This window comes from Oceanimonas aquatica, assembly GCF_030732065.1.
Taxonomy (GTDB): Bacteria; Pseudomonadota; Gammaproteobacteria; order Enterobacterales; family Aeromonadaceae; genus Oceanimonas.
Genome location: NZ_JAVBHX010000002.1, coordinates 1 through 113,272, shown reverse-complemented (window position 1 = coordinate 113,272; position 113,272 = coordinate 1). Strand labels below are relative to the sequence as shown.

The window sequence follows — 113,272 nt, the reverse complement described above, 5'->3', positions numbered from 1 at the left end:
ACTGGTATCACCGGCCCCGGTTGTCGATCTGATGGTGATTGGCGCACAGCATTTTACGCCCTGTACGCTCGAGCTCAGCGACGAGGTTGCCGAGGCGCTGCCGGCATTGTGCCGGCGTCTGCATGACTACGTGACCAAAGAGCTGATGCCGCCCGCCCCGGTGAACGAAGCGCGGCAGGGCTACCGCCTGCAACTTGCCGGGTGCGTACAGGGGGTGGGCTTTCGTCCCTTCGTCTACCGGCTGGCCACCGGGCTCGGTCTGGCGGGGGAGGTCGGCAATATCGGCGCCGGGGTAGAGATTCGGCTGGCCGCCGATGCGCCAACCGTGGCGGCATTTTGCCGGCGGCTGCGGGCCGAGTGTCCGCCTCATGCTCACATTGAGCGTATAGATACCGAGCCCTTTGACTGGGTGTCCGCTCCCCGTGAGTTTGTGGTGGTCAACAGCCGGACGAAGGGGCAGGGCGCCCGGATCCCGCCGGATCTGGCCGTTTGTCCGCAGTGTCTGGCGGAGCTGAACGACCCAACCGACCGGCGCCAGGGCTACCCCTTTATCAACTGTACGAACTGTGGCCCCCGCTATTCCATTGTGCGGGCGCTGCCCTGGGACAGGGCCCATACCGCCATGGCGGACTTTCCCCTGTGCGCCGCCTGCCTTGAGGAATATACCCATCCCGCCAACCGGCGTTTTCATGCCGAGCCCGTGGCCTGTGCCGTTTGCGGGCCGCATCTCTGGCTGCAAACCGCCGATGGGCAGAACAGGCAGGGAACCGCGGCAAGCCTGCTGGCGCAATGTGCCACCTGGCTGAAACAGGACAGAGTGCTGGCGCTCAAGGGCATTGGCGGGTTTCAGCTGGCCTGTGATGCCGGCTCGGCAGCGGCCATTGCGATACTGCGCGAGCGCAAGCATAGACCCGCCAAGCCCTTTGCGATCATGATGCGGGATTTGGCCCAGGTGGAGGCCTGTTTTGAACTGAATGACGCCGAGCGGGCACAGCTGAGCAGCCCGGCGGCCCCCATTGTGCTGTTGCCCAGGGCACGGCTTAGAACGCCGGCACCGGGCATGGCGGTCGAGGCCCTGGCGCCGGGGCTGGCACACCTTGGCGTCATGGTGGCGAGCTCGCCGCTGCACTGGCTGTTACTGACCGGGATGGGCAGCCCGCTGGTGATGACCTCGGGCAATGCCGGTGGAGAGCCCATATGTACCGGTAACCGGCAGGCGCTGTCGGCGCTGGCCCCTCTGGCCGACGGCTTTTTGCTGCACAACAGGCCCATTGTTAACCGCTGTGACGATTCGGTGCTGTCCGTGGTGGCCGGTCGGCCAAGGCTGGTTCGCCGGGCCCGGGGCTTTGTACCGGATCCCATCCCTCTGCCCGCCGGGCTGAACGGCACCGTGCTGGCGCTGGGGGCGGATTTGAAAAACAGTTGCTGCCTGGCCGGCTCAGGCCGGGCGGTGCTGTCTGCCCATATTGGCAGTCTGAGCAGTCCGGCCTGCCTGGATGCGCTGCGGCAGGAAGCGAAGCACCTGTCGGTGTTGCTGGGTATGAGTCCCAGAGCCATTGCCGTCGATTTGCATGCCGATTATGCCGCCACCCGCCTGGGCGTTTGCCTGGCAAAGGAGGGCGGGCTGCCGTTGTACCGGGTGCAGCATCATCACGCCCATCTGGTGTCCTGTCTGGTGGAAAACGGTCATGAGCCCCATGAGCCGGTGCTGGGCATGGTACTCGACGGCCTGGGCCTGGGTGATGATGGCAGTCTGTGGGGCGGGGAGTTCCTGCTGGCGGATTACGCCGGTTACCGCCGGCTGGGGCGGCTGCGGCCTTTTCCTCTGCTGGGGGGGGATCAGGCCAGCCGCCAGCCCTGGCGCAACCTGCTGGCCCAGCCGGTGTCCTTTTCTGCCTGGCCGGAACTGCAACCACGCTGTCCGTTACTGTTCAGCAATAACGCCGGGGCCTTGCTGGCCATGGCGCCGCGTTTTCCGCTCACGTCCTCGGCGGGGCGATTGTTCGATGCGGTGGCGGCGCTGCTGGGCGTGGCGCCTGTCGAACAGAGCTTTGAAGGGGAAGCGGCGATGAAGCTGGAAAGCCTGGCCCAGGGGGCGCAGGCCAACACCTGCTATGACGTCACGCTAAGCCGCGAAGGCGAGCTCTGGCAACTGGATCCGAGCCCCATGTGGCCCCTGATGATCCAATCCCTGCTGAGCGGCGAGAGCGAAGCGGTGCTGGCGGCCAATTTTCACCTAAGTTTAGTGAAAGGCCTGTGCCGAATGGTGCAGCAGCTGCAACAGCAAGGGGGCTTTGGCGTCGTCGCCCTGAGCGGGGGGGTGATGCAAAATCGCCGGCTGCTGACGGCCCTGACTGAGACGCTGGAAGCCATGGGCCTGACGGTGCTGACCCAACGTCAGGCGCCCTGCAACGATGGCGGCATTGCCCTGGGCCAGGCCGCCATCGCCCTGGCGCAATGGCGGCCCGATCGGGTTAACCCGCACTGAGAAAGGAGTCGCTTATGTGTCTGGGAATACCGGCTCAGGTGGTGGCCATTGTGGATGCCGACGCCGGGCTGGCGCTGGCGGAAACCGCCGGGGTGCGCCGGCAAATCAATCTTGCCCTGCTTGCCGCCGACGACCGGGCGCTGTCGGCCCTGGTGGGAGAGTGGGTGCTGCTGCATGTGGGCTTTGCCATGGCGCGGATTGATCAGCAGGAAGCCGAGCGCACCCTGGCCCTGCTGGCGCAAATGGAAGCAAGCCATGAGCCCTAACACAGACTTTCGTGATGCAACCCGAGTGAAGGCGCAGCTGGCGGCCATTACCCCCGTGGCTGAGCGGGTGGCGGCACGCCTGGGCCGGCCCCTGCAGATCATGGAAGTGTGCGGTGGCCATACCCATGCCATCTTTCGTTTTGGCCTGCACCAGCTGTTGCCTGAGTCCATCGAGTTTATTCACGGCCCCGGCTGCCCGGTATGCGTGCTGCCGGTGGACGCGGTGGATCAGGCCGTCAGCCTGGCCCGGCAGCAGAACGTGATCCTTGCAAGCTTTGGCGATCCGCTGCGGGTACCCGGCAGCCGGGGCAGCTTGCTGCAGGCCAAAGCCGAGGGGGCCGAGGTGAAAGTGCTTTATTCTCCCTATGACGCCCTGGCCCTGGCCAATGCCAACCCCCACAAGCAGGTGGTGTTTTTTGCCATCGGCTTTGATACCACCATGCCCGGTACCGCCTGTTCCCTGCTGGCCGCCGACCGGGCGGGCATCGGCAACCTGCGCTTTATCTGCCATCATATTCGGCTGATGCCGACCCTGACGGGTCTGCTTGAAGCCGGTGAGGTGCAGCTCGATGGTTTTATCGGGCCAGGGCACGTCAGCATGGTGATCGGACGCCGAGTGTATGCCCCCATTGCCCACCACTATCATAAACCTCTGGTGATCGCCGGTTTTGAGCCGGTGGACTTTTTGCAGGCCCTGTATCAGCTGGTGCAGCAACTGGATCAGGGCCGCTGCGAGATTGAAAACGCCTATGCCCGGGTAGTGGCGGATGCAGGCAACCCGGCCGCCCTGAAGGCGATGAAACAGGCGTTTGAGTCGGGCATTGACGGCCACTGGCGCGGCCTTGGCCGGGTGCTGGGCTCGGGCGTGCGAATACGGACGCAATACCAGCATCTGGATGCGACCGAGCTGCTGGCCACACTTGAGCCGGTCAGGGCCGCCGATGAACCCGTCTGGTGCAATGGAGTACTCACCGGCCGGATCAAGCCCCATCAGTGCCCCCTGTTTCGCCGCCAGTGCACCCCCGAGCACCCGGTGGGCGCCCTGATGGTGTCGAGCGAGGGGGCCTGCGCCGCCTACCATCAATATCGCCCCGAGGAGGTCGGCAGTGAGCAATGAACACGCCACCATCACCCTGGCCCACGGGGCCGGGGGCGGGGCCATGCATCAGCTGATTGACTCCCTCTTTCTCACCGCCTTTGGCGACACTCCCTTGCTGCAAAAGGAGGATCAGGCCCGGTTGCCATTGGCCGGTCTGCTGGCTCAGGGAGATCGCTTGGCCCTGACCACCGACAGCTTTGTGGTCAGCCCGCTGGAATTTCCCGGGGGCGACATCGGCAAGCTGGCGGTGTGTGGCACCATTAACGATCTGGCCGTGGGCGGCGCCATGCCGCTTTATTTAAGTGCCGCCTTCATTATCGAGGAAGGGCTGCCCCTGACCTTGCTTGCGCGCCTGGTCGGCTCCATGGCCGCAGCCGCGCGCCAGGCCGGTGTCACCATCGTTACCGGCGATACCAAGGTGGTGGAGCGGGGCATGGCCGACAAACTCTTTATCAACACCACAGGTGTGGGCGTGATCCCGGCGGAGCTGAACCTGTCCATCGGCGCGGCGCGGCCCGGCGACAGAGTGCTGATCAACGGCCATGTGGGGGATCACGGCGCCGCCGTCATGCTGGCCCGGGAAGAGCTGGGGCTGGTGGGGGAGCTTGCCAGCGACTGTGCCGCCCTGCACACGCTGATCCAGCCAGTGCTGGCGCAATGTGCTGGCGTACGCTGTCTGCGCGATGCCACCCGCGGCGGTCTGGGCGGTGTGCTGAACGAAATGGCCGAGGCATCATCGGTGGAGATTCGGCTGACCGAACAGGAACTGCCCCTTCGCCCGCAGACCCAGGCATTGTGCGAACTGCTGGGGCTGGAGCCGCTGCTGCTGGCCAATGAAGGGCTGGCCGCCATGGTGATTGCCCCCGAGCAGGCGGAACAGGCACTGGCGTTGTGGCGTGCTCATCCCCTGGGCCGGCATGCCCGCATTATCGGCGAGGTATTGGCGTCGGCGTCCCCGGGGCGGCTCAGCCTGCTCGGTCCTTATGGCGGCGCGCGGCTGCTGGAGGTGCCCCATGGCCTGCAATTGCCACGGATCTGCTGATTATGCATGAACTTTCGGTGGTGCGGGCCCTGCTGACCGAGCTCAAGCCCTATCAGCACAGGGTGATCAGCCGCATCACCGTCGAGGTGGGCGCCATGAGCTGCGTGGATGGTGAACGGCTGCAGTTTTGTTTTGACATGGTGAAACAAGACGCCGGCCTGGGCGGCGCTGAGCTTATCATCGAGGCGGTGCCGGCTCAGGCCGAATGCCGGGACTGCGGCCGGCACTTTGCCCCGACCGGCCCGGGAGAGAACTGCCCCTGTGGCGGCTATGACTATACTTTGATTTCTGGACGACAACTGCTGTTAACGGAAATAGGATTCGGCTGATGTGTGGTCATTGTGGATGTTCCGGCGACAAGGCCCGGCTGTCGGAGCCGGGAACCGGGTCACATCGTCATTTGCATCATGACGGTGACAGCCTGCAGTTGCAGCAGGCGCTGCTGGCCGGCAATGATGAACTGGCCCGGCAAAATCGCGACTGGCTGACTGAAAACCACATCAGCTGCATCAATCTGATGGGCACCCCGGGTGCCGGCAAGACCCGGTTGCTGGAAGCCAGCTTTGCTTATGCCCAAACGCAGGCAGGCTGGCCGTCGATGGCGGTGCTGGAAGGGGATCAACAAACCCGGAATGATGCCAGGCGCATTCAGGCCAGCGGCGGCCGGGCGGTGCAGATCAACACCGGCACCGGCTGCCACCTGGATGCACAAATGATACAGGCGGGCCTGGCCAGTCTGGCACCATCGCCCGGCTCTCTGGTGCTGGTCGAAAACGTCGGCAACCTTGTATGCCCGGCGCTGTTCGATCTGGGCGAACAGCACCGTGTCGCCATGATGGCGGTGACCGACGGCGACGACAAACCGGAAAAATACCCCCATCTGTTTGCCGGCTGCGAGCTGGCCATTATCAACAAGGCCGATCTGCTGCCTTACCTGGATATCGATCTGGAAAAGATAAAGACCTCCCTGCGCCGCCTGAACCCCAATGTCGACATTCTGGTGCTGTCGGCCAGTACCGGCGGAGGGATGAATGCCTGGTATGACTGGCTGCTGAGCGCGCGCGTATGAGCCGGCGTTTTCTGCCGCGAAGGCACCTGAACCGGCTGCATCAGGCCCTGGTGCAGGCCGGTTATGAGGTGATTGGCCCTCGCGTGAAAGACGATACCATTGTGTTTGCGCCTCTTGAACAGGTTGACGACCTGCCCTGGGGCTGGCAGGAGCAGGCCGATGCTGGCCGCTACCGCCTGCAGCACACCGCCGGTCGCCGCGCCTTTGCCTGGAACACCGGCCCCCAGGGCCTGAAGCCCTGGCTGTTTCAGCCGGAACAAGTACTGTGGCGGGCCGAGCACACCGAAACCGGCCTGAATTTTCGCGCCGTTGAGCCGAGCCCTGAGCGGCTCGCGTTTATCGGTCTGCGGGGCTGTGATCTGGCGGCGCTGAAAATCCAGGATCAACACTTTCTCGACGGCCCTTATGCCGATCCCTTTTACCGGGCCCAGCGCGAGCAACTCTTTATGGTGGCGGTCAATTGCGGCCGCAGCGCCGACACCTGCTTTTGCGTCTCGACCGGCGATGGCCCCGAGGCCCGTTTCGGCTTTGATCTATTGCTGGATGAGCTGGATGACGGCTACCTGCTGCAAACCGGCAGCGCTGAAGGCGACGCCATCGCGGCGCACTTACCCCTGAACAAGGCCAGCGTTCAGCAACTGAACGAGGCGAAAACCGCGCTGGCAGGGGCCCGCCGACAACAGCGAACCATGCCCGCTACCGCCGAGCTGGCGCAACTGGTAGACCGGCTCGATCACCCTCGCTGGCAGCAGGTGGCCGAGCGTTGCCTGGCCTGCGGCAACTGCACCTCGGTTTGCCCCACCTGTTTCTGCTCGAAACAGGACTCCGAAGGCGACATTCGTAACCGGCAGGCCGAGCAGGTGCAGCGCTGGGACTCCTGTTTCAGTGAGCAGCACAGCTACATCACCGGCAAGGTGGTCCGCCATAAAATTCAACACCGCTACCGGCAATGGCTGGTGCACAAGCTGGCCACCTGGCAGCAGCAATTTGGCCGCAGTGGCTGCGTGGGTTGCGGTCGTTGCATTGCCTGGTGTCCGGTGGCCATCGATCTGGTGGAAGAGGCCCACGCCCTGCTGGAAACACCGAAGGAGGGGGAGCATGGCTGATGGTGTGCCCATGGTCGCCACCCTGGCGGCCAAAACCATGGAGGTGCCGGGGGTACATACCCTGAGTCTGGCGCTGGAAACCCGCTCCCCGTTCGACTTCGACTACGGCCAGTTCAACATGCTTTATCTGTTTGGTGCCGGTGAGGTGGCCATTTCCATCATGGGTTGGCATCAGGGCCTGTTGCAGCACACCATTCGCGCTGTGGGCCGGGTCACGCGGCCCCTGGTGGCGCTGGACGTTGGCCAGCAGCTGGGCCTGCGCGGCCCCTTTGGCCAGGGCTGGCCGCTGGCGCAACTGCAAGGTCGGGATCTGGTGTTTATCACCGCCGGGCTGGGCTGTGCCCCCGTGGTGGCGGCCATTCACCATGCGCTGATCAACCGGGATCAGTATGGCCGCATCGTGATCCTGCAAGGGGTCAAGCACCATGCCGACTTGCTATGGCAGGCCCAGTACCGGCGCTGGCAAACCCTGGGCAAGTGTCAGGTACTGTTGGCCGCCAGCGAAGAGCACCGTCACCGACACCGCTGGCGCCTCGGGCTGGTGACCGAGTTGCTGGAGCTGGCGGAGTTTGATCCCGGCCATTGCGCGGTGCTGATGTGTGGCCCCGAGATCATGATGATGGCGGCCCTGAAACAACTGGCGCGGCTGCAGGTGGCGGATGAGGCCGTGTATCTGAGTCTGGAGCGCAACTTTCAGTGTGGCCGGGGGTTGTGTGGTCACTGCCAGCTGGGTCCGTATTTTGTTTGCAAGGACGGCCCGGTGTTTCATTACCCCGAGATCAGGTCCTGGCTGGGCAGGGAGGGTGTCTGATGAGCAGGCCAAGGCTTACCCTGGCGGTACACAAGCTGACTTCTTGCTCCGGCTGCCAGCTGGCCTTGCTCAATCAGGGGCCGGCGCTGCTGGCACTGCTCGAAGAAGTGGAGTTTGTGCATTTTATCGAGGCGGGCATTGAGGGGCCGGACAAAAAGGTGGATCTGGCTCTGGTCGAGGGCAGTATCTCCACCCCGGAAGATCTGGCACGGGCCAAAGCCCTTCGCCGCAACAGCAGGCTGGTGGTGACCATGGGCGCCTGTGCCACCAGCGGCGGCATTCAGGCCCTGCGCAATATGGCGGATGGCCCGGGCTGGAAAGCGGCCATTTATGCTCACCCGGACTTTATCGCTACCCTGGATACCTCCACCGGGGTGGCCGAACACATCAGGGTGGACTTCGAGTTGTGGGGGTGCCCCATTACGCTCGAGCAGATGCGCCATTTTCTGCGCCAGTTGCGCCTGGGCGTGCAGCCTCGCCCCGAGGCCGAAAAGCTGTGCATGGAATGCAAGCGCCGCCAGCAGGTGTGCGTCATGGTCACCAAGGGCGCGCCCTGTTTGGGGCCCGTGGTGCGCACCGGTTGTGGCGCCCTCTGTCCCGCCTTTGGTCGGGCCTGCTATGGCTGCTTCGGGCCTTCCGAGCTGCCCAATTGCGACAGTCTGGCCAACCGTTTTACCGGTCTGGGCCTGCTCCCCGACGACATTGCCCGGCGTTTTGCTGCCATTCACAGCCACAGCGCCCCCTTTCGCGAGCAGGTCCTGCGCTGGCAACCCATTGATGTGCGGGAGGTGGACGAGTGACGAAAAAAGCCAGGCGTCGTATCGCCCTCAAGGTGCCTTTCGTCACCCGGCTGGAAGGGGAAGGCAGCCTGGAGCTCAGCGCCAAAGGGAATCGCATCGACAAGCTGCATCTGGCCATTTTCGAGCCGCCCCGGCTGTTTGAAAAGTTTCTCGAAGGGCGCGGCTATCAGGAAGTGCCGGATCTCAACGCCCGCATCTGCGGCATCTGTCCCATGGCCTACCAGCTCACCTCCATTCAGGCCATGGAGCAGTTGTTTGGCATCAGGCTGCCCGTCCCGCTGGTGCAGTTAAGAAAGCTGATGAACCTGGGGGAGTGGGTGCAGAGTCATGCGTTGCATATTCATTTTCTCGCCGCTCCCGATTTTCTGGGGTTCGATCATGCTCTGGCCATGGCCAAAGAGTATCCGGAGGTGCTGCAGCGGGGCATGCAGTTGCAGGAGGCCGGCAATGCCCTGATGGCGCTGCTGGGCGGACGCTCCGTGCACCCGGTAGGATTGCAGGTGGGCGGCTTTGGCCGCCTGCCCGATGACGCACGCTGGCATGAAGTTCGCGGTCAGGTACAACAGGCCCTGCCCGCCGCCGAAGCGCTGGTGCGCTGGACCGCCGAACTGGCGTTGCCCGATTACGGTCATGACTTTACCTGGGTCAGCCTCACCGAGCCCGACGCCTATGCTATTAATGGCGGCCGCATTACCTGTAGTACCGGCCTGAGCCTGGATTATTCCGAGTACGCTCACCATTTTGCCGAGCATCAGGAGCCCCATTCCACGGCGCTGTATTCCCTGCTTGATGGCGAGGATTATCTGGTGGGCCCCCTGGCGCGAATGAATAACGGTTTTGAGCGGTTGTCCGCCGAGGTGCGTGCCCTGGCACGGGACTGCGGCCTTGAGTTCCCCAGTCGCAACATGTTTACCAGTATTCAGGCCCGGGCACTGGAGATTTATTGGGCCTTGTTCGAGGCTTCCCGGCTGCTGGCTGAGGAGTGCCCGACAGGTGAGGCCAGCCTGCCGGTTACGTCCAGGGCGGGTGAGTGCTGTTGTTGTACCGAGGCACCCAGGGGCATGATTTATCACCATTACCGGCTGGACGAGCGGGGCAGAGTGCTGTCCTGCTCCATTATTCCGCCCACCAGCCAGAATCAGGCCCGTATTGAGCAGGACCTCAGGGCGTCGGTTACCCGCTTTGGTCTGGACCACAGCGATCAGGAGCTCAAGCTGTTCTGCGAGCGGCTGATTCGAAACTACGATCCCTGTATTTCCTGCTCCACCCATTTTTTGCAGTTCAGACTGCGGCGCGAATAGCCGGATTATGGCTAAACTTCGTTGAATAACCCTCAATTCTGCTGGTAAAGCCACTGGCAAGCAGGAGGCCCCCCAATGGGCTTTGACATCATCACCAAGTCACCGGAACCGTCCGGCACCAAGCCCAATCTGGCGGACTACCGGCAAGGCTGCCGACAGTTCGACTGGCAGCAGGCTCACGACAGAATCCGGGGCCATAAGGGTGGCATCAATATCGCCTTTGAAGCAGTCGACCGCCATGTGTTTGAAGGACAGGGCGCGCAGCCGGCGCTGATCTGGCTGGGCAAGCAGGGCGAGCGGCGCATCCTCAGCTACCTTGAACTGCAGGGGCTCAGTAACCGCTTTGCCCTTCTGCTGACCGGCCTGGGGGTAGCCAAAGGCGATGTGGTATTCAGCCTGTGCGGACGAACGCCCCAGCTGTTTGCCGCCTTGCTCGGCAGTCTGAAAGCCGGCGTCGTGTTTTGTCCGCTGTTTTCCGCTTTTGGCCCCGAGCCCATTCGCTCCCGCATGGAGATTGGCACTGCCAGGGTCCTGGTCAGCAGCGCCCGTCTCTATCAAAAAAAGGTAGCACCCTGGCGTAGCGAGCTGCCCCATCTGGAGCAGGTGTTGCTCTACGACTGTCACGGTGACTGCCCTGCCGACTGTCTGGATCTGGACTCTGCTCTGGCGGAAGCCGACGAGACCTTTCACATTTGCCCGACCCGGCCAGAAGACCCGGCCCTGCTGCACTTTACCAGCGGCACCACAGGTCTGCCCAAGGGCGCGCTGCATGTGCATGAGGCAGTGGTGCACCACAGTTATTCCGCCTGGTGCGCCCTGGATCTGCACCCCGGCGACATCTATTGGTGCACGGCAGATCCGGGCTGGGTCACCGGCACCAGTTATGGTGTCATTGCTCCCTTGTGCAACCGGGTGACCCTGGTACTGGATGAGGCGGAATTCGCCCCCGAGCGCTGGTACCGCATCCTGGCCGATGAAAGGGTCAATGTCTGGTATACGGCGCCCACGGCCATTCGCATGCTGATGAAAGCCGGAGACGAGCTGGTGACCCGGTATGATCTGGGCGCCCTGCGTTTTCTGGCCAGCGTCGGTGAGCCGCTCAATCCCGAGGCGGTGGTCTGGGGTCAGCGGGTGTTCGGTATTCCCTTTCACGACAACTGGTGGCAGACCGAAACCGGCGGCATCATGCTGGCCAATTTTGCCGCCGAGCCGGTCAAGCCGGGCTCCATGGGGCGGCCGCTGCCGGGGATCACGGCGGGCATTGTGCGAGTGGATGAACAGGGTCGGCTGGCCGAGCTGAGTGAACCCGGGCAGGTGGGCGAGCTGGCGCTGAGACCGGGCTGGCCGTCCATGTTCAGGGCCTATCTGCATGAAGAGCAACGTTACCGCCACTGCTTCAAGGACAACTGGTACCTCAGTGGCGATCTGGCCTGGCGGGATGACGACGGCTACTACTGGTTTGTGGGGCGCAGCAAGGAGCTGATCAAATCCTCCGGTCATCTGATTGGTCCCTTTGAGGTGGAAAGTGTGCTGCTGGAACACCCGGCGGTGGCGGAAGCCGGGGTGATCGGCATTCCGGATGAGGTGGCCGGGGAAGTGGTCAAGGCCTTTGTGGCGCTCAAACCCGGCCATGAAGCCGATGACGCACTGATGAAGAGTCTGATGGCCCATGCCCGCAAGCGCCTGGGGCCGGCGGTGGCACCGCGCGAGATCGCCATCAGGGATAACCTGCCCAAGACCCGCAGCGGAAAGATCATGCGTCGTCTGCTGCGGGCCCGTGAGCTGGGCTTGCCGCCGGGCGATATTTCCACCCTGGAAAGCGATGAGGGCAGTGGCCATGAACGTTAACCCCGAACCGGCCGGCAACGAGCCGGAGACTCGTCATTTGCTGCGGTTGCTGCAGGAAATGCTGCGTATTCGCCGCTTTGAGGAACGCTGCGCCGAGCTGTATATGGAAGAGAAAATCCGTGGTTTTCTGCATCTCTATATCGGCGAGGAAGCGGTGGCGGTAGGCGTGATGCAGGCACTGACGGCGGAGGATGCGGTGGTTGCCACCTACCGGGAGCACGGCCATGCCCTGGCCCGGGGGCTGGACATGAAGGCGGTAATGGCGGAAATGTTCGGCAAAATTGGCGGCAGCAGCCGGGGGCGGGGCGGCTCCATGCATATTTTTGACGAGGAAAAGCGGTTCTATGGCGGTAATGCCATCGTCGCCGGTGCCCTGCCCATGGCGGTGGGGCTGGCATTGGCCGACAAGTTGCAGGGGCGCGCTCGAGTGACCTGCTGTTTTTTCGGTGAAGGTGCGGCGGCCGAAGGGGAATTTCACGAAAGCCTTAATCTGGCCCAGCTGTGGCAATTACCCTTGCTGTTTGTGTGTGAAAACAATCGCTACGCCATGGGCACGGCCCTGGCCCTTTCCGAATCGGAGCAGCGTATTTTCAGAAAAGCCGAAAGCTACGGCCTGGCCGCGCAGGAAGTGGACGGCATGCAGGTGATGGCGGTGGAAGCGGCGGCGCGGGAGTGTTGTGAAGCCATTCATCAGGGGGGAGGGCCCCGCTTTCTGGAATGCCTGACCTACCGCTTTCGTGGTCACTCCATGTTCGATACCCAGCTTTATCGTACCTCCGGCGAGGTGGAGCAATGGCAGCAAAAGGGGCCCATACTGCAGCTCAGACAACGGTTGGAGCACAACGGTGCGCTGGATGAAAACCAGTGGCAACAACTGGAGCAGGCCGTCAGGCGGGAGATTAACGCCGCCGTCGCCTTTGCCGAGCAGTCGGCGTTTGAGCCCGAGTCGGAGTTGTGCCGGGGCGTCTACCAGGAGCCTGCGTCATGAATGAGTCCACCATCAGCTACCGGGAAGCGGTGCGGGAAGCCATACGGGAAGCCATTCGGGAGGATCCCCGGGTCTTTTTGATGGGCGAGGATGTGGGTCATTACGGTGGCTGCTATGCGGTGACCAAGGGCCTGCTGCAGGAGTTTGGCGAGCAGCGTGTGCGGGATACGCCCTTGTCCGAGTCCGGTTTCGTCGGGGCGGGCATCGGGGCCGCGCTCGGGGGCATGCGACCCATTGTCGAGGTGATGACGGTCAATTTCAGCCTGCTGGCACTGGATCAGATCGTCAACAATGCCGCCACCCTGCGCCATATGTCCGGCGGACAAATTGGTGTACCGCTGGTAATCCGCATGGCCTGCGGGGCCGGCCGGCAGCTGGCGGCCCAGCATTCCCACAGCCTGGAAAACTGGTACGCCCATGTGCCCGGTCTCAAGGTACTGGCACCGGCTACCCTGGCCGATGCCCGCTATATGCTGGCCATGGCGCTGGCAGATCCCGACCCTGTGTTGCTGTTTGAGCATGTGCTGCTCTACAACAACACGGGGCCGCTCCCCACGCCAGATGAATGCCCGGACATGCACCGGGCGCTGGTACGCCGGCAAGGCACGGATCTCAGCCTGCTCAGCTACGGCGGCTCCCTGCCCAAGGCGCTGGAGGCTGCCGAGGTGCTGCAAGGTCGGGGCATCAGCGCCGAGGTGGTGGACTTGCGCTGTCTGCGACCGCTTGATACCGACACCCTGTTTGCTTCGGTCAACAAGACCCACCGTCTTCTGGTGGTGGATGAAGGCTGGCGCACCGGCAGCCTGGCCGGCGAAATCTGCGCTCAGGTGGCGGAGTACTGTTTCTGGTCGCTGGATGCCCCGCCGCAACGTGTGTGCAGCGCCGAAGTGCCCATTCCCTATCCCCGGCACCTGGAGCTGGCCGCCACGCCCCAGGTTGAAGGCATAGTGGCCGCAGCACAAGGGATGGTGGGTCAATGAACAAAATCATCAGAATGCCATCCTTCGGCAGTGATATGGCCAAAGGCACGGTGGCCGAATGGCTGGTGAAGCCCGGGGATACGGTGCACAGAGGCGATGTGATCGCTACCATCGATACCATGAAGGGACTGATCGATCTGGAGGTCTTCGACGAGGGGGTGGTGGACACCCTGCTGGTACCAACAGGAGAGCAGTTGCCGGTGGGTGAACCCATTGCACGCTTGCGGCTGGCCGGTGACGCCGAGCAAAGTGAAGGGGCGGCAGGCAGCGCAGAGCCCGAAGCGTCGGTTGTGCCCGAGGCGATACAGGCCAGCTCGAGTATTGTCCGCCCCCAGGCCGACGCTGCGGCGTCTTCGGTCCGGATCTCCCCGGCAGCCCGCCAGCGGGCCGGGCAACTGGGCATCGACTGGCGTACTCTGGGGCCTGGCAGCGGGCCCGATGGCGCCCTGGTGCTGGCAGATATCGAGGGCCTGGCGCCCTCTTTGAAGCAGCAGGATAGCGATCAGCAAATGCGCCAGGCCATTGCCGCCGTGGTGATTCGCTCCAAGCGGGAGATCCCTCATTATTACCTGGAACAGGACATCCCGCTGGCGCGGGCCCAGGCCTGGTGCACGGCTTTTAATCAGGGTAAGCCCACCGGGCAACTGGTGCTGGTCAATGCCCTGATTTTCTGTGCCCTGGCCAGAGCCCTGGCCGAGTCTCCGCGGTTCAACGGCTTTTACCGGGATGGTCACTATCAGAGCCAAGCCCGGGTGCATCTGGGCAATGTCATTCACCTGCGAGGGGGCGGCCTGGTGGTGGCGGCCATTCATGACGCGCACTCGTTGGGGGTGGAGCGAATGATGACGGCCCTCAGGGATCAGGTGATCCGGGCCCGGGAAGGAGGACTGCGCAGTGCTGAGCTTCAGGAGGCGACGGTCACCGTGTCCAGCCTGGGAGAGCGGGGAGTGGATCGCATGCAGGGAGTGATATTCCCGCCGCAGGTTGCCCTGCTGGGCATCGGGCGGGTGCGCAGTGCGCCCTGGGTGCAGGAGCAAAGCATCATCCCCATGACCCAGGCCAGTTTCAGTCTGGCGGCTGACCACAGGGTGAGTGATGGCCACGAGGGGGCCCGTTTACTCAACCGGATTGACCGGCTGCTGCAACAACCGGAGCAACTGGAATGAAAGACAAACAGGCGCTGAGAGCCCTGATTTATCGTCATATTGAGGACATAGCACCGGACGCGGATACCGACCAGCTAAACCCGAATGAAGATATGCGCGATGAGCTGGACCTGGACTCGATAGACTTTCTGCGGCTGATCGAGGCACTGAGCCGGGAGCTGGGCATACATATTCCCGAGACCGACTTTGCCGGTATTACCGAATTGTCCAAAATGGTGGATTACCTGAGCCAGCGTCTGGCCGAAAAGTAATGGTGGCAGGCTTTCGTGACACCGGCAAAGTGACTTGCGGCGAACCCTGCCGCATCAGTAAAAAAATACCGGCTCGTGGCCGGTATTAACGATTAATCCTGCTCTTTCAGCATATGGCCCAGCTTGCCGGCCTTGGTATCGAGGTAATGCTCGTTGAAGGGATTGCGACCTTCCTGCAGCGGCAGGCGCTCACTCACCTTGATGCCAAAGTTCTCCATCGCCTTGACCTTGCGCGGGTTATTGGTCATCAGCTTCAGCTCGGTCACGCCCAAGCTGTGCAGCATGTCGGCACAGATGGTGTAGTCACGCATGTCGGCGGCAAAGCCCAGCTCAACGTTGGCTTCTACCGTGTCCTTGCCCTGATCCTGCAGGTGATAGGCGTGGATCTTGTTTAGCAGGCCAATACCCCGGCCTTCCTGGCGCACATACAGCAGCACGCCCCGGCCTTCCTTGGCAATGCGCTCCAGCGCCGCCTGCAACTGAAAACCGCAGTCGCAACGCAGGCTGAACAGGGCATCACCGGTCAGGCATTCGGAATGAATGCGCGCCAGTACCGGTTCACCGCTGTCGACATCCCCCATTACCAGGGCGGCATGATCCTTGCCTGTACCCTTTTCTTCAAACCCGACCAGGGTAAAAGTGCCCCAGGGAGTAGGCAGTTTGGAGTTTGCCATTCGGGTAACACTGCTCATGGCGTTCCTCTTAGAGTAAATTTATCAATAAAAAATGGCGGTTATTGTAAAGCGGATGAGCCGGCAGGTATAGGCTCAATCGCCGCGAACGGATTGTTAATTGGTTGTAAACCCCTGTCTTTGTGAAACAACTTGGTTATAATGCCGCCCGCGCGGCGCCTGCTCCCGGGCAGCGTGCCCGAACTCATGATTAACTGGAGGATGTATGTCTGAACAAGCTCCCGTCATCACCGTTGATGGCCCGGGCGGTGCCGGCAAGGGCACCCTCTGCCAGCTGTTGGCCGAGCAACTGGAATGGCACCTGCTCGACTCGGGTGCTATTTACCGGGTGCTGGCGCTGGCGGCCCTGCACCACAACGTGGATCTGAATGACGAAGCGGGCCTGATGCCCCTGGCAGCGCACCTGGACGTGCAGTTTCCGACAGCAAGCGGTGAAATCCGTGTGATCCTGGAAGGCGAAGACGTCTCCCGCGATATACGTACTCAGGAAGTGGCCGACGCGGCCAGCAAGGTGGCGGCCTTTCCTCGTGTGCGCGAGGCGCTGCTGCGTCGCCAGCGAGCCTTTCGCGCCAAGCCGGGTCTGATTGCCGACGGTCGCGACATGGGCACTGTGGTGTTTCCCGATGCCGAGGTCAAAATCTTTCTCGATGCCAGTGCCGAAGAGCGCGCCACCCGGCGCCTTAAGCAGTTGCAAGACAAGGGCTTTGATGTTAGCTTTGACCGCCTTTTAAGCGAAATACAGGAGCGTGACGACCGGGATCGTAACCGGGCCGTGGCGCCTCTCAAGGCGGCCAATGACGCCCTGGTTATCGACTCCACCGAACTGACCATCACAGAAGTGCTGGACAGGGTGCTGAGTCATACTAAGGTTAAACTTGGTCGTTAAGCCATTTGGCAATGCCGCCCTCAGGGAAGAAGGGCGGAATGTGTTAGTCACCCCACGTGTGCCGGAATGCCCCGTGGATGTTCAACTCAAACAGTGTGTATTCATTAATCATATGACTGAATCTTTTGCTCAACTCTTTGAAGAGTCTCTGAAAGAACTCGAAACCCGTCCGGGCTCCATCGTTAAAGGTACCGTTGTTGCCATTGAAAACGGCATCGTACTGGTTGACGCCGGTCTGAAGTCCGAGTCTGCCATTCCCGCCGAGCAGTTCAAGAACGCTCAGGGCGAGCTGGAAATCAGCGTTGGCGACGAAGTAGACGTAGCGCTGGACGCCGTGGAAGACGGCTTCGGTGAGACTCAGCTGTCCCGTGAAAAAGCCAAGCGTCACGAAGCCTGGCTGCAGCTGGAAAAAGCCTACGAAGACGAAGAAACCGTGACCGGTGTGATCAACGGCAAGGTTAAAGGTGGTTTCACCGTAGAAGTGAACAGCATCCGCGCCTTCCTGCCCGGCTCTCTGGTAGACGTGCGTCCGGTTCGCGACACCACTCACCTGGAAGGCAAAGAGCTTGAGTTCAAGGTCATCAAGCTGGACCAGAAGCGCAACAACGTTGTGGTTTCCCGTCGTGCCGTGATCGAAACCGAAAACAGCGCCGAGCGCGAGCAGCTGCTCGAAAACCTGCAGGAAGGCCAGGAAGTCAAGGGTATCGTCAAGAACCTGACCGACTACGGTGCTTTCGTAGACCTGGGCGGCGTAGACGGCCTGCTGCACATCACCGACATGGCCTGGAAGCGCGTTAAGCATCCGTCCGAGATCGTGAATGTTGGCGACGAAATCAACGTTAAGGTTCTGAAGTTCGACCGCGAGCGTACCCGTGTATCTCTGGGTCTGAAGCAGCTGGGCGAAGATCCGTGGGTAGATATCGCCAACCGTTATCCGGAAGGCACCCGTCTGGCCGGCCGTGTGACCAACCTGACCGACTACGGCTGCTTCGTTGAAATCGAAGAAGGCGTTGAAGGCCTGGTACACGTGTCCGAAATGGACTGGACCAACAAGAACATCCACCCGTCCAAGGTTGTTTCCGTTGGCGACAACGTGGAAGTGATGGTTCTGGACATCGACGAAGAGCGTCGTCGTATCTCCCTGGGCCTCAAGCAGTGCAAGTCCAACCCCTGGCAGCTGTTTGCAGAAACCCACAACAAGGGTGATCGCGTTTCCGGCAAGATCAAGTCCATCACCGACTTCGGTATCTTCATTGGTCTGGAAGGCGGCATCGACGGTCTGGTTCACCTGTCCGACATCTCCTGGAACGCCAACGGTGACGACGCCGTTCGTGAGTTCAAGAAAGGCGACGAAATCGAAGCCGTTGTTCTGCAGGTCGATCCGGAGCGTGAGCGCATCAGCCTGGGCGTGAAGCAAATCGATGAAGATCCTTTCAATAAGTACCTGTCTGACAACAAGAAAGGTGCTATCGTTAAGGGTACCATCACCGCCGTTGACGCCAAGGGCGCCGTGGTTGAGCTGGAAGAAGGCGTGGAAGGTTACATCCGCGTTGCCGACATCTCTCGCGACCGTATCGAAGACGCCTCCACCGTGCTGAACGCCGGTGAAGAAGTTGAAGCTCGCTTCATGGGCATCGATCGCAAGAACCGCACCGTCAGCCTGTCCATCCGCGCGAAGGACGAAGCTGAAGAGAAGGCCGCCATCGACACCCTGAACCAGCAAGAAGACGTTGTTGGTCTGAGTGCCATGGCAGAAGCATTCAAGGCGGCAAAAGGCGAATAAGCCTGACCGTATTGAAACAAGGGGCCTTCGTGGCCCCTTTTTGTTTTGTGTTCCGGAGACTGAATCATGACAAAATCCGACCTGATTGAACGTATGGCCGAGCAGTATGCTCACCTCTCTGCCAAGGAGGTGGAAAATGCCATCAAGGAAATTCTGGAGCAAATGGCTTCAACCCTGCAATCGGGTGACCGTATTGAAATTCGCGGTTTCGGCAGTTTCTCGCTTCATTACCGGGCGCCTCGCCTGGGCCGTAATCCCAAGACCGGCGAAAAGGTGGAACTCAACGGCAAATACGTTCCCCACTTCAAACCGGGCAAGGAACTGCGTGAACGGGTAAACCCGGCGTGAGTTCACTTTTCCCGGTGCCTTCACTGGCGAAGCTTCGGCTTTTTCGGGATAATGCCAATCACTCTAAAATCAGGATGTTGAGAGGGTAAGGTGAAAATTGTTTTTGGCCTGATAATTCTGGCGATCCTTTTTGCGGTGGGCCTGACGCTGGGCTCCCAGAACGACCAGCTGGTTCACGTGAATTATTTGCTGGCCCAGGGAGACTATCGTCTTTCGTCTCTGCTGGCAGTCATATTCGTGGCCGGTTTTCTGATTGGCTGGCTGGTATTCGGCCTGGTCATGCTGCGCCTTAAAATGACCAACAAGGGACTGAATAAAAAGGTGGAGCGTCAGCAAAGAGAACTGGAAGAGCTCAGGGCACTGCCGGTTAAGGACTGACGAACTTCATGCTGGAATTGTTGTTTCTGCTGCTTCCGGTGGCAGCGGCCTATGGCTGGTATATGGGTCGCCGAGGTGTTCGCCAGGACGCGCAGAAACAATCCAGTCAATTCTCCCGGCAATATGTTGCCGGGTTGAATTTTTTGCTTTCCGACGAGCCCGACAAGGCGGTCGATCTCTTTATCGAGCTGTTGCAGGTTGACAGCGAAACCATAGAAACCCACCTGGCACTGGGCAATCTGTTCCGCACCCGCGGTGAGGTAGACAGAGCCATTCGCATTCATCAGAATCTCATCGCCCGACCCAACCTGTCGCTGGAACAACGCCACCTGGCCATGCTGGAGCTGGCCCGGGACTTCTTTGCCGCCGGTTTGCTGGACCGTGCCGAACAAATCCTGAACGAGCTGAAAGACGATCCCGATTACGAGCAGGACGCGCTGGAACTGCTGATGACCCTCTATCAGCAACTGCGCGACTGGGAGCAGGCCATCACGGTAGCGGCACGGCTCAAGAAGCGTCAGGGCAGCAAGGCGCTGGTTCCCATGGGGCACTTTTACTGTGAGCTGGCCGAGCAGAAATGGCAACGCCAGGACATTAAAGGAGCGCTCAGCGATTTAAAAAAGGCGCTCAAGGCAGACCACGGCTGTGTTCGTGCCAACATGCGGCTGGGCGCCATTCACATGTCGGCCGGGCAGTGGCGTCAGGCCGCCGACTGCCTGCAACAGGTGATTGAGCAGGATACGGGCTTTGTCAGCGAAGTACTGGCCGATCTGCAGCACTGCTATCATCAACTGGGGCAGGACGAGGCCTTTACCGCCCTGCTGGAGCAGTGGGTGGCGGCAGACAGCGGCGCCAGCGCGGTGCTGATGCTGGCGGACCGGGTGGCCGAGCGGGAAGGGCAGGTCAGCGCCGAACAGCTGGTACTCTCTCACCTGCAGCGCTATCCCACCATGAAGGGCTTTTACCGCCTGATGTCCTACCATGCCGCCAATGCCGAGCAGGGCAGGGCACGAGCCAGCCTGGAAATGCTGAAAGCGCTGGTGGCCGAGCAAATCAAGGCCAAGCCCAGTCATCGTTGTGGTCAGTGCGGGTTTTCGGCCCGCAGTCTGTTCTGGCAGTGCCCGTCCTGCAAGCAGTGGGGCACCATCAAACCGGTGCGCGGCCTGGACGGCGAATGACTTAAAAACAGGGAATAGGGACTACAACATATCGTCACTCCGGCGAAGGCCGGAGTCCAGGGCGAATTGCACCCTTGTCTGAAGAATGGATTCCGGCTCGGGGGCCGGAATGACCAAATCTGTTAATGTAGCTTGGTGATGAGCGTAGCGAATCCCAACATTCAGGCGCATGCAGGCAGTGGTATACGTTATAAAAAAACCGAAGGTATTAACTCATGCAAACAACACACAATGGCGATCCCAAGGTACTGATCGCCCTCGACTTTGCCGGTGAGCAGCAGGCCAGGGCCCTGGTGGCGCAACTGGATCCGGCCCAGTGCCGGCTCAAGGTGGGCAAGGAAATGTTCACCCTGTTTGGCCCGGATTTCGTGCGCCACCTGGTGGCCCTGGGCTTTGATGTGTTCCTGGATCTCAAATTTCACGACATTCCCAATACCGTGGCCAAGGCCGTGGCCGCTGCCGCCGAGCTGGGCGTGTGGATGGTCAATGTGCATGCCAGTGGCGGCAGCCGCATGATGGAGGCGGCAAAATCCGCACTGGCGCCCTATGGCGACAAGGCGCCGCTGCTGATTGCGGTCACCGTGCTGACCAGCATGACCGCCGACGAGCTGAACCAGACCGGCGTACTGCGTTCGCCCGCCGAGCAAGTGCTGGCACTGGCCCGGCTGACCCAGCAGGCCGGCCTCGACGGCGTGGTGTGCTCGGCCCAGGAAGCCAGCCTGCTGAAAAGCGAACTCGGCCCCGACTTTAAACTGGTCACCCCGGGCATTCGTCCGGCGGGCAGTGACGCCGGCGATCAGCGCCGCATCATGACCCCCGAACTGGCCCTGAAGGCCGGCAGCGATTACCTGGTCATTGGCCGTCCCATTACTCAGGCCGCCGATCCCGCCGCCGCCCTGACCGCCATCAACGCCAGCCTGCATGGCTGAGCCCTTTTCGCCCGGTCTGGATCAGGCCGGGCTGCTTCACATTATTCGCAAACCCATGCCCTTTGGTAAATACCGCGGCCAGCCATTGCTGCGCCTGCCTCTGGCCTACCTGTGCTGGATGGAGCGCAAGGGCTGGCCCGAGGGTACTCTGGGACGCGAGCTGGCGCTGGTGTATGAGCTTAAGCATAATGGTCTGGATCAGGCACTTTATGGCGTGCTGCCATCCCGAGTGAATGAGCATGGCGACAGATGAAGGTGTCGTTTACCCCTGGTGTCACCGGTTTGGCAGGGAAAATATCAGGATAATGAAAGGATGCATTGCGACATATACTGGCGCAATATAAGCCCAGAGTATTAAAACTGGTATGGTTATATTATTAATGACAAAAAAATGGGGCCCTGAGGCCCCATTTTTATATTCAGCAATGATTACTGATTGATCAGGAATTGCTCGAGGGTGCCGCCATTTTCAATGGCTTTCTTGATCACGGCAGGCTGACGGCCCTGACCGGTCCAGGTTTTGTATTCACCGTTATCATCGGTATAGGCATATTTGGCTGGACGCTTGCTGCGCGGAGCAGTGGCTTTCTTGGCGGGTTCAACCACTCCGGCCAGCTCATTGATATCAATGCCGTCGGCAGCCAGCATTTCGGCGTATTCCTTGAGCTTGCGCTCTTTCTCTTGTGCCTTGGCGCGTTCTTCTGCTTCTGATTCGCGGCGCTCTTCTACCACGGCGGTCAGTTTGCTCAGGGCTTCTTCCAGTTGCTCCATGGTGAGATCACGAGCGGCGGCACGCAGGCTGCGAATATTGAGGATGGTTTTCAGAAAATCGGTCATCTTGTTCACCTGTAGTATCTTTGTAATCGTTTTAATGTTTTAAATTTACAGTCAGAATTGCATTGTTGCAAGTAAATTGATTTTTCCATTCCCATTTAAATCAATATTGCCTTTGGATCTTTCAAAATGGGGTTTATATCTGTTGCAATTTGCAAGTGTATTCTCCGCTTGAGAGTCATATTAAATCTTCTTCATCGGGAAAGCACAAGGGCATGGCCAGCAGATGATCTTTGCACCATGGCGGTTTGAAAGCCTCCTTTCTCATCAGTTGAGAAAATTCCGTCGCCTGTGCTAACAACTGGCTAACAAACCAGCCAAATCTGTTGATCTTTCCTGTTTAGCCAGTAAAATCCGCCAACTTACCTGCGTAGAGGTGCAGCGCTTATCAGTAGGCCGGAACAGGGTGATGCCGTTAACCCCGGTTGAAAGGACGCGTTGCCGAAGTGGCCGCTTTTATCCAAAGCCGGCTGCTGGGATCAGTACCGAAAGGGCTGATACTGTCACAATCTATGGTTGTGATGCGCTACTGCTGGGGAAGATGGGACGAGACAACTCGCTTTCCTGCTCCTGGTGGTTTTTTGTTACTCAACATTCAGGTGCCGCTATGGAAGCTCATCCGTTTATTCAAAGTATCTGGTCCTTGTTACCTCCCGTGCTGGCCATTGTGCTGGCCATTATTACCCGTCGTGTGCTGTTATCGCTGGGGCTGGGAATTGTGCTGGCCGCGTTGCTGGTACAGCAATTCAATCCGTTGGCAACGGGTTCCCATGTGCTGAACAAGGTTGCTTCCCTGTTCTGGAGTGATGGTGAGCTGAACGAATGGAACGTCAATATATTACTGTTCCTGTTACTGCTCGGCTGCATTATCAGTATGCTGAGCCGGGCCGGTGCCACTCATGCCTTTGCCGAATGGGCCCAGGCGCGCATTAAAAGCCGCCGTCAGGCCAAAGCCATGACTGGCCTGCTGGTGTTTGTGTTTTTTATTGATGATTATTTCCACAGTCTATCGGTGGGTACCATTTGCCGGCCGGTAACCGACCGTTTTGGCATTTCCCGCGCCAAGCTGGCTTATTTGCTCGACTCTACCGCCGCGCCCATTTGTGTATTGATGCCGGTGTCTTCCTGGGGCGCCTATATTATTGCGCTGGTGGGCGGCATTCTGGCCAGCTATGGGCTGACCGGTCAAAGTCCGCTGGCGGCCTTTATGGCCATGGGCGCCATGAATTTCTATGCCATTTTTACCCTGCTGATGGTGGTGCTGGTTATTCGGGGAAAGTGGGATCTGGGGCCGATGCGGCATCACGAGATGCAGGCGCTGAACGGCGAGTTGTTCGATAAAGCCAGGGGCACGCCGCCCGGCGTGCATGATCATGAGGTCTCCGGCGGCCGCATGTCGGATCTGATCCTTGCCATTGGTGGCCTGACCCTGGTGACCGTGGCCGGCCTGTTATGGACCGGCGCTCGGGCCCTGAGTGACGCGGGGCAGGCGTTCAGCCTGCTGGGTGCACTGGAAAATACCAATGTGGGTCGGGCCCTGGTCGCCGGTGGCCTGGCGGGGCTGGTGATCTGTGCCATGGCGCTGGTGCGTGAGCGTACCTCTGGCCGCGACTGGCTGCACACCCTCAAGGTGGGCCTCAAGGGCATGCTGCCGGCCATTTACATTTTGTTGTTTGCCTGGACCATTGCCGGCCTTATCAGCGAGCTGGAAACCGGCAAGTACCTGGCTTCGCTGGTGCAGCAGAACCTGCCGCTTTATCTGCTGCCGACCATTCTGTTCGTGCTGGCGGGGATCATGGCCTTTGCCACCGGCACCAGTTGGGGTACCTTTGGCGTGATGCTGCCCATTGCGGCCGACATGACCATGGCCATCGACGCCCAGATGCTGTTGCCCGGCATGGCGGCCGTGATGGCCGGTGCCGTCTTTGGTGACCATTGCTCGCCGATCTCCGACACCACTATTCTTTCTTCCACCGGGGCGTCCTGTCATCACATCGATCATGTCATGACCCAGCTGCCCTATGCGCTGTCGATGGCACTGGTGAGCATTGCCGGTTTTCTGGCCCTGGGCGTGACTGCCAGCCTGCTGGCGGGCTTTCTGGCGGCGGCCGTGGCCTTTGCTCTGGTGCTGGGGTTCTGGGCGTTGCGGCGGCGCTGATCATCAGCCGGTACAATACAAAGGGGCCGCTCATTGAGCGGCCCCTTTGAGTTTGCGTGGTGCCCGGTCAGGTGTGTGGCGCGTCGATTTTGTTGCTCCAGCGCACGGCCTCTTCGTAGCACTGGGCATTGATCTCGGGCTGCATGCCCATAAAGTCGAGCCGCTTTTGCAGCCGGGCCCAGTCGGCCTGCTCATGCTCGCGCACCATGGCCAGCAAAAAGCCCAGCTGGCCCTTGCCGCTTTCCAGTGCCTGGCGCACCGCGTCCGAGACCGGCAACTGAGGCAGAATGTCGGCCTGAGGTTGCTCCAGCAGTACATCCAGCAGGGAAAACAGGCCGCACATAAAGGCGTCGTCGGCCATGTCCTCGTTGATGTGGCCGGCCAGCAGCTCGCACCAGCGGGCGCGCACAATGGACAGGCGATACAGCTCGCGGTTTTTCTTTTTACTGATGTAGGCGGTCATCACCATGGCGGTAAACCGCTTGAGCTGCTCCTGGCCCAGGTAAACGATGGCATTGCGCAGCTTGTCGATGCTGCGGCTTTTGTAGCCCAGGTGCAGACTGTTGACGTAGCGAAGCAAATTGTAGGTAAGCGGCAGATCCCGGCTGAACAGTTCGGTCAGGCGATCGTAGTCGATGTTTTGTTCGCTGACGGCGGCCAGCAATTCAAAGGCGGTGGCTTCGTCCGTTGTCAGCAGGCGACGCTTGATAACCTGGGGCTGCTGAAAGTAATAACCCTGAAAATAATGAAAACCGGCCTGTCGGGCCGCTTCAAATTCTTCCCGGGTTTCCACTTTTTCCGCGATAAAACGCAGTTCGTCAAGATGGGAATATGCTTCAATCAGGTGACGGCATTGTTCCAGCGGCAACTGACGCAGATCCAGCTTGATAAAATCGAGGTAGGGCAGGAACTCGCTCCAGTCGTCTCCGGGAACATGATCATCCAGCGCCACTTTGATGCCCATGGCACTGAGCTGTTTGACCCGGCTCAGCAAACCCTCGGTGGGTTTGGCGTCTTCGAGGATTTCAATCACCATGTTGTGCTGTTTCAGTCCTTCCACCAGGCCTTCTTCCAGCAAGGTCTCGGGAAAATTGACAAAGCACATGGCAGAGCCGACCAGATCATCGATTTTCTCGCTGAGAAATTGCTCGGCAATCAGCCGACGGGTGGCCTGCTCGGCGCAAATATCAGGAAAACGATTTTCAAGGCCAAGCCGAAACAGCAGTTCATAGCCCAGCGGGTTGCCATTCACATCGAGGATGGCCTGGCGCGCGACAAAACTGTAATTGTCCATGAAAACACCACAATAAAACCGAACGTCGTAATATACAGGAAGCCATTGGACCAGACCAAGTTCCACACCGAGACATCAGACAAGAAAAGCGTCATATGGCGCTTTTATAAACAGCAGACAGGGGCGTTTACAGCCGGTGGCTGATTCGCCGCTTATTAGCCAGGCAACGCCATGTGAGGAAAATTGAACGGCATTTGCCACAACACGGACATGATTGGTGTGTTCAAACAGATCTGTTCTGTGGCCAGAGTAGAAATAAGTCATAAAAAGTAAAACAGGCGTTTATAAAAAAAGAGGCCTTGCGGCCTCTTTGGTGAGAAAAATCAGACCTTAAAGGTCGGATTCCATCCGCCGGAAACCCAGCATGACGTTTTTGGATGGCTCCTTGTCGGCGCGGCTGACCAGAATGCAGGCCAGGCCACACACCACAAAGCCGGGTACAATTTCGTAAAGGTCGAACAGGCCACCTTCTAGTTGCTTCCAGCCGATAACGGTCAGTGCTCCCAGAATAATACCGGCCAGGGTGCCATTGCGGGTGAGACGGGGCCAGAACACCGACAGAATGATCACCGGACCAAAGGCGGCGCCAAAGCCGGCCCAGGCGTAGCTCACCAGCCCCAGCACCGTGGTTTGCGGATCCATGGCGATAATCAGGGCAAGAATGGCCACCGCCAGCACCGCAAAGCGACCGACCCACACCAGCTCGTAGTCGCTGGCCTTGGGACGCAGCCAGCGTTTGTAAAAGTCTTCGGTCAGGGCCGAAGAGCACACCAGCAGCTGGGAGTCGATAGTACTCATGATGGCCGACATGATAGCGGCAATCAGGAAGCCGGCCACCCAGGGGTTGAACACGGCGTTGGCCAGGGCCAGAAACACGGTTTCCGGGTTTTCCAGCGGCGTACTGGTGAAATACACGGCACCGGCCAGGCCCACACCCAGGGCGCCGATCAGCGACAAAATCATCCAGCTCATGGCAATGCGTCGCGACAGCGGCACCGAGCGGGGTGAATCAATGGCCATGAAGCGCGCCAGAATATGGGGCTGACCGAAATAACCCAGGCCCCAGGCCATCAGGCTGAGACCGCTCAGCAGCGAGAACTCGTGGAACAGATCGAGCTTGTGCTCGCCCATGCCGTCCAGGGTAGCCATGGTCTGCTCTATGCCGCCAAGTTCGTTCATTACCGCCCAGGGCATGATCACTAGCGCCAGCAGCATCAGAATGCCCTGGAAAAAGTCGGTCCAGGACACCGCCAGAAAACCACCCATAAAGGTGTAGGCCACGATCACCGCGCCGCCCACAAACAGGGCGGTGAGGTAGGGCAGGCCAAAGACCTTTTCAAACAAAATGGCGCCGCCCACCAGGCCCGATGAGGTGTAGAACACGAAAAACACCAGTATGGTCAGGGCCGAGATCACGCGAATAAGGCCGCTTTTGTCATCCAGCCGGTTTTCCAGAAAGTCGGGCAGGGTGAGGGAGTCGTTGGCCTGCTCGGTATACACCCGCAGCCGCTTGGCCACAAACAGCCAGTTGAGCCAGGCACCAATCACCAGGCCAATGCCAATCCAGGCCTGATTAAGACCATGGAGATAAACGGCGCCGGGCAGACCCAGCAGCAGCCAGCCACTCATGTCCGAGGCGCCCACACTGAGAGCTGCCACGCCCGGTCCCAGGCGGCGGCCGCCCAGAATATAATCACTCAGCGAGCTGGTGGCCTTATAGGCTACCACGCCGATCAGCATGGTCAGCACCAGGTAGCCGACAAAGGTAATAAGAATAGGGAGTTCAATGGTCATAGCGCGTTCCTGTTGTTGCAAACAGCATTGATGGCGTCCGTGTAAGCAAGGGCCCGAATGGTACACCAAAAGCGGGCTCAACTCTTATAGTAGTATGGTGCCGAACGGAACGAGCGTTGAAAATTGTGAAGAACGGCGAAACCAGCAACCGTCATTCCGGCCTTGAGCCGGAATCTTGCCTGCATACAGCAGTGGGTTTCGTGAGAATGGTGCTTTATGCAATAAGACTCCGGGTCGAGCCCGGAGTCACCGAGTGTTCCAGCTGAAGCTGAATTCCTGCCTATGCCTGAGCGTGGGAGCGAGATACTACCCAATTAAATCGACCGCTCCAGAGACGCCTTGACCTTTTCGGCAATGCGGTGAATGTTTTCGCCCCGATTACTTACCACCACCAGGCGGTTATAGCTCATGGGCATGACTTCACCGTGCAGATTGTCTTCACTGAAGCTGTCTTGCAGTTGCAGGGCACGCTCCATGGGCACCAGGAACACATGCACTCTGTCGTGCTCCCCCTGGATCACCAAGTGAGCGGCGGGACCGCCCCCAAACATGCAGTGATTGGCGTAATACACTCTGCCCACATCTGCCATGTCGTGCAGTTGGGTGCCATAGGGGCGCAGTTTGGCGTTCACCGTGTCCAGACTGACTTCTTCGTCAATGTAGTGAGTGAAGGGCATTTCCCGCAGCACATGATGCATGGCCACCTGGGCCACCGAGGGTGGCTCGGCCACGGCCTGGGGTGAGAAGGTCACAAAGCGGGTGGCAAAGCCCAGGGCAAAGGCCACCGACGCGGCCACGGCCAGATGTCGCCAGCCGGGGAGCGTGCGGTTATCGGGCTGGCGCATCAGGTGTGACAGCATCAGTTTGTCGGGCAGGGCCGTGGGAACCGGCTCTTCCAGGGCACGGGAGAGCTTGCGGTTAAACGCTTTCATGTCATCCAGAAACTGTCGGTTTCCGGGGTTGGCGGAAGAAGCGGCTAAAAACTCGGGGCTTTTGTCATCGGGATCCGCGTAGGCCCTGCGGCGGAATTCCAGATCATCCATTGCTTCGACCTCTTGCTGTTTTGTCTTGCTCAATGGCCTCTCTCAGCTGGTTGCGGGCACGAAAGAGGCGGGTCATCACTGTGTTCTTGTTCAAATCCAGTATTCCGGCAATATCTTCTCCACTAAAGCCGCCTATTACCTGTAGCAACAGCGGCTCACGATATTCGGGGGCGAGCTCGGCAATATGTCGGCGCAGCCACTCGTTTTCCATGTCCTGTTCAAGGCCCGGGGTTTTACGGTCCGGCACCGCCGTGGTTTCAATGTCGACCAGATCGAACTGCTTGCGCTCAAACCGGCGGGCATTTTCCCGACGCAATATGGTGATAAGCCAGGCCTTGGCGGCCTTTTCTTCCTTCAGGCTGTCGAGCGCCTTCCAGGCCCGCAGAAAGGTTTCCTGCACCAGATCTTCAGCCACTTGCCGGTCATGGCACAGCCAGAAGGCATAGCGGAACAAATCGCCATGCAATGCATACACCAGAGCCTCGTAACGCTTTTGTTTTATCATCATGTCTTTAGAGACCGAGTGCTGCCCCTGTTGCTTTCGCTTAAATATGGAAATCATCACTTACCCCGTGTGGGAGCCTGCTTTCAGTCTAACCACTGTTCACGCCCGGTGCGACCATGGCGTGCATGGTCTTTGACTGGCAAAGGCGCAGGAACCTGTTTGAAACCGGTTTTGCCATTGCTACTATGCAGTGAGGTCAGACCTCTGTCGCAACAAGGAGCGTTTATGTCGTCGACGTCCCCTCTTGTCACTCCTCGGGGAGATCGCATTGCCATCGTGACCGGGCTGCGTACGCCCTTTGTCCGCCAGGCCAGTGCCTTTAACGGCATACCGGCGCTGGATCTCGGTCGCATGGTGGTGGCCGAGCTGCTGGCCCGAACCCCGGTGTCGGCCAGCGAGATTGAGCAACTGGTGTTTGGCCAGGTGATTCAGATGCCCAGTGCCCCCAATATTGCTCGCGAGATAGTGCTGGGCACCGAGTTGCCGGTGAGTACCGATGCCTACAGCGTGACCCGGGCCTGTGCCACCAGTTTTCAGGCGGTCTCCAGCCTGGCGGAGTCCATGCTGGCGGGCCGAGTGGAGGTGGGCCTGGCCGGCGGCGCCGATTCGGCGTCGGTGTTGCCCATCGGTGTCTCCCGCGCCCTGGCCGATGCCCTGCTGGCGCTGAGCAAGGCCAAAAGCTGGAAACAAAAGCTGGCCATCATGCGAAGGCTTAAATTGAAGGATCTGGCGCCGGTGCCGCCGGCCATTGCGGAATACTCTACCGGCCTGACCATGGGCCAGACCGCCGAGCAGATGGCCAAGAGCTTTGGCATTTCCCGCCAGGCGCAGGATGAATTTGCCCATCGCTCCCATACGCTTGCCGCCAGCGCCTGGCAGCAGGGCTGGCTGAATGACGAGGTGATGACCGCCTATGTGCCGCCGTTCAAAGCACCCGTTGAGCATGACAACACCCTTCGCGCCGACTCCTGTCTGAGTAACTATCAACGGCTGAAGCCGGTGTTCGACAAGCGCCATGGCACCGTGACCGCCGGCAACAGCACGGCGCTGACCGACGGCGCCGCCGCCGTGCTGTTGATGACCGAAAGCCGGGCCAGGGACCTGGGCTTAAAGCCCCTGGGCTATTTGCGAAGCCATGCCTACGCCGCCATTGAGGTGCGCCACAACATGCTGCTGGGGCCGAGTTATGCCACGCCCAAGGCACTGGCTCAGGCCGGCTGCACCCTGGCCGATATGGATCTCATCGACATGCACGAAGCCTTTGCCGCCCAGGCCCTGGCCAATCTGCAGTGCTTTGAAAGCCGCGCCTTTGCCGACAACGAGCTGAGGCAAGGTGGGCCCATCGGCAGTGTGGACATGACCAAATTCAACGTGCTGGGCGGCTCGTTGGCCTATGGCCATCCCTTTGCGGCTACCGGTGCGCGCATGATCACCCAAACCCTGAACGAGCTGAACCGCCGGGGAGGCGGTCTGGCCCTTACCACCGCCTGCGCCGCCGGCGGCCTGGGCGTGGCCATGGTCCTGGAGGCAGCCCAATGAGTGAACACATCTTTAGTCTGCGCATCGACGACGGCATTGGCATTATTACCATGGACGTGCCCGGTGAACGCATGAATACCTTGCGCGAGAGCGTTGCCGGCGAGCTGCGCACCCTGCTGGCAGAGGTCCACGCCAACCCTGCCATCACCGGTCTGGTGTTGTGCTCCGGCAAACCCGACTCCTTTATTGCCGGCGCCGATGTGCACATGCTGGATGACTGTCAGACCGCTGAGCAGGCCAAGGCCCTGTCCCGGGCCGGGCAGGAATTGTTCAGTGAACTCGAGCAGCTTGAACTGCCGCTGATTGCCGCCATTCACGGCCCCTGCCTGGGCGGTGGGCTGGAGCTGGCGCTGGCCTGCCATGGCCGGGTGTGCAGCGACGACGACATTACTCGGCTGGGCCTGCCCGAGGTGCAACTGGGGCTGATCCCCGGTTCCGGCGGTACCCAGCGGCTGCCTCATCAAGTGGGGCTGGTGCTCGCACTCGACATAATGCTCACCGGCAAACAGCTGCGCCCCAAACAGGCGCTGAAGGCCGGGCTGGTGAACGACATGGTGCCGCAGTGTATTTTGCTCAACACCGCCATGGCCCTGGCGAAACAGGGCAAGCCGGCCAGCCCCGGCGCGAGGGATTTAAAATCCCTTATGCTGGAAGGCAACCCCTTGGGGCGCAAGCTGGTGTTTGACAAGGCCCTGAGCACCCTTTGCCGCAAAACCCGGGGTAACTACCCGGCGCCGGAGCGGCTGTTGGAGGTAGTGCGCACCGGTTACCAGCAAGGCATTGCCGAAGGATTAAAGGCCGAAGCGGCCGCCTTTGGCGAGCTGGTGATGACGCCGGAGTCGGCGGCCCTGCGACACCTGTTTTTTGCTACCACCGAGATGAAAAAGGAAACGCATTATCAGGGCGCCGAGCCCGGCCCGGTAACGCGGGTGGGCGTGCTGGGAGGCGGCCTGATGGGCGGCGGCATTGCCTTTGTGACCGCCACCAAAGCTGGCCTGCCGGTGCGCATCAAGGACATTAAGCATGACGGCATTAATCAGGCCATGGCCACGGCACACCGCTTGCTGAACGACAAGGTCAAAAAAAAGCATTTTGGCCGTGCCGAGATGAACCAGCAGCTGGCACGGCTCACCGGCACCCTGGACTACCGCGGCTTTGAGCGGGCCGATGTGGTGGTGGAAGCGGTGTTTGAAGATCTGGATATCAAGCGGCGTATGGTAAGGGAGGTGCAACGCCATTGCCCCGAGCACACCCTGTTTGCCAGCAATACCTCGTCATTGCCCATTCACCGAATTGCGGAAGGGGCCACACACCCGGAACGGGTGGTGGGGTTGCACTATTTCAGCCCGGTGGAAAAAATGCCCCTGGCCGAAATCATTCCCCACGCCGGCACCAGCCCATCCACGGTGGCCACGGCACTGAAACTGGCCCGGGCTCAGGGCAAAACCCCCATAGTGGTCAAAGACAGTGCCGGCTTTTACGTTAACCGTATTCTGGCGCCCTACATCAACGAGGCAGCCCGATTGCTGCTGGAAGGCGAACCCGTTGAAGCCATTGACCGGGCGCTGGTGGATTACGGCTTTCCGGTGGGGCCCATTACCCTGCTGGATGAAGTGGGCATCGACGTGGCCGCCAAAATCGCCCCGGTGCTGGAGCGGGAGCTGGGCAGCCGCTTTAAGGCGCCGGCCGCCTTTAACAAGCTGCTCGATGACAAGCGTCTGGGCAAGAAAAATGGCCGGGGCTTTTACGCCTTTAATAAAAAGGGCAAACCCGCCGATCCCGCCATGTATCGTTTGCTGGGCATTGTCCCCCAGGCCCGGCTGCCGGCTCAGGACATGGCCGAGCGCTGTGTGCTCCTGATGTTCAACGAAGCGGCGCTGGCCCTGAATGAAGGCGTGGTGGCATCAAGCCGGGACGGTGACATTGGCGCCGTATTTGGCATCGGTTTTCCGCCCTTTACCGGTGGCCCCTTTCATTACATGCATCAGCAGGGCATTGAAAACATCGTCGCCAAAATGGAAGAGTACGCCCGCAAATACGGCGAACGCTTCACCCCCTGCGAGCCATTGCGGCAAATGGCCGAGCGGGGGGAGAGTTATTACTGAGGGTAACCCCACCCTGACCCTTGACCTTGGTAAGGGGAGTTTAACCCCTCCCCTTGGTAAGGGGAGGGGATCAACCAACGCCTCTTCCTTTTTAAGGGGAACCACCTTTGCTCCTCCCCCTTATCAAGGGTGAAGGTTGGGAGGGGTTTTTTATTTTTCCCCTCTTGAAAACCGCGTCACCGTCCCCATCTTTCTGGCTGTAGGTTAAACCAAGCAAGGAACATCAAGATGACCGAAGCCGTGCATACCGAAACCCATGGTTTTCAAACCGAAGTCAAACAGCTGCTCAGCCTGATGGCCCACAGCCTGTACTCCAACAAAGAAGTGTTTTTGCGGGAACTGGTGTCCAACGCCGCCGATGCCGCCGACAAACTGCGCTTCAAGGCGCTGTCCAACAGTGATCTGTTCGAGAGCGATGGCAACCTGCGGGTGCGCCTGGTCATCGACAAGGACAACAAGACCCTGACCATTTCCGACAACGGCATTGGCATGACCCGCGACGAGGTGATCGAGCACCTGGGCACCATTGCCAAGTCGGGTACCAAGGCCTTCTTCAGCCAGCTCTCTGGTGACCAGGCCAAGGACTCTCAGCTGATCGGCCAGTTCGGCGTGGGCTTTTACTCCGCCTTTATCGTGGCCGACAAGGTGACCGTGCTGACCCGGGCCGCCGGTGAAAGCACCGATCGCGGCGTGCGCTGGGAATCCGACGGCGACGGCAGCTTTACCGTGGCCGACATCGAAAAAGCCGGCCGTGGCACCGACGTGATCCTGCACCTGCGTGAGGAAGAGCAGGAGTTCCTCGACGACTGGCGCCTGCGCAGCATCGTTGGCAAGTATTCCGATCACATCAGCATTGCCGTGGAAATGTGGAAAGACGGCTCTCCCGAGCAGACCGACGAAGACGGCAATGTTACCTCACCCGCCACCGACGGCCAGTGGGAGCAGGTGAACAAGGCCACCGCGCTGTGGACCCGCTCCAAGAGCGACGTGACCGATGAGGAATACCAGGAATTCTACAAGCACATTTCCCACGATTGGCAGGATGCCCTGGCCTGGAGCCACAACAAGGTGGAAGGGAACCAGGAATACACCAGCCTGCTGTATGTGCCCGCCAAGGCGCCCTTTGATCTGTATAACCGCGACCAGAGCCACGGCCTCAAGCTTTATGTGCAGCGGGTGTTCATTATGGACGACGCCGAGCAGTTCATGCCCACCTACCTGCGCTTTGTAAAAGGTGTGCTCGACTCCAACGATCTGCCCCTGAACGTGTCCCGCGAAATTCTGCAGGACAACAAGGTCACCGCCCAGCTGCGTAAGGCCTGCACCAAGCGGGTGCTGTCCATGCTGGAGCAGATGGCCAAGAACGAAACCGAAAAATACCAGGGCTTCTGGGAAGAGTTCGGTAACGTGCTGAAAGAAGGCCCGGCGGAAGACTTCGCCAACCGCGAGCAAATTGCCGGCCTGCTGCGTTTTGCTAGCACCCATAACGACTCCGACGCTCAGACCGTGTCGCTGGCTGATTACCTTGAGCGCATGAAGGAAGGCCAGGACAAGATCTACTACATCACCGCCGACAGCTACGCCGCTGCCAGCCACAGCCCGCACCTGGAAATCTTCCGCAAGAAGGGCATTGAAGTGCTGCTGATGTGGGAGCGGGTAGATGAGTGGCTGATGAACCACCTGAACGACTTCAAGGACAAGCAGTTTGTGTCCGTGACCAAGGGCGAGCTGGATCTGGGCGAGCTGGACGACGAGGAAACCAAGAAGGCCCGGGAAGAAGCCAAGGAAGCCCTCAAGCCGCTGCTGGAGCGGGTGCAGACTGCCTTGGGCGATGAGGTGAAGGAAGTACGTCTGACTCATCGTCTGACCAGCACCCCGTCTTGCGTGGTGGCCGGCGAGCACGACATGAGCACCCAGATGATCAAGCTGATGCGTGCCGCTGGCCAGCCGGTGCCGGAGCAGAAATACATTCTGGAGCTGAACCCCGAGCACAGCCTGGTGAAAAAGCTGGAAAGCCTGGGCGAGGGCGAGCAGTTCAACGAATGGTCCCAGCTGCTGCTGGAGCAGGCCCAGCTTGCCGAGCAGGGCGGCCTGAAGGATCCCGCCGCCTTTGTGGCCCGGGTTAACCGCCTGCTGCTGGACTGATCAACATAACGCTAGAAACACAAAACCCGGCCTGGAGCCGGGTTTTTTATGGCTGGCCGCCGCTGTAAAAACGGCGCATATATAATCAATAGGTCTAACTGGCCGTGCTGTTACTTGTCCCCATGGCGGTGTCATGACACAATCAGGCCCAATTTGTGAATGACTAATCAAAAAGAGGACGCTGTTATGCGCATCGTTTTGCTGGGTGCTCCGGGCGCGGGTAAGGGAACGCAAGCTCAGTTCATCATGGAGAAGTTCGGTATTCCGCAAATTTCGACTGGCGACATGCTGCGTGCCGCTATCAAGGCCGGCACTCCGCTGGGCCTGAAGGCCAAAGAAGTGATGGACAATGGCCAGCTGGTGTCTGACGACATCATCATTGGTCTGGTCAAGGAGCGCATCAGCCAGGACGACTGCGCCAAGGGCTTCCTGCTCGACGGTTTCCCCCGCACCATTCCTCAGGCCGATGCCATGAAGGAAGCCGGTGTGGACGTGGACTTCGTACTGGAATTTGCCGTGCCCGACGAAGAAATCGTCAAGCGCATGAGCGGCCGCCGTGTTCACCCGGGCTCCGGCCGGGTTTACCACCTGGTGTATAACCCGCCCAAGGTGGAAGGCAAGGACGATGTCACCGGTGAAGACCTGGTGATCCGCGCCGATGACGAAGAAACCACAGTGCGCAAGCGTCTGGCGGTATACCACGAGCAAACCGCCCCGCTCATCGACTACTACAAGAAAGAAGCCGACGCTGGCCACACCAAGCACCACAAGGTGGATGGTACCCAGTCGGTGGAAGCCGTCAGCCGCGAGCTGACCGACATTCTGGCGTAAGCCGGTATTGTTCGAGCCGGGCCTGCAAGGGTCCGGCTTTTTGTTGTTTGTAAAAGGCAGGTAACAAGGTGAAAACAGGCGTTATACTGGTCAACCTGGGTACGCCTTCCGCTCCCACCTCGGCGGCGGTAAAGGCCTTTCTCAGTCAGTTTCTGCACGACCACCGGGTAGTGGATTTGCCCCGCTCGCTGTGGTGTCCGTTGCTTCATGGCATTATTTTGCCGTTCCGTTCGCCCAAGGTGGCCAAACTCTACCAATCCATCTGGTGGCCGGAAGGCTCGCCATTAATGGTGGTGAGTCGTCGCCAGCAGGCGGCCTTGCAACAGGCGCTGCAGGACGAAGGCATAGACGTACCCGTGGCACTGGGTATGAGCTATGGCGAGCCGTCCATCAACTCGGCCTGGCAACAGCTCAAAGAGCAGGGGGTGGATCGGGTCATTGTGCTGCCGTTGTATCCGCAGTACTCGGTGAGTACCACCGCCTCGGTGTTTGATGCCTGGGCCAAACTGATGAAACAGGAGCGGCTGGTGCCGGCCCTGCGCTTTGTGCACGACTACCACGACTTCAGCGGCTATATCACGGCGCTGGCGGATTCGGTGCGGGCGCACTGGCAGGAGCACGGCCAGGGTGATTTGCTGCTGCTCTCTTACCACGGCATTCCCAAGCGCTTTGAAAATGAAGGCGACCCTTACGGAAAACAGTGCCATCGCACTTCCGAACTGCTGGCGGAAGAGCTGGGACTGGAGCCGCATCAGTGGCGCACCACCTTTCAGTCACGTTTTGGCCGGGAAGAATGGCTTCAGCCCTACACCGACAAAACCATGGAAAAATTGCCCAAAGAAGGCATTAAAAAGCTGGATGTGATCTGCCCGGCCTTTTCTGCCGACTGTCTGGAAACCCTGGAAGAGATCGCCGAGCAAAACCAGGAGATCTTTATCAAGGCCGGGGGCGAGCAGTATCGTTACATTCCTGCCCTGAACGACAACCCAGCTCACATTCGCATGCTGGTCGACCTGGTCTGTCGCGAGCTGGTGTAACGGTTAGCTCTATATTTAATTAACTATCGTCATCTCCGCGAAGTGAAGAACCATGACATATTGCACTATGCTCCTGCCTTCGCGGAGTGACGATAGAGAAAGACGATGGTTTGTCAGCAGTCTGAACCCCCTTCTTATACTGCGAGGATGATCACGCAGTACTACACGCCCTCACACACCGCCACCATGGCAGAAGTAAGCTTGCTCAGCTCGTCGGGCTGAATAACGTAGGGCGGCATAATGTAAAACAGTTTGCCAAAGGGCCGTATCCACACGCCCAGCTCCACCAGCTGCTTTTGCACCTCGGCCACATTTAGCGGCTCATGCAGTTCCACCACGCCAATGCCACCCAGTACCCTCACATCGGCCACTGAAGGCAATTCCAGCGCCGGGGCCAGCTCGCGCCGCATCTGTTCCTCTATGGACTGAATGCGCTGTTGCCAGGGAGATTCCAGCAGCAATTTCAGGCTGGCCAGCGCCACGGCACAGGCCAGGGGATTGGCCATAAAGGTGGGGCCGTGCATCAGCACTCCGGCCGGGCCGTTGCAGATGGTCTCGGCGACATGCTTTGTGGTGATGGTGGCGGCCATGGTCATGTAACCGCCGGTGAGTGCCTTGCCGATGCAGATAATGTCCGGCGAAATACCGGCCCACTCGCAGGCAAACAGCTTGCCGGTGCGGCCAAAGCCGGTGGCGATCTCGTCGGCAATCAGCAACACATCGTAGCGCTCGCACAATTCACGGGCACCTTTCAGGTAATTCGGATGATAAAAGCGCATGCCACCGGCGCCCTGTACCACGGGCTCGAGGATCAGTGCCGCCAGCTCGTGATGATGCTGTTCAAATACCGCCTCAAGTGCCTGCAGGTCGCTCTGATCAAACTCTTCACCAAAGCAACTTTCGGGCCTGGACACAAAAATATGCTCGGGCAAAAAGCCCTTGTACAGACTGTGCATGCCGCCGTTGGGGTCGCACACACTCATGGCGCCAAAGGTATCGCCGTGGTAGCCACGGCTGAGTGAGGCAAAGCGGGTTTTGGGGGTGCCCCGGCCGTGCCAGTACTGAATGGCCATTTTCAGTGCCACTTCCACCGACACCGAGCCCGAGTCGGCCAGAAAGAAGCGGTCCAGCGCTGAGGGCAGCACCTTGGTCAGTGCTCGGCACAGCTCAATGGCCGGATCGTGGGTCAGGCCGCCAAACATCACATGAGACATTTTGCCCAGCTGGGCCGTGGCGGCGGCGTTCAGCTCGGGCACATTATAACCGTGCAGGCAGGCCCACCAGGACGACATGCCATCCACCAGCCGGCGGCCGTCTTTCAGCTGCAAATACACGCCCTCGGCGCTGTCGACTTCATAGCAGGGCAGGGGACGCGTAAGAGAAGTATACGGGTGCCACAGGTGGTGCAGGTCAAAGTTTTGGTTGCTCATAAATTAATCGAATGTCAACTTTGTGATTCGGTTGTGATTGACAGGCTAACATCGGCCCTTACACTAGCCAAGCAAAACACCCCTATTAAAACTTAATGAAAAGGCCGCAGCATGAGCCGTACACTCTGGACCCGCGAGCAGGTGCTCGAACTGTTTAACCGCCCGTTTTTCGATTTGTTGTTTGAAGCTCAGCAGGTGCACAGGGCCAACTTCGACCCCAACGAAGTGCAGGTCAGCACCCTGCTTTCCATCAAAACCGGCGCCTGCCCGGAAGACTGCAAATACTGCCCCCAGAGTGCCCGCTACAACACCGGGCTGGAAACCGAGCGGCTGATGGAAGTGGAAAAGGTGCTGGAGCGCGCCCGCGAGGCCAAGGTAAACGGCTCCAGCCGCTTCTGCATGGGCGCGGCCTGGCGCAACCCCAAAGAGCGCGACATGCCTTATCTGGTGAAAATGGTGCAGGAAGTCAAGGCCATGGGGCTGGAAACCTGCATGACACTGGGCATGCTGGACGCCGAACAGGCAAGCCGTCTCGCCGACGCCGGGCTCGATTATTACAACCATAACCTCGACACCAGCCCCGAGTTCTACGGTGACATCATTACCACCCGTACCTATGCCGACCGGCTCAACACCCTGGAAAACGTGCGCGAGGCGGGCATGAAGGTGTGCTCCGGCGGCATTGTGGGCCTGGGAGAAAGCCCGGAAGATCGCGCCGGCCTGTTGCTGGCCCTGGCCAACCTGCCCCGTCAGCCCGAGAGTGTGCCCATCAACATGCTGGTGAAGGTAAAAGGCACGCCGATGGAGGATCAGGAAGATCTCGACGATTTCGACTTTATCCGCACCATTGCCGTGGCCCGTATTCTGATGCCTCAAAGCCATGTGCGGCTGTCGGCTGGCCGTGAAAAAATGAACGAGCAAATGCAGGCCATGTGCTTTATGGCCGGCGCCAACTCCATTTTTTACGGCTGTAAACTGCTCACTACCCCGAACCCGGATGAAAACAGCGACATGCAGCTGTTCAAGCGCCTGGGCATTCGTCCCAGCGGCGTCAGCCAGAAGCCGGATGAAATGGCGGAAATCGAGCTGCACGAGCAAATTGCCGAGCAAAACGCCCCCAAACCGCTTTATTACGAAGCTTAAAACAGAGCTGGAAGCCGGTATTCCCTTGCCGTCACCCCCCGCAGCTTTCCGCCATTCCCGCACCTTTCTGTCATCCCCGCGAAGGCGGGGATCCAGTGGCCGGCAATGCGGTGTGCAGCAGATTTATTTCGGTACCCAGGAGAGCAACTCCATGCCTTTTAACCTGAGCCTGGCCGAGCGCGAAGCCGCCGGACTGAAACGTACGCTGCCGGCCATCGACCGGGTGGACGGCCGTAGCCTGTATTCCGACGGTAAGCAGTTCGTCAATTTTGCCGGCAACGATTACCTGGGCCTGAGCCGGGCACCCGAATTGCGGGAAGCCGCCGAGCGGGCGGCACGAGACTACGGCGTTGGTGCCGTAGCCTCGCCCCTGGTGGTGGGCCATCAGGCCATTCACCGGGAGCTGGAAAGCGAGCTCTGTGACTGGCTGGGCCTTGAAAGCGTTATGCTGTTCAGCTCGGGGTTTTCCGCCAATCAGGCGGTCATCAAGGCGCTGCTCAGCAAGGAGCACACCCTCTGGCAGGACAGGCTCAATCATGCCTCGCTGCAGGAAGCCGGCCTGCTGAGTCCGGCGCGCATGGTGCGCTTTGCCCATAACGACATGACGGCTCTTGAGAAAAAACTCAAGCCGTCGGCGGGGCTGATTGTGTCGGAAGGGGTGTTCAGCATGGACGGCGACATGGCCCCCTGGGCCGAGCTGACAAGGCTGGCCAACGGCAGTGGCAACTGGCTGATGATAGACGATGCTCATGGTCTGGGTGTGCTGGGCGAAGAAGGCAGGGGCACCCTTGCCGAGCAGGGTCTTGAAGCCAGTAGCGTGAATATTTTTATGGGCACCTTTGGCAAGGCCCTGGGGGTAAGCGGTGCCTTTGTGGGCGGCAGCCGGGAACTGGTGGAGTATCTGCACAACTTTGGCCGCAGCTACATTTACAGCACCCATTTGCCGCCGCCCCAGGCCGCCGCCGTGCTGGCCGCCGTGCGCCTGGTAAGAAAGGCCGACGACAGGCGGGCCCATCTGCGTGCTCTGGTAGCTCAGTTCCGTAACGGCGTGGCGGAGTTACCGTTGCAACTGCTGCCCTCGGCCACCGCCATTCAGCCACTGGTGGCGGGAGAAGAAGCCGCCACCCTGACGCTTGCCGCTGCGCTTAAACAACAGGGCCTGTGGACCGGTGCCATTCGCCCGCCCACCGTGCCCAAGGGCTCGGCCCGGCTGCGCATCACCCTGAGCGCCGCTCACACCCAGGCAGACGTGCAACGGCTGACTGATGCCCTGCACAGTGCCCTGTAGGCATAACACCGTCACTCCCGCGAAGGCGGGAGTCCAGGGCATGGTGCACCTTATGAGTTTGAGTGCACCGCTATCTTCAGAATGGATTCCGGCTCACAGGCCGGAATGACGACACCGGAGAACCCCATGCAACAGGTCGACAAACACAGAGTGGCCGAGGCTTTCAGTCGCGCGGCCACCAGCTACGACCGCCATAACGCCCTGCAGCGGCGTACGGGCGAGGCGCTGCTCGGCCATTTGCCGGCGCGGGCTCACACCGGGCTGGACCTGGGCTGTGGCAGTGGCTGGTTTGCCCCGGCGCTCAAGGCCCGGGCGCAGCAACTGCTGGCGCTGGATCTCTCGCCGGCCATGCTGCAACAGGCCGCTACTCAGGCCGACATTGTACCTCTGTGTGCCGATATGGACGCCCCGCCACTGGCCGAGCGCAGCCTCGATTTCATCTTTGCCAACCTGTGCATGCAATGGAGCAGCGACACCGCCGCCTGGCTTGACAGCTGGAGCCGGCGGCTTAAACCCGGCGGCGTCATGGTGTTTTCCACCCTGCTGGACGGCAGCCTGGCAGAGCTGTCCCAAAGCTGGCGAGACCTGGACGATCATGCCCATATCAACCGTTTTATTCATGAGCCGGACCTGCGCGAGCACCTGGCCGCCACCGGCCGGCAGTGGCAACTGTACACCGCCACCGAGCAATTGTTTTACCCCGAGCTCAAAGGCCTTCTGCTCGATCTTAAAGGCATCGGCGCCAATCAGGTAAATGGTCGCCGCCGGACTGGCCTGCTGGGCAAAAACGCCTGGCAGCGGCTCAATCTCATCTATCCTAAAAACCATCAGGGCCACTGTGTGGCCACCTACCGGCTGGCATATGGAGTAATTTATGGCTAAGGCATTTTTTGTTACTGGCACCGACACCGAAGTGGGCAAAACCTTTGTCACCCGTGCCCTGATGCGCGCCGCCAAAGAGGCGGGCAAGCAGGTACTGGGCTACAAGCCGGTGGCCTCGGGGTGTGAGCTTATTCACGGCGAGCTGAAAAATGAAGATGCCCTTACCCTGCAGGCGGAGTCCAGCATTCCGCTGCCCTATGCCATGCACAACCCCTACACCTTTGCGCCGGCCATTGCGCCGCACATTGCCGCCGAGCAGGCGGGCGAGCCCATTGCGTTGCCCTGCATTGCCGACGGGCTGGCGCGGTTAAAGGAAACCGCCGCCGACTGGATTTTCGTGGAAGGCGCGGGTGGCTGGCGGCTGCCGTTGGGGCAGGGGCATTTTCTCTCCGACTGGGTGAAGAAGGAGCACCTGCCGGTGATCCTGGTGGTGGGCGCGCGCCTGGGCTGCATTAACCATGCCCTGCTCAGCCTGGAAGCCATTCGTCACGACGGCCTGGTGGTGGCCGGCTGGGTGCTCAACCGGGTAGATGCCCATATGAGCCACTATGAAGAAAACGCTGCTACCCTCAAGCAACTGATTTCTGCTCCCTTTTTGGGAGAAGTGCCCAGGCTCACCGAAGGCGAGGCAGAAACCGCAGAAAGCTTTATCGATCTTGCGCCACTGCTGAAATAATTCATCATGCCCATCTTGAAATTCCCATAAGCGGACATATTATGTCTGCAGTTACCTGAATGTAAGGAAGGGTTATGAAACGCATACTGTTGTTTATTGCCACCAACCTGGCCGTGGTACTGGTGCTGGGCGTGGTGCTGAACATAGTGTTTTCCGTACTGGGCATTGATAGCCGCAGCACCGGCGGCCTGCTGGTGTTCTGCGCCGTGTTCGGTTTTGGTGGTGCCATCATCTCACTGTTTATGTCGAAGTGGATGGCCAAGCGCGCCTACGGCGTGCAGGTGATTGAACAGCCCCGCAACGAAATGGAGCACTGGCTGTTTACCACTGTGCAGCGCCAGGCTCAGCAGGCCGGCATTGGCATGCCTGAAGTGGGTATTTACGACTCCCCCGACATGAACGCCTTTGCCACCGGCGCCAGCCGCAACAGCTCGCTGGTGGCCGTGTCTACCGGCCTGATGTACAGCATGAACCGGGACGAAGCCGAGGCCGTACTGGCCCACGAGGTGAGCCACGTGGCCAACGGCGACATGGTAACCCTCACCCTGATCCAGGGGGTGGTGAACACCTTCGTGATGTTCTTTGCCCGCATCGTGGCCAACGTGATTAGCGGCTTTCTCAGCAACAATGACGAGGAAGAAGGCGGCGGCATGGGCGGCATTGCCTACTTCGTGACCGTGATGGTGCTGGAGCTGGTGTTCGGTATTCTGGCTTCCATTATCGTGATGTGGTTCAGTCGCCAGCGGGAATACCGCGCCGATGAAGGCGGTGCCCGCCTGGCCGGTCGCGAAAAAATGATCGCCGCCCTGGAGCGCCTGCGCCATGGCCCCGAATCGCAACTGGAAGGCTCACTCGCGGCCTTTGGCATCAACGGCAAGCGCCACAGCGAACTGTTTATGAGCCACCCGCCGCTGGAAAAGCGCATTCAGATGCTGCGTGAACACCGTTAATTCATTGCAAAAACCCTGTAGTTTGGTCTCTTTTAACCCCGGCTTGCCGGGGTTTTTTTATGGGAGCGCGGGCAGCCTGCCTGCAAATTGGCGCGAAGCGGCAACCTGGTTTCAGTTATCCCTGCACTACCCTTAACTCGTTACTTACAACGAAGGAGGTAGCTATGCGTGCTTTAATGTCTGCGTTGTTCGGCGGCAGCCTGTTGCTGGTCAGTGGTGTGGTGCTGGCCAACAGCTGTCCGATCCATATGTCGGAGATCGACGCCAAACTGGCGGAGAATCCGGCCTTGTCCCAGGAAGATGCGGCCAGGGTCGCGGAGCTCAGGGCCGAAGGGGAAGCCAGGCACAAGGCTGGTGATCACAAGGAGTCTGTGCGGCTATTGTCCGAGGCCAAGAAAATACTGGGCATCTGAGTCCGGAGTTAGCATCATGGCCCTGCCGGTAACGCCGGCGGGGCTTTTTTATTTGTGGAGTAAAAATGATGAAGACCGTTCACCCGCCCAGGGCGGTTCCGGTTCACTATCCTGCCATGGTCCACTGCGCCGAGACCCATGATTTTGTTCATATTGCGCAGGAGTCTGAGCTGGGCGAGCACCATTGGTACGCCGGTGACCGGCTGATTGACGTTGCCGGCCAGGTGCATCTTCTGTCGCAGAGCGAGGGAGGTGGGCTGTACTGGCGAGCGCTGCCGGGGCTAGTATGCCTGCCGGAACTCAACGCCAGCCTGCGCCATTTTGCCGCCGGCTTGAGTATTTGCTGCATTCCCAAACTGACGGTGCGCTCCGCCGAGGAGGCGGTGGCGCTGGTCGCCTGGTTGGAAATGCAATAATCAACGTCTTGAGGTGCTTATGCGTTTGTTATTGCGCACTTGCTGTGTTGTTGTGTTGCTGGGTGTGTCGGCCTGCGCTACTCAGCCCGGTGTTCCGGAGGTGAGCGAGCTCCCGGCTGAGCAGTCGACCTTTCTGAACGAGGGCATGGCGTCTTATTACGGTGCCCGGCATCATGGCCGCAAAACCGCCAGTGGCGAGCGTTTCAACAAAAACGCGCTCACCGCCGCCCACAAAACCCTGCCATTTGGCACCAAGGTGCGGGTCACCAATATGCGCAACCAGCGCTCGGTGGTGGTGACCATCAACGATCGCGGCCCTTACGCCAAGCGCCGGGTCATTGATCTTTCCGAGCGAGCCGCTCAAGAGATTGGCATGATCAGAGCCGGTGTGGCCCCGGTGAAACTGGAGTTGCTGCAATAGTCACCCGCTGCCGGTAGGCCACCGCCCGTGGCCAGTCGGCGGCCTGCTCGGGAACCCCCCGGCCCGAGGCCAGCAAGTGAGCGGCATTCATCCAGCCGGCGTGGCCCACCGCCAGCACCGGCTCACCCGGCAGAGTATTCAGCCAGCCACCCACTCGGGCAAACAGCCGGTGCAGGTTTTCGCCGCCGCCCGGGGCAAAGCCGGCAAAGTCGGCGCACCAGGCGTCGATTTCCCCAATATCAATGTCCGTCCAGAGGCGGCCGTCCCAGTGGCCAAAGTCCAGTTCCTGCAATTCCGGTATCATCCGCCATTGCCACCCTCGTTGTGCCAGCATTTTGCCTACCCCAGCGGCGCGTTGCAGCGGACTGGTGTGAATGATTTTGGGTAGGCGATGGCGGCGGGCAAACCCTTGTATCTGGTTGGCTAGCCGGCGCAGTCGGCGCGGGTGAGCGGGCGCGTCGGTGCGCCCCAGGCAGAGGCCTTCAACCTGCTCGGGCTTGGGGTGACGCCAGATATACAGGGTCATAACTGGGCCGCTAGTCCGGCGTAAATTGCAATTTCTGCCAGTTGCTGAGTAGCCCCCAGTCCGTCGCCGGTATAGCCGCCCAGCCGGCGCTTCAGCAGCCGGTACATGTGCAGGGTGGTCAGCATCGTCAGCACGGCCGCCAACAGCCAGGCGCCCGGGCTGAACAAGGGCCACAACAGCCAGAGCGGCAGCAGCAGCCAGAGGCTGGCCAGCCACCACTGAGCATGGGTTAACTGCTGCGCCATGGGCTTGGCCTTGGCGTGTTCGGGGTCGCCGCCGTAGGGCAGCAGGGCAATCAGGCTGATGCAGGCCAGCCGCGAGCCGCCGTGGGCCAGCACCAGCGCCGCCATGGCGGCAGCAGGAGAAAGGCTGGCCAGCAGGGTGATTTTCAGCAGCAGCGCCAGCACCAGCCCCAGGGTGCCAAAGGTGCCCAGGCGCGAGTCTTTCATGATGGTCAGCGCCCGCTCTCGGGTCAGGCCGCCGCCCAGGCCATCACAGGTGTCGGCCAGACCGTCTTCATGAAAGGCGCCGGTGATGTAAACACCCAGGGCGGTGGCCATTACCGCCGCCACCAGTGGCCCAAACATGAATTCACCCAGGCCATAGGCGAGGGCGCACAGGCTGCCCACCAGCAGGCCCACACCGGGAAAATGGCGGCTGCTCTGGTGCAGCCAGTCCGGATCAAAGCGGCGCAGCGCTGGCAGCGGCAACCGGGTCAGAAACTGGGTGGCCACCAGCAGCAGGGTCAGTTCGTGTTTCATGAACCGGCTCCGCTGATGCCGGCATCGGCAAAGCTCGCCATCTCACTCATAAAGGCACAGGCCGACTGCAACAGCGGGTAAGCCAGGGCCGCGCCACTGCCTTCCCCCAGGCGCAGGTTTAAATTGAGCAGGGGAGTGGCATTGAGCATCCGCAGCAGGTGACGGTGGCCGGGCTCGGCCGAGGCATGACCAAACACGGCGTAACCGCGGGTGCCCGGCGCCAGTTTTTCCGCCACCAGCAGGGCCACCCCGGCAATAAAGCCGTCCATCAGCAAAATGCGCCGTTCGCGGGCTCCCTGAATAAGGGCCCCGGCCATCATGGCTATCTCCAGTCCGCCCAGCGCCGCCAAGGCCTCAAGCGGAGATTTCGCACCGGAATGGCGGGCCAGCACCGCCTGCAGCACGCGGGTTTTATGGCTCAGGCTCTTGTCATCCAGCCCGGTGCCGCGGCCGGTGCATTCAGCCACCGGCAACTCACCCAGCCGGGCCAGCAGCAGGCTGGCGGCAGAGGTGTTGCCAATGCCCATTTCTCCCACCAGCAGCAGGTTGCCGTGCAGGTTTTGCACCAGCGCCATGCCCGCATTCAGCGCGCGAACGCATTCTTCACCGGTCATGGCCGGCTGGTGCAGGGAATTACGGGTGCCCTTACGGATTTTGCGGTCAATCAGGTTTGTGTGCGGCGCAAAGTCGGCGTTCACTCCCGCGTCCACCACACGCAGCGCCAACTGGTGCTGGCGGGCAAACACATTGATGGCGGCGCCGCCCTGCAAAAAGTTGTGCACCATCTGGGGCGTCACCTCGGCGGGAAAGGCCGAGATCCCTTCTTCCACCAGACCGTGATCGGCGGCAAACACCAGCACCTGGGGCTGTACAATGTTTGGCCGAAGGGTCTGCTGGATCAGCCCCAGCCGAATGGCGAGGGATTCGAGTTCACCCAGAGCGCCGGGGGGTTTGGTCTTGTTGTCCACCTGCTGTTGCAGTTGGCGTTCAAGTTCGGGGTTGGCCTGCGGCGCAATGGCGGGCACTATGAAACGGTCAATGGGTTGCATGGCGGTGAATGCTTAAAAATCAAGGACTCGCATGCTAGCAGACTCGATGTAAATGCTGAATGTTTTGAGCGAGGCGTAATGGATTCAGTTTCTCAAATGGCACTGGGGGCTGTCGTGGGCGTGGCGGTTATGGGCCGGCACGCCGGCATTGGCAAGGCGGCGCTGGCGGGCGCTCTGTTCGGCACCCTGCCGGATCTGGACGTGGTGATCGACTACGGTGACCCGGTCAGCAACATGACTAAACACAGGGGCGCCAGCCATGCGTTGTTTTACCTCACACTGTGCGCGCCTGTGTTGGGCTGGCTGCTGGGCCGGCGGGCGCAGTGGCGGCGCTGGACCCTGACCATCTGGCTGATCTTCATGACCCACGTGGGCATCGATGTCATGACGGTGTACGGCACCCAGCTGGGCCAGCCCTTTACCTATTATCCCTTTGGCGTGGGCAGCGTCTTTATTATTGATCCGCTTTACACCCTGCCATTGCTGGCGGGGCTCTGGTTTGCCCTGCGCCGGCAAAGCCTGAAGGCCAACCGGCTGGGACTGTGGCTGAGCACCCTGTACCTGGGCTGGAGCCTGGTGGCCCAGTGGCAGGTGGAGATCAGGGCGGAGCAATTGCTGGCCCGGCAGGGCATAGCGGCGGAACGGGTGCTGGTGACCCCGGCACCGCTCAATACCCTGTTGTGGCGGGTACTGGCCATGACCCCGGACGGTTATGCGGAAGGGCATATTTCGCTGCTGGACCGTGAACCCACGCCCTTTGTGATGCACGACGGTGGGCAGCAGTTGTATCGCGAATGGCAGGAGCAGCCCCATGTGGCGCGCATGGCCTGGTTTACCAAGGGGTTTTTCAGCATGAGTGAGCGAGGCAGTGAGCTGGTGATCACCGATTTGCGCATGGGCCAGGAGCCGGGTTATGTGTTCAACTTCGTGGTGGCGGAGCGCCAGGCCGATGGTGCCTGGCAGCCCCTTGCGATGCCGCGCCAGTTCAGCGAGCGCCCCGGGGCGGCGGCCGTTGACTGGTTGTGGCGCCGGGCCCTGGGCCAGCCGTTGATGCCGCCGGGGTGATACACTCACCCCTCGTTGCGGGGCGGGCTCTGACTGATGGCAAACTGCTGCTGGCACTGAGTCTGGGCACCGGGCTGCAGGTAGGGTCGCAGAATGGGCTCCATGCCTTTCAGCACCTGTACCGGCAGCGACGAGGTGAAGTGAAAGTCATCGGCCTGCTCGCCGGGCACATAGGCGGTGAGGGTGCCAAAGTGGCGTTCCCCCAGATAGAACACAAAGGTGGCGGTGCGGTTACGGGCCTCGGATTTTATCACCTGGCCGTAGCGGGTTACGGTTTCTATGCGGTTGTCGCCGGTGCCGGTCTTGCCGCCCAACACCAGGGGCGTGCCGTCACTCAGGGTAAAGCTGCCGTGCAGCCGGCGGGCAGTACCGCCTTCCACTACCTGAGACAGCGCATCGCGCAGGGCGGCGGCCACCTCCGATTCCATGACCCGCTCACCCCGGTGCGGGTCGGGCCCGAGGTGCACTTCGTAAGGTGTGTGCTCGGCAAAGTGCAGGGCGTTGATGCGCACCACCGGCAGGCGCACGCCGTCGTTGAGAATAATGCCTACCAGCTCCGCCAGGGCGGCGGGTCTGTCCCCCGAGCTGCCGATGGCGGTGGCCAGCGAGGGTACCAGTCGATCAAAGGGAAAGCCCAGTTGCTGCCAGCGCTCGTGAATGTCACTAAAGGCTTCCATCTCCAGCATGGTGCGCATGCGGCTGTCCCGGGCGCTGCGGTGGCGGGTTTTAAACAGCCAGCCATAGACTTCCTGGCGCTGCTCGGCACTGGCCTTCACCACCTCGCCGAAGCTCGCATCAGGGTGTGTGCGTAAATAACTCAGCAGCCACATTTCCAGTGGGTGCCGGCGGGCAATATAGCCCTGATCGGGCAGGCTCCATGCACCGGGGCCGTGCTGGTGATAGAGCTTTTCAATGTGGCTGTCGCTCAGCTTGCGATCCCAGGGCAGCCGCTCGCGCATAAAGGCGTTGAACTGTTCAAGGCTGGCCTCGGGCAGCAGGTAGCGGTGTGACGTGGCCAGCCGGCTGCGCAGAGGGCGCAGGCCGTCAAAAAACAGCTGCAGCCGCTCCTCGTCGGTCTTGCCCTGATACTTGCGCCAGAACCGGCGCAAAAACACCGTGCCTTCCCGATCGGCAAAGCGGCTTAAATACTCCAGGCGCTGGGGCTCCTTGTCGTTGGTCAGCAGCCGGGCGCGCTGCTCATCCTGATACAGGGTGTGGCGCACCAGATCCCGCATCAGCCGAATAAAGGGCAGATTAATGGACTCACGCAATGCCTCTATCAGGGTGGGGCGGCGGCGGTTGTCTTCCTTGCGAAAGTTGGCAAAGGTATGCAGGCCACCGCCGGTAAAAAAACGCTCATAGGGGCTGGCGGAATATTGTCGTTTCAGCGCTGCGCTGAGCATGGTACTCAGGGTGCGGTCCGGACTGCGCATCAGGTGATCGATGGCCCAGCGGCCGATCACATCATTGCGGTGGGGGCTAACCTCGCGCAGTGCCGGCAGGGTTTTGTCGGCATGCAGCTGGTGCAGCTCGGCCACCATTTCCAGGTAGGTGGCCAGCACCCTGAGCTTGGCGGTGGAGCCCAGCTCCAGCTTGCTGCTCTCGTTAATATCAAAGGGCTGGCCGGTGTTGTCGGTCTGTACCCGCACCTTGAAGGTATGCTCGTCGCGCTCAAACAGGGTAAAGCTGTAGCGCACCTCGGCAGTGCTGTCGGGAGACAGCAGCCGTTTGCCGTAAAGGCCGATGCTTCGGGCCACGTCGGGATCGGCCAGCTGCTGCAGGTAGAGGCTCACCTCTTGTTGCAACCGGCCATTGAGTGTGGTTTCGGCCTGCAAATCCAGCCGGTCGAGCTCGTAATAATTCAGTCCCAGCAGGCTTGCCAGCCGGCCTCGTGAGGCATACAGCAGCTTGCTTTGCTCCACCCTGTGCTGCACCGGGTGGGTGGAAAAGTCACGAAAGTTCAGCCGCTGGGCCAGGGCGGCGTCCCGCAGGGCGGGGCCGATAAGGCCGGCGTCGGCCTGCACGCGCAGATAGCTGTCGGTGAGCGCCTCCAGCTCGTCACGTCCGGCAAACAGGTAATGGGACGGCCGGCGCTGGGCAATCATCAGCGCCATCACCCGGCGCAGGGCCAGGCCCTGCTCTGCCAGCGGCAGGCCGGCGTTTCGGGTGGGGTCAAGCAGGGTATTCACCCGCTCCAGCTCGGCGCCAAACCACAGCCACAGGCCATCGCCCAGGCCGTGCACCTCACCATGGCCGGGAGCGGCGGCCAGCGGCACCGAGTTGAGGTAAGACAACGCCACTTGCCGGCGGGCGGCCAGGGTGTGCGGGCCCTGCTGATAGGCGCGCACGCTGGCGGAGATCATCTGGCGAATCTTTTCGGCGGGAGAGTGAGTCCGGCCGCCGGGCGAGTGGCGAAACTTTTCTATCTGGGTGGCCAGGGTACTGCCACCGGCAGAGTCATCCTGCAGTGACAGCGCCCGGCCCACCTGAGACAGGGCCGCCCGGGCAAACCGCAGCCAGTCTACCGCCGGGTTGGCCAAGGGCTGCTCGGTGCTGAGCAGGGCGCGGTTCTCGATAAACAGCAGGGTGGCCAGCACCTGGGGAGCAATGTCGTCAAAGCGGTCGTAGTGACGCTGGGGATAGCGGTGATCGTACACCGGCTCGGCCCGGCAGTCGTTCAGGCTGAGGCCGGCCCGGGTCTTTTCGGCGTAGGGGATAAAAAAGCCGTGCTGGCTGTAGTTGAGCAGGGCAGTGGAAAACTGGGTTTGTTGCTGCACCGTAAAGTCCTGGCGCTGCAGCCGTTCCATCAGTTGCGGCAGCCGGGAATAGCCCAGGCGATGATCAAAGGGGCCATGCGCGGGAAAACGAATGGCATTGCTGGGGCCGGCTTCAAGCTGATAGGTCAGGGTGGCAGCATAGCGGGACAGCTCACGGGATTGCAGGTGCGAAGTGCGCAGCTCATAGGCGAGAGCGGCCAGTGCCGCCGCCAGCACCACAAACAACAGTAACCATGCCAGCCAGCGCCAGCGCCGTGCTGGCCCTGATAACGAGCGTCGCTTCGGCGGCTGTTCCGTCAGCCCGGCCGAAGCGTGTTCCGAATGCGATGTTGCGCTCATGTCCTTGCCCCTGTGCCCCTTTTTGTCGGGGTTCTTATGAAAAAAGTTTAGCCGCCCTGCGGGGTTTATGCGGCCCAGGCAGAAATATTGTGTTTTTGCGGCCATCGCCCTACAGGCTGGGGGTTTTTATTCGGTTTCAATCGGTTAGCATAGTGGCCTGAACAGGGCCGAACAGAGAACAAGGGAAGCGGCGTGATTCGACTATTAATGCTGACGGCGCTGCTGCTGCCCGTGGTGCCCGCCCTGGCTGGCCAGGCGGTGTTTGCCGGCGGCAGTTTCTGGGTCATGGAAGCCCTGTTTGACGGCCGTCCGGGCATAGAAAAGGTAGAGCCGGGCTGGATGCAGGGCGAAAGCCGCTTGCAGCGCCGGCAGGTAGTGCGAGTGCATTACCGGGACGATATCCTGACTTATGGCGATCTGCTCAGGCTCTACTGGCAGGCGGTGGATGCTCATGATGCCGGCGGCCAGCATTGCGATCGCGGCATTGAGTTCAGCCCGGCGTTGTTTGTGGACGGTCCGCTGCAACTGAAGTGGGCCCGGCAAAGCCGGTCACGGCTACGGCTGGAACGGGGACGGCGGCTGGATGTGCGCATTTTTTCCGTCAGCCGTTTTGTGCCGGCGGCGGCGCGCCATCAGCAATATTACCGCCGCCATGGGCTCTTGTATTATGCCTACCGCCGTGTGTGCGGTTACCCGGACGGCAGCCGTTTCAGCCTGCAACCCCTGTTGGCGGAGGCAGATTAGCGAGCTGGCGTGAGCCGGTTCGATGCCCGCCAGTCCATGATGGCCGCGGCAATGATGGCGGGCTGGTTGAGATCCAGCAAGGGCACCGGCGCTGCCAGTCCGGGAGCGTCGGTGGCCACCGCCAGCACATGCGAGTCGGTGGCGCTGAGCAGGGGCTTGCCGTGGGCGGGGCGATGCACTTCCAGCTTGGCCAGGGGCTGATCGCGAAAGCCTTCCACCAGCACCAGATCCAGGTCTTGAGTGTTAAGCAAGGCCAGCGAGGCGCTCAGCGAAGGCTCGCCCGGGGCGTCATACTCAAGGGTAAGAATGCTGCGTTTGGGGCCGGCGAGCAGGGTCTGGCTGCTGCCGGCGTGGCGCAGCTCGTAGCTGTCCTTGCCGGGCGTGTCCTGCTCCACATCGTGGTGAGTATGCTTGATGACCCCAAGGCGCAGGCCGCGAGCACGCAGCAGGGGTAGCAGGGCGGTCAGCAGAGTGGTTTTGCCGCTGCCGCTGTAGCCGGCAATGCCGAGCAGGTGGCAAGCCGAAGGGGAGTGAGTCATGGCTGATCTCCAGAACCAAAGCGAGGCCGCCAGTGTGCCATGGCTGGCCGCCATTGCCGATGCACAGGATCAATAAAAGCCGGTGTTTTAACGGGCTTTACAGCAACCAATCAAGCGGGTGGCGCGATGAGCGTAACAAAATGGGGACTGATGGCGCTGATGCTGATCAGCCTGGGAACCCGGGCGGAAGACCTGGATCTGCGCCTTAGCGGGCTCGACGACGAGCTGGAAGACAACACTCAGGTCTATCTCGACCAGCTGCCCGCCATTGAGGTGGAGCAGTTTTCCCGATTTAAACGGCAGATCACCACGGCGGTGACCGACAGCCTGCAGTCTCTGGGTTATTACAATCCCGAGATTGAACTCATTCAGAGCGAACAGAACCCCGCCCGGGTCACGGTGCGGGTCAACGCCGGCGAGCCGGTGCGTATTCGCACCCTGAATGTGCGGCTTGAGGGTGATGCCGAAACCGACACCGCCTTTGCCGACCTGCTTGGAAACTTTGCCATCAGGCAAGGTGAGGTGCTGCATCACAATCAGTACGAAACCGCCAAGGCCAGCCTGCTCAGCCTGGCCCTGCGCCGGGGCTATTTCGATGCCGCCTATCGTACCAGCCGGGTGCGGGTCATGCCCTGGGAAAAGGCCGCCGACGTGGATCTGAGCTTTGACTCCGGGCCCCGCTACCGCTTTGGTGAGCTGATGGTCGACTCCGACCGGCCGGTAGACCGGCTGCTCGAGCCCTTGGTGGATATCAAGCCCGGAGAGCCCTATCACGCCAGCCGGCTGGCGGAACTCAGCCGTTCATTGTCGTCCACCCGCTACTTCAAACAGGTGGAGGTGCTGCCCAGGGTGGTGGATGCCGACGAACAGCAGCGGGTGCCGCTGTCGGTGGTGCTGCGAGCCCGGGCCGACAACGAGGTGGAAGTGGGGGTGGGGGTCTCGACCGATGAAGGACCCCGGGTTTCGGTCAACTGGGAGAAACCCTGGATCAACAGCCTGGGCCACAGCCTCACCACCAGCCTTAAGGTGTCGGCGCCGTCCCAGGACGTCACTCTGGTGTACAAGATCCCGCGGGGCCATCCTCTTGAGGACTACTACACCATTCAGGGCGGTTACCAGCGCCTCGATCAGGACGACACTGTCAGTGACCGCCTGGTGGCCGGCGTACACCGCTGGAACATTCAGGAGAACGGCTGGACCCGGGACGTGTTTTTGCGCAGCGAATACGAGTCCTATACCCAGGGCGAGCAGGAAGACACCAGCTTTCTGCTGATCCCGGGCGCCACCTTCAGCCGTACCCGGGTGCGCGGCGGTCTGGACCCTTATTGGGGCGATGCCCAGACCGCGACCCTCGAGTTATCCGAGCCCTGGTGGGGCTCCGACACCCGTTTTGTGCGTTTCTGGGGCCGCAGCAAGTGGCTGCGCACCCTGGCCGAGGATCACCGTTTGCTGGCCCGGGCCGAGCAGGGCGCGGTATGGGTGGAAGAGGTGGAAGATCTGCCGCCGTCGCTGCGTTTCTTTACCGGTGGCGACACCACGGTGCGCGGCTACAGCTATCAGTCGATCACCCCACTGGATGAAAACGGCGACCGCCTGGGTGCCAAATACGCCACTGCCCTCAGTCTGGAGTATGACTACCGCTTTGCGCCCAAGTGGCGAGTGGCCACCTTTGTGGACTCGGGTACCGCCACCAACGACTATCAGGACGACTGGAAGGTGGGCACCGGCCTGGGCCTGCGCTGGCTGACGCCGGTGGGTCCGGTGCGCCTTGACCTGGCTTTTGCCGTCTCCGAAGAAGACACTCCCTGGCGCCTGCACTTTACCCTTGGACCGGAATTATGATGCGATTGAAACGCCTGCTGTGGGGGGCCTTGATCGCCCTGTGCCTGTTGCTGATGCTGGTCGCCAGCCTGCTGCTGACCCACACCGGCAACCAGTGGCTGTGGGGGCTGGCCAAGAAACAGGTGGATGGCCTGGACGGCACCCTGGTATCGGGCCAGCTGCTCAGTGGCTGGGAATTTTCCGAACTGGCCTATGAGCAGGACTCGCTGGCCTTTCGTGCCCGTCAGGTCACCCTCGACTGGCAATTGGGCAAGGTGGTGGACGGGCGCTTCTGGCTGCGCCGGCTGGAGGCCGCCGACATCGACGTGGAGATTCGCGAATTTGCCGAAGGCGAGCCGGAGCCGGACGCAGAGAGCACGCCCCTTGGCGCCATCAGCCCGCCCCTCAATATTGAGCTGGATGACATTCGCGCCGAACGGGTCAACATCTCCCTGCCGGGGCAACGCATCAGCTGGAAAAGCCTGCAGGTCGCCGCCCGCTGGAATCAGGACGGCATGGTGATCACAGGCCCGCAAATGAGCGGGCTGCGGATTGAGCTGGAGTCCACCGGCGAGGCCACTGCGGACGCCGGTCCAGCTAATTCTACTGACAGGACAGCCATCACCCTGCCGGAGATTCGGCTGCCGTTCCCGCTGAAAATCGAGCAACTGGCGCTGACCGACAGCACCCTGGTGCAAAATGGTCAGCTGCAGGCGCTCAGCCGGCTGGCGCTGGCATTGGAAGGCGAGGGCAGCCGGATCCGTATTGAACGGCTGGCGCTGGCCCACGCCATGGCCGACGCCAGTCTGACCGGCGAAGTGACCCTGAGCGGCGATTATCCGCTCAGCGCCAGCCTCAACGCCACCCTGCACGAGCCGCTGCTCGACGGCCAGCTCAAGGGCCAGACCCTGGCACTGACCCTGAACGACAGTCTGGCGAACCTGGCTGCCGATCTCAGCCTCAAGGGCCCGGTGGCGGCTAGGGCTCGGCTCAAGGCCGAGCCGCTCAAACCCGAACTGCCGCTCGACCTGACCCTGAGCTGGCAGCAACTGGGCTGGCCGCTGACGGATCCCCAGTGGACCCTGACGCAAGGGGAGCTGAAGCTTGCCGGTGCGCTGGAAGACTACCGGCTGACACTGAACACCGAAGCCGGTGGTCCCGAGCTGCCGCCGGTGGGCATTGCCCTGGCCGCCACCGGCAACCTGCAGCAGGCCCGTATTGAACCCCTTACTCTGGTGTTGCCCCAGGGGGAAACTCGCCTGACCGGCGATATCGGCTGGACCGATGGCGTGCGCTGGCAGGGTGAACTCACCCTGAACGAGGTGGATCCGGGTGCGTTTGCCGCCGGGTTTGAAGGCCGGCTCAATGGTCGTATCAACAGCCGCTTTGAGCTGAGCGGTGAGCAATGGCAGCTGGAGGCCAGCCCCGAGGTGACCGGCCTGCTGCGTAACCACCCGTTGTCCCTCACCGGTGCGCTCAGCCTTAACCAGGATCTGGAAGGAGAAATCGATAACCTGCTGTTGGCCAACGGTAACAACCGGCTTGCGGTGGCCGGACGTATTGACCAGAACTGGGCCCTGAAGGGCAGCCTGAATGCGCCCAAACTGGCAGTGTATGCGCCGGGACTGTTTGGCGACATTCAGGGAGACTTCAACGTCACCAGTGTACGTGCGGCCCCTCGAGTGCGCGCCAGCCTTGCCGGCAACAGGGCCGGTTTCAACGACACCGAAGCCCGGCAGCTGGCGCTGAATGCCGATGTCACCCTGGGTGAAGCCCCCGCCGGCGAGCTGACTCTGACCGTAAACCGGCTCAACGTGGGCAGTCTGCGCTTTGATGATCTTGCTCTTTCCGCCGATGGCGACAAGCGCGCTCACCAATTGACCCTGACCGCCGAAGGCGAGCCACTGGCACTGGATCTGGCCTTGAATGGCAGCCTCAACGAGCAGGGCTGGAATGGCCGGCTGCAGCGGGCTGAGCTCAACACGCCGCTGGAAGTCTGGCGCGTGCCGGCGCCGGTGGCCCTGGCCTGGCGCCAGTCCGACGGGGTGTTCAATGCCGCCGCCCACTGCTGGCGTTCCAACGGTGCCGGCGTGTGTCTGGATGAACTCAATGCCAGCGCCAAAGAGGGCCAGGCGGGCCTGACCATCAACGACTTCGACCTGGCCCGGCTCAAGCCGTTTTTACCCGACGATTTCGCCTGGGAAGCGGTACTGGAAGGGCGGGCGAATGTTCGCTGGCAGCAGGGCGAGGCCCCCAGAGTCAATGCGCAAATCGGCACCACGGCGGGCACCTTTGTCAGTGGCGATACCCGGTTGGGTTATGACCGGTTGCAGTTGCAAAGCGAGGTGGTCAACAACCGCCTGGTCAGCGAGCTGGCGTTTGACTCCGAGCCCCTTGGCCGCATGCGTCTGAATGCCCGGGTGAACGGGCTGGACGCCGCGCGTAACCTGGACGGCGAGCTGACCATCCAGGATCTGCGCCTCGACTGGTTGACCCCTCTGCTGCCGGAAGTAGCGCGGCTGCAGGGCAGCCTGGCCGGCGATGTGCGGCTGGCGGGCACCCTGACCGCGCCGCTGATGTATGGCGACATCAGCCTCACCGGGGGCGAGGTGGACACCTATGCCGACATGGTGAAGGTGCGGGATCTCACCACCCGGCTGACGGTGCAGGGCAACCGGGCCGTGGTCAACGGTCAGTTGCGGGTGGGCGAGGGGCCGCTCAACATCGATGGTGAGCTGGACTGGAGCGCGCTGCCGGTGAGCGGTGAAATTCGACTCAAGGGCAGCGAGCTGGAAGCGGGTTATCCGGGTATGGGCCGGGTAAAGGTGAGCCCGGATCTGCAGATCACCCTGGGCGAGCAGGCCCGGGTGCGGGGCGACATCCTGATCCCCTGGGCGCGCATCAAGGTAAAAGAGCTGCCCGAGAGCGCGGTGCGCAAATCGTCGGACGTGGTCATTGTGCAGCCCTCGGGCGTGGTGCCCGATATCACTCCCACGCTGCCGCTGGATATTCGTGTACGGGTGCGCCTGGGCGAGGATGTGCGGCTGGAGGCCTTTGGCCTGAACACTCACCTCACCGGTCAGTTGCGGGTGGTGCAGCCGCCGGGCCGCATTATGCGCGCCAACGGTGAAATCCGTCTGGAACAAGGGCGCTTCAAGGCCTATGGCCAGAACCTGTTGATCCGCGATGGCAGCATACTGTTCAGCGGACCGCTGGATCAGCCCAACCTGCGGGTGGAAGCCATTCGCAATCCGTCGAGCATGGCCGACAGCAGTATCGTGGTGGGCGTGCGGGTCTCGGGCAGCGCCACCCAGCCGGAGCTGGAAGTATTCTCCGAACCCGGCATGCCTCAGGCCGAGCAGTTGTCCTGGCTGCTGCGCGGCCGCGGCCTGGAAGGCGGCGACGAAACCGACGGCAACGCCCTGGTACAGTCCATGCTGCTCGGTGCCGGTGTCGGCAAGGTGGGCGGACTGGTGACCGGCGTGGGCGAGGCGCTCGGTTTTCAGGACGTGGCGGTGGACACCAGCGGCTCGGGCGAAAACACGGCGGTGAATATCAGCGCCTATGTGCTGCCGGGGCTGCAAATTGGCTACGGCGTCGGGGTGTTTTCTTCCATTGGTGAACTGCGCCTGCGTTACGAGCTGCTGCCCCGGCTTTACCTGCAGGCCACCAGTGGCCTGAGCCAGGCCATCGATCTGTTCTACAAGTTTGAGTTTTGATGAGTAACCCTCCCCTCGAAAAGGGGAGGGAGCAAAACCTCATCTTTTCACGGGGCGTGAAGGAGTATCCGCGCGCCGGATTTTGCCCGCACGCCGCGTTCAGCCTCATGCTTTTTGCGCTCACCTTGGGTAAAGTAGGCGAACTGTCATCGCCTACCGGCTCGCGAGTATTCAACCCATCATGATGTCCGTGCAATTGCTGAAACAGGAGCGTCTGGCCCGCGTCATGCTGATCTGCGTGGCGATCTATACCCTGTTTGGCATGCACCTGTATTTGCCCCATCTCTTTGGCAGCGGCCTGCAGTTGCCCTTTAATATTGCCGGCTGGTTTTTTGTGGGCGCCATGACCACCCTGGGGCTGTGGCACTGGCATCGCCGCCGGCTGCTGACCAGCCGCTTCTGGCTGGGGACCATGGCGGCCAGCCTGCTGCTGTGGCTGCCGTTTTTCTACTGGCACAATAATTCGGTGGCCGGCCAGGCGCTGCCGCGTATGCTGGGGCTGACCGGCGGCCTGTTGTTGTTTCTTGCCCTGCAACAATGCCGCTTCAACGCGCACGGACGCCGCTATCTGCTCTATGGCCTCTTGCTGGCGGTGAGCATGGAAATGCTGCTGGGGCTGCTGCAGTTTTTTGTGCTGGAGCCGGGCAATGTTTTTGGTTACAACACCGAGGTGCGCTCGCCCTACGGCATTTTTCAGCATCGTAATGTCATGGCCAGTTTCGTGGCCACCGGCATGGTGCTGGCCGTCTACCTGTGGCCGAACGAGGCCAAGTCGCCCCGCTGGCCGTTTTTGCTCAAGTCGTGCTGGTTTGCCGCCGTGCTCGGGGCCGGGGCCATGCTGGTGGTGCTGCTGCAGTCCCGGGCCGGTCAGCTGGGCCTGCTGCTGGGGGTGCTGCTGCTGCTGCCGTTGCTGTGGCAAACCCTGGTCAAAACCCGCTCCAAGCGCTTGCTGGCCAGCCTGGTATTGATCCCGCTGGGCGTGGTGGTAGGCATATTCGGGCTCGACGTGTTCGACATGAGCAAGCGCAGCCTGGATATTTACACCCAGGCCGATGGCCGCTTTGATATTTATGCCCACGGCCTGCGCATGTGGCTGGAGCGTCCCTGGGCGGGCTATGGCTACGGCAGCTTCGAGTCGGCCTTTTACCGCACTTATGCGCTGTGGCGCGAGCAAACTCCCGGTGCTCAGCCGCTGTTTACCGAAATGGGTCACCCGCACAACGAGTTTTTGCTGTGGGCCATTGAAGGCGGGCTGGCGCCGCTGATGGGGCTGGTGCTGATGATCTGGCTGGTGCTGCGGCTGTTAAGCCGGGTGCCGCTGGTGCGGGCGCTGGCCTGGGTAGGGCTGCTGATGCCGATATTCGTGCACAGCCAGACCGAGTTTCCCGTGTACCACTCGCTGCCTCACTGGTTTACGGTGCTGGTGTTGCTGTATGTGATTGACGCCGAGCACGGTCAGCGGGTCATGCTGCCGGCCCCCCCGGCCTGGAGCCGCTGGCCGGTGCGGGCCTGGGGGCTGGGAGTCATGTTGTTTATGGCCAGCGGGCTGGTGGCCAGCCAGCAGATCACCACCTTTGCCCATCAGCCACAGCGGGAGCCGGCACAGCTTGAAGGCGTACTGAACCCGCTGGTGTGGCACGATCGCACCGCTTTTTATCGTCATCATGCCCAGCTGGAACAAGGGCTGCTGACCGCCGATCAGGGGCTGCTGCTCGACTACGCCAGCTGGGCACGGCGTTTTTTGCACCATACCTCCAGGGCCGGCATTTATTACAACACCTATCTGGCGCTGATCCGCGCCGGCGAGCCGGTCCGCGCCGAAGCCCTGCTGGCCGAGGCCCGGCGGCTGTATCCCAATGTGGTACTGCTGCGCCAGGCCAGCATTCAACGGGCGCTGGGGCGGCTGGCCCAGCTCGACCAGGGCATGACCACCACCCGTATCAACAGCTACCTGCCGCTGTACGACAATTTGCGCCCCGCCATTGGCGGGGCTTATTGAACACCGTCATCTCCGTGGAGTGAAGATCCAGAGCAGACGACGCTTGAGCCATGGATCAGGTGTAAATATCAGGTATCGGCGGGGCGGGCGGAATGGACTCCCGCCTTCGCGGGAGTGACGGTCTCGAATGCAGCAGTAACTTGCAGAGGGGGAGAATAGCTAACCTGGGTCAGCGTTGCCTCAGCCCCGCGCGGGGATCAGGTCAAAACCGGTGAGGGAGTCATCGCCCTGCAGGGAGGTGACGGTGATGTTCTGCTGCGACCAGTCCACTTCCTGGCCGGTGGCGGCATAAAGGGTCTGGTTAATGCTGTCGGGAGTCAGCTCGGGCTGATGCTCGGCGCGGCCACCGGGCAGATAAATGGTGCCGTTGGAAAAGTCCACCGCAAAGGCGATCACGCCCGGCACCAGGAAAAACAGCAGGCCCACGCCGTCGGCGATGGCCACCACCGGATCGATACGACCGCTTTTCTGGCCTTTGCGCTCGGGATAAAAAATGGTGCCGCAGGCGGCCAGCTGGGTAGTGATGACGCCGGCCAGCGCCAGCGCCAGGGTCTTTTGCTTGAACCTTGCCATAGCCATACCTCTTTTAATGAAAATCAACCTTTTGAGTGTATAGCACAATGGCGCGGCTTGAATCCGATTCGCTGATGCCAACAGACAGGGCCTGGCGCTGTCAGTGCTCCGCCATCAGGGCGATGACCTCGTCGTCATCCACCTGGGGAAAGTCCAGATACCACTGCCCCACGGCAAAAAACGGCAACGGGGTGGCCAGACAGCACACCCTGTCTACCAGCGGCGCCAGTTCGGCAATGGTATCGGCCGAGCCAACCGGCACCGCTACCAGCACCCGGTCGGGCTGGTGGGCCAGGGTGGCTTCAATGGCCACCCGCATGGTGGCACCCGTGGCCAGACCATCATCCACCAGGATCACCGTTTTGCCGGCCAGGGCCAGGGGAGGGCGTTGATGCCGGTATTTGGCTTCACGGCGGGCCAGCTCCCGTTGCTCCTGCAGCAAGGCCCGTTCGATCTCGTACTGGCTGATGCTCAGTTGCCGGATCAGATGATGATTGAGAAAGTGCACACCGCCGCTGGCCACGGCGCCCATGGCCAGCTCCGGGTTACCCGGACAGCCCAGCTTGCGCACCATCATTACATCGAGCGGTGCCGACAGGGCGTCGGCCACCGGCGCGGCAACGGGCACACCGCCCCGGGGAAGGGCCAGTACCATCAGCGGCGCCGGCCATTTGCACTTGTGGCGAAGGCGGTTCAGTTCTTTGGCCAGCGCTACGCCGGCCTGGTGGCGATCGGTAAAGGGTTGCTGCATGGGGCCCCCCGCAATGAATAAATGGAATCTTTAAAGTTTAGAAGGGGTTGCGTTACCGGGCAGGCTTTTAATGGACCAATACGCAAAAAGCTACCAATCGCATGACAGGTGGGCCTTGTTCTGTGACTCATCAGGAGTGACAGATCGCGGAATACAAAAAGCCCACCTTGAGACAAGGTGGGCTTTTTGAGGATGATTTGGTCGGCGTGAGAGGATTTGAACCTCCGACCCCTGACACCCCATGACAGTGCGCTACCAGGCTGCGCTACACGCCGAGAACGTCATTCGTGATGACGGGGCGCATAATAGAAAAGGCGGCCGGTGCTGTCAACAGCCAATCTTGCGGTGTGGATGCAACTGCCGACAAATTGCGCACTTGCAGGCGACGAGGCCTGTTGTACATCAAGGGCTTACCCATTCACTTGCCGGGCCGGCGAGCTATAATAGCCATCCTGCCCACCGGCAGGCGATTCATTCAAGGAGACAGGCCATGGCAGAAGAGACCATTTTCAGCAAAATCATTCGCAAGGAAATTCCCGCCGACATCCTGTATCAGGATGAGCTGGTCACCGCCTTTCGCGATATCTCCCCCAAGGCACCCACTCATGTGCTGATCATTCCCAACGTGGTGATCCCCACCGTGAACGAGGTGGAGGCCGAGCATGAGCTGGCCCTGGGCCGCATGTTTACCGTGGCGCGCAAGCTGGCCGCCGATGCCGGTATTGCCGAAGACGGCTACCGCCTGATGGTGAACTGCAACCGCCATGGCGGCCAGGAGGTGTACCACATTCACATGCACCTGCTGGGTGGTCGCCCGCTTGGCCCCATGCTGGCCGTGTAAAGGAGCTGACATGACCCCTTTTCGCATTGCCACCCTGGCCTCGGCGGTGCTGGCCCTGAGTGCCTGTACCCTGCCCAACCCTTATTCGACCAAGCCAGCGCCGGTTTATCCTGCCACGCCGGAGCCGGTGCGCCCGCCCGAGCTGCCTCAGCCGGTGTCGCCACCACCGGTGATCGAACTGCCCGAGGCACCGTCGGCACCGCTGCCGGAAGCCAACAACGCCACCATGCAGCGGCTGGCTGATAATCTGGCCGCCCGGCTTCGGGCCAGCGCCGCCGTCACCGAGGTGACCGGCCCGGTGCTGCTCGACGATATTCGCAACCAGGCCGGCAGCCCGGTGGACACGCGCGGGCTTACCGAGCGGCTGCAGGCACAGCTGAGTGGTTCGCTTAACTTTGTGAGTGGCCCCGAGGTGAACAGCCTGCGCCAGCAACTCGCCTATCAGGGCGGACGGGCCGATATCGCCTCGCTGGTGCGCCTGGGCAAGCAAAGTGGCGCCGATTACCTGCTTTCCGGCAGTGTGCACCGGGCGGGCAGCGGCTTCAGCCTGCGTGGCCAGCTGATGGAGCTGGCCAGCGGCGAGGTGCTGTGGTCCGACAGCGTCAGTGGACGCTGAACCACTGCTCGCGAGCCTGCCGCCCGCACTGCGTGGCAGGCTGACTCCCCTTGCCGGCGGTTATACCAACCGCTGTTTTCGGCTGAATACCGAAACACAGAGTTACTGGTTGCGGCTGGGCTGTGAGGCCCCCGCCAGCCTGGGCATTGATCGTCACCTTGAGCTCATGGCCCACGGTCTGGCGGCCGAGGCCGGGCTGGCTCCGGCCATTCGTTATGCCGATGCCGGCTCCGGCCTGCTGGTGCTGGACTGGCTGAATGAGCCGGACTGGCGGCAGGCGCCGGGAACCCTTGCCGCACTGATGCCCAAAGTGGCTCAGTTGCATGGCTTGAAGGTACCCGACCTGCCGCTGCTGAGCCTGACGCAGCGGGTGCAGCATTACCTCGACCAGTTACACTCACTGCCGGCCTGGCTGGCGCCGCTGCTGGCGGCGTTTGAGCGCCCGGCTCTCAACCCGACCTTTGTGCCCGCCCTGTGCCATTGCGATCTGACCGCCGGCAATGTACTGGGCCCGCGGCCCTGGCTGCTGGACTGGGAATACGCGGCACTGGCGGATCCCGCCTTTGAACTGGCCGTGATCGCCGACGACAGGGGCCTGAACGACGCTGGCTGCAATGAGCTGCTGGCCCATTACCGGGCCGCTGGCGGTGAGATGAGCGCGGCCCGGTTGCGGGCCCGGCTGCCCTGGGTGCAACTGCTCACCCTGTTGTGGGCCATGGTGCAGCATCAGCACAGCGGCAAGGCGGAATATAAAGACTGGCTTGAAGCGGCGCGGGCGCTGCTGACTAAAAGCCTTGGGTAATACTTCAATTCAACACGGCCGCGGCGCGGCCCCGGAGCAAACATGGGTCCCTTTATTCTTGATGTAAACGGCTGCGAGCTGGAGGCGGAAGAGCGCGAATTGCTCGAGCACCCGGTGGTGGGCGGAGTAATATTTTTCGCCAGAAATTATCATGACCGCGCGCAGCTTTCCGCCCTGGTCAAAGCCATTCGGGCGGTGAAGCCCGGCCTGTTGCTGACCGTGGATCACGAAGGTGGCCGGGTACAGCGCTTTCGCAACGGGTTTTTTCCGCTGCCGGCACCGGGCAGGCTGGCCGGCCTGCATCATCCCGAGCGCCAAGGTCTGCTGGCCGATGCCGGCTGGCTGATGGCCGCCGAGTTGCTGGCTCACGACATTGATCTCAGCTTTGCCCCCGTGCTCGATCTGGAGCGGGGCAGTGAGGTGATTGGCGATCGCAGTTTCGGCGCCGATCCCGAGCCGGTGATCGCCCACGCCGGAGCTTATATCGGCGGCATGAAGGAAGCCGGCATGGCGGCGGTGGCCAAGCATTTTCCCGGCCATGGCAGCGTGCGTGCCGACTCTCACATCGAAAGCCCGGTGGACAAACGAGAGCTTGCCGAGATAGAGCAGGCCGACATGGTGCCGTTTCGTGAGCTGATTGCTCAGGGCGCCATTCAGGGAGTGATGCCGGCCCACGTGATTTACCAGAACGTGGACGAACGGCCGGCGGGCTTTTCCGACGTCTGGCTGAAAGACATGCTGCGCAACCGCCTGGGCTTTAACGGGCTGATTTTCAGTGACGATCTCACCATGGAAGGGGCCGCCGTGGCCGGCGGTTATGCCGAGCGTGCTAAGCAGGCGCTGGCGGCGGGCTGTGATCTGCTGCTGGCCTGCAATCACAGGCCCGGTGCCGTGGCCATTATCGACAGCCTGCCGCACGATCTGCAGCGGGATTTGTCTTCCCTGCGCAAGAAAGACAATGCCGGCCCGGCCCACCTGTATGGCAGCCGCCGCTGGCGCGAGGCCGCCGATCGGCTGCGGCGCATCGGTGCCGAGCAGGGCTGGAACGATTGAACCGGTAGTTATTTTTATGTAAAAATAAAGTTGTGAAATCAGTCACAACTTTTACAATGGCAGCCGCCTCAGTAAAGGCGGCATTCCAAGAATCTGCCGCTATGGATGCGCCATAGCCGCAGGTTTTTTTATCTTGAACGAGGTTTGACAATGACACGCATCATAGTGGTTGGCGGCGGCGCCGGCGGGCTGGAGCTGGTAACCAAACTGGGTCGTCAGCTGGGACGCAAGGGCAAGGCGGAAGTGATCCTGGTGGACCGCAACCGCACCCACCTGTGGAAGCCGCTGCTGCACGAAGTGGCCACCGGTGCCATGGACACCGGTCTGGATGGGCTGAGCTACCGCTCCCACGCTCATAATCATGGCTTCAGTTTTCACCTGGGTACCCTGACCGACATCGACAGGGAGAACAAACAGATCAAGCTGGCTCCGCTCGCCGATGACAGCGGCAAGCAGATGGTGGGCGAGCGTACCCTGAGTTACGACATTCTGGTAATGGCGCTGGGCTCGGTGTCCAACGACTTTGGCACCCCGGGCGTGCGCGACCACTGCATTTTCCTCGACAGCCCCCAGCAGGCCGAGCGCTTCAATCAAGAGCTGATGAACCGCTTTTTGCAGTATGCCGAAAGTGACACCGTGGACGAAAAGGTCGACATCGCCATTGTGGGCGGCGGCGCCACCGGAGTGGAGCTCTCTGCCGAGCTCTATAACGCCGTGGAGCACCTGAACGCCTACGGCTTTAAAAAGCTCAACCGCGACTGCCTGCGCCTGACCCTGGTGGAAGCCGGTCCGCGCATTTTGCCGGCGTTGCCCGAGCGCATTTCCGCCATGGCCCATAAGGAGCTGCGTGAGCTGGGTGTGGACGTTCGCATCAACACCATGGTGGTGGAAGCCACCGACAAGGGCCTGAAAACCAAAAGCGACGAGTTGATCCCCGCCAATCTCATGGTGTGGGCGGCCGGCATCAAGGCGCCGGACTTCATGAAGGACATCGCCGGGCTTGAGACCAACCGCATCAATCAGTTGGCGGTAAAGGACACCCTGCAAACCACCCGTGACGACAGCATTTTCGTCATTGGCGACTGCGCCTTCTGCCTGCAGGCCGACGGCAAGCCGGTGCCGCCGCGGGCCCAGTCGGCCCACCAGATGGCAAGCCTGGCCTTTGAGAACATTCTCGCCAGCCTCGGCGGCAAGGCACTCAAGCCCTATGTGTACAAGGATCACGGCTCGCTGGTGAACCTGAGCCGCTACTCGACCGTGGGATCCTTGATGGGCAACCTGATGCGCGGCTCCATGATGGTGGAAGGCCGCATCGCCCGTACCGTGTATGTGTCGCTGTATCGGATGCACCAGGTGGCGCTGCACGGCTACACCCGCACCGGCCTGATGATGCTGGTGGGCCGTATTAACCGCTTTCTGCGACCGCGGCTGAAACTGCACTGAGTTTATACGCCCTGGACTCCCGCGAAGGCGGGAGTCCAGGGCGTATTGCACGAGGGGCCGCAGCATGGATTCCGGCTCGCAGGCCGGAATGACTATGGGCAAGTGGACAAACCTTAAGCCTCACGGCCATTCGTGCTAAGGTGCGCCCCAGTTTCAAACAAGCCCAGTTCAGTCATGACCACAACCGCTTCCAGTGCATTCACCCTGATGGTGCAGGGCACGGCCTCTGACGCCGGCAAAACCACCCTGGTGGCCGGACTGTGCCGGGTATTTGCCCGGCGCGGCCTGCATGTGGCCCCCTTCAAACCCCAGAACATGGCCCTGAACAGCGCCGTTACCAGCGATGGCGGTGAAATTGGCCGGGCCCAGGCCCTGCAGGCGGTGGCCTGTGGCGTACCGGCTCATACCGACTTCAACCCGGTGCTGCTCAAGCCCCAGAGCAATACCTGTGCTCAGGTTATCGTGCAGGGAAAGGCGCTGTCGGTGGTGGAGGCCAAGGACTTTTTCGGCCCCGGCGCCCGCCACTACAAGCAGCGGGTGATGACGGCGGTGCTCGATTCCTTTGACCGCCTGCGCCAGGCTTACGAGCTGGTGTTGGTGGAAGGCGCGGGCAGCCCGGCGGAGATCAACCTCCGCGACAACGACATTGCCAACATGGGCTTTGCCGAGGCCGCCGACTGCCCGGTGATCCTGGTGGCCGACATCGACAAGGGTGGTGTGTTCGCCCAGCTTTACGGCACCCTGATGCTGCTGAGTGAGGCGGAGCGGGCGCGGATAAAGGGAATGGTGATCAACCGGTTTCGCGGTGATATTCGCCTGCTGGAAAACGGCCTGACCATGATTGAAGAGCTCACCGGCAAGCCGGTGCTGGGGGTGCTGCCCTACCTCGACAACCTGGTGCTGGACGCTGAAGACGCCATTGTTCACCACAGCGCCGCCAGTAGCGACGAACGGCCCCTCAGGGTGGTGGTGCTGGTCACCCCGCGCATCAGCAACCACACCGACTTTGATGTCCTGCGCCTGCACCCGCGGGTGGAGCTGACCATGGTGCACGCGGGCTCGAGCCCTGCCCATTGCTCAGCCGTCGATCTGGTGATTCTGCCCGGCAGCAAGGCGGTACGGGACGATCTGGCCGTGCTCAAGGCCAATGGCTGGAAGGCGTGGCTGGATCGCCACCTGCGCTATGGCGGCAAGCTCATTGGCATTTGTGGCGGTTACCAGATGCTGGGTGATGTGATTGACGATCCTCAGGGCATTGAAAGCACCGCCGGCAGCAGCGAAGGGCTGGGCTATTTGCCGATGACCACTACTCTTGAAGCCGGCAAGCAACTGCGTAATGTGACCGGCAGCCTGAGTCTTGGCGGTGAGCCCTGCGCCGTGCACGGCTATGAAATTCACTGCGGGCAGAGTAGCGCACTGGTGGAACATGAGGCGCCGTTGATGCTGGCCACCGAAAGCGGGGCACCACAGCCGGACGGCATGGTCTCAACCGATAATCAGGTGCTGGGCACCTACCTGCATGGCCTGTTTGACAGCGTGGACGCCTGCAATGCGCTGCTGGCCTGGGCCGGTCTGCATGACAGCCAGCAGGCGGTGGCCCTGGACGAGTTGCGCGAAGCCAGCATCAACCGGCTGGCGGACACCCTTGAGCAACACCTGGATCTGGAATTACTCGAACATTTCATGCAACCGAATACGCAACAAGGAAACCACCATGAGCAATGAGCAGCATCGTGAGCAGATAAAGGCCGAGCGTCATCAGCAGCGCCAGCAAAAGGTAAAGGAAGCGGTAGACGCCAAAGTGGCGGCCGCCACCGAGGAGCGCGGTGTGCTCATGGTGATCACCGGCAATGGCAAGGGCAAGAGCACCGCCGGCTTTGGCACCGTGGCGCGGGCCGTGGGCCATGGTAAAAAGGCGGCCGTGGTGCAGTTCATCAAGGGGGGCTGGGACTGCGGCGAGCGCAATCTGCTGCAACAGGTAGGGGTGCCTTTTGTGGTGATGAACACCGGTTTTACCTGGGAAACCCAGAACCGTGAAAAAGACATGGAAGCCTGCGAGCAGACCTGGCTGCCGGCGGAAAAAATGCTGGCCGACCCGAGCATCGATCTGGTGCTGCTAGACGAGCTCACCTACATGGTGGCCTACCATTACCTGGATCTGGACCGGGTGCTGAACGCCCTGAAAAACCGTCCGGCGCATCAGCATGTGGTGATCACCGGCCGTGGCTGCCACCGATCTATCATTGAGCTGGCCGACACCGTCAGCGAAGTGCAGTCGGTGAAGCACGCCTTTGAAGCCGGCGTAAAGGCCCAGCAAGGTTTTGATTACTGAGTTGGGTTTGTGACCCCCGCGAAGGAACGTCATTCACCGTGTAGACGGGGACGGGGCCATGTGTGGCCCGGCGCAGCTTCACAGCCCGGCGCCAGGCTCCTGGATTCTTATCCCTGTATTACCACTCCTCGTCTCCCGGATATTGTTCCGGCTTGTTGCCGGACTCGGAGACAATAAAGGGATAGTGGCGACCCGGCAGTGGCTCTCTGGGCTTTTTGCGGGATCTGGAGATCTGAAACATCCAGTCATCGCCAAAATCAAACCAGTAGAACAGTTTCCGGTCCTTGGGCAAAGGAAACAAGGCCGCGATGGATGTGTTTTCCAGCTCGTCTTCGTCATCGATCATGGCTCGTTTTGAGCCAAACACCTTTCGAGCAATAAAATATGCATACAGGTGATCGTTATCGAATGCGACCACGTTCTGAATGGCATAATGCAGATCATCCAGAGTCATGCTTTCGGCTACTTCCAGTTCACAGGACCAATCATCCTGTGCGCACCTGCCTGCAGCAAGCTTGATGAACAACGAAATTATCATGGGACCTCATGGTGGCTGGTGTGGGTTTGTGTCACAAGATAACGTGTTGAGACGAAAGAGATAATAGAGAGCCAGCAATAAGCCGGTGAGGGAAATCACGAAGACCGTTCGTTCTCCCGCTTCATCAGCACAAAGGTGAGGTACATTTTGGTGGGCAGCGAGAGGATCATGCCCACCGCCACGCAGCCGGCGCTGATCAAAATGCCTTTTACCCCCAGTGCTTCCATGTGGGCGCTGTTGTGCAGGTAGACCCCCAGCAAAATCAGGGTAATGCCAACGAGCATGATGATTTTCAGCACCCGGATCAGCATGGTATCGGACATAATGCCTCCCGCCTTGGCAGTGATTACCTACAGCCTAGTTGAGCCAGTGCGGGATGGGCTTGATGCAGATCAGGGCGAGGGGCTGCGGCAGGTGTATGCTGGCGGGGTTTGATTTCGTGTTACCGCCCCTTGTGGCAGGAGAACGCCATGCCTCGCAAGCCCGACCGGCTTACCGCCATGAGCGAGCTGATTGACCAGGCCAAGCAAACCTTTCCCCTTTACGAGTCCGACACCTTTGTATGCGGCACCGGCAACAACTGTATTGGCTGCCCCAAAAAGCTGATGGAGTTGCTCGACTCCGAACTCAGCTACTGGGAGCACCAGGTAAAGCGTGGCATTGTGCCCCATTTTGACGAAATCCGTCGCTTCGGCAAGCTGTGCAAAAGCGTCAAACGCGGCCTGGTGCGCAACCAAATTCTTTAGCCTTGTTCCGCCACGCTGCGAATATGCGCGGCCAGGGCGGCCAGCTCGGCGTCATCGGCGCGGTGGCTGTCGTGGGACGACAAATAGCCCTCGTAACGCTCAAAGTACTTTTCCCGCACCGACTCAATGGCCTGAAATGCCGAATTGCTGCCGGTGCCGTGCATGGGAAACAGTTTGCTGTGCAGGTGATCGACGCCGTAGCCCTCAAAAAACAGGCCTGTGCGGGCCACATCGTCAAAGGACTGATCCAGCAGTTTGGCCACCCGTTTGGTGGCAATGGCCAGCTTGCTCAATACTTCATCCGGCGCATCGAACGCATAACTGGGGTGATGCTCCTTGGGGATCACCACGGTAAAGCCCTTGGTATTGGGAAAAATCGACAAAAATGCCAGGTGTTCGTCGTCTTCCCACACCTTGTGGCAGGGCGCCTTGCCCGCCACGATATCGCAGAAAATGCAGCTCATGATTGCTTCCTTTGTTGAGTTAACGAGGTTTCGGCCACGTTCTGCACGGTGTTAACCCGGCTGGGCACCGGCTTGTGACGATGGGTGGCCGCATAAATGGTTTCACTGATCGGGTGGGGCAGGGCATGGGCACGAATGAGTTCCGGCTGAGGAAAGGCCGCCACCGCATGGGCCGGCAGCACGGTAAAGCCCAGCCCCAGGCTCACCGGCGCCAGAATCAGGCCGATCTGATTAGAAAAACCGGTGCAGGCAAACTGGCTTACATGCTCAAACTCGGCAAAGTTGGCACCCAGCAGCAGGCCGGCGTGGTGGCTGCCGTCCGGATGATCAATAAAGCCCAGCTTCAGCAAAGAAAGCCAGTCCGGCTCAGTCATGGTGGCGGGGGTCACCAGCAGCAGCGCCTCTTCCGCAATGGCCCGGCACTGCACCGCCTCATGGGTGGAGGGCCGGGTCATCAGCCCCAGCTCCACCGAGTTGCCGGCCACCGCCTGCTCCACACTGGCGTTGGGGGCAAAGCGATAGTTGATGATGAGTCCGGCATGCTGGCACTGCAAGGCCAGCAGTTGCGGATACAGCTTGAGGCCCACGCTGCCCGGCGACATCACCCGCACCAGCCCTTCAAAGGGCGCATCAAAGCCCACCCGCTGCTCCAGACCCGACAACGACTGTAAAATCTGCCGGGCCTCGGCAAACAGCCGTTCGCCGGCATCGGTCAGGGTAAAGCCCTTGCCCTGGCGCACCAGCAGTGCCACGCCAAAATGATCTTCCAGCTTGCGCACATGCTGGCTGACTCCGGACTGGGTCATGTGCAAGCGCTCGGCGGTACGGGTGAAATGGCCCACCTCCACCAGGGCGCAAAAGCTGCGCAGCCAGACCGGATTAATCATCAAAAATAGTTCTCATATATATAAAAAATGATAATTTTTAATGATTAAATCATGAGCGTAAGCTCACCTCAACCCCAACAAACAAGGTGAGTGTTATGAGCAAGGTATATCCGAGAAACTTTTCCCACATTGGCATTTCGGTGCCGGATCTCGACAAGGCGGTGGAGTTCTACACCCAGGTCATGGGCTGGTATCTGATCATGAAGCCGACTGAAATTACCGAAGACGACAGCGCCATTGGCGAAATGTGCACCGACGTGTTCGGCGCTGGCTGGGGCAGCTTCCGCATTGCCCACCTGTCTACCGGTGATCGTATTGGCGTGGAGCTGTTCCAGTTTCAGGGGCAGCAAAACCCCGACAACAACTTTGAATACTGGAAAACAGGGGTGTTTCACTTCTGTGTGCAGGATCCGGACGTGGAAGGCCTGGCCGAGCGCATTGTGGCCGCCGGCGGCAAGGCGCGCATGGACAAACCGCGCTACTACTACCCGGGTAAAAAGCCCTACCGCATGATCTATATGGAAGACCCGTTCGGCAATATTGTGGAGATCTACAGCCACAGCTACGAGCTGATTTACAGCGAAGGGGCGTACTAACCATTTAGGCCGGGGCATTTGCTTCGGCCTGTCTGTATATGCCGGGTGCGTGACCCGTTTTCACCCTAAGCTAAGCAGAGACAAGGCCGGCTTACCGGTCTGTCGGGTGATAAGGAGCAATGATGCTGGCACGCGGGTTACTGATGCTTTCTTTATTTGTGGTTTTTTCTGCCATGGCAGACAGCTCACCACGCTGGGAAATGGCAAAAAGCCAGGACGGCATTACCATTTACACCCGGCCCCACCAGGCTGGCCTGGTGGAGATCCGTGCCCGCATGTTTGTCGCTACCAGTTATGGCGCCTTTATGGCACTACTGGAAGACAGCCCCAATATTCCCAGCTGGGTAGATAACGTTTCCTCAAGCCGGGTACTTGAGCAGCTTTCGCCCACTGAGAATATCGTTTACACCCGCTTTCGTGCGCCCTGGCCGGTACAGGACCGTGATATGGTCACCTATTCCCGATTTGAACAACCACCGGGAGCCCTGGTGCTGACCATTGAAGATGCTTTCCATGCCTACCCACGGCAACCCGGTTACATTCGGATTAGAGATGTGAAGGTCACCTGGACACTGGCAAAACTGACCAACGGGCTGACCCATATCGAATATGTCGCCTTTGCCGATCCCGGAGGTAACTTACCCGGCTGGTTGACCAACCAGCTCTCGGTGACCAGTGCATTCAACACCTTTCAGGGATTAAGAGCGCAGCTGCCCGAGTATCAGACACGGGTACATTCACAAGTGAGAGAGTGAGCAAAGGGACGGCTAATACGCAGGTTATAAATGACACCAGTTTTTCCGGAAGTCTGAGCCTGTCCGATAATGGTGATCTCAGTATCGCCCCATCATACCCATACCATGAAAAATGCCGCCAAAGATTGCCGCCAGCACCCCAAAGACGACAGAGATAATGATAAAGGCGGGAATGGAGGCAATGGCCAACTTAACCATAAATATCACCATCGACATAAACGGCATTTTGATATCTACCACGGTGACCTGCTGTTTTTCGTTTTCTATAGACATATACTTTTCCTGCTTATTGAGTGAGTGGCTTGCAAAGCCTCAATCAGCCGACGCTTTAGCGGACGGCTGCATTGATTTGTCAGGCATATTATTCAGGTAATCCACAATTTCCCTGAGCTGATTGCCGCGCGAATATTCACTAGGGATTGCAGAGGCTGCAGCGGTAGCAACTTGAAAGTTACCCTCACTTACAGCGCGCTCTGAAACTATTTCTAGTGCTTGACCACGAGAATGTTCACTAGGGATTTGAGAGGCCGCAATTAGCATGAGCTCAATATCGCTTGGCTTTTCTGATCGTTTATATGCAACTTCATATTGAACAACTGGCTTTCTTGAGCCTGAAGACCCAATATTTCCAGTTATCCATGTGAAAGCCCAAATAAATGCCGGCATCGCCAGCATAAATGCGAATACACCAAAAAAGCTTATGAGGCCAGCCAGTGCCTCGGAGAGCGGGCCAGGCTCTTTTGAATCAGAATGTTCCGCATCGGCAGGTTTGTAGGTTGCTGCTTTATATAAACCTACAACCGCTGTGGCCAGAATAATCAGTTGTGTTATTAATTCTGTACTCATAATCCCGTATGCCTAACATTATAATACTGCGCATTCAGCCTGCCGCGCGGGCTCTGCCAGCTAAAGCAGCAGCGTCCAGGTCTGTGCTGGCTGGTATTTTTCCAAGCTACCGCCCCGGCGTTTCAGGCCGCCATACCTGCACTAAAGGTTTTCAAACGCGTCTATTCTGGCCGCTGGAAGTCAGCAGGGCAATTGCAAAAAGGATGAAGTGAGATGTAAATTGCTTGAGTGGTGGTTTTGTGAGCAGTTTGAGCGGGCAGGTCGAGCTTTACTGACAGCAAGGGCGATTCGAACATGAGATTCGAATCGCCTTTGCATGGTTTGCCTCAACTGCCTTCTGATGTGGTGGGGTCGATGACGCTGCCCACTTCGCTGATCGAGGTGATGGGGAATCCCCCCATTTCCGCGTGTTTGCGGATAAGGGCTTCATCGGGGGCGATGTACACACAGTAGATCTTGTTGGGCGTTACAAAGCTTTCTACCCACTGGATTTTGGGGCCCAGCTCTTCCAACACATCGCAGGACTTTTTCGAGATGTCTCTGAGGTCGTCGGCGCTGAGATCGCCGGCGCCTTCCACATCCCGTTCAATAACATATTTGGGCATAACAACCTCCTTGCCACTGCACTGTTAATTGTAGTTCCGTGAGGGTGGTTGTTCGCGCTGTCTGCTGAATGGACTCCGGCTTTCGCCGGAGTGACAAAGGGCGGCGCAGGGCCGGCATGACGATCACAGGTCAGTCTTCACCCACGCCGCGCAGCAGCCGGCGAATATAGAGCCACAACACCAGGGCAATAAAGGGCACCGACAGGCTTAAGCCGGCTTCCAGCAGGTGGCGGTATTCTTCGTTATTGACCAGGTTGCGCAGGGTGCGGTCTATCAGGTCAAAGGCGTAGTAGGTCACCACGATAATGGTGAAGCTTTCCAGCTTGGCCTGCAGCCGCAGCTGCTCGCCCGCGCGTTTGCTAAGAGTGCTGAGCATGTCGCGGTTTTGCTGCTCAACCGACAGATCCACCTGAGAGCGAACCAGCTGAGTGGTACGGGCCAGCCGGCGGGACAGCTGCTCTATGCGCAGGCCGGCGGTACGGCAGGTGCGGGTGGCCGGATCCAGCCGGCGGTCCATAAACTGCTCCACGGTCTGGCGGCCTTCTATGCGGGTTTCCCGCAGTTCGCCAATACGTTTGTTCACCAAGGCAAAGTAGGCGTCCGCCGCCGAGAAGCGGTTGGACGTTTGTGCCGACAGCGCTTCCAGCCGCTCCGCCAGATCCATCAGCTGATGCAGCAGCACCGACGGCTCTTCCGACGCCACCCGGGTGGAGAGCTCCACCAGCTCGGCTTCCAGCTGGTTAATCACCGGCACCACTTCATTGGCCAGCGGCAGGGCCAGCAGAGCCACATGGCGGTAGGTTTCTATTTCGCAAATACGTTGCAGCAGTCGTCCGGCCTGGCGCAGTTGCAGGCCGTGGTCTTCTACCAGTACCCGCACCAGGCCGCTGTCTTGCCGGGGGTAAAAGTCGGTCCAGATCTGGCCTACTTTTGACATCACCATGGAGCTGTTGACCTGATTCTCACCAAAGTGCTGCTCCAGCCAGGTGGTTTCATCGGCGCCGGCCTGATGATCGCGAAACAGAATTTCGGCACCACAGAGAAAGCTGCCCGGGGCGGTGTCCAGCCAGGCTTTTGGCAGTTGGGGAAGCTCCAGAGTGTTGAGCGCAGTCAGGGTGAGGGTATAAAACTCGTGGTGGGCTTCAAAGCGCAGGGTGAGGCTTTCGTTTTTACCCTGCCAGAAGCGGGGCTTGCTGATGGTCTCGGTGAGCTCCAGCATCTTGCTGAGTTGCGTCACGCTTTCCCGTACTTCATTGAGGGGGGTGTCGTCGTAAGTAACGGCAATATGCCGCATGCCCAGGGGGCCCTGCAGCTCCTGAAACGGGCGGGCATGAACTTCGGCAATAATCTGTTCACGCAAGGGATGACTGCGCATTAATACTCCTTTGCTGCTGTCAGTCGCAATGAGCGTAATTTACCAGAATTTTGTGACAGGCCTCTTGTTTTTTGGGGGAGGAGCAGATGCCGGCTCGGGGGCCGGCATGACGACTGTTTCGAGTCTCCAATCCCCTTTACAGCCTCACCAGCCGTTTTCGGCGAGCTCCCGAGGGTAGCCGCGGGCCTCGGCCAGCTTTATGGCGGTGCTTTCCACCTCGGTGGCGCTTTGCTGCTGGCTCAGGGCCAGAACCGGGCTGAGCGGACCGGTACTGGTGAGCCATCCCAGCTCGGTGAGCTTGTCCACAATGCGGTCGGCGGCGGTAAGGGCGGAGCTGGCCTTGACGATTTCCACCCGGGCGTAGTGGTGGCCTTCAAAGGACACATCGGCGGCGCGCAGTTTGGGATCGCTGCCCGGTATTTGCTGGGCGCCAAACAGCGGTTTGCCACCGGGAGTGGCACGGCCAAAGTCCGGCAGCAGCCGGGCCAGGTGTTCAATGGCGCGCTGGGTGCGGGCCTCGCTGTCGTCCTGGCTCCAGCCCTGATCCAGCTGCTGGCGATAGGGTTCAGGCAGGCGCGGCTGGGCGCTGTGCTCGGGGCTGGCCACCAGACCGTTCTTGAACAGGGTAATGGCGTCGGTCATGCCGTGCAGCTGAAACAGGCCGCCGGGGTAGGGGGTCAGCTGAGCCATGCCTTCGGGGGTGCCGCGCTCGCCGTGAAAAATGACTTCGGGCCAGTCGGCGGCACCGGACCAGCGGGCCAGGTAGGCGGCCTTGTATTCCACCAGCCGCTGGCGGCGGTAGCCGGCCATGTCGTCCACCAGCCCGGTGCGAAAACCGCAGGCGTTCACCAGAAAGTCCACTTCATCCACCCGCTCTCCCCGTGGGCCCACGCTTTGCACCAGCCAGCTGCATTCGTGCTGCTCCAGGTGAGTGGCGCGGGTGTTCAGGCGCAGATCGCACAGGGGGGAGTCGCTCAGCGCCAGGGTGGCGGTGGCGGCCATGCGAAACAGGCTCCAGCCGTATTCCTGCACCAGGATCAGCGGAAACTTCAGCCTGTCCGCATCCAGCTGGTGCGCCAGGGGGATCATCCAGTCGTCGTGACTTTCGGCGCGGGCCGGCAGTGGCCGCTTTGCCAGCGCTTCAAATTCTTCGCGCTCATAGCAGCGGTAGTAGTCGTCTGGCTCGCCCAGCACTTTGTTGGCAGGGTCTTCGTTCACCAGCAGCTGGTATTCCCGCGCCACCTGGCGCAACCGGGGCAATAACGCCTCGGGATCACCGGCGTCGGTCACCGGCACTGCAATCACGGTGGGGCGGCGGTTAATGCTGTGGGGGTAGGCCCGTACCGAGGCAATGGACTGGCGCAGCAGGGTCAGGCACTGCTGGTCGCTAATCTCGCGGTAGAGGTTGCCCCCCGCGTGCAGGTGGCAGATGGGCGGGCCGTTGACCAGGCCGGTGCTGCTTTCCAGCAGCAGGGTGTGAATGCCCATGTCGGTCAGGCGCAGCGCCACGGTGGCGCCGGCAATGCCGCCTCCCAGAATGCCTACCCTAAGCGGGCGCTGGGCATAAGCGGCGCAGGATGTTGTGTTCATTACGTCTCGGTCAGGGTGATATAGCGCAACGTCAGCGCCGGTGTGGCTGGCGCGGTTGTGTGTGTTATCAAGTCCCGTCCCTGGGAGTGCGCATCAGGCCTGATGCGCGGCAAATTCATTCAGCATGTCGCCCACCAGGGCCAGTCGAGCCTTGGCATCATTGCTTGGAATGGCAAAGCGCAGTTTGGTCGGCCCCTCCATTTTGTAGATGCGGGGCTGACTTTGCAACAGGCCCACCAGGTAGCCGGGGTCGACCCTGGCGTCCTGGCTGAAGGTAATGGCTCCCCCTTGCGGGCCGGCGTCGATTTTCTCAATGCCAAGCTCGCTGGCCCGGGCCTTGAGGCCGGACAGCGCAATCAGGTTCTTGCCCGGCTCCGGCAGCAGGCCAAAGCGGTCGATCAGCTCCACCTGCAGCTCGCGCAGGACGGCATCGTTCTCGGCGGCGGCAATGCGCTTGTACATGGAAAGCCGCATGTTAACATCGGGAATGTAGTCGTCCGGCAACAGGGCGGGCAGGCGCAGCTCAATCTCGGTCTGGCTGCCCAGCAGCTGATCCAGCGCCGGCTCCTTGCCGGATTGCAGTGCCTTCACCGCCTGCTCCAGCATTTCCATGTAGAGGCTGAAGCCAATGGCGGTGATCTGGCCGCTCTGCTCGTCCCCCAGCAGCTCGCCGGCGCCGCGAATTTCCAGATCATGGGTGGCCAGGGCAAAGCCGGCGCCCAGGTCTTCCAGCGCGGCAATGGCTTCAAGCCGTTTTTTGGCGTCGGCGGTCATGCGCTTGGGGTGGGGGGTGAGCAAATAGGCGTAGGCCTGATGATGGGAGCGACCCACCCGGCCGCGCAGCTGGTGCAGTTGCGCCAGGCCCAGCTTGTCGGCCCTGTCCATGATAATGGTGTTGGCGGTGGGCACGTCGATGCCGGTTTCAATGATGGTGGAGCACAGCAGCACGTTAAAGCGCTGGTGATAGAAGTCCGACATCACCTTTTCCAGCTCGCGCTCGCGCATCTGGCCGTGGGCAATGCCAATGCGGGCCTCGGGCACCAGGGTGCGCAGGGCGTCCAGGCTGTTTTCGATGGTCTGCACCTCGTTGTGCAGATAGTACACCTGGCCGCCGCGCTTCAGCTCCCGCAGAATCGCCTCGCGGATCACGGTGGGATCCGACTCGCGCACAAAGGTCTTTACCGCCAGTCGCTTGGCCGGGGGCGTGGCGATAATGGACAAGTCCCGCATGCCGCCCATGGCCATGTTGAGGGTGCGCGGAATGGGGGTGGCGGTGAGGGTAAGAATGTCCACGTCGGCGCGCAGGGCCTTGATCTTGTCTTTCTGGCGCACGCCAAAGCGGTGTTCCTCGTCCACGATCAGCAGGCCGAGGTCTTTAAAGCGCACGTCCTGGCTCAGCAGCTTGTGGGTGCCAATCACAATGTCGATGCTGCCATCCGCCAGCCCTTCCAGTGCCTTGTCCTGCTCCTTGCCGGTCTTGAAGCGGCTGATCAGCTCCACCTTCACCGGCCAGTTGGCAAAACGGTCACGGAAGTTGTCGTAATGCTGCTGGGCCAGCAAGGTGGTGGGCACCAGCACCGCCACCTGCTTGCTGCCGTGTACCGCCACAAAGGCGGCACGCATGGCCACCTCGGTCTTGCCAAAGCCAACGTCGCCGCACACCAGCCGGTCCATGGCCTTGGGTTGGGTCATGTCGGTGAGCACGGCGTTAATGGCCTTGAGCTGATCGTCGGTTTCCTCAAAGGGAAAAGCATCGCAGAACTGGCGGTAGGCGCTCTTGTCGTGGCTGATTGCCTGGCCCGGCTTGGCGGCCCGGCGGGCATACACGTCGAGCAGCTCGGCGGCCACGTCGCGCACCTTTTCGGCAGCCTTGCGCTTGGCCTTGGCCCAGGCATCGTTGCCGAGGCGGTTTAACGTGGGATCGTCGGCGCCGCTGTAGCGCCCCACCAGATGCAGGGCGGTCACCGGCACATAAAGCTTGTCGCCGCCGGCGTATTCCAGGGTCAGGTATTCCGACTTCATGCCGCCGGCGTCCAGGCTTTGCAGGCCCATGTAGCGGCCCACGCCGTGATCCAGGTGTACCACGGGCTGACCGATGGACAGCTCCGCCAGGTTGCGGATCAGGGTATCCGGGCTGAGGGCGGCGGACTTTTCCCGCCGCCGGCGCTGGATCACCCGGCCGCCGAGCAAGTCGCCTTCGCAGATCAGCGCAAATTCCTCGCCCAGCACAAAGCCCTGCGCCAGCGGGCCGACCAGCAGGCCAAACTTGTCTGTTCCGGCGGCAAAGTCGTTAAGGCTGTTCACCGGTGAGAGTTTTAGGGACGAGCCCGCCAGCAGCTCGGTCAGGGCTTCACGCCGGCCGGCGCTTTCCACCGAAAACAGAATGCGGCCGGCAAACTGCTCGCAAAAGGCCAGCAGCCGCGCCAGGGGCTCGGTTTTCTGGTGTTCTACTTCAAGCTCGGGCAGCACCCGCACCGGGGCATTAACGCGGTCGCCCTTTTCCAGCACCGGATCCTGACTCAGCTGCAGCCGGGGCCAGCGGTTAAGCTGGTGCATCAGGGCATCGGGCTTTAAATACAGCTCGTCGGGGGCCAGCAGCGGGCGCAGCAGGTCGTGGCGGCGGTCTTCATAGCGTTCGTTCACATCCTGCCAGAAGGCCTGCGCCGCCGGCTCGGTGTCGCCCACCGCCAGCACCTGCATGTTCTCGGGCAGGGCGTCGAACAGGGTCTGGGTGTGTTCAAAAAACAGCGGAAAATAATATTCAATGCCCGGCGGCAGCTGGCCGTGGCTGACGCGGTGATAAAGCGACTCGGGCTCGTTGCGCAGGGCAAAGCGCTCGCGATACTGGCCGCGGAACAGCTCGATGGCGGCGCTGTCGGTAGGGAACTCCCGTGCTGGCAGCAGCCGCACTTCCTTGACCTTGTCTTTGGAGCGCTGGGTGTCCGGGTCAAAGGGGCGCAGGGTGTCGATTTCGTCATCGAAAAAGTCGATACGTACCGGCTCTTCGGCGCCCATGGGGAACAGGTCGAGCAGGGCGCCACGGGCGGCAAATTCGCCATGCTCCAGCACCTGCTCCACCGCCCGGTATCCGGCCTGCTCCAGGCGCTGGCGCAGATGGTGCAGGTCGAGCCGGTCGCCCACCTTCAGCAGCAGGCTGTTTTGCTCCAGCCAGTCCCTGGGCGGGGTGCGCAGCATCAGGGTGGTCACCGGCACGATCAGCAGGCCACGGCTCAGTGCGGGCAGGCCGTACAGGGTTTCCAGCCGCTGGGAGATAATGTCCTGATGGGGCGAGAACTGATCAAAGGGCAGGGTTTCCCAGTCGGGCAGCAGTTGCACCGGCAGGGCGTCATCATTGAGCAGATGGCGCACTTCCTGCTCCAGGCGCAGGGCGGTGGGGGTGTCGGGCACCACCAGCAGCATCCGCTGCGATTGCTGTTTTACCTGGTTGGCAATGGCCAGGGCCAGACTGCTGCCAATCAGGCCGCCCAGGCTGGCCCTGGGCTTGGGAACGGGGCTGGAAATGTTAATCATGAGGCGGGCTTGTTGTCTTGTTGGGCGCGTTGTTCGGCACGGGCTTTAAGCTGCCGGGCCTGTTGCTGCAGGCTGGCACGGATCAGGGCGTCTCTGTCCTGCTCGCGAATAACGGTAAAGTCACAGCGGTAGTGATCGGCTTCGGGCTCGGCATGTACTTCACCATAGCCGTATACCGCCACCGAGTGTTCGGGCAGAAACAGTTTGATGCGCACAATCTGCCCTTCGGTCATGGCATGTCGCGAGACAAAGCCAAAGCCGCCGCCGCCAATAGTGAGGGTGCGGTAGCGGCAGTCCGGATCGTCCTGGCCTGCCAGTACATGGCTCAGCACCAGGTCAATTTTGCGGGACTGCTGGTTGATGATGTCCACCAGCTCACTGGCGTGTTCATCCAGGTTGCGCAGCAGCCGCGCCTGATTGGTATCGATGCGGGTGACTTCGCTGATAAGCCGGAACGGCGCCGGAATATCGGCCTCGAGATCCGCCACCTCGGGTACGGTTTCGTTCTCGCCAAGGGGGATCAGATTCACCTGGGCACTGTATTCCACACTGAAATAGGGGTCTGCCATGCTGTGCTGCTCTTGTTGCGCCTGTCACAAGCCTTTATTATTCCGCAACTTGCGGGTGACGTAAAACCCTTTGAAAAACGGATGATTATGCCATGTTTCAACCCCTGACGCTGATGCTGGGCCTGCGCTATGCCGGAGCCCGGGGGCGGCGCAGTTTTGCCTCCTTTGTTTCCGGTTTCTCCACCATCGGCATTTTGCTGGGGGTAGCGGCACTGATGCTGGTGTCGTCGGTGATGAACGGTTTTGAGCAGCAGCTTAAAACCAACCTGCTGGGAGTGATCCCTCACGCCCTGGTGACCAACGACGCCCGTCGCCTGGCTGAGCCTGCCTCTCAGGCAGACCGCTTTGCCGGAGTGCCCGAGGTGGTGGCAAGCTCGCCCTTTATCAGCGCCGAGGCCATGGTGCAGGGGCCCGGCGCGCTGACCGGCGCCGAGCTGTACGGGGTGGAGCCGGGCAACCCGGCCGACCGGCTGCTGGGCGCGCTGGATGAGCAGACGCTGGGGTATTTTCGCGATTTGCCCTATAGCCTGGTGCTGGGGGCGGGTCTGGCCCGGGAGCTGAAAGTGGGCCCTGGCGACAAGGTGCGGGTCACGGTGACCGAAGGCAGCCGCTTTACGCCGCTTGGGCGCGTACCGAGTCAGCGGCTGTTTACCGTGGTGGGCACCTTTGTTACCGGCCAGGACGTGGACCGGCAGGTGGCCCTGGCCCGGCTCGAAGACGCCGGACGGCTGCTGCGCTACCGGCCCGGTCAGGCCTCGGGGCTGCGACTGTGGCTGAATGATCCTTTTGAGCTTGAGCGGTTGCCGGCCCTTGATAACGGCCTCAAATACGAGAGCTGGCAGCACAGCCGGGGCGAGCTGTTCCAGGCGGTGGCCATGGAAAAACGGCTGATGAGCCTGATGCTGGCGCTGATCATACTGGTGGCGGCGTTCAATATTCTCTCCGCCATGGTGATGGTGGTGACCGACAAGGAAGCCGAGATCGCCATGCTGCAAACCCTGGGACTGAGCCGGCGCCGCGTGATGGCGGTGTTCATGATTCAAGGGGGCTTCAGCGGCGTGCTGGGCAGCCTGCTGGGCTTTGGCCTGGGGTTATTGCTGACCCTCAACCTGGATGCGGTGCTCAATGTGCTCGGTATCAACTTTTATTCTTCCGCCGGGGGCAGTCAGCTGCCGGTGCTGCTGCTGCCCGCCCAGCTGATAACCATTTTGTTTTCCACCCTTGCCCTGTGCGTGCTGGCCAGCCTGTATCCGGCCTGGCGGGCGTCCTGGGTGCAACCTGCCGAGGCCCTGCGCTATGAGTAATCCGTTGTTGACGGTTGAGAACCTGACCAAAACCCACCGCGACGGCGAACGTTCGGTCAGCATACTGCACGGGGTCAGCCTCGGCCTGAACGCCGGCGAGAGCCTGGCGGTGGTGGGCAGCTCGGGCTCGGGCAAGAGCACCCTGCTGCACCTGGTGGGCAGCCTGGATACACCCAGTTCCGGCCGGGTGCTGGTGGAAGGGCAGGATCTGCACCAGTTGCCGGACCGGGCCCAGGCCCGCTTTCGCAACCAGAAACTGGGCTTTGTATACCAGTTTCATCACCTGCTGGGCGAATTCAGCGCCCTGGAAAATGCCGCCATGCCGCTGCTGATCGCCGGTCGCCCGGTGGCCGAGGCCAAAGCACGGGCCGAGGCGTTGCTGGGCCGAGTGGGCCTGTCACACCGGCTCGATCATCGCCCGGCCCAGCTTTCCGGCGGAGAGCGTCAGCGGGTGGCCATTGCCCGGGCGCTGGTCAACAAGCCCCGGCTGGTACTGGCCGACGAGCCCACCGGTAACCTGGACGCGCACAGCGCGGCGGACGTGTTTGAACTGCTGGCAGAGTTGCAAAGCGAGCTGGGCACCGGCCTGGTGGTGGTGACCCACGATCTGGCATTGGCGGGACGGCTTGACCGTCAGGCCAGGCTGGTGGGCGGCCATCTGGAGGAGCAGTGATGTTTCGGCCATTACCGGTGTACCTGGGCTGGCGTTTCAGCCGGGCGCGGCGGCGCAACCGCTTTATTTCCTTTATTTCGGTGGCCTCCATTTTGGGTATCGCCATCGGGGTGAGTGCATTGATTTTGGGGTTGTCGGCCATGAATGGCTTTCAGCGCGAACTCGAGAACCGCATTCTGTCGGTACTTCCCCACGGTCAGCTTTACGCCGCCGACGGTCCGGTGGCCGGCTGGCAGGGTATGCAGTCAAGCCTTGAACATGCTTCCGGGGTGGAGGCGGTGGCTCCCTTTGTGCCACTGGAAGGCCTGCTCAGCAAGGGCGCCACACTGAAGGCGGTGCGGCTGCAGGGCGTGGACCCACAACGGGAAATGCGCATCTCGGCACTGGGGCCCTACCTGGATGGCGGTAATCTGGACGCGCTCAAGCCCGGCGAGCGGGGGCTGATCCTGGGGCAAGCCATTGCCGACAAGCTGAATTTGAAAACGGGGGACAGGGTATCCCTGCTGTTGCCGGCGCCCGGTGAGCAGGGCTTTGGCTCGCCCCGCCGCCATGCCTTCACCCTGGTGGGCGTGCTGCGCCTGGGCGGCCAGCTCGACACCGTGCTGGGTTACACCCATATACGGGATGCCCAGGAATTGCGTGATCTTGATGACAGGGTCAGCGGCTTTCATCTGAAGGTGAACGAGGTGCTGCGTGCCGATCGCATCAGTTTTGATGCGGCCATGCCGCTGCCGGCGGGCTTTTACGTGACCAGCTGGATGAACAGTCAGGGCAATATCTACCGTGACATTCAGCTGGTGCGCACCCTGATGATAGTGGTGCTGCTGCTGGTGATGGCGGTGGCCAGTTTCAACATCGTCTCCACCCTAGTGATGGCGGTGAACGAGAAAAAAGGCGACATCGCCATTCTCAAGACCATGGGCGCTGGCCCCTGGCAAATTCGCGGCGCCTTTGTGGTGCAGGGCATGCTCAATGGTGTGGTGGGCGTGTTGGTGGGTGGCCTGCTGGGTGCCCTGCTGGCCAACCGGCTGTCGGAGCTGGTGGCGGGCCTGGAGCAGTTTACCGGCCACCGTATGCTGAACCCGGACGTGTATTTTATCGACTTTATTCCCACCGAGTTTCACTGGGCGGATCTGTGGCTGGTGACCGGCTCGGCCCTGGTGCTGATTTTTATCGCCACCCTGTACCCGGCCTGGCGCGCCGGCCGCCTGCTGCCGAGGCAATTGCTGGGTGAAGCGTAAAACATAGCTTGAAGCTGGAAGCTTGAAGTAAAAGCTTCCAGCTACGGCTCTCGCCGTGCACGCCGGCGCAGTAATGCCAGCTGCACCTTCCAGCGCCAGCCCAGGCGGGTGAGAGCCCAGCCCAGCGCCGCCGAGACCAGGGCCAGCAGCGCGCAGCCGGTCAGCAGGGGCAGGGCCACGGCCAGGGCGTCGTGCTCCAGTGAAAAGGTGGCGGTAAACACCACTTCCGGGTGGCCCAGCAACTGCCGGCCCAGCTGGTAGGCGAAATAAAACATGGGGGCTATGGTCAGCGGGTTGTTGACCCATACCATGGCAATGGCCAGCGGCAGGTAGCCACGCATCAGCACCGCGAGGGCAATGGCAACCAGGGTGTGCATGGGCAGGGGCAGCCAGGCGGCAAACAGGCCGGCGGCTACCGCCACGGCGGCGGAATGGCGGTTGCAGAACCAGTAGTCCGGGTCGAGCAAGCGATCCCCGAACAGGCGCAGGGCCTTGTGTTGGCGCAGCGTCTCCTGGCTGGGCATTCTGCTGCGAACCCACTGGCGCAACATCAGCGGCCCCGGCGCCGGCGTTTCCACTGGCGCGACACCGACCAGCGCCACAGGCCGTGAATAAACATGTAGCCGATGGCCGAGCTTACCAGCCCCAGCACCACGCACCCAAGCAGAAAGGGCGGGCCGGCACTGGTCATGGCCCCGGCCAGCCAGCTCAGGCTGACTTCAAAATGCTGGTAGTGTGGAGGGCGATTCAGCAGAAAGGAGCCCAGCCGGTAGGCGAAGTAAAACATGGGCGGCATGGTGAGCGGGTTGGTGAACCACACCAGCACCGCCGACAACGGCAGGTTGACCCGAAACAGCATGGCGCCACAGGCCGCCGCCACCATCTGAAAGGGAATGGGCATCCAGGCACAGAACAGGCCCACGGCAAAGGCGCCGGCGGCCGAATGGCGGTTCAGGTGCCAGAGGTTGGTGTCATGCAGCCGGTGGCCAAACAGGCTCAGGTATTTATGGTTTCTGATGGTACCGTGTTCGGGCATCAGACGTTTCAGGATCTTTCTTGGCATCTGCTCCAGGTCCGCAATACTTACCGGATGGACAAGCGGCTGTTCTTTTTTTGTGCCGGAGTAACCAGCACCCTGGTCTGGCCCTGGTTGCCGGCCTGGGACGCCTGGCTGCTGCCGGCGATCATCGGCGTTGTGTGCTGGCGCTCCCGGCCCGCGCTGGCCGGTTTTCTGCTGGGGTTGGTCTGGGTGCTGTGTGTCAGTCACTGGCACCTGGCCTGGCTTAAAACACCCGGGGTGGGGGAACGCAGCCAACTCATCACTGCCAGTGTAGTCGAGGTTCAGCCCCGGCACGACGGCGCCAGCCGGCTGATTGTCGGTCTGTCGCACCTTGATGGTCAAGCACTTTTGCCCCGGCCTCGTGTTCTGCTGAGCTGGTATGGCACGGCGGCGCCACCGCAAAAAGGGGATTCCTTCAGCGCCATCACTCGACTTTATGTGCCTCATGCCCTGGCCAACCCGGGCAGTTTTAACAGTGCCCGCTGGATGCTGGGGCAGGGGATCACCGCCCGGGGTTATATTACCGGCACCCTTGCTCATCAGCAGGTTGCCCCCGGCGCCAGAGCGGTATTGCTGACGCGATTTCATGCGGCCACCACTGAACTGGAGGCGCGCCCCTGGCTGCGCGCGCTGGGCTTTGGTGAACGCGGCGAGCTGCAACCGAAGGACTGGGACATGCTGCGGGCATTGGGCGTCAGTCACCTGTTTGCCATTTCCGGCCTGCATATTGGTCTGGTGGCGGCGCTGGGCTGGCTGGCAGGACGGATCAGTGGTCATCACTCCATCGGGTTGATGGCGGCACTGACACTGGCCACCGGTTATGCCTGGCTCGCGGGCTTTGGCGTGGCCACCCAGCGCGCTCTGTTGATGCTGGTGTTATGGCTGGGGCTGTTGTGGTGGGGCCGGTTCTGGAGCGGCCGGCGTATTCTGTTGCTGACCATGGCCCTGTTGCTGTTGTTCAATCCCTGGTTGGCGCTGAATCAGGGGTTCTGGTTATCGGTGCTGGCAGTAGCGGCCCTGCTGTGGCTGGCCGGTGGCCGGGGCCGTTACGGGCTGCTGCGCCTGCAACTGGGGCTGGGCATATTGCTGCTGCCCTTGGTGATGTTGTTGTTTGGCGGCATCAGCTGGCTGTCGGTACCGGCCAATCTGGTGCTGATCCCGCTGTTTTCCGTGTTGCTGATCCCCCTGTTGCTGCTGGCCTGTGGCCTGTTGTTGATAGGGCCGGGTGCGGCGGCGCCGGTGTTTGGGGTGCTGAATGCCTTGTTTACGCCACTGATGAGCGGGTTGCACTGGCTGGCCGACAGAGTTTCACCCTGGGCCGAACTGCCGGCATGGATACAGGGCATGGTGTTGCTGGCGCTGTTGCTGCCATTGCTGACGGCGCTGCCGTCGGCACGCTGGCTGGGGTTGGCCCTTGGCTGGCTGGGAATTCTGGCTCTTTGGCCCGGACCGGCCTGGCAGGTGCGGGTACTGGATGTGGGGCAGGGGCTGTCGGTGCTGGTCACTCAGGGCCAGCGGGCGTTGTTGTATGACACCGGTAACCGCTTTCCGTCCGGGTTCAATATGGCGGACGGGGTGATTTTGCCATTGCTGGCACGGCTGGGGATCAAGGAGCTCGATTATCTGGTTGTCAGCCATCACGACAGCGATCACAGTGCCAACCGGGATTACCTGGCTACCCAACTGCCGGTGCGCCACCGCTGGGGGGCCTGGCCTCACGGTATGCCGTGCCGGGCCGGCCAGTGGCGGCAGTGGGGACATCTCAGGCTGGAAATGCTGTGGCCGGTGGCCATCAGCGGGCACAGCAATAACGACTCCTGCGTACTGCGCATCACCGATGGCCGGCTCGCGCTGCTGCTGACCGGTGATATTGAAAAGCGGGCAGAGCAGGCGCTTCTGGCGCACGGTGCGCCGCTTCGGGCGCAATTGTTGCTGAGCCCTCATCATGGCAGCCGCAGTTCGTCGAGTGAACGCTTTATCGGTGTGGTGGCGCCGGCTGCGGTGGTGCATACCGCGGGCTTTACCAACCGCTGGAGCTTTCCCGCGCCCGAGGTGGTGGCCCGTTACCGGCATGCCGGTGTTGAGCAGTGGATCACCGGTGATGACGGCATGATCCATCTGGTGGCAAACGGCACCAGATGGCGCAGACTGGGGCATGGCCGCCCCGGACCCTGGTATCATCGGCTGGCTGCCTGGCGCACGACTGGCGGGAACCCCCCCAAGCCGTTAGAATAGCGCCTCGTTTTTTACGGCAGAGTCCTTATGTCCCAAGATGCACACTCCTCATCCTGGCCGGTGCTCAAGCGCCTGCTGGCTTATGTAAAGGAGCGCAAGCTCGGCCTGGTGGCCGCCATTATCGGCATGGCCGGCTATGCCGCCGTTGACACCACCTTTGTTTATTCCATCAAACCGCTGATCGACGAAGGCCTGACCGGCGATAATCCGGCGGTGCTGAAATGGATGCCGTTTTTCGTGATTGGCATCGTGTTCCTGCGCGGCGTATGTACCTTTCTCTCGGGTTATTGCATGGCCTGGGTCGGCAACCATGTGGTGATGGCGCTGCAACAGCAGGTGTTCGACAAGCTGATGGCCATGCCGGTGGCGTTTTTCGACAAGCACAACACCGGCAATCTGCTCTCCAAGGTGACCTACGACTCATCTCAGGTGTCGTCGGCGGCCAGCTCCACCCTGGTCACCCTGGTGCGTGAAGGCGCCACCGTCATTGGCCTGCTGGGGCTGATGTTCTACCACTCCTGGCAACTGTCGTTGATCTTCTTTGTGGTGGGTCCGGTGGTCGGCGTGATGATCGCGGTGATCAGCCGTCGTTTCCGCCGCATTAGCAAGGGTATTCAGGCGGCCATGGGCAATATCACCAGCAGCACCGAGCAGATGCTGAAAGGCCACAAGGAAGTGCTGATGTTCAACGGCCAGCAGGTGGAAGGCGATCGTTTCTTCAAGGTGAGCAACAAGGTGCGCCAGCAAAACATGAAAATGGTGGCCGCCAATGCCGTGGGCACCCCTCTGGTACAGGTGATCGCCTCCACCGCCCTGGCCATTCTGCTGTATGTGGCCAGCTTCGACGGTATGCAGGAGCAGCTGACCCCGGGCACCTTTACCGTGATCGTCACCTCCATGATGATGCTGATGCGTCCGCTGAAGAGCCTGACCCAGATCAATGGCCCCTACCAGCGCGGCATTGCCGCCTGTCAGAGCCTGTTTGAGCTGCTCGACAGCGACTCCGAGCCCGACAACGGCACCAAGCCGCTGGCACGGGCCGAGGGCCGCATCGAGTTTGACGGTGTGACCTTCCGTTATCCCACCAAGGAAGCGGCGGCCCTCAAGGACGTGAGCTTTACCCTGGCGCCGGGCAAAACCATCGCCCTGGTGGGCCGCTCCGGCTCGGGCAAGAGCACCATCGCCAGCCTGCTGACCCGTTTTTACGACATCAGTGAGGGCGAAATTCGTCTCGATGGCGTCAATATTCAGGACTATAAACTCAGCGATCTGCGTCGCCAGTTTGCTCTGGTGTCTCAGCATGTGCATCTGTTTAACGACACCATCGCCAACAACATCGCCTATGCCGCCGAGGGCCAGTACAGCCGCGCGCAAATCGAGGCGGCGGCCAAGGTGGCCTATGCCGACGAATTCATCAACAAACTGGAGCAGGGTTACGACACCGTCATCGGTGAAAACGGCGCCAGCCTGTCCGGTGGCCAGCGTCAGCGCATTGCCATTGCCCGTGCGCTGCTGCGCAATGCGCCGCTGTTGATTCTGGATGAAGCTACCTCGGCGCTGGATACCGAATCGGAACGCCACATTCAGGCCGCACTGGACGAGCTGCGCAAGGACAGAACCGCCCTGGTGATTGCTCACCGGCTGTCCACCATCGAGAACGCCGACGAGATCCTGGTGATCGATGAAGGCCGCATCGTGGAGCGGGGCAACCACGCCGAGCTGATGGCTCACAATGGCGCTTACGCCCAGCTTCGAACCATTCAGTTCGGCGAGCACTGATGCCGGCCTGGTACCAAGGCGCTGCCTGGCTCTGGCTGCTATGGCCGCTCAGCCTGCTGTTCGGGCTGGTGAGCGGCCTGCGCCGCCGGCTGTTTCGTCACGGACTGAAGCGCGTTTATCGCGCACCGGTGCCGGTGATCGTGGTGGGCAACCTCACCGTGGGCGGCAACGGCAAAACCCCCCTGGTGATCTGGCTGGTTGAATGGCTGCGATCTCAGGGCTACACCCCTGGCGTGATCAGCCGGGGCTATGGCGGCAAAAGTGCACAGTATCCGCTGACGCTGAGTGACAGCACCACCGCCGCCCAGGCCGGCGACGAACCGGTACTCATTTTTAAACGCACCGGCTGCCCGGTGGTGGTGGGGCCCAGGCGAGCCGAGGCCGCCGCCCGGCTCGCCAGTCTTGGCGCCGACATCATCATCAGCGATGACGGCCTGCAGCACTATGCCTTGGCCCGTGACATTGAGCTGGTGGTGGTGGATGGCAAACGCCGTTTTGGTAATGGCCACTTGCTGCCCATGGGGCCGCTGCGCGAAGGCACGTGGCGGCTTGAATCGGTGGATGCGGTGATCAACAACGGCGGGCCCTGTGAGCCCGGCGAGCATTTAATGACCCTGGCCCCCGGCACCCTGCGTCCGGTAAGCGGCGAGGGGAATGCGCCAGAACCAGGAACAAGCGTGCATGCCCTGGCCGGCATCGGCCATCCGCCGCGTTTTTTTACCACCCTGAGCGAGCAGGGCTTTATACTGGACCGGCAACTGGCGCTGGGTGATCACCAGGCAGTAACACCTGCACAACTGGCGGGTCTTGCCGACGCCCCCCTGCTGATCACCGAAAAGGACGCGGTCAAATGGCCGGGCGGCCATGAACATTGCTGGTATTTGCCGGTGGATGCGCGCCTGCCCACCGAATTTGAACATTTGTTGCTTAACCGACTGAAGGAGCTGAATCATGGCGATTGACGCCAAGCTGGTGGAAATCATTGCCTGCCCGGTGTGCAAGGGCAAGCTGCAACTGGACCGGGAGCACAACGAGCTGGTGTGTCGCTTTGACCGTCTGGCCTATCCCATTACCGAAAACATTCCGGTACTGCTGGAAAGCCGGGCCCGCAAGCTGGATCTGGACGAGCTGCCGGGATGAGCTTTATCGTCGTGATCCCCGCCCGCATGCAGTCTACCCGGCTGCCGGGCAAGCCGCTGGCCGATATTCACGGCAAGCCCATGATCCGGCACGTGGCCGAGCAGGCGCTGAAAAGCGGTGCGGCCCGGGTGGTGGTGGCCACCGATGACGAGCGGATCAAGGAGGCCCTGGCCGACTGCAACGTGGAGGTGTGCCTCACCGGCAGCCATCATGAGTCCGGCACCGAGCGGCTGGCGGAAGTGGTGGAGCAGCTGCAATTGGCGCCCGACGACATAGTGGTCAACGTGCAGGGCGACGAGCCCCTGTTGCCGCCAGCCCTGGTGGATCAGGTGGCCGGTCTGCTGGCGGCCAGCGATGCGCCCATGGCCACTCTGGGCACGCCGCTGCTGGAAGCCCACGAACTGTCCGATCCCAACGTGGTCAAGGTGGTGCACAGCCTGCACGGCAAGGCACTGTATTTCAGCCGGGCCCCCATTCCCTTTGATCGCGATGGCATCAACGAAAACAAGCCCTGCCTTGACCATTGTCTGCGCCATATTGGCATCTATGCTTACCGGGCGGGCTTTATTTGCCGTTACGTGGCCTTGCCCGCCGGCCCCCTGGAGCGGCTGGAGAAACTCGAGCAACTGCGGGTGCTGTGGCACGGCGAAGACATTGCCCTGGGCGTGGCCCGGCAAGCGCCGCCGGCAGGGGTGGATACCCCGGCGGATCTGGAGGCGGTACGCAGGCATCTGGCTCAAGGCTGAGCCGGTTATCTTGTTTCGCTGACTAAATTAACTGCAAAAAAAAAGTTAAACGGGTACATTGCCCGCTAAACGGGGTGGCGCTGCCGCCCGCAACGGAAATGTTTGAGGAAAAGTATGATTACCCTGGGTGAATACATCGTAAAGACACAGTCCGAACACCCCGGCGCCACCGGTGAGCTGACCTCGCTGCTGTCGTCCATTCGTCGCGCCGCCAAGATCGTCAACCGCGAGATCAACCGCGCCGGCCTGGTCACCGACATTATCGGCGGCAGCAATGGCAGCGAAAACGTGCAGGGGGAAGTGCAGCAGAAGCTGGATGTGTTCGCCAACGACAAGTTCAAGGCGGCCCTGGAAGCCCGTGGCGAAGTGTGCGGCATTGCCTCCGAAGAAGAAGACTACTTCGTGTGTTTCGACAGCGCCAAGCGCAGCGACGCCAAATACGTGGTGCTGATGGACCCCCTCGACGGCTCATCCAACATCGACGTGAACGTGTCCGTGGGTACCATTTTCTCCATCTACCGTCGTGTCAGCGAGCCGGGTACCCCTGTGGTGATGGAAGACTTTCTGCAGCCGGGCGTCAACCAGGTGGCCGCCGGCTACGTGGTGTACGGCTCCTCCACCATGCTGGTGTACACCACCGGTAACGGCGTACACGGCTTTACCTACGATCCGTCGCTGGGCTCCTTCTGCCTGTCTCACGAGAACATTCGCATTCCCGAAGAAGGCAAAATCTACTCCATCAACGAGGGTAACTACATCAAGTTCCCCGAGGGGGTGAAGAAGTACCTCAAGTACTGTCAGGAGCAGGACGAAACCACCAAGCGCCCCTACACTTCGCGCTATATCGGCTCCCTGGTGTCCGACTTCCATCGCAACATGCTCAAGGGCGGCATTTACATTTACCCGTCCGGCACCAGTGCGCCCAACGGCAAACTGCGTCTGCTGTATGAGTGCAACCCCCTGGCGTTCCTGGCCGAGCAGGCCGGCGGCAAGGCCAGTGACGGCTTTCAGCGTATCATGGAAATCAAACCGACCGAGCTGCATCAGCGCACGCCTTATTTCGTGGGCTCCACCGCCATGGTGGAAAAGGCCGAAAGCATGATGGCCGAATATTCCAGCCCCGTCGCCGAATAAGGCAAGGGGATGATAAAAAAGGCGCTTCGGCGCCTTTTTTATTGCTCGATATTGTTCCAGCCGTGCGTTGTTCTTCCGCAAGTGGCTGTGCAAGCCGCCCTGGACTCCCGCCTTCGTGGGAGTGACGTTAACCGTTACTTTAGCCAGCACGGTATTCGCATGCTGTCCCACCTTGAAAGATGATACGGTTGGTTAATAATTGAACAGAGTTTGTTAATGCAAGGAGCAGTATTATGGCAGGTAAGCAAAGCCGCGGATCCAGGTTGATGCCCTGGAACTGGTTTCGTCACGAGCAGGAAGAAGGCACTGAGCAGGACGCACATCCCATTTTGCGTCTGCAGCGGGAGATGGACCGGCTGTTTGAACACAGCCTGCAGGGTGGCAGCAAGGGCTGGCCGGACATGAGCCTGCTCAAGCCGAACCTGGACATCAGCGAGCGTGACGAGAGCTATGTGATCAGCGTGGAAATTCCCGGTGTCAGCAAGGACGACATTCAGCTCACCCAGCAGGGTGATCAGCTGGTGATCCAGGGCGAGAAAAAGCAGGAGCATGAGGAAAAAACCGACAAGCTGCATCGTATTGAGCGCAGCTATGGCCATTTTCAGCGGGTGCTGGCGCTTCCGGCCGATGCCGACAGCGGCGCCATCAAGGCCGACTTCAAGGATGGGGTGCTCACGGTCACGGTGCCACGAAAGGCAGGGGACGGTGATAACGGCCGCAGTATCGGTATTAACGGCTGAGTAGCTCTGGCACAGACGCAAAAAAAGGCCGGCAAATGCCGGCCTTTGCACAGGGGTAACAACAAGTATTACTTGTCGGCCACCTGGCTGTTGAAGTCGCGCTCCGCAGCACCGGTGTACAGCTGGCGCGGACGACCGATCTTCTGCTTGGGATCGGACATCATTTCGTTCCAGTGTGACATCCAGCCCACGGTACGGGCCAGAGCAAAGATCACGGTGAACATGCTGGTCGGAATGCCGATGGCCTTCAGAATGATACCTGAGTAGAAGTCGACGTTCGGGTACAGCTTGCGCTCCACAAAGTACTCGTCGGACAGCGCAATGCGCTCCAGCTCCATGGCCACGTCCAGCAGCGGATCCTGAATCTTCAGGTCGTCCAGCACTTCGTGACAGGTTTCGCGCATGACCTTGGCACGGGGGTCGAAGTTCTTGTAAACCCGGTGACCAAAGCCCATCAGGCGGAAGGGGTCGTCCTTGTCCTTGGCGCGCTCGATAAACTCGGGAATGCGATCCACGGAGCCGATCTCTTCCAGCATGCGCAGGCAGGCCTCGTTGGCGCCACCGTGAGCCGGTCCCCACAGGGAAGCAATACCGGCGGCGATACAGGCGAACGGGTTGGCGCCGCTGGAGCCGGACAGACGCACGGTAGAGGTAGAGGCGTTCTGCTCGTGATCCGCATGCAGGGTAAAGATGCGGTCCATGGCTTTTTCAACCACCGGATTCACCCGGTAGTCTTCGCAGGGCACGGCAAACATCATTTGCAGGAAGTTGCCGGCGTAGCTCAGCTCGTTACGCGGATAGACGAACGGCTGACCCACGGAATATTTATACGCCATGGCGGCAATGGTCGGCATTTTGGCGATCAGGCGCTGGGCGGCCAGTTCGCGGTGTACCGGATCATTGATGTCCATGGGATCGTGATAGAAGGCGGACAGGCCGGCGATAACACCACACACGATGGACATGGGGTGGGCGTCGCGGCGGTAGCCTTTAAAGAAGGAAGACAGCTGCTCGTGCACCATGGTGTGGCGCATGATGTCGTTGCGGAACTGCTCATACTGTTTGGCGGTGGGGGCTTCGCCGTACAGCAGCAGATAGCACACTTCCAGGTAGCTGGCGTCCTGGGCCAGTTGGTCGATGGGGTAGCCGCGATGCAGCAGAATACCCTTGTCACCGTCGATATAGGTAATGTCGGACCGGCAGGAAGCGGTCGCGAGGAAACCGGGGTCGTAGGTGAAGTAACCGTGTGAGCCGAGAGAACTGATATCGATCACATCGTAGCCAGCGGTGCCGGAGGCAATCGGAAGCTCAACGGGTTCCTTGCCGGGCAGATGCAGAGTGGCCTTTTGGTCAGCCATAGCACGTCTCCTTTGCTTTTATAATTAGGTCCATGAGTAAGGCATTTTCACACAGAATGACTGAATTTTTAATCACTTCTGCTTCTCATGGTGCCGGCATATTGAAAACAAAGCAGGGGGTAATGTCAATTTTCCTCTCCGCCCGCAACAGGCTGTTAACGCCGTAGTGCGATCGACTTTACAGAATTCGCAATTGATTCAGGTGCTTCGTTGTATTTGTTGATTCCCTCCTTATACTGGTTTTCCGAGGGTATAGGACGCAGTTGTGGCCATGCCGCAGTCGTACTGCTGGTGCTGTTTCAGCCCCCTGGGCAAGAGCAGTCGCAGCAGCTTGTTCTCGGTCATGATCATAGTCCGAATATCCGGGTAAAGTCTGTCAAAACAATAACTAACGTGCTCCATGGAGCTAGTGGGCAAGACCGTGACTAAAAAACAGAGACCTGTAAACCTCGACCTACGGACCATTCGCCAGCCCGTCGCCGCCATTTCATCCATTCTGCACCGGGTATCCGGCGTGATCACCCTGTTCGCGCTCGCCATCCTGTTGTGGCTGCTTAGTGAATCCCTCTCTTCCGAGCAGGGCTTCAACGCAGTGGTGGAGATCATGGACGGCTTCTTTGTCGGCTTCATCCTCTGGGGTGTGCTGACCGCTCTGGCCTATCACATTGTAGGCGGCATTCGCCACCTTATCATGGATCTGGGCTATTGCGAGGAGATTGAATCGGGCGCCCTGAGTGCCAAGGTGGCATTCGGTGTGACCATTGTTCTGTCATTGCTGGCGGGGGTACTGGTATGGTAAGCAATTCTGCAACTTTCGGCCGCAGCGGTGTGCACGACTTTATGCTGCTTCGTGCAACGGCTGTCATCATGACCCTGTACACCCTGTATCTGGTCGGCTTTATCGCCTTTAACGACATCACCTTTGAGGTGTGGACGGGCTTCTTCGACCGCACCTTTACCAAGGTGTTTACCCTGCTGGCCTTGTTCAGCGTGCTGATGCACGGCTGGATTGGTGCCTGGCAGGTGCTGTCCGACTACGTCAAGCCGGCGCTGTGGCGCGGCCTCGCCCAGTTTGGCGTAGTGGTAATGCTGCTGTCCTATCTGCTGACCGGTATCGTTGTATTGTGGGGTGTATAAGGTGACTATTGCTATTCGAGAATTCGACGCCGTGGTAATCGGCGCCGGCGGTGCCGGTATGCGCGCCGCCCTTCAGATTGCTGAATCGGGCAAAAGCTGTGCGCTGCTGTCCAAGGTATTTCCGACCCGTTCTCATACCGTGTCTGCCCAGGGCGGTATCACGGTCGCGCTGGGCAATGCCCACGACGATAACTGGGAATGGCACATGTACGACACCGTCAAGGGCTCCGACTACATCGGTGACCAGGACGCCATCGAATTTATGTGTCAGACCGGCCCCGAGGCCATCCTCGAGCTGGAAAAAATGGGCCTGCCGTTCTCCCGTTTTGACAATGGCAAGGTGTATCAGCGTCCCTTCGGTGGCCAGTCCAAGGCCTTCGGTGGCGAGCAGGCGGCCCGAACCGCGGCGGCGTCCGACCGTACCGGCCACGCCCTGCTGCACACCCTGTATCAGCAGAACGTCAAGCATCAGACCACAGTGTTTTCCGAGTGGTACGCGCTGGATCTGGTAAAAAACCAGGACGGTGACGTGGTTGGCTGTACCGCCATCGACATCGAAACCGGTGAAGTGGTTTACTTCAAGTCCAAGGCCACCATTCTGGCCACCGGCGGTGCCGGTCGTATCTTCCAGTCCACCACTAATGCCCACATCAACACCGGTGACGGTGTCGGCATGGCGCTGCGTGCCGGCGTGCCGGTACAGGACATGGAAATGTGGCAGTTCCACCCCACCGGCATCGCCGGTGCCGGTACCCTGGTGACCGAAGGGTGCCGGGGCGAGGGCGGTTACCTGCTGAACAAGGACGGCGAGCGCTTTATGGAGCGTTATGCTCCCAACGCCAAAGACCTGGCCGGTCGTGACGTGGTGGCCCGCTCCATGATGATCGAAATCCGCGAAGGCCGCGGCTGCGACGGCCCCTGGGGTCCGCACATCAAGCTGAAGCTGGATCATCTGGGCAAGGACGTGCTGGAAAGCCGTCTGCCCGGTATCTGTGAACTGTCCCGTACCTTTGCTCACGTGGATCCGGTGAAAGAGCCGATTCCCGTTATCCCCACCTGCCACTACATGATGGGCGGCATTCCCACCAACGTGAAAGGTCAGGCGCTGAAGCAGGATGCCAACGGCAACGATGTGCCGGTGAAAGGCCTGTTTGCGGTGGGCGAGATCGCCTGCGTATCGGTACACGGTGCCAACCGTCTGGGCGGCAACTCGCTGCTGGATCTGGTGGTGTTCGGTCGTGCCGTGGGTCGTCACCTGACCGAGGCTCTGAACGAGCTGGGCGACAGCCGTGCCGCGTCCGAGTCCGATCTGGAAGCGTCACTGGCCCGCTACAACCGCTGGGAAAGCACCCAAAGCGGTGAAGATCCGGTGCAAATCAAGAAAGACCTGCAGAACTGCATGCAGAACAACTTCTCCGTGTTCCGGGAAGGCGATGCCATGGCTGCCGGTCTGGCTGAACTGAAGGAAATTCGCGAGCGGCTGAAAAATGCCCGCCTGGATGACACCAGCCGTGACTTCAACACCCAGCGGATTGAATGTCTGGAACTGGACAACCTGATGGAAACCGCTTACGCCACCGCCGTGGCTGCGAACTACCGTACCGAGTCCCGTGGTGCTCACTCCCGCTTCGACTATCCGGAGCGTGATGACGAGAACTGGCTGTGCCACTCGCTGTACAGCCCCGAAACCGAGTCCATGACCCGACGTTCCGTGAATATGTCACCGGTTACCCGTGACGCATTCCCGCCCAAAGCACGTACTTACTAAGGGGAGGCGATAATGCAAGTTACCATTTCCGTCTATCGCTACAATCCGGAAACCGATGCCAAGCCCTACATGAAGGACTACCGGCTCGACGTGGCCGAAGGCTCCGACATGATGGTGCTCGACGCCCTGCTGCAACTGAAAGAGCAGGAGCCGAGCCTGGCGTTCCGTCGCTCCTGCCGTGAAGGCGTGTGCGGCTCCGACGGCCTCAACATGAACGGCAAGAACGGCCTGGCCTGTATCACGCCGCTGTCCGACCTGCTGGGCAAGGACAACACCGTGGTCATTCGTCCGCTGCCGGGCCTGCCGGTGGTGCGCGACCTGGTGGTCGACATGACCCAGTTCTACACCCAGTGGGAGAAGGTCAAGCCCTTCCTCATTGCCGAAGACAAGCAGCCGCCGGCGCGTGAGCGCCTGCAATCTCCGGAAGAGCGGTCCAAGCTGGATGGTCTGTACGAGTGCATTCTGTGCGCCTGCTGCTCCACTTCCTGCCCGTCCTTCTGGTGGAACCCGGATAAATTTATCGGTCCGGCCGGCCTGCTGGCCGCCTATCGCTGGCTGATCGACAGCCGCGATACCGCGACCGACGAGCGTTTGTCCAACCTGGATGACGCCTTCAGCGTGTTCCGCTGTCACGGCATCATGAACTGCGTGAACGTGTGTCCCAAGGGCCTGAACCCCACCAAGGCCATTGGCAACATCAAGTCCATGCTGCTGAAACGGGCAGTATAAACGTCCCGAATAAAACGTTGCCGCCCGCAAGGGCGGCATTGACTCGACGACCAGAACGACAGTAGCCCTGTCGAGAAGTGACAAAGGGATAAAGATGCACAATGGCGTAATGCAAGCCTGGCTGGATTCTTCTCACCTGGCCGGTGCCAATGCGACCTATGTAGAAGACCTGTACGAGGCCTACCTGGCCGATCCCGACTCTGTTCCCGAAGAATGGCGCGCCGTGTTTGACGGCCTGCCATCCGCCGAGGAGCCGGTGCAGGATCAGCCCCATTCTCAAGTGAGAGATTATTTCCGCCGCCTCGCCAAAGACACCTCCCGCTATGCCACCCCGGTCAGTGATCCCCACACTGACGCCAAGCAAGTCAAGGTTTTGCAGCTGATCAACGCCTACCGTTTCCGTGGCCATCAGAATGCCAACCTGGACCCGCTGGATCTGTGGAATCGCGAGCCGGTGGCCGAGCTGGACCCGGCCTTTCATAATCTGACCGGCGCCGATCTCGACGCCACCTTCAACGTGGGCTCCTACGCCATCGGCACCGAGACCATGAAGCTGAAGGATCTGGTGTCGGCGCTGAAGAAAACCTACTGTGGCTCCGTGGGTGCGGAATACATGCATATCACCAGCACCCGCGAAAAGCGCTGGATCCAGAGCCAGCTCGAGCCGGTAGTGGGGGCGCCCCAGTACACCGACGAAGACAAGGTGCGTTTCCTCGACAGCCTGACCGCCGCCGAAGGCCTGGAAAAATACCTGGGTGCCAAGTTCCCGGGGGCCAAGCGCTTCTCCCTGGAAGGGGGCGATGCCCTGATCCCCATGACCAAGGAGCTCATTCGCCGCTTTGGTGAAAAGGGCGGCCGTGAAGTGGTGATCGGCATGGCTCACCGGGGTCGTCTGAACATGCTGGTCAACGTGCTGGGCAAGCGTCCGCAAGATTTGTTTGACGCCTTTGCCGGCAAGTACGACACCCAGAGTTCCGGTGACGTGAAATACCACATGGGTTTCAGCTCCGATTTCGACACTCCCGGAGGCCCCGTTCACCTGGCGCTGGCGTTCAACCCGTCGCACCTGGAAATCGTCAACCCGGTGGTTATCGGCTCGGTCCGCGCCCGCATGGACCGTCTCGACAACCCCGATGGCCGCCAGGTACTGCCGGTGACCATTCACGGCGACTCGGCCTTTGCCGGTCAGGGTGTGGTGGCAGAAACCTTCAACATGTCCCTGACCCGGGGCTACGGGGTGGGCGGTACCATCCGCATCGTGATCAACAACCAGGTGGGCTTTACCACCTCTAATCCGCGCGATACCCGTTCTACCGAATACTGTACCGACATCGCCAAGATGGTACAGGCGCCGATCTTCCACGTGAACGCCGACGATCCGGAAGCCGTGGTGCAGGTGACTCAGCTGGCCCTGGACTTCCGTAACGAGTTTGGTCGCGATGTGGTTATCGACCTGGTGTGCTACCGTCGTCACGGTCACAACGAGGCCGATGAGCCGAGCGCCACCCAGCCGCTGATGTACCAGAAAATCAAGAAACACCCCACGCCGCGCAAGATTTACGCCGATCGCCTGATCGACAAGGGCACCGTGTCGGCGGAGCAGGTGACCACCCAGATCAACGAATACCGGGATGCCCTGGATCACGGCGAATGCGTGGTCAAGGAGTGGCGACCGATGCAGAAGCACTCGGTGGACTGGTCTCCTTACCTGGGTCACGAGTGGGACATGGTCTACGACTCCACCTACGACCTTAAGCAGCTCAAGGATCTGGGTGACCGCCTTACCCGCTATCCGGAAACCCACACCCTGCAGCGTCAGGTGGCCAAGATTTACGCCGACCGCAAGCTCATGGCTCAGGGCGAGAAGCTGGTGGACTGGGGCTTTGCCGAGACCCTGGCCTACGCCACCCTGTGTGACAACGGCTACGAAGTGCGCCTTACCGGCCAGGACTCCGGCCGCGGCACCTTCTTCCACCGCCATGCGGTGCTGCACAACCAGAACGATGCCAGTATCTACACGCCGCTGTGCTACCTGTCCGAGGATCAGGGCCAGTTCCAGGTGTACGACTCGGTGCTGAGTGAAGAAGCGGTCATGGCCTTTGAATACGGCTATGCCACCGCCGAGCCCGTGGGTCTGACCATCTGGGAAGCCCAGTTCGGTGACTTTGCCAACGGTGCCCAGGTGGTGATCGACCAGTTCCTGAGCTCCGGTGAGCAGAAGTGGGGCCGCATGTGCGGACTGACCCTGCTGCTGCCCCATGGCTACGAAGGCCAGGGCCCAGAGCACTCCAGTGCCCGTCTGGAGCGTTACCTGCAGCTGTGCGCCGAGCACAACATGCAGGTGTGTGTGCCCACCACCCCGGCTCAGGTGTTCCACATGCTGCGTCGCCAGGTGCTGCGCCCCATGCGCCGCCCGCTAGTGGTCATGACGCCCAAGTCGCTGCTGCGTCATCCGCTGGCTGTTTCCGAGCTGGAAACTTTGGCCCAGGGCACATTCCAGAACGCCATCGGCGAAATAGATGATCTGGATCCCAAAGGCGTCAAGCGTGTGATTCTTTGTTCCGGCAAGGTGTATTACGATTTGCTCGAAGCGCGTCGCAAGAACGAACAAACGGATGTGGCGATTATTCGAATTGAACAGCTGTACCCCTTCCCGCAGGAAGAAGTGGCCGCCATTTTTGCTGATTACCAGCACGTGACCGACTTCGTCTGGTGTCAGGAAGAGCCGCAAAACCAGGGCGCCTGGTATTGCAGCCAGCACCACTTCCGGGCCGCTATTCCGGAAGGCGCGAAACTGAGCTATGCCGGTCGCGAAGCCTCGGCTTCTCCGGCGGTGGGTTACACCTCGGTTCACTTACAACAACAAAAAGCGTTGGTGGAAGATGCACTGACGCCGATCAAAGCTTAATGCACTAAGGACATATTGATGAGCATCGAAATCAAGGTTCCCGACCTCCCCGAATCCGTTGCCGACGCCACCATCGCCACCTGGCACAAGCAGCCCGGCGACAGCGTAGAGCGCGACGAAGTGATCGTCGATATTGAAACCGACAAGGTGGTACTGGAAGTGCCGGCTCCCGAGGCCGGTGTTCTGGAAGCCATCATGGAAGACGCCGGCGCCACCGTACTGGGTCAGCAGGTGATCGGCAAGCTCAAGCAGGGCGCCAAGGCCGGTGAAGAGACCAAGGAAAAGCCCGCCACCAATGGCGAAGCCAAGGCCGATGCCGGTGAGAGCGAGGACCTGAGCCCGGCGGTACGCCGCCTGGTGGCCGAACACAACATCGATGTAAGCAAGCTTTCCGGCTCCGGCAAGGGCGGTCGCATCACCAAGGAAGACGTGGAAGCCTTTATCAAGGATGGCGGTCAGGCCAAGAGCGCAGACAAGCCGGCGCCGGTTGCGGCCAAGGCCGAACTGCCGCTGGTGTCACCGGGTGAACGCGATCAGAAGCGGGTGCCCATGACCCGTTTGCGCAAGCGGGTGGCCGAGCGCCTGCTCGAAGCCAAGAACACCACCGCCATGCTGACTACCTTCAACGAAGTCAACATGAAGCCGATCATGGAGCTGCGCAAGCAGTACCAGGACATCTTCGAGAAGCGTCACGGCATTCGTCTGGGCTTTATGTCCTTCTACGTGAAGGCGGTGGTGGAGTCGCTCAAGCGCTTCCCGGAAGTGAACGCCTCCATCGACGGTGACGAAATCGTTTACCACAACTACTTTGATGTCAGCATCGCCGTGTCCACCCCCCGTGGTCTGGTGACCCCGGTGCTGCGCGACTGCGATCGCCTGAGCCTGGCCGACATCGAGAAGGGCATTAAAGAGCTGGCCATCAAGGGCCGTGACGGCAAGCTGACCGTGGACGAGCTGTCCGGCGGTAACTTCACCATCACCAACGGCGGTGTGTTCGGCTCGCTGATGTCCACCCCCATCATCAACCCGCCGCAGAGCGCCATTCTGGGTATGCACAAGATCCAGGACCGTCCCATGGCGGTAGACGGCAAGGTGGAAATTTTGCCGATGATGTACCTGGCTCTGTCTTACGATCACCGTCTGATCGACGGCCGCGAGTCGGTCAGCTATCTGGTCTCCATCAAGGAGCTGCTGGAAGATCCGACCCGTCTGCTGCTGGACGTATAAGCCAACAATAACAAGAGGGCGGACCGGTTCCGCCCCATGCCCTGAACCCAACAACAACGGAAACACAACATGAATTTGCATGAATATCAGGCAAAACAGCTGTTCGCCGAATACGGCCTGCCCGTATCCGAAGGCTACGCATGTGATAACCCGCAGGAAGCGGTAGAAGCGGCCAGCAAGATTGGCGGCGACATGTGGGTGGTAAAATGTCAGGTCCACGCCGGTGGCCGTGGCAAGGCAGGCGGCGTAAAGCTGGCCAAGAGCAAGGAAGAAATCCGCGAGTTCGCGGAAAACTGGCTGGGCAAGAATCTGGTGACCTACCAGACCGATGCCAAGGGACAGCCGGTGGCCAAGATCCTGGTGGAGTCGTGCACCGACATCGCCAAGGAACTTTACCTGGGTGCGGTCGTGGACCGTGGTACCCGTCGCGTGGTGTTCATGGCATCAACCGAAGGTGGCGTTGAGATCGAAAAGGTGGCCGAAGAGACCCCCGAACTGATCCACAAGGCCGCCATCGATCCTCTGGTAGGCCCGCAGCCTTATCAGGGACGTGAACTGGCATTCAAACTGGGCCTGAAAGGCGACCAGATCAAGCAGTTCACCAAGATTTTCCTCGGTCTGGGACAGATGTTCCTGGACTACGATTTCGCCCTGCTCGAAATCAACCCCCTGGTGATCACCGACGCCGGCAACCTGCACTGCCTGGACGGCAAGATCAACATCGACTCCAACGCCCTGTACCGTCAGGCCAAACTGCGCGACATGCACGATCCGTCTCAGGACGATGCCCGTGAAGCCCACGCCGCTCAGTGGGAACTGAACTACGTGGCTCTGGACGGCAACATTGGCTGCATGGTGAACGGTGCCGGTCTGGCCATGGGCACCATGGACATCGTTAACCTGCACGGCGGCTCGCCTGCCAACTTCCTGGACGTGGGCGGTGGCGCCACCAAGGAGCGGGTGACCGAAGCGTTCAAGATTATTCTCTCCGACAGCAATGTAAAAGCGGTACTGGTGAACATCTTTGGTGGCATTGTGCGTTGCGACATGATTGCCGAAGGTATCATCGGTGCGGTGAAGGAAGTGGGCGTAAAAGTCCCGGTTGTGGTGCGTCTGGAAGGCAACAATGCCGAAGCCGGTACCGCCAAGCTGGATGAATCCGGCCTCAACATCATCGCCGCCACCAGCCTGACCGACGCCGCCGTTCAGGTCGTTAACGCCGCACAGGGGAAATAACAGCATGAGCATTCTGATCAACAAAGACACCAAGGTTATCTGCCAGGGTTTCACCGGCGGCCAGGGTACCTTCCACTCCGAGCAGGCCATTGAATATGGCACGCAAATGGTCGGTGGCGTGTCCCCGGGCAAGGGCGGCACCACCCATCTGGGCCTGCCGGTATTCAACACCGTACGCGAAGCCGTGGAAGCCACCGGCGCCACCGCCACCGTGATCTATGTGCCGGCGCCGTTCTGTAAAGACGCCATTCTGGAAGCCATTGATGCCGGTATTGAGCTGATCGTTACCATCACCGAGGGCATTCCTACCCTCGACATGCTGGACGTGAAAGTGAAGCTGGACGAAGCCGGCGTGCGCATGATTGGCCCCAACTGCCCGGGCGTAATCACTCCCGACGAGTGCAAGATCGGCATCATGCCCGGTCACATTCACAAGAAGGGCAAGGTGGGCATAGTGTCCCGCTCCGGCACCCTGACCTACGAAGCGGTCAAGCAGACCACCGACGAAGGTTTCGGCCAGTCCAGCTGTATCGGCATTGGCGGCGACCCCATTCCCGGCTCCAACTTCATTGATATTCTGAAGCTGTTCCAGGAAGATCCGGAAACCGAAGCCATCGTGATGATCGGTGAAATCGGCGGCACCGCCGAAGAAGAAGCCGCTGCCTTCATCAAGGAAAACGTCACCAAGCCGGTGGTTTCCTACATCGCCGGTGTGACTGCCCCTCCGGGCAAGCGTATGGGCCATGCCGGCGCCATCATCTCCGGTGGCAAGGGCACCGCAGACGAGAAGTTTGCCGCCCTGCAGGACGCCGGTGTAAAAACCGTGCGTTCCCTGGCCGACATCGGCTCCGCCCTGCGCGAAGTGACCGGCTGGTAAAAGAAAGCTTGAAGCGAGAAGCTTGAAGCTGGAAGTAGAAAGGAGCCGTAAGGCTCCTTTTTTAATGACTATAAAACAAACCCCATCCTGACCCTCCCCTTAAAAAGGGGAGGGAACCTTCTTTAGCTTCTTTCCCTTTAGCTCCTCCCCCTTTCCAAGGGGGAGGTTGGGAGGGGGTTTGCGAATTACATTCTCTCAACCCGGCTCCAGGGATCCGGTTTGCGGCTGAAGTGGCCGTGCTTCCAGCCACTGGCCAGCCGGCGGAAGTCTTCCCCGCTCAGGTGTACCAGATCACGGTGGTCGCCGCTTTCCAGATAGATGTCGGCCATGCCCAGCAGCTCGTCATCCACCAGGGTGTCTACCGAGTAGGCATCGCCGATGGCGGGAATGGCGCCGGGATCGCAATCGTCGAACCAGTTGCCCAGGTGGTGCTCGGGCGCCAGTTGCATTTCATCGTGCACCAGATAACTCAGCCGGCGCATGTCGATGCGATCGGCGGCGGGAATGATTGCCATCATGCTTCTGCCGTTGTCATCTTCCAGCATGATTGCCTTGGCCATCTGTGCCAGGGGCACATGGCTGGCAATGGCACTCTGGGCGGCCCCTTCGGCATAAGGGTGATGTACCATGTCGTAAGAAATATGGCGCTGGTCGAGAAATTGTTTCAGTCTGAGTGACATACCCATGATTACCTCCCGAAAGCAGGCATAAAGAACCCTGCTTTCTGTAACAGCACACTAAGTATAGTTCGCGCGAATCTGGTCGCAGCAAAATGGCGCCGAATGGGCTTGTTGATCCAGATCAAGGACGCCACCGAATGTCATTTTCATGCGGGGCAATTACTCTAGAATGGATTCTTTTCGGACTCATCCAGAGGCCTACAAGGAATGCGTAACCTTTCTCTCAACTGGAAAATCTTTTTGCCGCTGCTGGTGATTTTCGTGCTGGTGTTCGCGCTCTGTTACGGTGTGTCGACCCAGCTGCAGCGCAGCCTGGCCCTGCACCTGGCCGAGGAAAAAATCGAGACCACCGCCAACCTCTATATGGATCAGCTCAATGTGCTGATGGTCAACGGGGCCATTCACCAGCGTGGCCTGGTGCAGACCAAAATACAGGAAGAAAAAGGCATTGATCAGGCGCGGGTGATCCGTGGGCCGGCGGTGACCAAGCTTTTTGGTCCGGGGGCCCCGGATCAGGGCATTGAAGACGAGCTTGACCGGCGCGCCATTGAGCAGGGCGAAACCGTACTGGAACTGCATCTGGAAGACGATATTCCCAACCTGACCCTGGTCAAGCCGTTCAAGGCCTACAAGGAATACCGCGGCACGGCGTGTCTGCAATGCCATCAGGTGCCAGAAGGCACCGTGATGGGTGCGGTACGCATCAGTTACGACCTCAGCGACACCTTTGGCCAGATAAAAGGCAACAACCTGCGCCTGGCCGCCGTGCTGATCGGCGTATTTCTGGTGGCGTTTGCGGTGCTCTGGCTGGTGCAGAACCATTATCTCAAGCGCCCGATCCTTAACATCAGCCAGCGGTTGCAGCAGGTGGCAAAAGAGCGGGATCTGTCTACCCGGCTTACGCCCTTGGGCAAGGACGAGCTCGGCGGCCTGGTGAGCGCCATCAACGGCCTGCTTGGCAGTTTTCAGAACAGCCTGACCGAGGTGCGCCGGGTGACCGATCGCATTTATACCGCCGCAGACCAAATTCAGCACTCATCCGAGCAGACCGACAATTCGGCCAAGGCTCAGGACAACGAAACCGCACTCATTGCCACCGCCGTCAACGAGATGGAAGCTTCTGCCCGGGAAGTGCGGGAAAACGCCCGGCTCACCGCCGAAACCTCGGAGCAGAGCCATGCCTTTGCCCTGACCGCCAGTGATCAGGCCAGAGTGGCGGTGGAAGGCATTCAGACCCTGAGCGGCGAGATTAACCGCATCGATCGGGTCATTCGCGAGCTGGACGGGCGCTGTGACCAGGTCGACAAGGTACTCGACATGATCAAGGGCATTGCCGAGCAGACCAACCTGCTGGCCCTGAACGCTGCGATTGAAGCGGCGCGGGCAGGGGAGTCGGGCCGGGGCTTTGCCGTGGTGGCCGACGAAGTACGGACCCTGGCGCTGCGTACCCAGCAATCGGCGGAAGAGATCACCGGCATGATCCGCCTGCTGCAGAACGAAGCCAAGGATGCGGTGCACGCCATTGAAAAGGCCGAAGGCCAGGCCACCGACAGCGTGGCCCGTACTCAGGATGCCATGAGCTCGCTGCAGGCCATTATCGAGCAGGTGGCGCGCATTAATGAGTTGAACGCCCAGGTCTCGGCCTCAGCGGATGAGCAAAGCTCGGTGTGCTCGGAAGTCAGCCGCAACATTACCCGGGTGCGCGATTCATCCGGCGAGACCCTGTCTCAGGCCGACGCTGCCGCCACCGCCAGTCTGCAACTGGTGGAAGAATGCCGAATACTGGAGCAGATGATTGCTCATTACCGGCTGCAGCAGGAAACAGACAATGGCGACGAGCCCGGCCCGAATGGGCCACTGGTTCCGGTTCACTAATAAAAAAGGCTGCCTTGCGCAGCCTTTTTCATTGCCATTGTGCCGTCATACCGGGCCTGACCCGGTATCTTTCGTCAGGATGACAGCCTGAACAAATGTTTGAGTCGTCTGGTTTTATTCCTTGCCCAGATAGGCGGCGCGTACGTCCGCCCAGCCGTCTGCTTCCGTTACCCGCAATACCTCTTCCGACACCTCGGCCCGCAGCGGGCTGCGGTCGGGCAGGGCCAGCGCATAGAGCTGCTGGGCAAATACGCCGGGCAGTATGGTCAGCTGTTGCGGGCCCAGTTGCAGGTTGCGGTACTGCATCAGGGCGCGGTCATACACAATGGCATCGGTTTCGCCGTTCACCACCGATTCCATGGCGGCGGTCAGGTTGGGGTAGGTCTGGTAGCGAATGCGCTCTTCTTCCAGATAACGCTGGCTGGCGGTATCGGCAATGGTGGCCACCACGCTGCCGGGCAGATCATTGACGCCCTGAATGCCGGTGCGCAGGTTGTTCACGGTGAGGGACGAGGTAATGGCAGCGGTAAAGCTGGCCACCATAATAATGCCCGCAAACATCCATACCAGACCAATCAACCGACCGGCAAAGGTCACCGGTGCCTTGTCGCCGTAACCCACGGTAGTCATGGTGACGGCTGCCCACCAGAAGCTGGCGCCAATGCCTTCTGCCGCCGAGCCGCCAAACTGCTCGGTGTTGCGGCGCCGCTCCACCAGCCAGAGCAAAAAGCCCACCGCCAGCAGCAGGCCGCCCAGGGCCAGCACCACGCTCAGAAACTGCCAGCTCAGCATGGCCTTGAGACTGGACAGCAGGCTTTGCTCCGGCACCGGCGGCACCGCAATCGACAGCCCGGTCTGGTAGAAGGGGTGGCTGAAATCAAAGCGGGTTTCACGGTCGGCAGTCATGGTCAGGGCGCCCACGGCCACGTCCACATCACCGGCCTCTACCGCATCCAGCAGTTCACTAAATGGCATGGGTACCAGCTCATAGTTCTGCTCCATGCCGCTGGCAATGTCTTTCCACAAATCAATGCTGATGCCTTCCCAGCGGCCATCCTCGGTTTGCATGACAAAGGGCGGCACCTGGGTAATGCCCACTTTCAGTGTTTCCTGCTGGGCCTGTGCCAGGGGGCTGAGTAATAACAAACAAAGTAAAAGCCTGCTGAACATAATATTATCCCGTTGTATGAAAAGTACGTATGACCGCAGTTTCACAAACAGTCATACACCAATTGGCCGAACATCTTCTTCTGGATGAGGAGCCTGTATCAACCCGGCTGTACAGCATGACCGCCCGCAAAGGTATTCACCTTCAGCCCGGCCTGCTCCAGCACGGCGATGTGTTTTTTGGCCGTTCGGGTTTTCAGTGGCAGCGCATAGTAGGCATCTTCGCCGGTAAACGGCGAGATCAGACAGTAATCGTGGGGTGCCAGCCACTGGTGGAAGGTGTTCAGAACCTCCCATACACGTTCAGGGCGCGTCAGGCTGAGTGGGTCCGGTTCGAAGGCTTCTTTAATACCCAGAGTGCGGGCCAGATCCGCGCAGAAGCTCAGGGCGCTTTCATCATCTTTCCAGTCCACCTGCAGCAGGGCCAAACGGCGGTAGTTTTCGCGCAGCTCCATGTCCCACTGAGCTTCGACCACGATCCCGGGCAGATCGACAGCTTCAAGGCACGCCTCTTCCCCCTCTTCGTTCAGCCAGTCCACCAGAGCATTCCACAGGCAGGCCTGCAGACTTTTAGGCAAGGCGGTCACCAGTGAATCAAACATTGGCTGGAATGACGCGAGCCGCTCAGGGGCGGGTTTGCGTCGCGGAGAACGCTTGGGCGGCTCCGGAAGTTCAGGCTCAGGTAATGGCGGCAGAATCACCGGCTCACCGCGGTATTGGGCGCAGGCGCGCATCAGATCGGTAGGGTAAAACTCATGGTCAATAAAGGTGCTGTCATCGATATTCAGCGCCGCCACCACAGCTGCAGCGGGGTAACACCAGAAGCCTTCCCACTCTTTTTGCAGACGCTCTGGCACTGGATAGAGATGCCCAGGAAGTTTATTTTTCAGCAGCAGTTTTTCCCACTCATCCAGATAGCGGGCGATCATACCCGGGCGCTCTTCAGCAGGTGCATCAAAGACTGCGTAGAGATTTTTATATACGGCCTTATGTGACAGACCATCTGCAAGCGGACGCTCAGGCTCATAAACACTCAGCAGGCGATCGATAAAAAGGTCATAACCGGCAGACATAGCACGGGTATTGCGGCCGATTTCATTTCGGCTTTCACCCAGGGCATGGCCCAGAGCGAGCAAGAAGCCAACATTAATCGGATTAATAATATCCATTTTGGCATTTTCCATACCACAGACATGGATAGCCTCTTCAAGCAGGCGCAGGCACTCTCGGGTTTGCAGATAGTAAGGCTGAATAGAGTCAAGGCTATCACCACGCACATACTGCTTTTGGAGCATATTCATTAAACGCGAATACGCCATACGGTAGCAGAGAACACGCTGTTTTTGATCGCCATTACATTGGCTAATGCGGTTTGTGATGTATGTTTCGGTACAATATTCCTCAGCTCTTTTCAGGCCATTATCAATAGCCTCATCAAGGTCAATATCCTGAAAGAACTTATTATTCCTCACTTAAAACTCCTAATTTTAAAATCTGTATTCATTCGCAGTGTAAAGTGGTTTCATATTTTCATCTGGCCTGACATTAACTTCTTAATACTTGTTGCAATAGATACCTTACTTTCCAATCTAGATCGTTTTATATCATCAGGTACTAAAGGTTTCCACCAGAGCATTCCACAGGCAGACCTGCAGACTGGCAGTTACCAGTGAATCAAACACTCGCCGGAATGGTGCAAGCAGCTCAGGAGCGGGTTTGCGTCGCGGGGAACGTTTGGGCGGCTCCGGCAGTTCAGGCTCGGGTAATGGTGCCAGAATCACCGGCTCACCGCAGTATTGGCCGCAGGCGCTCGCTGGATACATACCGAGATCCAGTCGCCACACCCTAACTTTTACGCAGATACTTTTCTTATGCATTTGGCTAACTCCTCCCACTCTTGGGCGAACTTGTGACGAAGGTAGATTTGCCGCCCGCGTGAGATCCACCGGCCGATAAATCCAGCAGCGGCAAGTTTTCTGCGGTATTCAACAATCTCAGACCATAACTGCTCAGGTTCAAAACCGGACCAGACCGAAGGGATTGGAGCCAGTGCGTTGGTATAACATACCGGGGCGACCCATTCGAACAGCACAGTTTCGACATGCTCAACAGGAAAGTATTTGGCAATTGTTGCAATGGCATCGTAATCGATCTGATTATCGATAAATAAGTCAGAGAGGGCTGCACACAGCGCTTTATCGTTCATCATGGTGATTTGGAAACGTGACCCTGTATTCTTCCATGCTGATTCTGCCAAGCAGGGGTGTGAGCTGGCACTTCAGCTTGTTCCATTCAAAAGCTCGTTGGGCTTTGGCCCGCTCTGCGCCTTCATTATCACCCCAGGCTTTAAGATCCAGATCGCGCCAGAAGCGGGGATGGCGGCCGGTGCTGCGGTCGTGCTCGGCGGTGAGTGGATCCAGATGCCGGAAAGGCTCAAGCCTGGGCATATCGGGCAGGGGCTGAGTCACGTCCATAAAGCGTTGCAGCATGTCCCACAGCGCAAAGACCTCGTGCTGCGTGGCACTCAGGCCGGTGAGGTTAATTTTGGTGAAGGTCTTACCGGTGTAACGGTGCACCAGCCGGTAATACACGCCACCGCTTTGCACCACACTCTCAATGTAGGGATCGAACTCGATAAAGGGCGCTTCAAATTTCTCTTTGGCGGATATCGCCAGCCGCACCATGCCATCGGTACGATTAAACTCACTGCACTTTTTCTCCAGTGCCCGATCCAGACCGGCCTCCACCTGTTTATGAAATGGTTTGGAAAGTATCTCGAAGAACTTGAAAAAACCATTGAATATTAATGGAAAAGAAAATATCACCGATTCCATAAATATAAAAAAGAAGAGTATTAATAATAAGAAAAATACCGCTATAGGAAGCCTGTAAGTCTCAAATAAATTTATTGTGGTAAAAAGTATAGTGCCATTGAAAAGGAACCATATAATCCCTGGTATTATAAACAAAAATAGCTTAATCATGCCGCCATCATTTAAAAACCGAATGCGCTGATGATCCCACCACCAGTCTTTTTTGTAGAACTCTTTGTCCTGGGCTTCGGCATATTGCACTGTGTCGGCATCTTCCTGCTGCATGGTATTGGGATCCAGACCGGCGTAACTCCCAAAGCCCATCAGCGTCTGCATGGCACGATGGCGGCTTTTGGGAGCGGCGGGCAGCGGGGGGATGGCGTTACCCCGGTAAGGTGTTTTGTTCATGAGTGATTTATTCAACGGCAGTTTGCGGGTGAGCGTGTTCAAACGCTTGTGGTTGTGGGGTGGCGTTTATGCCGCGGGCCTGCTGGGCGCGGTAGTAGTCGGCCACACTTAAGCTTGAGTCGGTATGGGCGGCAATCAGGCCGGGGCCGCGGGGCCAGCTGGCGTTGCGCAGTTGTTCCCGCAATCGGGGCAAGACTTCCTGTTTAAAGCGGCGTTCGCTCATGTCGCGCCAGTAGCGAGGCGGGCGGTTTTGTGCCTGGTCATAAGCCGCCGTCACCGGATCCTGCTGGCGGCAGGCCTCCAGCACCGGCAAGTCCGGCAGCGGCTGGCTGACGTCCATATAGCGTTGCAGGGTATCCCAGAAGGCGCGCAGGTTCTTCTGATCCAGCCCCAGGCTGTGTATTCTGTTGGCCAGACACACCTTTTTATCTGTGTAACGGTGATAGAGCCAGAGCACATAATCGCGCTGACCATGGGGCATGACCTGCACCTGCATCACAGGATCGAACTCGTAAAAGGGGGCCACAAAAGGTTTGAGCCAGCGCTTGCCGGCCAGGTGCACCATGCCGGTGAGGCGGTTAAACTGGCTGCCGTCGTGTTTAAAAAAGCGGGCATGCAGTGTCAGTAACAGGTTACAACCCACCACCGCCAGAAAGTATAAAATACAACCGGTGATGAAAAATGAGTGGCCGAGCCAGAAACCCCATAGAGTTTGCTTATGCCAAGCTAATAGGCCCGCGTTGATAAGCACAATTAGGGTTAAGAAGGTTATGTAATACTTTGCCTTGGCGGTCATAAATAGTCCCAGTGAAAGCAAGGCGGATGAGACTACTAATATATCTAAAAAAAAACTTCCTGTTGTAGTGCTATCAAATGCTGAAAAAACAAAAAACGGGATAAAACCAGACGACAATAACTGAAAAATAAATAAAAATGAGCCCACTTATTATCGTACTGAAAGTTCCACCTTTCCGCATTCATGCTTCTGGAACTATCCTGATCATCTTTGGCTAGTTCCTGTTCTATTTTAAAATCCAGCTCCAGCTCGGTTGCCGAGTCCAGATTTGTACAGTCTCCCCAGAACAGAGGAATATTCAGTGCGCTGTAAAGGCGGTTTTGGTGCTCTGTTGATGCCGGCGGCAAGTCCGGCAGACTTGTGCTGTTAAAGGCAGAGGGAGTCATGTTTACTCAACGGCAGCTTGCGAATGTGTGTGTTCAAACGCTTGTGGTTGTGGGGTGGCGTGTATGCCGCGGGCCTGCTGGGCGCGGTAGTAGTCGGCCACGCTTAAGGCAGGATCGGTATGCGCGGCAATCAGGCCGGGGCCGCTGGGCCAGCTGGCGTTGCGCAGTTGTTCCCGCAGTCGGGGCAATACCTCCTGCTTAAAGTGTCGTTCGCTCATGTCGCGCCAGTAACGGGGCGGGCGGTTTTGTGCCTGATCATAAGCGGCGGTGACCGGATCCTGCTGGCGGCAGGGCTCCAGCACCGGCAAGTCCGGCAGCGGCTGGCTGACGTCCATATAGCGTTGCAGGGTATCCCAGAAGGCGCGTAGGTTGTTCTGATCCAGCCCCAGGCTGTGTATTCTGTTGGCCAGGCACACCTTCTTGTCGGTGTAGCGATGATAAAGCCAGAGCACATAATCGCGCTGACCATGGGGCATGACCTGCACCTGCATCACCGGATCGAACTCGTAAAAGGGGGCCACAAAAGGTTTGCGCCAGCGCTTGCCGACCAGGTGCACCATGCCGGTGCGGCGGTTAAACTGGCTGCCGTCGTGTTTAAAAAAGCGGGCATGCAGTGCCAGCAGCAAGTCGCAACCGATAATTGTTAGAAAGAATAGAACACAGCCAATAATGAAAGACGGAGAGTTATTCCAAAAATTAAACAATGACCCTTGCTGCCATAATAAAATTGAACATGTGAAGAAAAATATTGCAGAAAGAAAGTAAAGATTATACTTCTGTTTGGTGTTAAAGCATAACGTCAATGCTGTTAGCCCAGAAATAACACCTATGGTTGAGGATATTAAAAGGCTTGTTGTAGAAATGATTGATGTAATGTCCACAGCTACTACAAAACAAACTGGAGCAAAAAAGGCTGCCATTACCTTTATTATCACTAACAGATTAAGCCAGCGGCTGTCATATTGGAATTTCCAGTTTTCAATGCTTAAGTTGGTGGTGGGTGGCTGCTCATTTTTTACCAGAGATTCCTCTATCTCTACACCCAGTTCCAGTTCGGTTGCTGAATCTAAATGTATATAGTCTCCCCAGAACAAGGGGATATTCAGAGCGCTGTTTAGCCGGCTTTGATGTTCCTTTGATGCCGGCGGCAAGGCCGGCAGTTTCGCGCGGCGTTGTTTCCTAAATCAGGGAACTATCTGTCTCAGCCGTGATCCGATCTCCTAACGAACGGACTCAGGAGCAGGCAGATGGGCAAAGCTCGGCACAACATCAGCAACTGGCGGCAGTACA

The 113,272-nt window shown here is 60.2% G+C and carries 106 protein-coding genes, 1 tRNA gene and 1 riboswitch (1 of these 108 cut by a window edge); of the genes, 70 read left to right on the top strand and 37 right to left on the bottom strand.

From position 1 onward, the window contains the following. The 15 genes from hypF to Q9290_RS03590 all read left to right on the top strand — a co-directional run. Positions 1-2,488 carry the 3' portion of a carbamoyltransferase HypF gene (hypF, locus tag Q9290_RS03660; RefSeq protein WP_306078286.1) on the top strand. The gene continues 323 nt to the left of window position 1, outside the view, so 2,488 of the gene's 2,811 nt are visible here — the last part of the coding sequence; its start codon lies beyond the left edge, outside the window; its stop codon occupies positions 2,486-2,488. A gap of 14 nt (positions 2,489-2,502) precedes the next feature. Then, entirely contained in the window at positions 2,503-2,754 is a 252-nt protein-coding gene (locus tag Q9290_RS03655) for a HypC/HybG/HupF family hydrogenase formation chaperone (RefSeq protein WP_306078285.1), read from the top strand. Next, on the top strand, positions 2,744-3,871 hold the full coding sequence (gene hypD, locus Q9290_RS03650) for a hydrogenase formation protein HypD (RefSeq protein ID WP_306078284.1): 1,128 nt from the start codon (positions 2,744-2,746) through the stop codon (positions 3,869-3,871). Before Q9290_RS03655 ends, hypD begins: the two co-directional genes overlap by 11 nt. After that, positions 3,861-4,895 (top strand): hydrogenase expression/formation protein HypE, encoded by a 1,035-nt coding sequence (gene hypE, locus Q9290_RS03645; protein WP_306078283.1) that lies wholly within the window; start codon positions 3,861-3,863, stop codon positions 4,893-4,895. Before hypD ends, hypE begins: the two co-directional genes overlap by 11 nt. Positions 4,896-4,897: 2 nt before the next feature. Continuing rightward, positions 4,898-5,224, top strand: a complete 327-nt coding sequence (locus Q9290_RS03640) for a hydrogenase maturation nickel metallochaperone HypA/HybF (protein WP_306078282.1) — start codon at positions 4,898-4,900, stop codon at positions 5,222-5,224. After that, positions 5,224-5,964: a hydrogenase nickel incorporation protein HypB gene (hypB, locus tag Q9290_RS03635; protein ID WP_306078281.1), complete on the top strand. Its 741-nt coding sequence runs from the start codon at positions 5,224-5,226 to the stop codon at positions 5,962-5,964. Before Q9290_RS03640 ends, hypB begins: the two co-directional genes overlap by 1 nt. Next, entirely contained in the window at positions 5,961-7,070 is a 1,110-nt protein-coding gene (locus Q9290_RS03630) for a 4Fe-4S dicluster domain-containing protein (RefSeq protein WP_306078280.1), read from the top strand. Before hypB ends, Q9290_RS03630 begins: the two co-directional genes overlap by 4 nt. Next, on the top strand, positions 7,063-7,881 hold the full coding sequence (locus Q9290_RS03625) for an FAD/NAD(P)-binding protein (RefSeq protein WP_306078279.1): 819 nt from the start codon (positions 7,063-7,065) through the stop codon (positions 7,879-7,881). The genes Q9290_RS03630 and Q9290_RS03625 overlap by 8 nt, the downstream gene beginning before the upstream one ends. Continuing rightward, positions 7,881-8,681, top strand: coding sequence for an NADH-quinone oxidoreductase subunit B family protein (locus Q9290_RS03620; protein WP_306078278.1), 801 nt, complete (start codon positions 7,881-7,883; stop codon positions 8,679-8,681). Before Q9290_RS03625 ends, Q9290_RS03620 begins: the two co-directional genes overlap by 1 nt. Then, positions 8,678-9,982, top strand: coding sequence for a Ni/Fe hydrogenase subunit alpha (locus Q9290_RS03615; RefSeq protein ID WP_306078276.1), 1,305 nt, complete (start codon positions 8,678-8,680; stop codon positions 9,980-9,982). Before Q9290_RS03620 ends, Q9290_RS03615 begins: the two co-directional genes overlap by 4 nt. Positions 9,983-10,057: 75 nt before the next feature. After that, complete coding sequence (gene acsA, locus Q9290_RS03610) at positions 10,058-11,830, top strand: acetate--CoA ligase (RefSeq protein ID WP_306078275.1); 1,773 nt, start codon at positions 10,058-10,060, stop codon at positions 11,828-11,830. Next, positions 11,820-12,818: a pyruvate dehydrogenase (acetyl-transferring) E1 component subunit alpha gene (gene pdhA / locus Q9290_RS03605; RefSeq protein ID WP_306078274.1), complete on the top strand. Its 999-nt coding sequence runs from the start codon at positions 11,820-11,822 to the stop codon at positions 12,816-12,818. The genes acsA and pdhA overlap by 11 nt, the downstream gene beginning before the upstream one ends. Then, positions 12,815-13,798 carry an alpha-ketoacid dehydrogenase subunit beta gene (locus Q9290_RS03600; RefSeq protein WP_306078273.1) on the top strand — a complete coding sequence of 328 codons (984 nt, stop codon included), beginning with the start codon at positions 12,815-12,817 and terminating at the stop codon, positions 13,796-13,798. The genes pdhA and Q9290_RS03600 overlap by 4 nt, the downstream gene beginning before the upstream one ends. Beyond that, a complete protein-coding gene (locus tag Q9290_RS03595; RefSeq protein WP_306078272.1) occupies positions 13,795-14,964 on the top strand; it encodes a dihydrolipoamide acetyltransferase family protein in 1,170 nt (389 codons plus the stop codon). The genes Q9290_RS03600 and Q9290_RS03595 overlap by 4 nt, the downstream gene beginning before the upstream one ends. Further along, positions 14,961-15,215, top strand: coding sequence for an acyl carrier protein (locus Q9290_RS03590; protein ID WP_306078271.1), 255 nt, complete (start codon positions 14,961-14,963; stop codon positions 15,213-15,215). The genes Q9290_RS03595 and Q9290_RS03590 overlap by 4 nt, the downstream gene beginning before the upstream one ends. 92 nt (positions 15,216-15,307) lie before the next feature. Here Q9290_RS03590 and ribA read toward each other — a convergent pair whose 3' ends face one another. Further along, on the bottom strand, positions 15,308-15,907 hold the full coding sequence (gene ribA / locus Q9290_RS03585; protein WP_306078270.1) for a GTP cyclohydrolase II: 600 nt from the start codon (positions 15,905-15,907) through the stop codon (positions 15,308-15,310). 205 nt (positions 15,908-16,112) lie between these two features. Between ribA and cmk the strand changes: the two genes are divergently transcribed. From cmk to Q9290_RS03550, 7 genes are all read left to right on the top strand, one after another. Beyond that, positions 16,113-16,793: a (d)CMP kinase gene (gene cmk, locus Q9290_RS03580; protein ID WP_306078269.1), complete on the top strand. Its 681-nt coding sequence runs from the start codon at positions 16,113-16,115 to the stop codon at positions 16,791-16,793. A 112-nt stretch (positions 16,794-16,905) separates the two neighbouring features. Then, a complete protein-coding gene (gene rpsA, locus Q9290_RS03575; protein ID WP_306078268.1) occupies positions 16,906-18,576 on the top strand; it encodes a 30S ribosomal protein S1 in 1,671 nt (556 codons plus the stop codon). Positions 18,577-18,642: 66 nt separating this feature from the next. Continuing rightward, the gene (gene ihfB, locus Q9290_RS03570) at positions 18,643-18,924 is read left to right on the top strand and encodes an integration host factor subunit beta (protein WP_094198865.1); all 282 of its coding nucleotides are present in this window, start codon (positions 18,643-18,645) and stop codon (positions 18,922-18,924) included. A gap of 90 nt (positions 18,925-19,014) precedes the next feature. Beyond that, positions 19,015-19,302 carry a LapA family protein gene (locus Q9290_RS03565; RefSeq protein ID WP_306078267.1) on the top strand — a complete coding sequence of 96 codons (288 nt, stop codon included), beginning with the start codon at positions 19,015-19,017 and terminating at the stop codon, positions 19,300-19,302. A gap of 8 nt (positions 19,303-19,310) precedes the next feature. Then, complete coding sequence (gene lapB / locus Q9290_RS03560; RefSeq protein ID WP_306078266.1) at positions 19,311-20,480, top strand: lipopolysaccharide assembly protein LapB; 1,170 nt, start codon at positions 19,311-19,313, stop codon at positions 20,478-20,480. 215 nt (positions 20,481-20,695) lie between these two features. After that, complete coding sequence (gene pyrF, locus Q9290_RS03555) at positions 20,696-21,409, top strand: orotidine-5'-phosphate decarboxylase (protein WP_306078265.1); 714 nt, start codon at positions 20,696-20,698, stop codon at positions 21,407-21,409. After that, positions 21,402-21,662 carry a DUF3820 family protein gene (locus tag Q9290_RS03550; RefSeq protein ID WP_306078264.1) on the top strand — a complete coding sequence of 87 codons (261 nt, stop codon included), beginning with the start codon at positions 21,402-21,404 and terminating at the stop codon, positions 21,660-21,662. Before pyrF ends, Q9290_RS03550 begins: the two co-directional genes overlap by 8 nt. A 176-nt stretch (positions 21,663-21,838) precedes the next feature. On the opposite strand, the gene Q9290_RS03545 is transcribed toward Q9290_RS03550, so the two are convergent. After that, the gene (locus Q9290_RS03545) at positions 21,839-22,246 is read right to left on the bottom strand and encodes an H-NS family histone-like protein (RefSeq protein ID WP_306078263.1); all 408 of its coding nucleotides are present in this window, start codon (positions 22,244-22,246) and stop codon (positions 21,839-21,841) included. 360 nt (positions 22,247-22,606) lie between these two features. Next, positions 22,607-22,780, top strand: a riboswitch (Lysine riboswitch). Between the two features lie 70 nt (positions 22,781-22,850). On the opposite strand from Q9290_RS03545, the gene Q9290_RS03540 reads away from it, so the two are divergent. Next, a complete protein-coding gene (locus Q9290_RS03540) occupies positions 22,851-24,401 on the top strand; it encodes a Na+/H+ antiporter NhaC family protein (RefSeq protein ID WP_306078262.1) in 1,551 nt (516 codons plus the stop codon). 67 nt (positions 24,402-24,468) lie between these two features. Here Q9290_RS03540 and Q9290_RS03535 read toward each other — a convergent pair whose 3' ends face one another. From Q9290_RS03535 to Q9290_RS03520, 4 genes are all read right to left on the bottom strand, one after another. Continuing rightward, positions 24,469-25,695, bottom strand: coding sequence for an EAL and HDOD domain-containing protein (locus Q9290_RS03535; protein ID WP_306078261.1), 1,227 nt, complete (start codon positions 25,693-25,695; stop codon positions 24,469-24,471). A 330-nt stretch (positions 25,696-26,025) separates the two neighbouring features. After that, positions 26,026-27,489, bottom strand: a complete 1,464-nt coding sequence (gene putP, locus Q9290_RS03530) for a sodium/proline symporter PutP (RefSeq protein ID WP_306078260.1) — start codon at positions 27,487-27,489, stop codon at positions 26,026-26,028. A 314-nt stretch (positions 27,490-27,803) separates the two neighbouring features. Next, complete coding sequence (locus tag Q9290_RS03525) at positions 27,804-28,532, bottom strand: DUF3379 domain-containing protein (RefSeq protein ID WP_306078259.1); 729 nt, start codon at positions 28,530-28,532, stop codon at positions 27,804-27,806. After that, positions 28,525-29,040 carry a sigma-70 family RNA polymerase sigma factor gene (locus tag Q9290_RS03520; protein ID WP_306078258.1) on the bottom strand — a complete coding sequence of 172 codons (516 nt, stop codon included), beginning with the start codon at positions 29,038-29,040 and terminating at the stop codon, positions 28,525-28,527. Before Q9290_RS03520 ends, Q9290_RS03525 begins: the two co-directional genes overlap by 8 nt. A gap of 222 nt (positions 29,041-29,262) precedes the next feature. Here Q9290_RS03520 and fadI point away from each other — a divergent pair, with 222 nt between their 5' ends. From fadI to hemH, 5 genes are all read left to right on the top strand, one after another. Next, positions 29,263-30,576, top strand: coding sequence for an acetyl-CoA C-acyltransferase FadI (gene fadI / locus Q9290_RS03515; protein WP_306078257.1), 1,314 nt, complete (start codon positions 29,263-29,265; stop codon positions 30,574-30,576). Continuing rightward, a complete protein-coding gene (gene fadJ / locus Q9290_RS03510) occupies positions 30,573-32,681 on the top strand; it encodes a fatty acid oxidation complex subunit alpha FadJ (protein ID WP_306078256.1) in 2,109 nt (702 codons plus the stop codon). Before fadI ends, fadJ begins: the two co-directional genes overlap by 4 nt. A gap of 228 nt (positions 32,682-32,909) precedes the next feature. Further along, complete coding sequence (gene htpG, locus Q9290_RS03505) at positions 32,910-34,826, top strand: molecular chaperone HtpG (RefSeq protein WP_306078255.1); 1,917 nt, start codon at positions 32,910-32,912, stop codon at positions 34,824-34,826. 186 nt (positions 34,827-35,012) lie between these two features. Continuing rightward, complete coding sequence (gene adk / locus Q9290_RS03500) at positions 35,013-35,657, top strand: adenylate kinase (RefSeq protein WP_306078254.1); 645 nt, start codon at positions 35,013-35,015, stop codon at positions 35,655-35,657. A 68-nt stretch (positions 35,658-35,725) separates the two neighbouring features. Continuing rightward, positions 35,726-36,694, top strand: a complete 969-nt coding sequence (hemH, locus tag Q9290_RS03495) for a ferrochelatase (RefSeq protein ID WP_306078253.1) — start codon at positions 35,726-35,728, stop codon at positions 36,692-36,694. Positions 36,695-36,855: 161 nt separating this feature from the next. On the opposite strand, the gene bioA is transcribed toward hemH, so the two are convergent. After that, positions 36,856-38,124, bottom strand: coding sequence for an adenosylmethionine--8-amino-7-oxononanoate transaminase (bioA, locus tag Q9290_RS03490; protein WP_306078252.1), 1,269 nt, complete (start codon positions 38,122-38,124; stop codon positions 36,856-36,858). 111 nt (positions 38,125-38,235) lie between these two features. Here bioA and bioB point away from each other — a divergent pair, with 111 nt between their 5' ends. The 8 genes from bioB to Q9290_RS03450 all read left to right on the top strand — a co-directional run bounded on the left by bioB (position 38,236) and on the right by Q9290_RS03450 (position 44,313). After that, complete coding sequence (bioB, locus tag Q9290_RS03485; RefSeq protein WP_306078251.1) at positions 38,236-39,267, top strand: biotin synthase BioB; 1,032 nt, start codon at positions 38,236-38,238, stop codon at positions 39,265-39,267. 151 nt (positions 39,268-39,418) lie between these two features. Continuing rightward, a complete protein-coding gene (gene bioF / locus Q9290_RS03480; RefSeq protein WP_306078250.1) occupies positions 39,419-40,555 on the top strand; it encodes an 8-amino-7-oxononanoate synthase in 1,137 nt (378 codons plus the stop codon). A 126-nt stretch (positions 40,556-40,681) separates the two neighbouring features. Beyond that, positions 40,682-41,437: a methyltransferase domain-containing protein gene (locus tag Q9290_RS03475; protein ID WP_306078249.1), complete on the top strand. Its 756-nt coding sequence runs from the start codon at positions 40,682-40,684 to the stop codon at positions 41,435-41,437. Continuing rightward, the gene (gene bioD / locus Q9290_RS03470; protein ID WP_306078248.1) at positions 41,430-42,113 is read left to right on the top strand and encodes a dethiobiotin synthase; all 684 of its coding nucleotides are present in this window, start codon (positions 41,430-41,432) and stop codon (positions 42,111-42,113) included. Before Q9290_RS03475 ends, bioD begins: the two co-directional genes overlap by 8 nt. Positions 42,114-42,187: 74 nt before the next feature. After that, positions 42,188-43,063 (top strand): protease HtpX, encoded by an 876-nt coding sequence (gene htpX / locus Q9290_RS03465; protein ID WP_306078247.1) that lies wholly within the window; start codon positions 42,188-42,190, stop codon positions 43,061-43,063. Positions 43,064-43,227: 164 nt separating this feature from the next. Then, positions 43,228-43,476, top strand: a complete 249-nt coding sequence (locus Q9290_RS03460) for a hypothetical protein (RefSeq protein ID WP_306078246.1) — start codon at positions 43,228-43,230, stop codon at positions 43,474-43,476. A gap of 65 nt (positions 43,477-43,541) precedes the next feature. Further along, positions 43,542-43,892, top strand: coding sequence for a DUF4144 family protein (locus tag Q9290_RS03455; protein ID WP_306078245.1), 351 nt, complete (start codon positions 43,542-43,544; stop codon positions 43,890-43,892). A 100-nt stretch (positions 43,893-43,992) separates the two neighbouring features. After that, positions 43,993-44,313: a septal ring lytic transglycosylase RlpA family protein gene (locus Q9290_RS03450; RefSeq protein WP_306078244.1), complete on the top strand. Its 321-nt coding sequence runs from the start codon at positions 43,993-43,995 to the stop codon at positions 44,311-44,313. Here Q9290_RS03450 and Q9290_RS03445 read toward each other — a convergent pair. From Q9290_RS03445 to cobT, 3 genes are read right to left on the bottom strand one after another with little or no spacing between them, the layout of a single operon-like run. Beyond that, positions 44,270-44,839, bottom strand: coding sequence for a histidine phosphatase family protein (locus Q9290_RS03445; RefSeq protein WP_306078243.1), 570 nt, complete (start codon positions 44,837-44,839; stop codon positions 44,270-44,272). The two genes, Q9290_RS03450 and Q9290_RS03445, sit on opposite strands and share 44 nt — an antisense overlap. Continuing rightward, entirely contained in the window at positions 44,836-45,600 is a 765-nt protein-coding gene (gene cobS / locus Q9290_RS03440) for an adenosylcobinamide-GDP ribazoletransferase (RefSeq protein WP_306078242.1), read from the bottom strand. The genes Q9290_RS03445 and cobS overlap by 4 nt, the downstream gene beginning before the upstream one ends. Further along, complete coding sequence (cobT, locus tag Q9290_RS03435; protein WP_306078241.1) at positions 45,597-46,649, bottom strand: nicotinate-nucleotide--dimethylbenzimidazole phosphoribosyltransferase; 1,053 nt, start codon at positions 46,647-46,649, stop codon at positions 45,597-45,599. The genes cobS and cobT overlap by 4 nt, the downstream gene beginning before the upstream one ends. Positions 46,650-46,727: 78 nt before the next feature. On the opposite strand from cobT, the gene Q9290_RS03430 reads away from it, so the two are divergent. Then, complete coding sequence (locus Q9290_RS03430) at positions 46,728-47,714, top strand: metal-dependent hydrolase (protein WP_306078240.1); 987 nt, start codon at positions 46,728-46,730, stop codon at positions 47,712-47,714. A gap of 5 nt (positions 47,715-47,719) precedes the next feature. Here Q9290_RS03430 and Q9290_RS03425 read toward each other — a convergent pair whose 3' ends face one another. Next, a complete protein-coding gene (locus Q9290_RS03425) occupies positions 47,720-50,830 on the bottom strand; it encodes a transglycosylase domain-containing protein (protein WP_306078239.1) in 3,111 nt (1,036 codons plus the stop codon). 192 nt (positions 50,831-51,022) lie between these two features. Between Q9290_RS03425 and Q9290_RS03420 the strand changes: the two genes are divergently transcribed. Further along, the gene (locus tag Q9290_RS03420) at positions 51,023-51,574 is read left to right on the top strand and encodes a peptide-methionine (S)-S-oxide reductase (RefSeq protein ID WP_306078238.1); all 552 of its coding nucleotides are present in this window, start codon (positions 51,023-51,025) and stop codon (positions 51,572-51,574) included. Here Q9290_RS03420 and mobB read toward each other — a convergent pair. Next, positions 51,571-52,113, bottom strand: coding sequence for a molybdopterin-guanine dinucleotide biosynthesis protein B (gene mobB / locus Q9290_RS03415; protein ID WP_306078237.1), 543 nt, complete (start codon positions 52,111-52,113; stop codon positions 51,571-51,573). The genes Q9290_RS03420 and mobB overlap by 4 nt on opposite strands. A 126-nt stretch (positions 52,114-52,239) precedes the next feature. Here mobB and tamA point away from each other — a divergent pair, with 126 nt between their 5' ends. From tamA to Q9290_RS03400, 3 genes are all read left to right on the top strand, one after another. Next, positions 52,240-53,955, top strand: coding sequence for an autotransporter assembly complex protein TamA (tamA, locus tag Q9290_RS03410; RefSeq protein ID WP_306078236.1), 1,716 nt, complete (start codon positions 52,240-52,242; stop codon positions 53,953-53,955). Then, positions 53,952-57,653 carry an autotransporter assembly complex protein TamB gene (tamB, locus tag Q9290_RS03405; protein WP_306078235.1) on the top strand — a complete coding sequence of 1,234 codons (3,702 nt, stop codon included), beginning with the start codon at positions 53,952-53,954 and terminating at the stop codon, positions 57,651-57,653. The genes tamA and tamB overlap by 4 nt, the downstream gene beginning before the upstream one ends. Positions 57,654-57,834: 181 nt before the next feature. Then, positions 57,835-59,652, top strand: a complete 1,818-nt coding sequence (locus Q9290_RS03400; RefSeq protein ID WP_306078234.1) for a PglL family O-oligosaccharyltransferase — start codon at positions 57,835-57,837, stop codon at positions 59,650-59,652. Between the two features lie 180 nt (positions 59,653-59,832). Here Q9290_RS03400 and Q9290_RS03395 read toward each other — a convergent pair whose 3' ends face one another. The 3 genes from Q9290_RS03395 to Q9290_RS03385 all read right to left on the bottom strand — a co-directional run bounded on the left by Q9290_RS03395 (position 59,833) and on the right by Q9290_RS03385 (position 61,251). After that, positions 59,833-60,225, bottom strand: a complete 393-nt coding sequence (locus Q9290_RS03395; RefSeq protein ID WP_306078233.1) for a hypothetical protein — start codon at positions 60,223-60,225, stop codon at positions 59,833-59,835. Positions 60,226-60,325: 100 nt separating this feature from the next. After that, the gene (locus tag Q9290_RS03390) at positions 60,326-60,976 is read right to left on the bottom strand and encodes a phosphoribosyltransferase (RefSeq protein WP_306078232.1); all 651 of its coding nucleotides are present in this window, start codon (positions 60,974-60,976) and stop codon (positions 60,326-60,328) included. Positions 60,977-61,174: 198 nt separating this feature from the next. Next, a tRNA-Pro gene (locus Q9290_RS03385) sits at positions 61,175-61,251 on the bottom strand. Between the two features lie 215 nt (positions 61,252-61,466). Between Q9290_RS03385 and hinT the strand changes: the two genes are divergently transcribed. From hinT to cobO, 7 genes are all read left to right on the top strand, one after another. Then, positions 61,467-61,817, top strand: a complete 351-nt coding sequence (gene hinT / locus Q9290_RS03380; RefSeq protein ID WP_306078231.1) for a purine nucleoside phosphoramidase — start codon at positions 61,467-61,469, stop codon at positions 61,815-61,817. A gap of 10 nt (positions 61,818-61,827) precedes the next feature. Next, positions 61,828-62,433: a penicillin-binding protein activator LpoB gene (locus Q9290_RS03375; RefSeq protein ID WP_306078230.1), complete on the top strand. Its 606-nt coding sequence runs from the start codon at positions 61,828-61,830 to the stop codon at positions 62,431-62,433. After that, positions 62,423-63,235: a phosphotransferase gene (locus Q9290_RS03370; RefSeq protein WP_306078229.1), complete on the top strand. Its 813-nt coding sequence runs from the start codon at positions 62,423-62,425 to the stop codon at positions 63,233-63,235. The genes Q9290_RS03375 and Q9290_RS03370 overlap by 11 nt, the downstream gene beginning before the upstream one ends. A gap of 42 nt (positions 63,236-63,277) precedes the next feature. Further along, a complete protein-coding gene (gene nagZ, locus Q9290_RS03365; RefSeq protein ID WP_306078228.1) occupies positions 63,278-64,288 on the top strand; it encodes a beta-N-acetylhexosaminidase in 1,011 nt (336 codons plus the stop codon). 150 nt (positions 64,289-64,438) lie between these two features. Further along, positions 64,439-65,731: an NAD(P)/FAD-dependent oxidoreductase gene (locus Q9290_RS03360; RefSeq protein ID WP_306078227.1), complete on the top strand. Its 1,293-nt coding sequence runs from the start codon at positions 64,439-64,441 to the stop codon at positions 65,729-65,731. A 174-nt stretch (positions 65,732-65,905) separates the two neighbouring features. Then, positions 65,906-67,456 (top strand): cobyric acid synthase, encoded by a 1,551-nt coding sequence (locus Q9290_RS03355; protein WP_306078226.1) that lies wholly within the window; start codon positions 65,906-65,908, stop codon positions 67,454-67,456. Next, positions 67,446-68,063 carry a cob(I)yrinic acid a,c-diamide adenosyltransferase gene (gene cobO / locus Q9290_RS03350; RefSeq protein ID WP_306078225.1) on the top strand — a complete coding sequence of 206 codons (618 nt, stop codon included), beginning with the start codon at positions 67,446-67,448 and terminating at the stop codon, positions 68,061-68,063. The genes Q9290_RS03355 and cobO overlap by 11 nt, the downstream gene beginning before the upstream one ends. A 118-nt stretch (positions 68,064-68,181) precedes the next feature. Here the strand turns inward: cobO and Q9290_RS03345 are convergent, their stop codons facing one another. Both Q9290_RS03345 and Q9290_RS03340 read right to left on the bottom strand, forming a co-directional pair. Continuing rightward, the gene (locus Q9290_RS03345; protein ID WP_306078224.1) at positions 68,182-68,601 is read right to left on the bottom strand and encodes an IS1096 element passenger TnpR family protein; all 420 of its coding nucleotides are present in this window, start codon (positions 68,599-68,601) and stop codon (positions 68,182-68,184) included. 95 nt (positions 68,602-68,696) lie between these two features. Next, positions 68,697-68,924 (bottom strand): hypothetical protein, encoded by a 228-nt coding sequence (locus tag Q9290_RS03340; protein ID WP_306078223.1) that lies wholly within the window; start codon positions 68,922-68,924, stop codon positions 68,697-68,699. A gap of 147 nt (positions 68,925-69,071) precedes the next feature. Here Q9290_RS03340 and Q9290_RS03335 point away from each other — a divergent pair, with 147 nt between their 5' ends. Then, positions 69,072-69,347, top strand: coding sequence for a hypothetical protein (locus Q9290_RS03335; RefSeq protein ID WP_306078222.1), 276 nt, complete (start codon positions 69,072-69,074; stop codon positions 69,345-69,347). On the opposite strand, the gene Q9290_RS03330 is transcribed toward Q9290_RS03335, so the two are convergent. Further along, positions 69,344-69,811, bottom strand: a complete 468-nt coding sequence (locus tag Q9290_RS03330; RefSeq protein ID WP_306078221.1) for an HIT family protein — start codon at positions 69,809-69,811, stop codon at positions 69,344-69,346. The genes Q9290_RS03335 and Q9290_RS03330 overlap by 4 nt on opposite strands. Continuing rightward, entirely contained in the window at positions 69,808-70,698 is an 891-nt protein-coding gene (locus Q9290_RS03325; RefSeq protein WP_306078579.1) for a LysR family transcriptional regulator, read from the bottom strand. Before Q9290_RS03325 ends, Q9290_RS03330 begins: the two co-directional genes overlap by 4 nt. Positions 70,699-70,793: 95 nt before the next feature. Here Q9290_RS03325 and Q9290_RS03320 point away from each other — a divergent pair, with 95 nt between their 5' ends. Both Q9290_RS03320 and Q9290_RS03315 read left to right on the top strand, forming a co-directional pair. Continuing rightward, positions 70,794-71,294 carry a lactoylglutathione lyase family protein gene (locus Q9290_RS03320; protein WP_306078220.1) on the top strand — a complete coding sequence of 167 codons (501 nt, stop codon included), beginning with the start codon at positions 70,794-70,796 and terminating at the stop codon, positions 71,292-71,294. Positions 71,295-71,413: 119 nt separating this feature from the next. Further along, positions 71,414-72,049 carry an START domain-containing protein gene (locus tag Q9290_RS03315; protein WP_306078219.1) on the top strand — a complete coding sequence of 212 codons (636 nt, stop codon included), beginning with the start codon at positions 71,414-71,416 and terminating at the stop codon, positions 72,047-72,049. A gap of 78 nt (positions 72,050-72,127) precedes the next feature. On the opposite strand, the gene Q9290_RS03310 is transcribed toward Q9290_RS03315, so the two are convergent. The 7 genes from Q9290_RS03310 to Q9290_RS03280 form a co-directional block, all read right to left on the bottom strand. Next, a complete protein-coding gene (locus Q9290_RS03310) occupies positions 72,128-72,322 on the bottom strand; it encodes a hypothetical protein (protein ID WP_306078218.1) in 195 nt (64 codons plus the stop codon). A 39-nt stretch (positions 72,323-72,361) separates the two neighbouring features. Beyond that, positions 72,362-72,895 (bottom strand): hypothetical protein, encoded by a 534-nt coding sequence (locus tag Q9290_RS03305; RefSeq protein WP_306078217.1) that lies wholly within the window; start codon positions 72,893-72,895, stop codon positions 72,362-72,364. A gap of 326 nt (positions 72,896-73,221) precedes the next feature. Next, complete coding sequence (locus Q9290_RS03300) at positions 73,222-73,500, bottom strand: DUF4242 domain-containing protein (protein ID WP_306078216.1); 279 nt, start codon at positions 73,498-73,500, stop codon at positions 73,222-73,224. A gap of 130 nt (positions 73,501-73,630) precedes the next feature. Next, a complete protein-coding gene (locus Q9290_RS03295) occupies positions 73,631-74,875 on the bottom strand; it encodes a DUF3422 family protein (protein WP_306078215.1) in 1,245 nt (414 codons plus the stop codon). Positions 74,876-75,019: 144 nt separating this feature from the next. Then, on the bottom strand, positions 75,020-76,465 hold the full coding sequence (locus tag Q9290_RS03290) for an FAD-dependent oxidoreductase (protein WP_306078214.1): 1,446 nt from the start codon (positions 76,463-76,465) through the stop codon (positions 75,020-75,022). 93 nt (positions 76,466-76,558) lie between these two features. Continuing rightward, positions 76,559-79,996, bottom strand: coding sequence for a transcription-repair coupling factor (mfd, locus tag Q9290_RS03285; protein ID WP_306078213.1), 3,438 nt, complete (start codon positions 79,994-79,996; stop codon positions 76,559-76,561). Then, entirely contained in the window at positions 79,993-80,565 is a 573-nt protein-coding gene (locus tag Q9290_RS03280) for a PilZ domain-containing protein (protein ID WP_306078212.1), read from the bottom strand. Before Q9290_RS03280 ends, mfd begins: the two co-directional genes overlap by 4 nt. Before the next feature lie 92 nt (positions 80,566-80,657). Between Q9290_RS03280 and Q9290_RS03275 the strand changes: the two genes are divergently transcribed. The 3 genes from Q9290_RS03275 to lolE are packed head-to-tail and all read left to right on the top strand — an operon-like array spanning position 80,658 to position 83,783. Further along, the gene (locus tag Q9290_RS03275) at positions 80,658-81,869 is read left to right on the top strand and encodes a lipoprotein-releasing ABC transporter permease subunit (protein WP_306078211.1); all 1,212 of its coding nucleotides are present in this window, start codon (positions 80,658-80,660) and stop codon (positions 81,867-81,869) included. Beyond that, positions 81,862-82,542, top strand: a complete 681-nt coding sequence (gene lolD, locus Q9290_RS03270) for a lipoprotein-releasing ABC transporter ATP-binding protein LolD (protein WP_306078210.1) — start codon at positions 81,862-81,864, stop codon at positions 82,540-82,542. The genes Q9290_RS03275 and lolD overlap by 8 nt, the downstream gene beginning before the upstream one ends. Then, positions 82,542-83,783: a lipoprotein-releasing ABC transporter permease subunit LolE gene (lolE, locus tag Q9290_RS03265; protein WP_306078209.1), complete on the top strand. Its 1,242-nt coding sequence runs from the start codon at positions 82,542-82,544 to the stop codon at positions 83,781-83,783. The genes lolD and lolE overlap by 1 nt, the downstream gene beginning before the upstream one ends. A 41-nt stretch (positions 83,784-83,824) precedes the next feature. On the opposite strand, the gene Q9290_RS03260 is transcribed toward lolE, so the two are convergent. Both Q9290_RS03260 and Q9290_RS03255 read right to left on the bottom strand, forming a co-directional pair. After that, the gene (locus Q9290_RS03260; RefSeq protein WP_306078208.1) at positions 83,825-84,361 is read right to left on the bottom strand and encodes a DUF2062 domain-containing protein; all 537 of its coding nucleotides are present in this window, start codon (positions 84,359-84,361) and stop codon (positions 83,825-83,827) included. After that, on the bottom strand, positions 84,334-84,846 hold the full coding sequence (locus tag Q9290_RS03255; protein ID WP_306078207.1) for a DUF2062 domain-containing protein: 513 nt from the start codon (positions 84,844-84,846) through the stop codon (positions 84,334-84,336). Before Q9290_RS03255 ends, Q9290_RS03260 begins: the two co-directional genes overlap by 28 nt. 27 nt (positions 84,847-84,873) lie before the next feature. Here Q9290_RS03255 and Q9290_RS03250 point away from each other — a divergent pair, with 27 nt between their 5' ends. From Q9290_RS03250 to Q9290_RS03220, 7 genes are all read left to right on the top strand, one after another. After that, the gene (locus Q9290_RS03250; RefSeq protein ID WP_306078206.1) at positions 84,874-87,078 is read left to right on the top strand and encodes a DNA internalization-related competence protein ComEC/Rec2; all 2,205 of its coding nucleotides are present in this window, start codon (positions 84,874-84,876) and stop codon (positions 87,076-87,078) included. Positions 87,079-87,105: 27 nt separating this feature from the next. Beyond that, the gene (gene msbA, locus Q9290_RS03245) at positions 87,106-88,857 is read left to right on the top strand and encodes a lipid A ABC transporter ATP-binding protein/permease MsbA (protein ID WP_306078205.1); all 1,752 of its coding nucleotides are present in this window, start codon (positions 87,106-87,108) and stop codon (positions 88,855-88,857) included. Next, positions 88,857-89,819: a tetraacyldisaccharide 4'-kinase gene (lpxK, locus tag Q9290_RS03240; protein WP_306078204.1), complete on the top strand. Its 963-nt coding sequence runs from the start codon at positions 88,857-88,859 to the stop codon at positions 89,817-89,819. Before msbA ends, lpxK begins: the two co-directional genes overlap by 1 nt. Next, entirely contained in the window at positions 89,809-89,997 is a 189-nt protein-coding gene (locus Q9290_RS03235) for a Trm112 family protein (RefSeq protein WP_106454444.1), read from the top strand. Before lpxK ends, Q9290_RS03235 begins: the two co-directional genes overlap by 11 nt. Then, positions 89,994-90,743: a 3-deoxy-manno-octulosonate cytidylyltransferase gene (kdsB, locus tag Q9290_RS03230; RefSeq protein ID WP_306078203.1), complete on the top strand. Its 750-nt coding sequence runs from the start codon at positions 89,994-89,996 to the stop codon at positions 90,741-90,743. Before Q9290_RS03235 ends, kdsB begins: the two co-directional genes overlap by 4 nt. Positions 90,744-90,857: 114 nt before the next feature. Then, the gene (gene fbp, locus Q9290_RS03225) at positions 90,858-91,877 is read left to right on the top strand and encodes a class 1 fructose-bisphosphatase (protein WP_306078202.1); all 1,020 of its coding nucleotides are present in this window, start codon (positions 90,858-90,860) and stop codon (positions 91,875-91,877) included. Between the two features lie 233 nt (positions 91,878-92,110). Continuing rightward, a complete protein-coding gene (locus tag Q9290_RS03220; RefSeq protein ID WP_306078201.1) occupies positions 92,111-92,617 on the top strand; it encodes an Hsp20/alpha crystallin family protein in 507 nt (168 codons plus the stop codon). A gap of 68 nt (positions 92,618-92,685) precedes the next feature. Here the strand turns inward: Q9290_RS03220 and Q9290_RS03215 are convergent, their stop codons facing one another. After that, positions 92,686-93,975, bottom strand: coding sequence for a citrate synthase (locus tag Q9290_RS03215; RefSeq protein WP_306078200.1), 1,290 nt, complete (start codon positions 93,973-93,975; stop codon positions 92,686-92,688). A 409-nt stretch (positions 93,976-94,384) separates the two neighbouring features. Here Q9290_RS03215 and sdhC point away from each other — a divergent pair, with 409 nt between their 5' ends. The 8 genes from sdhC to sucD all read left to right on the top strand — a co-directional run bounded on the left by sdhC (position 94,385) and on the right by sucD (position 103,857). Next, entirely contained in the window at positions 94,385-94,774 is a 390-nt protein-coding gene (sdhC, locus tag Q9290_RS03210) for a succinate dehydrogenase cytochrome b556 subunit (RefSeq protein ID WP_371930895.1), read from the top strand. Further along, positions 94,768-95,112: a succinate dehydrogenase, hydrophobic membrane anchor protein gene (gene sdhD / locus Q9290_RS03205; RefSeq protein WP_306078198.1), complete on the top strand. Its 345-nt coding sequence runs from the start codon at positions 94,768-94,770 to the stop codon at positions 95,110-95,112. The genes sdhC and sdhD overlap by 7 nt, the downstream gene beginning before the upstream one ends. A gap of 1 nt (position 95,113) precedes the next feature. Next, positions 95,114-96,880, top strand: coding sequence for a succinate dehydrogenase flavoprotein subunit (gene sdhA, locus Q9290_RS03200; RefSeq protein WP_306078197.1), 1,767 nt, complete (start codon positions 95,114-95,116; stop codon positions 96,878-96,880). A 12-nt stretch (positions 96,881-96,892) separates the two neighbouring features. Then, positions 96,893-97,609, top strand: coding sequence for a succinate dehydrogenase iron-sulfur subunit (locus Q9290_RS03195; protein ID WP_306078196.1), 717 nt, complete (start codon positions 96,893-96,895; stop codon positions 97,607-97,609). Positions 97,610-97,703: 94 nt separating this feature from the next. After that, positions 97,704-100,517, top strand: coding sequence for a 2-oxoglutarate dehydrogenase E1 component (gene sucA, locus Q9290_RS03190; RefSeq protein WP_306078195.1), 2,814 nt, complete (start codon positions 97,704-97,706; stop codon positions 100,515-100,517). Positions 100,518-100,535: 18 nt separating this feature from the next. Then, complete coding sequence (odhB, locus tag Q9290_RS03185; RefSeq protein WP_306078194.1) at positions 100,536-101,744, top strand: 2-oxoglutarate dehydrogenase complex dihydrolipoyllysine-residue succinyltransferase; 1,209 nt, start codon at positions 100,536-100,538, stop codon at positions 101,742-101,744. Positions 101,745-101,813: 69 nt separating this feature from the next. After that, entirely contained in the window at positions 101,814-102,980 is a 1,167-nt protein-coding gene (gene sucC, locus Q9290_RS03180) for an ADP-forming succinate--CoA ligase subunit beta (RefSeq protein ID WP_306078193.1), read from the top strand. A gap of 4 nt (positions 102,981-102,984) precedes the next feature. After that, positions 102,985-103,857 carry a succinate--CoA ligase subunit alpha gene (gene sucD, locus Q9290_RS03175; protein ID WP_306078192.1) on the top strand — a complete coding sequence of 291 codons (873 nt, stop codon included), beginning with the start codon at positions 102,985-102,987 and terminating at the stop codon, positions 103,855-103,857. A gap of 185 nt (positions 103,858-104,042) precedes the next feature. Here the strand turns inward: sucD and Q9290_RS03170 are convergent, their stop codons facing one another. Then, positions 104,043-104,543, bottom strand: a complete 501-nt coding sequence (locus Q9290_RS03170) for an aminoacyl-tRNA deacylase (RefSeq protein WP_306078191.1) — start codon at positions 104,541-104,543, stop codon at positions 104,043-104,045. A gap of 201 nt (positions 104,544-104,744) precedes the next feature. On the opposite strand from Q9290_RS03170, the gene Q9290_RS03165 reads away from it, so the two are divergent. Beyond that, a complete protein-coding gene (locus tag Q9290_RS03165) occupies positions 104,745-106,412 on the top strand; it encodes a methyl-accepting chemotaxis protein (RefSeq protein ID WP_306078190.1) in 1,668 nt (555 codons plus the stop codon). Between the two features lie 114 nt (positions 106,413-106,526). Here the strand turns inward: Q9290_RS03165 and Q9290_RS03160 are convergent, their stop codons facing one another. The 7 genes from Q9290_RS03160 to Q9290_RS03130 all read right to left on the bottom strand — a co-directional run bounded on the left by Q9290_RS03160 (position 106,527) and on the right by Q9290_RS03130 (position 112,608). After that, positions 106,527-107,582 carry a transporter substrate-binding domain-containing protein gene (locus Q9290_RS03160; RefSeq protein ID WP_306078189.1) on the bottom strand — a complete coding sequence of 352 codons (1,056 nt, stop codon included), beginning with the start codon at positions 107,580-107,582 and terminating at the stop codon, positions 106,527-106,529. Positions 107,583-107,680: 98 nt separating this feature from the next. After that, positions 107,681-109,051: a DUF6630 family protein gene (locus Q9290_RS03155; RefSeq protein ID WP_306078188.1), complete on the bottom strand. Its 1,371-nt coding sequence runs from the start codon at positions 109,049-109,051 to the stop codon at positions 107,681-107,683. 380 nt (positions 109,052-109,431) lie between these two features. After that, positions 109,432-109,788, bottom strand: a complete 357-nt coding sequence (locus Q9290_RS03150; protein ID WP_306078187.1) for a DUF7079 family protein — start codon at positions 109,786-109,788, stop codon at positions 109,432-109,434. Next, a complete protein-coding gene (locus tag Q9290_RS03145; protein WP_306078186.1) occupies positions 109,775-110,842 on the bottom strand; it encodes a hypothetical protein in 1,068 nt (355 codons plus the stop codon). The genes Q9290_RS03150 and Q9290_RS03145 overlap by 14 nt, the downstream gene beginning before the upstream one ends. Continuing rightward, positions 110,808-111,443: a hypothetical protein gene (locus Q9290_RS03140; protein ID WP_306078185.1), complete on the bottom strand. Its 636-nt coding sequence runs from the start codon at positions 111,441-111,443 to the stop codon at positions 110,808-110,810. Before Q9290_RS03140 ends, Q9290_RS03145 begins: the two co-directional genes overlap by 35 nt. A gap of 197 nt (positions 111,444-111,640) precedes the next feature. Then, the gene (locus Q9290_RS03135) at positions 111,641-111,982 is read right to left on the bottom strand and encodes a hypothetical protein (protein WP_306078184.1); all 342 of its coding nucleotides are present in this window, start codon (positions 111,980-111,982) and stop codon (positions 111,641-111,643) included. 2 nt (positions 111,983-111,984) lie between these two features. After that, on the bottom strand, positions 111,985-112,608 hold the full coding sequence (locus tag Q9290_RS03130) for a hypothetical protein (RefSeq protein ID WP_306078183.1): 624 nt from the start codon (positions 112,606-112,608) through the stop codon (positions 111,985-111,987). Positions 112,609-113,272 lie beyond the last annotated feature (664 nt).

What these genes read in the sequence shown, in the direction of transcription:
- Q9290_RS03640 (WP_306078282.1), top strand. Translation starts at nt 4,898, where the DNA reads ATGCATGAACTTTCGGTGGTGCGGGCCCTGCTGACCGAGCTCAAGCCC.
- Q9290_RS03235 (WP_106454444.1), top strand. Translation starts at nt 89,809, where the DNA reads ATGGCGATTGACGCCAAGCTGGTGGAAATCATTGCCTGCCCGGTGTGC.
- Q9290_RS03310 (WP_306078218.1), bottom strand. Translation starts at nt 72,322, where the DNA reads ATGTCTATAGAAAACGAAAAACAGCAGGTCACCGTGGTAGATATCAAA.
- Q9290_RS03625 (WP_306078279.1), top strand. Translation starts at nt 7,063, where the DNA reads ATGGCTGATGGTGTGCCCATGGTCGCCACCCTGGCGGCCAAAACCATG.
- ihfB (WP_094198865.1), top strand. Translation starts at nt 18,643, where the DNA reads ATGACAAAATCCGACCTGATTGAACGTATGGCCGAGCAGTATGCTCAC.
- Q9290_RS03315 (WP_306078219.1), top strand. Translation starts at nt 71,414, where the DNA reads ATGATGCTGGCACGCGGGTTACTGATGCTTTCTTTATTTGTGGTTTTT.
- hypB (WP_306078281.1), top strand. Translation starts at nt 5,224, where the DNA reads ATGTGTGGTCATTGTGGATGTTCCGGCGACAAGGCCCGGCTGTCGGAG.
- cobO (WP_306078225.1), top strand. Translation starts at nt 67,446, where the DNA reads ATGAGCAATGAGCAGCATCGTGAGCAGATAAAGGCCGAGCGTCATCAG.
- Q9290_RS03215 (WP_306078200.1), bottom strand. Translation starts at nt 93,975, where the DNA reads ATGGCTGACCAAAAGGCCACTCTGCATCTGCCCGGCAAGGAACCCGTT.
- tamB (WP_306078235.1), top strand. Translation starts at nt 53,952, where the DNA reads ATGATGCGATTGAAACGCCTGCTGTGGGGGGCCTTGATCGCCCTGTGC.
- Q9290_RS03550 (WP_306078264.1), top strand. Translation starts at nt 21,402, where the DNA reads ATGGCTGAGCCCTTTTCGCCCGGTCTGGATCAGGCCGGGCTGCTTCAC.
- Q9290_RS03330 (WP_306078221.1), bottom strand. Translation starts at nt 69,811, where the DNA reads ATGAGCTGCATTTTCTGCGATATCGTGGCGGGCAAGGCGCCCTGCCAC.
- fadI (WP_306078257.1), top strand. Translation starts at nt 29,263, where the DNA reads ATGTCGTCGACGTCCCCTCTTGTCACTCCTCGGGGAGATCGCATTGCC.
- hypD (WP_306078284.1), top strand. Translation starts at nt 2,744, where the DNA reads ATGAGCCCTAACACAGACTTTCGTGATGCAACCCGAGTGAAGGCGCAG.
- Q9290_RS03300 (WP_306078216.1), bottom strand. Translation starts at nt 73,500, where the DNA reads ATGCCCAAATATGTTATTGAACGGGATGTGGAAGGCGCCGGCGATCTC.
- htpG (WP_306078255.1), top strand. Translation starts at nt 32,910, where the DNA reads ATGACCGAAGCCGTGCATACCGAAACCCATGGTTTTCAAACCGAAGTC.
- Q9290_RS03400 (WP_306078234.1), top strand. Translation starts at nt 57,835, where the DNA reads ATGATGTCCGTGCAATTGCTGAAACAGGAGCGTCTGGCCCGCGTCATG.
- Q9290_RS03425 (WP_306078239.1), bottom strand. Translation starts at nt 50,830, where the DNA reads ATGAGCGCAACATCGCATTCGGAACACGCTTCGGCCGGGCTGACGGAA.
- Q9290_RS03445 (WP_306078243.1), bottom strand. Translation starts at nt 44,839, where the DNA reads ATGACCCTGTATATCTGGCGTCACCCCAAGCCCGAGCAGGTTGAAGGC.
- Q9290_RS03620 (WP_306078278.1), top strand. Translation starts at nt 7,881, where the DNA reads ATGAGCAGGCCAAGGCTTACCCTGGCGGTACACAAGCTGACTTCTTGC.
- pdhA (WP_306078274.1), top strand. Translation starts at nt 11,820, where the DNA reads ATGAACGTTAACCCCGAACCGGCCGGCAACGAGCCGGAGACTCGTCAT.
- Q9290_RS03540 (WP_306078262.1), top strand. Translation starts at nt 22,851, where the DNA reads ATGGAAGCTCATCCGTTTATTCAAAGTATCTGGTCCTTGTTACCTCCC.
- Q9290_RS03460 (WP_306078246.1), top strand. Translation starts at nt 43,228, where the DNA reads ATGCGTGCTTTAATGTCTGCGTTGTTCGGCGGCAGCCTGTTGCTGGTC.
- kdsB (WP_306078203.1), top strand. Translation starts at nt 89,994, where the DNA reads ATGAGCTTTATCGTCGTGATCCCCGCCCGCATGCAGTCTACCCGGCTG.
- hinT (WP_306078231.1), top strand. Translation starts at nt 61,467, where the DNA reads ATGGCAGAAGAGACCATTTTCAGCAAAATCATTCGCAAGGAAATTCCC.
- tamA (WP_306078236.1), top strand. Translation starts at nt 52,240, where the DNA reads ATGAGCGTAACAAAATGGGGACTGATGGCGCTGATGCTGATCAGCCTG.
- Q9290_RS03135 (WP_306078184.1), bottom strand. Translation starts at nt 111,982, where the DNA reads ATGACTCCCTCTGCCTTTAACAGCACAAGTCTGCCGGACTTGCCGCCG.
- sucC (WP_306078193.1), top strand. Translation starts at nt 101,814, where the DNA reads ATGAATTTGCATGAATATCAGGCAAAACAGCTGTTCGCCGAATACGGC.
- Q9290_RS03255 (WP_306078207.1), bottom strand. Translation starts at nt 84,846, where the DNA reads ATGCCAAGAAAGATCCTGAAACGTCTGATGCCCGAACACGGTACCATC.
- rpsA (WP_306078268.1), top strand. Translation starts at nt 16,906, where the DNA reads ATGACTGAATCTTTTGCTCAACTCTTTGAAGAGTCTCTGAAAGAACTC.
- Q9290_RS03520 (WP_306078258.1), bottom strand. Translation starts at nt 29,040, where the DNA reads ATGATGATAAAACAAAAGCGTTACGAGGCTCTGGTGTATGCATTGCAT.
- mobB (WP_306078237.1), bottom strand. Translation starts at nt 52,113, where the DNA reads ATGACTCACTCCCCTTCGGCTTGCCACCTGCTCGGCATTGCCGGCTAC.
- lpxK (WP_306078204.1), top strand. Translation starts at nt 88,857, where the DNA reads ATGCCGGCCTGGTACCAAGGCGCTGCCTGGCTCTGGCTGCTATGGCCG.
- bioA (WP_306078252.1), bottom strand. Translation starts at nt 38,124, where the DNA reads ATGAGCAACCAAAACTTTGACCTGCACCACCTGTGGCACCCGTATACT.
- odhB (WP_306078194.1), top strand. Translation starts at nt 100,536, where the DNA reads ATGAGCATCGAAATCAAGGTTCCCGACCTCCCCGAATCCGTTGCCGAC.
- Q9290_RS03160 (WP_306078189.1), bottom strand. Translation starts at nt 107,582, where the DNA reads ATGTTCAGCAGGCTTTTACTTTGTTTGTTATTACTCAGCCCCCTGGCA.
- Q9290_RS03165 (WP_306078190.1), top strand. Translation starts at nt 104,745, where the DNA reads ATGCGTAACCTTTCTCTCAACTGGAAAATCTTTTTGCCGCTGCTGGTG.
- Q9290_RS03325 (WP_306078579.1), bottom strand. Translation starts at nt 70,698, where the DNA reads ATGATTAATCCGGTCTGGCTGCGCAGCTTTTGCGCCCTGGTGGAGGTG.
- Q9290_RS03250 (WP_306078206.1), top strand. Translation starts at nt 84,874, where the DNA reads ATGGACAAGCGGCTGTTCTTTTTTTGTGCCGGAGTAACCAGCACCCTG.
- Q9290_RS03305 (WP_306078217.1), bottom strand. Translation starts at nt 72,895, where the DNA reads ATGAGTACAGAATTAATAACACAACTGATTATTCTGGCCACAGCGGTT.
- cobS (WP_306078242.1), bottom strand. Translation starts at nt 45,600, where the DNA reads ATGAAACACGAACTGACCCTGCTGCTGGTGGCCACCCAGTTTCTGACC.
- Q9290_RS03590 (WP_306078271.1), top strand. Translation starts at nt 14,961, where the DNA reads ATGAAAGACAAACAGGCGCTGAGAGCCCTGATTTATCGTCATATTGAG.
- bioF (WP_306078250.1), top strand. Translation starts at nt 39,419, where the DNA reads ATGCCTTTTAACCTGAGCCTGGCCGAGCGCGAAGCCGCCGGACTGAAA.
- Q9290_RS03170 (WP_306078191.1), bottom strand. Translation starts at nt 104,543, where the DNA reads ATGGGTATGTCACTCAGACTGAAACAATTTCTCGACCAGCGCCATATT.
- Q9290_RS03150 (WP_306078187.1), bottom strand. Translation starts at nt 109,788, where the DNA reads ATGATGAACGATAAAGCGCTGTGTGCAGCCCTCTCTGACTTATTTATC.
- Q9290_RS03655 (WP_306078285.1), top strand. Translation starts at nt 2,503, where the DNA reads ATGTGTCTGGGAATACCGGCTCAGGTGGTGGCCATTGTGGATGCCGAC.
- Q9290_RS03455 (WP_306078245.1), top strand. Translation starts at nt 43,542, where the DNA reads ATGATGAAGACCGTTCACCCGCCCAGGGCGGTTCCGGTTCACTATCCT.
- Q9290_RS03630 (WP_306078280.1), top strand. Translation starts at nt 5,961, where the DNA reads ATGAGCCGGCGTTTTCTGCCGCGAAGGCACCTGAACCGGCTGCATCAG.
- Q9290_RS03600 (WP_306078273.1), top strand. Translation starts at nt 12,815, where the DNA reads ATGAATGAGTCCACCATCAGCTACCGGGAAGCGGTGCGGGAAGCCATA.
- lolD (WP_306078210.1), top strand. Translation starts at nt 81,862, where the DNA reads ATGAGTAATCCGTTGTTGACGGTTGAGAACCTGACCAAAACCCACCGC.
- sdhD (WP_306078198.1), top strand. Translation starts at nt 94,768, where the DNA reads ATGGTAAGCAATTCTGCAACTTTCGGCCGCAGCGGTGTGCACGACTTT.
- adk (WP_306078254.1), top strand. Translation starts at nt 35,013, where the DNA reads ATGCGCATCGTTTTGCTGGGTGCTCCGGGCGCGGGTAAGGGAACGCAA.
- Q9290_RS03335 (WP_306078222.1), top strand. Translation starts at nt 69,072, where the DNA reads ATGCCTCGCAAGCCCGACCGGCTTACCGCCATGAGCGAGCTGATTGAC.
- Q9290_RS03280 (WP_306078212.1), bottom strand. Translation starts at nt 80,565, where the DNA reads ATGGCAGACCCCTATTTCAGTGTGGAATACAGTGCCCAGGTGAATCTG.
- nagZ (WP_306078228.1), top strand. Translation starts at nt 63,278, where the DNA reads ATGGGTCCCTTTATTCTTGATGTAAACGGCTGCGAGCTGGAGGCGGAA.
- ribA (WP_306078270.1), bottom strand. Translation starts at nt 15,907, where the DNA reads ATGAGCAGTGTTACCCGAATGGCAAACTCCAAACTGCCTACTCCCTGG.
- Q9290_RS03395 (WP_306078233.1), bottom strand. Translation starts at nt 60,225, where the DNA reads ATGGCAAGGTTCAAGCAAAAGACCCTGGCGCTGGCGCTGGCCGGCGTC.
- mfd (WP_306078213.1), bottom strand. Translation starts at nt 79,996, where the DNA reads ATGATTAACATTTCCAGCCCCGTTCCCAAGCCCAGGGCCAGCCTGGGC.
- cmk (WP_306078269.1), top strand. Translation starts at nt 16,113, where the DNA reads ATGTCTGAACAAGCTCCCGTCATCACCGTTGATGGCCCGGGCGGTGCC.
- Q9290_RS03525 (WP_306078259.1), bottom strand. Translation starts at nt 28,532, where the DNA reads ATGGATGATCTGGAATTCCGCCGCAGGGCCTACGCGGATCCCGATGAC.
- pyrF (WP_306078265.1), top strand. Translation starts at nt 20,696, where the DNA reads ATGCAAACAACACACAATGGCGATCCCAAGGTACTGATCGCCCTCGAC.
- Q9290_RS03320 (WP_306078220.1), top strand. Translation starts at nt 70,794, where the DNA reads ATGAGCAAGGTATATCCGAGAAACTTTTCCCACATTGGCATTTCGGTG.
- bioD (WP_306078248.1), top strand. Translation starts at nt 41,430, where the DNA reads ATGGCTAAGGCATTTTTTGTTACTGGCACCGACACCGAAGTGGGCAAA.
- Q9290_RS03375 (WP_306078230.1), top strand. Translation starts at nt 61,828, where the DNA reads ATGACCCCTTTTCGCATTGCCACCCTGGCCTCGGCGGTGCTGGCCCTG.
- lolE (WP_306078209.1), top strand. Translation starts at nt 82,542, where the DNA reads ATGTTTCGGCCATTACCGGTGTACCTGGGCTGGCGTTTCAGCCGGGCG.
- fbp (WP_306078202.1), top strand. Translation starts at nt 90,858, where the DNA reads ATGATTACCCTGGGTGAATACATCGTAAAGACACAGTCCGAACACCCC.
- Q9290_RS03545 (WP_306078263.1), bottom strand. Translation starts at nt 22,246, where the DNA reads ATGACCGATTTTCTGAAAACCATCCTCAATATTCGCAGCCTGCGTGCC.
- Q9290_RS03275 (WP_306078211.1), top strand. Translation starts at nt 80,658, where the DNA reads ATGTTTCAACCCCTGACGCTGATGCTGGGCCTGCGCTATGCCGGAGCC.
- Q9290_RS03345 (WP_306078224.1), bottom strand. Translation starts at nt 68,601, where the DNA reads ATGATAATTTCGTTGTTCATCAAGCTTGCTGCAGGCAGGTGCGCACAG.
- acsA (WP_306078275.1), top strand. Translation starts at nt 10,058, where the DNA reads ATGGGCTTTGACATCATCACCAAGTCACCGGAACCGTCCGGCACCAAG.
- Q9290_RS03360 (WP_306078227.1), top strand. Translation starts at nt 64,439, where the DNA reads ATGACACGCATCATAGTGGTTGGCGGCGGCGCCGGCGGGCTGGAGCTG.
- Q9290_RS03430 (WP_306078240.1), top strand. Translation starts at nt 46,728, where the DNA reads ATGGATTCAGTTTCTCAAATGGCACTGGGGGCTGTCGTGGGCGTGGCG.
- sucA (WP_306078195.1), top strand. Translation starts at nt 97,704, where the DNA reads ATGCACAATGGCGTAATGCAAGCCTGGCTGGATTCTTCTCACCTGGCC.
- bioB (WP_306078251.1), top strand. Translation starts at nt 38,236, where the DNA reads ATGAGCCGTACACTCTGGACCCGCGAGCAGGTGCTCGAACTGTTTAAC.
- Q9290_RS03475 (WP_306078249.1), top strand. Translation starts at nt 40,682, where the DNA reads ATGCAACAGGTCGACAAACACAGAGTGGCCGAGGCTTTCAGTCGCGCG.
- Q9290_RS03535 (WP_306078261.1), bottom strand. Translation starts at nt 25,695, where the DNA reads ATGGACAATTACAGTTTTGTCGCGCGCCAGGCCATCCTCGATGTGAAT.
- msbA (WP_306078205.1), top strand. Translation starts at nt 87,106, where the DNA reads ATGTCCCAAGATGCACACTCCTCATCCTGGCCGGTGCTCAAGCGCCTG.
- Q9290_RS03595 (WP_306078272.1), top strand. Translation starts at nt 13,795, where the DNA reads ATGAACAAAATCATCAGAATGCCATCCTTCGGCAGTGATATGGCCAAA.
- cobT (WP_306078241.1), bottom strand. Translation starts at nt 46,649, where the DNA reads ATGCAACCCATTGACCGTTTCATAGTGCCCGCCATTGCGCCGCAGGCC.
- htpX (WP_306078247.1), top strand. Translation starts at nt 42,188, where the DNA reads ATGAAACGCATACTGTTGTTTATTGCCACCAACCTGGCCGTGGTACTG.
- lapB (WP_306078266.1), top strand. Translation starts at nt 19,311, where the DNA reads ATGCTGGAATTGTTGTTTCTGCTGCTTCCGGTGGCAGCGGCCTATGGC.
- sucD (WP_306078192.1), top strand. Translation starts at nt 102,985, where the DNA reads ATGAGCATTCTGATCAACAAAGACACCAAGGTTATCTGCCAGGGTTTC.
- Q9290_RS03390 (WP_306078232.1), bottom strand. Translation starts at nt 60,976, where the DNA reads ATGCAGCAACCCTTTACCGATCGCCACCAGGCCGGCGTAGCGCTGGCC.
- Q9290_RS03340 (WP_306078223.1), bottom strand. Translation starts at nt 68,924, where the DNA reads ATGTCCGATACCATGCTGATCCGGGTGCTGAAAATCATCATGCTCGTT.
- Q9290_RS03355 (WP_306078226.1), top strand. Translation starts at nt 65,906, where the DNA reads ATGACCACAACCGCTTCCAGTGCATTCACCCTGATGGTGCAGGGCACG.
- Q9290_RS03290 (WP_306078214.1), bottom strand. Translation starts at nt 76,465, where the DNA reads ATGAACACAACATCCTGCGCCGCTTATGCCCAGCGCCCGCTTAGGGTA.
- Q9290_RS03195 (WP_306078196.1), top strand. Translation starts at nt 96,893, where the DNA reads ATGCAAGTTACCATTTCCGTCTATCGCTACAATCCGGAAACCGATGCC.
- fadJ (WP_306078256.1), top strand. Translation starts at nt 30,573, where the DNA reads ATGAGTGAACACATCTTTAGTCTGCGCATCGACGACGGCATTGGCATT.
- Q9290_RS03220 (WP_306078201.1), top strand. Translation starts at nt 92,111, where the DNA reads ATGGCAGGTAAGCAAAGCCGCGGATCCAGGTTGATGCCCTGGAACTGG.
- Q9290_RS03295 (WP_306078215.1), bottom strand. Translation starts at nt 74,875, where the DNA reads ATGCGCAGTCATCCCTTGCGTGAACAGATTATTGCCGAAGTTCATGCC.
- putP (WP_306078260.1), bottom strand. Translation starts at nt 27,489, where the DNA reads ATGACCATTGAACTCCCTATTCTTATTACCTTTGTCGGCTACCTGGTG.